This window comes from Arthrobacter cheniae, assembly GCF_003602275.1.
Classification (GTDB): domain Bacteria; phylum Actinomycetota; class Actinomycetes; order Actinomycetales; family Micrococcaceae; genus Arthrobacter_D; species Arthrobacter_D cheniae.
Genome location: NZ_QZVT01000007.1, coordinates 113,151 through 199,072 on the forward strand (window position 1 = coordinate 113,151; position 85,922 = coordinate 199,072).

Here is an 85,922-nt window from a genome sequence, read left to right on the forward strand (position 1 = left end):
CGTTTGTAAGGAGAGCAGAGACCGACAGTGCTGTCGTGGGCCGCCGTAGGTCACGCCGCTTTACGGACTCAGGCGTGTGTAGCGACAGGAGCTGCGACGGGCCCTGGTCAATTTCATCGCTGGATGAGAGCACCTCTAGTAGCTGATTGGCAAGCGCAAGTCGGGTTTCGGGCTCTGCATTCGACATCGCAGCACTCAACGCCCTGGCCACGAACTGCGATATGGCTACAAGCGCATCGCTTTCGCTAAGCGGCTTAACTGTTGCTTCGAGTTCAGGCACACCGACTAGGCGGTGTGAGAGCGAGCGAGTAACAAGCGTCTCGTAGAGCCCTTCGGCTAATTCCTGCCGCGCTACTCCCCCATCGATTTTCTCCACCGTCACAGAGTAAGTCGGTGCTGCGACAAATACCGGCAGCTAGCGATGCCGGAGCACACGCGGCGCCCCCACCAAAAGAATCCGTACCCTTCACGATCCAACGATGTCATAGCCAACCCACCCGAGTAGCTTGGGTCGACGTGACTGACACCCCGCTTCGCGCTGTGACCGGACACCTTTCGCCAGCCGGACGCAGCACCCAAAATCGATTACCTACCCCTGCCAACCCAGCCTCTACCCGCGCGATGGCTTGAGCTGGCACTGCAGTGGCCCGGAGAGACACCGGCGATCCGCCCTCAGGACGATAAAAGCCTTTCCTGCCGCGCTACGCCGTGTTCCGTCGGAGTCCGAGCTCCCGCCTACTTGACGCTCCTCGCCTCAACGTTTCATTGATCTCATCAAAGGCCCTATCTTGCTCTGTCGAGAGAAAGCCGGGTGAGACACGATGCTGAGACCACAGTCAGAGGCCATGGCCCCCGCAGATGCTGACTCGGCGTCGTCCTCGCCGACGCATCCGAACGTCCGAGGAAAGGATGGCGGTCTCAACCGGTCAACGCACCACTACCTGGGCAGGATGAGTGGTGGAGGTGCGTGTGGAGTTCACGACGGAGCAGCAGCAGGCGATTTGGGAGGGGTGGCGGGACGGTGAATCGTTTCGCCAGGTCGGTGACCGGGTAGGGCAACCGGCGCACGTGGTCCAGTACTTCCTCCGGGGCTATGGCGGCATCAAGCCGAGCCATCCTCGAAGGAACCGCCGGCACCTGACTCATCAAGAGCGCGAGGAAATCTCTCGCGGTGTTGCAATAGGGTTGTCTATCCGCAGAATCTCCGCGGGCCTGGGAAGGTCTCACTCGAGCATTTCGAGGGAGCTCGCGCGAAACGGCGGTCGATCCGCCTACCGGGCAACAGCCGCCGAGCAGGCAGCCCGTCTGCGAATGAAGCGACCGAAGCTGAGCCGACTCAAGCAACGACCGGCGCTGCTGCAGGTCGTGAAGGCGAAGCTCATACTGGGGTGGTCTCCCCAGCAGATCGCCGCGTGGCTGAAGCTGGCCTATACGGGGGACCCAGCCATGCGCCTGTCCCATGAGGGCATCTACCGGTCGATCTACTACGTCTACCGCCGTGAACTCGACCGGGGCATGTCCCAGCATCTGCGATCCGGGAGCACCATCCGCCGGCCACGAAAGGCCAAGCAATCATTGGGCCGCGGCCGGTTGAAGAACATGGTGCCCATCACCGCCCGACCGGCATCGATCGAGGACCGTGTCGAGGTCGGCCACTGGGAAGGTGACCTTGTCATGGGAAAGAGACCCTCCGCGGTGGCGACGCTGGTCGAGCGCAGCACCCGGGCCGTCAAAGTCGTCCATCTCCCCGACGGATACAAAGCAGATGCCGTACGCATCGCCCTGACTCAGGCCTTCAAAGCAATTTCAGAGCCGTTGCGCCGGTCGCTGACCTGGGACCGCGGTCGGGAAATGGCAGAGCACCAGCAGCTCTCCACGGATCTGAGGATGAACGTCTACTTCTGCGCCCCGGGAAGCCCTTGGCAACGAGGGACGAACGAGAACACGAACAGGATGCTCCGCCAGTACCTCACCAAAGGCTCCGACCTACGACGATTCACCGCCTAAGACCTCGATGACATCGCGAACCTCATCAACGATCGTCCTCGACAGGTCCTGAAATGGGCCAACTCCAACGGCCTCTACCAAGCCCACATCACCACCTCAAACCGGCCCGCGCTACTCTCAGAATCACGGGTGGTGCATTGACCGGTTGAGATCGCCATCCTTTGGTGCGACAGCGTACTGGAGCTCAAGGGTCTCGGATGTCGGTCTTCTAGATCGGAGTCCAGGTCTAGACCCTCTAGACTGGATAGCTCTCCGCAAGTAGAAGTGAGGCGTGCACTGGGTAGGGCTGTAGCGATAGGCCTCCCGTCGATGACGATGAAGCGCCGGCCGTTGTCAGTGGCGTTCTCCAACACAGCTGCTGGCTTTCCCGCCATACACGGGATTGATTAGCAGCGTTCCTCTCAAGATTCCTCAGCAGATCACCCCCCCCCCCTACGCCCGACCACTCGGGGTATCGGTTGATGCTATGCCCTCTAATTGACCAGAGCATGTACCGACCTATCGACTCGGAGGGCCGTCCAACGCCAACAAGCCTCCTGTCCTGCCCAACCTCGAAGCGGGACCGTCCGATCGCCACACCGTCGCTGCTCAAGGCATAGCTCCGTGTCGCTGATACGATCACCTTCGAGACTTAGATTTACCGCCCAGAATTGAAATATCCGGCGTGAGTCGGCACGGAGAGCAGGCTTGCGTGGGGTACCTCTACGAGAACAGTAACCCGGAACGGTTTCAACACCTTTGCCAGTCATTGCTCATATCGAGCTTCCCCAAGCTTCAATGTTTCCCAATTGGCCAACCTGACGGTGGCCGTGATGGTTGGGACCCCGAAACAAAGACCGTCCTACAAGTCAAGTTCAAGCGAGCCGACGATGAAGACAATGCCGACTGGCTAATCGGCGCTTTAGAGAAAGAACTGCCTAAAGTTCGTCGGCTCGCCGAGCGGGGCGCTACAAACTACATCATGGCAACCAATGCGCGCGGAACCGCTCACGAGGACGTCGGCCGAATAGATAAAGTTCAACACTGGATCGACGAGAACTTTCCGATCCCGGGTACATGTTTTTGGCGTGACGAAATTGACCGCAGATTAGATGACGCATCAACTTCCTTAAAACTGAAATATTCAGAATTACTAAGTCTTGAGGACGGCATCGAGGTGGTGCTGGGCAAGGTTCTAGGTGCAAACAAAGAACGCCAGCAGGATGCGATTCGAGCGTTCATAGCCTCCCAATTCGAGTCGGACAAAACCGTCAAGTTTAAACAGGTAAGCCTTTCCAACGATCTCCTTGACCTTTTTATCGACGTTCCTGTGGGCTTTCCAAGAAAGCTGATCGAGCGGTCTAACAAAGGCCCTTCCGGAGATGACATACGCGCCCTCTTTGCAGCGCTGACTGAATCAGATCGACAACTGTATATCGATGGTGAAGCAGGGAGTGGAGCCGTTTTCATCGGATCCGGAAATGGATTGCACCAAGGCACCAATCTCGGCACCGCTGAGTTACTGCTAGGAAACGCTGCTCAAACCCATCTAAAACTGGTAGTACTTGAAGGTGCTCCCGGACAGGGCAAATCGACCCTCGCACAATATGTCTGTCAGCTACATCGGGCACGCTACCTTAAGAAAACCGATGTGCTAGAGCGCGTTTCAGACGTCTACCGCCAAACGGCGTTTAGGATCCCCCTTAAAGTCGACTTAAGAGACTACGCAGCATTCCTGAGCGGAAAATCACCATTTAAGTCCGCGCCCGCGCCCTCTGAGCCGCGTACTCTCGATGTTTTCCTGGCGCAGCTCATCGGTTATAACTCTGGAGGCATCGCGTTTGATGCTCACGACGTGCTTTCTCTGCTTAAACACGCTCCGACGCTTCTATTTCTCGATGGCCTTGACGAAGTAGCGGATATCGTCGCCCGGGAAGCGCTCGTTACATCGATTGGTGAGTCGCTTAGCCGTTGGAGCGAATTTGACGCTGATCTACAAGTGGTCGTCACTAGTCGCCCATCTGTATTCGGGCGGGCCCCCAGCTTTGGCAGATTTGGATTCTCAACACTGACGCTTCAGAACATCGATTCACATCGAATCAACGATTATGCTGATCGATGGGTAGTGGCACGGGGCCTTGACGCTTCTGAGAAAAAGGACGTTAAAAAGATCCTTTCTGAGAAGCTCGAGCTTGCACACATACGTGACTTAACACGGAATCCCATGCAACTGACGATCCTCCTTAGCCTAATACATCAATTTGGCCACTCACTTCCAGACCAGCGTACAGATCTGTATGACCGATATGTCGACCTATTTCTAACCCGTGAAGCCGATAAATCCGTCCGTGTTCGGGAGAACCGCGCCGTGCTCCTGGGATTTATTCAACACCTTGCATGGGTACTTCAATCGCAGGCCGAGGCTTCCAAATCGGCTGGAAGCATCTCTGAAGATGGCTTACAGGAAATGGCGCGTGAGTACCTTCGAGCTGGTGGCCACCCGATCGCAATCGCCGACGAACTTTTCGGTGGGGGCCTTGAACGAATCTTCGTACTGGTGGAACGCATTGAAGGGCTTTACGAATTCGAGGTTCAGCCGCTTCGGGAATTTTACTGCGCTCAGTACTTATACTCAACCGCACAAGTTGGTACGTACCGGGACAAGATTTTGCGTGGAGATCGAGCTCAGCGCTTTGAGGCACTGGCAGCGAATCCTCTATGGTTGAATGTCTGCCGCTTTTATGCTGGCTCGTGCGAACGAGGTGAAACTGGCACTCTCGTCTTCAGCCTCGAGGAAATGATTAAGACGGGCGACCTCGCGGTCGCGAATCACGCAAGACGAGTTGGATTGGCTCTCCTCCAAGACTGGGTCTTTAGTAATGTGAAGTATTCACAGGACCAACTTATCAAATCGATTTTTGATGAAAATGGTACGCAGATCCTGCTTACTAGCGAGGGCCGAGTTGTCGACGAGTTAGTGCTCGATATCGAGTGCGGGCGGAACACACTGCGAGATTGCATATTCACGCAGCTCAAGTCGTGGCCAGTTGACACAAGGACGGCCGCTCTTTGCAGCGTGATACGCGCAAACGGTGGGGATGAACTTAGTGGCGAGTTCTGCGATTTACTTAATGGAGAATCAGGAAGCCAGCGAACCTACCAGTTGATCAGAATGTTCCGGGCAGGCGCGAGTGCACCTCTAGCTCCGGACACCATTTGGGAACTAATCACTGAGGATGGGCCCGATCGTGCCCAGTTACTCCTACGTATCTCAGAGTTGATTACCTCAGAACCGAGATTAGCTTTAAGGATTCCTGGTGTGGTCAAGGAGTTCGTCCGGGGCGTCCTCAATGGGCTAATTGAAAGCGTAGGGCGTCGCTATTCCCCCTTGAGCGTATTCGCGGATGTTCTGGGAAATACTCCTAATGTCCACATGAGGCTGAGGCGCCTTGTTCGACCCGGTTTTCTCAACATGGAAAGCTTGGGAGATTCCAAGCAAGATATCTTACCGTCTGACGTTAAGGCGTTCTTAAGTGGGGTTGTGATGCGTCTCGACAACTCTGATAACATGTTCGACCAACGAGAATCTCAGGAGATTTTGAGCTCTATCACCGAAATTTCTCGAGAACACTTCGGGGAAACTTGGGCTGCAGTATCCTTGGCTATCCGCGGGGCAGGTATTAAGACGGCTGTAAAGCTGCCTGAGGGTTCCGATAAGCTTTTCGACTCCTCGATCCCGATCTGCGTGAGGGCGCGTGCTGCTCGTCTTCGTCGGGGTGGAACTAGATGGTGGGTTGAACAGCTTAACGATGCCTCCACTTCTCTCGATCGCAGGTTCTGGGTAGGGATGGTTTTGATGTGGTCCAGCCTCAAGAATCTTCACGAACTTTCCAGCCAGACGAACGAGATTGTTGGTTCGCTCAGCGACGATGAGTATGACGCCTTAAGGCTTACTCTTACGTCCGCTGCTTCATTTGGAGAGCTTCGAGCAGACCGCAGAAAGTTGACGGAAGTCGATATCAGAATGTTCTCTGCACGGGCAGCAGTTCTTGTTGCAATTGCGCTCCGGGCGGAATCGTCTCAACTTTCACTAGCCGCAGGACAAGAGCGTGTTGAGCCGCTGCGTACGTTCCTCGAGTCTCAACGGGACTTCGAGAAAATCAAAGAATTACCTGCGTGGAAGGATCCCGACCATGCACTTGCCTGGGCAAGGCAGGTTACTCAGGTGAGACGCGATTGGCGAGGTCTCTCGTATCATGTTCACAACCATTTGATGGAGTCGCGTTTGCAGATGGGTGGTGCAGAGGAAGTGCTAAAGAGACCCAGTCTCTACCCTCCAGAGCTTGTTTCCCGGGCAGTCATGCAAGCGCAACGTCGATATCGCCCAAGGACGCTGGCAATAGTTTCAAAGGAACAAGATTGGGCATTTGATTAGAGGACGTCAATAATTCCCAAATCTGACTGCCTCGTCCGTGGTGGATTTGTGGCAGTTAGTTTGAGGCCGCAACCAGTGGGGTTTCGGTGTCGCGTTCAATGTAGAGGCCGTACCCGTACATCCCTCCTGCGTTGTCCACGGTCTTGGCGACGGTGAGAGCCTGTGGTGAGCCAGCTGGTCTTGGCCCTTCCCCGTTGGTCTGCCTGCTGGTGAGCTCGCTCGCTCGTCTTAAGGCGGAGCAGCGTGCAACCCGTAGGGCGGAGGCGGACGGAAACCTCGGAGGAAATAAGCGACGCAGGAGCGCCGTAGAAGTTTTGTGGCCGGCGACGTCGGCGCAGCCGATTGACGCTTTGGAGCGGGGCGCACGATTCGTAGGACAGCATCAAAGACACTCGGACTGGATGCGACGAAGGAGCAGCCTGGCCGGAACAGGCCGGAGCGAAGCGCAGGACCGCTCAGGAATTGAGAAGGTAGCTAGGCTCGAACCATGAAAGTAAATCTTCCGATAGCCCCGGGAATTAGGGCCTGGTCTGTCACCAGGGCAGTTGTGGTCTCAGTCGCTGGCTTCATTCTTGCGCTGGCCGGGATTGTCACGGCGGTTGTGACAGCTGTTCACCTCGTGGCTCCGGAACTTCGCCCTAAGGAACAGCTTGGTGCCACTGTGGAGAAGATTGCGATCACGCAAGATGCAGCCCACGTCGACGATGGGGTAAAGCTTGATCCTCAGATGCCGGGGATCGAAGTTCTCGTTCGTGCTCGATTGATGGCCTACCAAGACCGCTCCTACTCCGTCAGACTCGAACTTCATCAAGCAAATACGATGCGGCGGTTAGACACCGTCTACTCCACCTGCCCCTTGTTGAGTCCGACGGCGAACGAGGAAACAGCAACCTGGAAGTGCTGGACTGCGGCTCCGCCATCTGGCACGGAGTATTTTGCTCGAGCCATTCTGTCGGATGACGGACTAACTGAGGACTTAGGCAAGGACGGGAACGGCCGGGAGGGCATCCTCGATTTTCTTGATGGACCCGTTCTCACAGTTCCTGACTGACTAGGACCTTCGTCGCGCTGCTCCGCGGTGTCATATGCGCTGTTATCGGCGACAACACGAAGAGGAGGATCGGACACCGCCATGCAGATGTACGTCCTGGCGGCGCAAATGCATCGGGTTCGACCCCTTCGCGGGATAGCGGGGTCGGCAGCGAGCAACTTCGTCTGCAAGTTCCCCCTGCTAGAGGGCACGAGCTTCGACCAGGACGGGCAGCCCGCAGAGGTCTTCTCGACGTAGCACCACCCGGACCAAGCGGTGTTCGACACCGACATCCAGCGAAAGCCTGTCATTTCGACCGTAACTGCCGGTCCGGTGGTGTCGCCTGCTGCCGATGGAGCCGGTGGTCGCCGATAAGGCCCAACAGCTGGGAGCAGAGCTGATGAACTTGGTTGATCAGATATCTGACAAAAACCGATGACGCGGCCGTCACCCTTGCCGGCGTCGATGGATCGAAGAGCCGCGAGTTCGCACCAAAATTGACCTCACACTCCTCCGCCTACTCGCTGGTGACGGGAATGAAGGCGCGTAGGTAGTCCCGCAGGGCCGGGTCGCACACATACACATAGGTTCCTCTGATGCCCCGCGTAAGCAGGACAGCATAGATATTCCGGACGAATCGTAGGAGATCGTCGTCTGTGTAAGTCTTGCCAAGAACCGCGTTGTTCTCTTTGCCCTTCTTATCGAAGTACGACGCGCGGTTGACGACGATTCTCTGCGCATCGACGTCGTAGCGGAGATCGGATCCGATGATCACGCCTGCGTAGTTCAGGTCATACCCCTGCACGGTGTGGATCGAGCCGACTTCATCGCGCGACTTCGGCGAGGCGATCCAGTCCGTCAAGGTGCTGTTCCAACGGAACTGGGTCCCGTCGATCACGATGTCATATGCGGCCTTGTTGCCCTTCGACTTCCATGGCCATGCATACCCGCCGAGCAACCTCGATAAACCGGCTTCCTCATCGCGGCGTATGACCGCAGTACGCATGTCGGCGATGTTGTCGAACAGGCGGAAATCATATCCGTCGAAAGTGCCTACAAGGGTGGGCCCCCCTTTGACCTCCGAGGGCCCGAGGATCCTTCTGATGTAGCCGACATAATCCGATCCAGCTCGCACACGCATCTGCGAGTTGAGGGGATGATGCCTATTCGCACCCTTAGCCTCAGCGACGAGGTCTTGGAGAACCTCGTGAGGAAGGTCCGCCGGTCGTACGCTCTGGGCCGCGTCAAGGAGCAGAATCTGGTTCTTGCTCTTCGCGCGGATCCAGTCGAGTTGCGTCTTAGTTGTATCGTCTTCTCCGAAAAGCTTTTCGTTGATTTCGTGAAACTTCTTGTTCTGCACACCGGATGCCTGATTAGCTCGCTGATTCAGGCGATGAGACTCGTCGACGATTAGTAGATCGAACTGCTCATCGGCCACGCCGACATCGAAAGCGGTCATCACCATTTCTGGACGCAGCCCAGGAGTCTTCTTGAAGACCTTCCTAATCGACTCGCGCAGGGACTGTTGGGGCACCACGAGTCCGATACGTAAGCGGGTGATGAGACTGGCGTTTTCCTGCACAAAGAACTCGGAGAACATGGAGTCGCTGTCCAGTTCCTCAGCTGGTGGTCCACTCGCGATGTCGACGATCAATTTGAGCAGGTAGATCGCGACAACCGTTTTACCAGTGCCCGGGTCACCCTGGATAACGATCGTGCTGTGAGCGTCAGCCTTCAGGTTCTCGAATATCCCCTCGAGAATTCCCTCGACGGCAACCGCTTGATCATGCGTCAGCTCTTTGAAGGGCGATAGCTTGAAGAGATCACTGTTCTCTATCTCAGGGATGCTCCGGGTGAAGACTCCCTCGCCACGCAGGCGCTCGAAAATTTCGCTGAAAGTCTCCCTGTACAGCTCGCGATTAAAGTAGTCGGCGTCGACGATGCCGCCGTTCCGATTGAGGACCTGACAGGCGCCGTCGCCGGCGAGCATCCGTATCAGGTATGACTCTAGATCCAGGCACACCGACTTGTTGAACGTCGAGTCGACGACCACGTGCACATTCCGCAGATGCTGTTTATCTGCAGAAGCGAGGTGCTGGCGTATACGCGCTTCTGCGTTACGGGACTCACCCACGTACACGTCCTTGAGACCCCTGCCCGTGGCACCGGACGCTGAGCTGTCTGCATTATCCAGTACGTAGACGATGGGCCAATTAGTGTTGCGGTGGTCCAGCGCAGCCCAATCAGTGATCTCGACATTATTGAAGCCAACCCAGCGGATATCAGAGGGCGTCATATTTCGCGCTTCGCCCGCGTGCCTTTTCGATCGGGTATTTCTCCCGCGTCTTCTCGAGCTTCTCGAGAACGATCACATCCGGCTCGACGCCCAATCGATCGGCCAGAAGCACGCAGTACGTCAGCACGTCGGCCAACTCCTCTTTGACGCGCGCGTCGTCGGCATCTGCACTCCATTGGAAGCATTCGAGTAGTTCGCCGGCCTCAATGACAATGCTCTTAGCCAAGTTCTCTGGTGTATGGAACTGTGCCCAGTCGCGCTCCGCGACGAGGGCTGCGATTTCGGCTTTCAGAGACGATTCGAACATCTCGTCAACCTAACAGAAAGCAGGGCCGCCTTTAGGGCAGGACGGCGCGCCGTCATGGACGGCGGACCAACCAGCGGCATATAGGGGTGACGCTTCGCTCTTCAGGAAAGTTCACCCGACGTGTCGACCCTCGCGTACTTGGCCTGCAAGTCGTACAGCGTCGCCTGCCGGACGGCGTCGTCTCGGTCCACCACTGCGTCGCGCACCACGATCGGTGAGAAGCTGTGCTGGATCGCGTCGACCGCGATCACTCGGATGCAGCCGCTGGTGCTGACGCCGACGGTGATCACGGTGTCCACCCCAGTTCCGGCAGCAGGGCCGCGGGGTCACGGCACCAAGCACCTTCGTCTGCGGGGTCAGGAGCCGACGGGTGCGCCCAGGGTGTCGGCCATCTCCCACCAGAGCCGGTTCACCTCGACATACCGGTCGGCGGGGTCGAGCGGCTTCGTCCACGGCTTGTCGATGATGTAGTGGATGTTCTTCACCGCCGCCGGATCCCAGATCGACGGGTGCTGGTGCGGCAGGGTCTTCAGCGCGTTGTACACGTAGGGCACCGGACGCCAGCGGTCGCGGTAGAACTCGTTGAGGAAGTCCTGTTCGGCGAACGGGTAGTGCGACAGGTCTTCCACGTTCGCCAGCCGGGCCACCATGTCGGCGAAGACGGCCTCGTCCGGTGACAACACGAGGAAGCCGCCGTTCAGGTAGTTGTCCGTCGCATCCGGTTCGGTGACGTGGTCCCCGCCCCGACAGTGCGTGTAGAAGCAGGTCTCGGGCCGCCAGCTCGGCGGATAGCTCGCGATCCGGTTGGGGTTGCACCGGCAGGCGTGGCAGGCCGCGATGGCGCCGTCGGGCAGGTCCAGCGAGAACAGCTCGTCCATGTTCCGGGTCACCAGCATGTCGGCATCCAGGAAGACGATGTGCTCGAACTCGGTGAGGCCCCAGACGGCCAGCTTGGTCCACACCTCCTCGAACCGAGCGTTGGCATAGCTGTCAGCCGACCCGCCAGCCGGGCGCAACGGTGCCACGTCACGTAGGAGGCACCCGTCGTCCTGCAGGAGGCGCCGGGCCTGCTCGTCGATCCCCTCGGTCACCATGACCACGAGGGGGGCGGTGCTGCCGGAGGTCTCGAGCGAGGCCCGGAGCGTCCGGACCCCGATCAGGTAGTCGGGTTGAGTCAGCAAGGTCACCCAAGCGTTCATCGGTGGTGTTCCTGTCCTAGTGGCCGGGTCGAGTCAGTCGAGTAGCGCAACGGTGAATGCATTCGCGAAGCGGTGCTCCGGGTCCAGCGCCTCGCGCACCTGACGGAAGGCTTCCCACTGGGGGTAGAGCGCGGGCCAGTCGTACAGGGACTCGTCGAAGTACTTGCCCCAGTGGGGCCTGCCACCCTCCTCTGCCAGGGCCCGCTCCACGGCCCGGAGGAAGCTGTCGCCCTCCTCGGACAGCGAACCGTCCGCCGCGTAGTAGACCACGAAGCCGAAGTAGCAGGTGTCCTGGCCATTGGACGGGCTCAGCCATCCGTCGGACGGGCCGGTGCAGCGCAGGATCACCGGATAGTGCATCCGTGGGCGGGTCTCCGCATGCCAGTCCTTGATCTTCCTGATCACCGCTCCGGCCTGCGCGAGCGGGATGCCGATCTCCACGTTGATCTGGGGGGTCGCGATCCCCTTGCAGAACACCTGGTAGATGTCACCCGTGACGTCGGTGAAGTCCCGGAAGCGCGACACCGTGCGGAGCGACTTGCCGTTGTCGGCGACGCCCTTGCTGTCATCGCGCAGATGCTGCAGCGTTGCCTCGATCGTGCTGTTCATGGACGTATCGGTCGTCGCGTGTTCCACGAGCTGATTGCCGCCGGCCCGGTACCGGGAGCTCTCGTCGTCGGACGCCTCATTGGCGGTCCACACCTGGACCTGGTTCTCCTGAGGGAACCACCACGCCTTGACCAGGATGTTCTCCCGGTTCCAGGTCTCCAGGTCCGTCTCGAGCGTGCCCGCGTCGACGGCCTTCTTCACGCAGGTGTAGATCATTGACTCCCGTGCACGCAACGTCACGGCGGTGATCACGCCCAGTGAGCCGAGGCCGAGCTGAACGGCGGGGAAGTCCGGGTGGTCATGGTCGAACTCCGCGACCGTGCCGTCGGCCAGCACCATGCGGATGGCCAGCGCGGCACCGGCGATCGAGCTCTGCTGCAACCCTTGACCGTGGGTTCCGGTGGACAGGGCGCCGGCCAGCGTCTGCTCGGCGATCACCCCGGGTGAGGCGTCCAGCATCTGCCCCCGCGCGGTGAGGAACGCGTACACCTCGGCCAAGGAGGTCGAGCCACCGAAGGTCGCGGTGTCATCGGTGCTGGAGATCAAGCCGCTCAGCCTGCTCAGGTCCAGGAGCGTGCCGGCTCCGTCCGCGACCTCGATCATCCTGCCGGGCGACATCCGGCTCCCGATCATCCGGACCCGGCCGTCACTGGTGGACAGGAAGTCGCACAGTTCTGCCTCGGTGGCTGGAGCGACAACCGAACCGGGCAGGCCCAGCCGGGAATTCCTGGCCCAGTTGCGGAGCCGGGTGTCCTCACCGGTGAGCTCCGGCTCCTGGTGGGGGTAGGCGAGCTGTGTGATGGTCATGACGCGTCTCCTGTAGAAGTTCGGTTTTGCCTTCGAAGCCGCACTGACGAGCACGGCTGATCACCGGCACGGGTGTTTCCCGCCGCCGTGAATGAATTTCTCAGATCTGTAAAAGTCCTGCTGACACCACAGCCCTGCCTCGTCAAGGGGATGTTTACACTGACAAAATGACTGTCGTATGTGTACCCGATTCGAATGCCCGGGGTCTCCTCGGAGCCCTTCCCGACGAGGTCGAGGTGATCGTCTGGAACGGCGAGGGCGAGAAGCCCGAACGCCTGGCGGAGACCGTCTTCTGGGTGCCGCAGGTCGAGGACTCCACCAACCTCGCCGAGAAGTTCGCCGCCATGCCGAAGCTCGAGGTCACCCAGCTGACGAGTGCCGGCGTCGAGGACATCCTTGAGCACGTCCCGGACGGTGTGACCCTGTGCAGCGCGCGTGGCGTGCACGGCCCGGCTGTCGCCGAACTGGTCCTGGCCGTCGTCCTGGCCACGCTGCGTCGGCTGCCCCACTTCGGTGAAGCGCAGCGACAGGGCCGGTGGGACCCGATGGAGGCCGACGACCTGCGCGACAAGCGCGTGCTGATCATTGGCGCCGGTGACCTCGGGGAGCAGACCGCGCGCCGCCTGCGGAGCTTCGATGCCGTTCCCGTGCTCGTGGCGCACACGGCACGGGACGGCATCCATGCGACTTCGGAGCTGCCGAGCCTGCTGCCCGGGGCCGACGTGGTGGTGCTGACCGTCCCGCTCACGCCGGACACGACCGGGCTCGTCGACGCCGAGTTCCTGTCCCGGATGCCCGACGGCGCCCTGCTGGTCAACGTGGCACGCGGCAAGGTCGTCGACACCTCGGCACTGCTCGCAGAACTGACGACCGGTCGGCTGCGCGCCGCCCTCGACGTGATGGAGCCGGAGCCCCTGCCTGCCGACCACCCGCTGTGGAACGCGCCGAACCTGATCATCACCCCGCACGCCGCCGGCTCGATCGCGCAGTCCGGCCCACGAGCCTTCGCGCTGGTCAACGCGCAGGTGCGCCGCTACGTGGCCGGCGAGGACCTCGTCAACGTCGTGAAGGCCGCCGCCTGAGCCCTCAGGCATACGTTGTGAAGTGCGGGCCGAGGGTGTCGAGCCAGGCGGCCGGATGCACGGCCACGGCGTCGGCGCCGGGTCGGGCCCACGCGGCTGCGACCGCCTCCTGCAGCGCCGCTCCGGTCCGGGCGAACGGATAGCGGTCGAGTACCCAGCGGCGGTTCGCCGCGCGGACCGGCGCTAGGGCGTCGAGGTCCTCGATCAGGGACGACACCTGGTCGCGGATCAGCAGCGGTCGCTGGTCTGGGACCCGCCACGCGCCGGGTGCCTCGAACAGCTCGTGCCCGCCGCCGCCGTCGTAGCCGACCACGAGGCAGCCCGACGCCAGCGCCTCGGCGACCGGCAGACCGAAGCTCTCGGTGTGCCCGAGGGCGATGAAGACCGCCGAGCTCCCCAGGGTGGCGGCCACCTCCGCCCGCGGGGCCTGGACCAGTTCCACCAGCTCCACCCCCGAGAGCCGTGGCTCGTTGGCCAGCAGTCGCTTCAGCAGCGAGCCCTCCCGCGGCCGCTTCTTGGGGAACCAGCTCACCCGGAGCTGGTCGGCGGCGCGGGGGGCGAACAGTTCGCCATCGACCGGGTTGGGCACCACGCTCACCGGCAAGCCGGGCAGCGCGGCGGACAGCACGTCGCGGCTCTCCGCGGATACGACCCAGATCGCGGGCGCGGGCGACCACCCGGGGAAATCCTCGCCCGGGGCGCCGGCGGCGAAGGTGTAGAAGTGGTTCTGGTTGAAGATGACCTTGCGCGCTCCGGGTGCCGGATCGCTGCCGTGGACGGTCGGTGTCTCCGGCAGCACGAGGAGGTCATCGGCGCCGATCGCAGTCGTGGCCCCGAACAGCATTGGCACGTCGTCGGCGATCCAGTCGGTGCGGTCCTCCGGGTCGGGCAGCCACAACCAGGCCTCGTGGCCGCGCTCACGCAGCAACCGGACGTGCTGGGTCATCACGTGCACGCCGCCGCTGTGGTGGCGGGTGGCGAAACCCGCGTAAACGATCCGTCCCGGAGACTGTCGGGGACGGCTCACCATGCCGGAACGGTGAGGTACCACGACGCCCCGCTCCCGGTGTTGTGGGCGGGGAACGAGTCCGGGCCGAGCCCGACGTCTGCCCGCCACCCGTCGCCCCACTTGGTATCCAGTCCGTGGAGGATCTCCGCCCGGTTGCCCTCGGAGGTCTGACCGGTCCGGTTCATCGTCTGCCGCCGCAGGTGCGAGACGTAGGCGCCCTCCGTGACCACGCACCGCAGGCCGGCCGCCCGCGCGCGAATCGCCAGGTCGATGTCCGCGCCATAGCCATGCCGGGGGAAGGTGACCTCGTCCAGACCCCCCAGTTCGACGACGGGGGGAACTGCGAACGCTATGGCGGTGCCGTCACAGAAGTCGACGTCGCGCAGCACGTCGCGCGGGACGTACTCCGCGGCGGTGCCCGGAATAGCATGGGCCCGCTGGTGGAGCCAGAAATCGTCGTAGCAGGCCGCCGCGAGTGCGATGTCGTCCCCTGTCGAGAACGGTGCGAGCAATCCGTCGAGGAACCCGGGCGACAGCCGGATGTCGTTGTTCAGCACCACGCAGACCGCATGTCCATCGCGCGACGCCGTCTGCAGAGCCCAGTTCGCGGCGCCGATCCACCGCAGGTTGCGCCCCGGGCGGTGGACCGAGATGTTCCCCTCGGGGAGCACGTAGTCACCGGCGTTGTCGACCACCACGATGCGCAGGGCCGGATCGAGGTCGCTCCCATCGCGGCACAGGTCGCGCACCACCGCATTGGTCAGCTCCGGCGAACCGAATGCGGGGATGACCACCAGTGCGGACGCGGACGTTTTCGAGGGGGTCACTGCTCGGCGCGGGCGGCACGGCACCCGCGGTCGCCGTTCAAGGTGATGACTAACATCGGTTCCCGTCGGGTCAGGTGGACGTGTGCCACGGCAGCGAAGACTACAAGGTCTTCTGCCATGCCCAGCGGAAGGATTGCTCCTCGCAGCCGTTTTTTGTGTGATGTGCCCCACTTGGCCCGGGGTAGCTGCTCGACCAACCGGACCGGCTCGGGCGATGGGCCGCGGAGAGACTCGAGCTCCCGGAATCCCTGCAGCGGGTAGTCGTCAGCACATTCACCAAGGCGCTCGGCAACCCGGACGAGCCGATCGGCCTCGCCTGGCTCAACCCGCACGCGGGCGAGAACCGCCTGTTCGGCGACGAGGACGCCGACATCCTCGCCCCTGCCGTCGCCGCTGCCCGCGAGAACGGCATCAACGTGCGCGGACCCATCCCCGCGGACGCGCTCATCCCCGCCGCAGTCAAGGGCAAGTGGAACATGGTCATCGCCTCCTACCACGACCAGGGCCACGCACCCTTCAAGGCGGTCTACGGCGACGACGGCGTGAATATCACCGTCGGCCTGCCCGTCGTCCGCGTCTCGGTGGACCACGGAACGGCGTTCGACCTCACCGGCCTGGGCATCGCCCGCGAGGCGAGTCTCGTGCTGTCGATGCGTCGGGCGGCACAGCTGGCACCGGGCTGGGACCACGTCTGGCGAACCGCGCAGAAGAAGTAGGGAGGCGAACGAGTAGCTGGGCGTGGCTGCGAAAAGGGAGGCCTCCATTCCTGATGATCGGCACCTAGGATCGAGATTATGACAAGCGATGAAGACCTCGACCCTCCCGTGCCCAGCTACCTCGAGGGCATCGAGCTCAAGCGCGTCCACGACGGGAAGGTCATCGAGGAACACGACGACGACGACGACCCGGCACCAGTGGACGGCCCGGGCGAGTAGGTCCTTACTGCGGATATGTGGCTTCCGCCGCTGGCGTTCGCCGAGCTCACTGCGGAGTCTCTGGTGGACGCTTCCCTTCACTCGGTACTCGAGGAGAAATTCGGGGTGCAAATCGCATCCGGCAAGCGGCTGATTCGTGCCGTCCCGGGCGACCGGGACCTGCTGCGCTTGCTGCAGCTGGGATACCTCGTCGCCCGCGCTCCTGCTGGAGGGACGAGCTTCGACTAGGACGGGTGGCCCGTGGAGTTCTTCTCGACCTGGTACTACCCTGTTCACGTGGTGTTCGACATCGACATCCAGCGCGAACCGGCCGTGCCGGCCCCGGTCGGCAGCCCGGCGTCGCCTGCTGCCGACGCCCTCGACGCGGTGGTGGATCGGGCGCGCCGGCTCGGCGCGGACCTGCTCCGCTTCGCTGACCGGATCTAGCAACCAGGTCATTGATTCAGGCGGGATACGGCACCAGCCGTGCCTACACCGAGCGATGAGGAGTAGTCTCAGCCCACCACTGCACGTCGAAATTTTGATGGAGGAGTTCCCCATGGCAGACAAATCGCCTAAGAAGAGCGGCGCCAAAACGGCCGCTGCAAAGTCTCTCAAGGAGAAGCGCGCCGACAAGAAGGCGAAGTCATCGCCGAAGAACACGAGCGCCTAAGCCAGTTCGCCGGGTACTTAGGAGTCGGACCTACGGGTCCGGCTCCTCTCGTCGATCCGGCTGATGTAGTTACTCGGTGGCAGGGGTATGGAGACCAGGCTCCGGTTCGAATCGAAGATCCAACCGGATGGTGGGCTCGGTCGCTTCTCGCTCGTATGGCACGGGAGGGTGGTGGCGCTCGAACGGGTGCGCCCGGCCGACCGCATTCTCATTGCTGTCATCCACACGTAGCTTGCGGAACCTAATTTCTCCAAGTTGACCGTGGAGGCCCTCCACAATGCATCCCTTCACGCAGTACTCCGCGAGAAGTTCAGAGTGCAGATTATTTATGGCAAGCGGCAGATTCGGGCGGTGCCGAGCGATCGCGACCGGCTGCAGCAGCTACAGCTCGACGCGGGGTCACCCGTGGTCCTGCTGGGAGGGACGAGCTTCGACCAAAACGGGCGGCGCCTCGAGGTGTTCTCGACGTGGCACCACCCGTAGCGCGTGGTGTTCAACATTGATATCTAGGGGGAACCGGGCCAGGCCAGCTCAGCCGGCGACCCGCCGTCGTTGCCTGCTGCCGACACCCCTGACGCCGTAGCAGACCGGACCCGCCAGCTCGGCGGGGACCTGCTCCGCCTCGCAGACGGCTTATCCCACCCGTTCAATCAGCAATTTTGAGTGAGCAAGCCACTACCCACAATCTCGGACATGAATTCCTCCATGTAGCCTGCTCGTGACGCTTTCTTCACGATCGATAGCAGGGAAATCAGTGACGTCAGAAATTGAACTCGCCGTGGCAGAACCGATTCCGAAGTGGCACGAGTTCATGCATGCCGTGCTTCGCGTCCTCTCGGACGGCAGAACCCGTACGAGGCGCGAACTCATCGCGGAGGTTCTCGACGACGCGAACATTACGGAAGCACAACGCGCCGTCCTTCTAGCTTCGGGTCAATCCAGCGCAGTGAATCGCATCGGCTGGGCAATGTCCGACCTTACGCGTGCCACGGCAGTGGCTAAGCCTGAACGCGGGCGATTCGTGATCACTGACGTGGGCATGCAGTTACTTGCGGCGAACCCGCACCAAATCACGAAGAGCATTCTCAGGGACATACCGGCGTACAACGATTATGAGCCCCAGCGCCAGACGACTGCAGCAACAACAATGTTGGTGCCGCAGACCATAGAGGACTCAGAACTCGATCCGACAGAGCAGATCGAAAGTGGGATCGAGCTGCTGAGAGCCGACGTTGCAGCGGACCTTCTAAAGCGTCTCCAGGAGCGGCACCCTGACTTTTTTGAAGAGGCGGTTGTGAAGCTGCTGCTAGCGATGGGCTATGGCGGCGCTGAAAATCGCGGGCGGCGGATTGGGGGGACTGGCGACGGCGGTGTGGACGGGGTCATTGATCAGGATGCACTGGGGCTCGATCAGATCTACATTCAAGCTAAAAGGTACGCACCTGAGTCAACGGTCGGACGAGAAGCCATCCAGTCATTCGTCGGCGCCCTTGCAGGGCGTGGGGCGACTCGAGGAGTTTTCATCACAACGAGCCGATTCTCGCCTCAAGCCCTTGACTACGCCCGAGCCATTCCCACACGCATCATCTTAATTGACGGCAAACACCTCACCGATCTGATGATCCGTCATTCCGTCGGCGTGCAGGTTGCCAAGACATACACAGTCGTTGAGGTTGACGAGGACTTCTTCGAGTAGCAGTGGCAGTCTGAGCCAGCCGCATGAATCGCAGAGCCTCAGCCACCATCGACCCCGGTGCGACAACCACTGACGGTCCTGCTACCACCGATGCCCGGAAAACTTCCGACCCAGGTAATGCTGGCGTATCAATAAGCTATTGAGGCACCTCGGGCTGCACGACCTCGGCTGGCAGCTCCGACGGCGGATTCGACAGTGACTCTGTGACGCTTTGCAATGCTCCGGCCCCTAACCACAGCACAAGGGCCAGCAGTACAAGGCGCCACACTGCGCCAAGGCAGCTCGGCTGATTCTTGCGACGTCGCCGATTAGTACTTCTGGCTGGGCGAATCCGGGTCGGCGCTTGAGGTTTACCAGCAGGAACAGACTGGGCTGCAGCCGCTCGCCGAGCTGCCAGGAGTGGGGATTCAGCTTGTGGGCGATCAAGAAGAGCAGTCGTCGCCACCGCCGGGCTCGTCGGACCTGTCAGCAACCCCTTCAGATAGTCATATATCTGGAGCACGGAAGGTTGCTCGAGGACTGCCGGCAGCGCAAGCACGGTGCCAACCAGCCCATCGATGCCGACCAGCGTTACGCCGCCGGTGCTAGTCGAGCCGTTCATGTCAGGTTGTCCCACCAGACAGATCCATGCCTGTGCCATGCTCCGATGCTGTGGTTCCAATAGCGCGGCCACTGCCGCACACTGCTCGAGCGCGGAGGCTGTCTCACGTTTCCGTGTGTAGCCGTTCTGGTACAGCTCGCCGTTGCGGAGGTGCACCTCGCCCGACCAGTTCTTCGCGTCGATGATGAGCACCCCCCCCAGGTCCGACAGCGATGTGATCGATGTTTGCCTTCGGTCGGCCGGGCCAGTGCACGTCGTGCAGCATCCGCCAGCCCTGCAGCTCGAGCTGACGCAGTTGCTCGCCGACCCGAGCCTCGCCGTCAGCTCCGGCGAGCCATGCTTGTTGCGCCTTGCGGGCACGCGCAAGATCAGCCTCCAGCTGCTCGAGTTCGGCTTCAAGCCGGGAGACTCGCTCACCTATTCGCTGCGCCTGCTCCGTAGCACCCTGTCCTGCTTCCACGTCTTCCCCCATTGCTTGTCACTTAGATCGTAGGGAACGTTGGTTGCCTGGATCGGAAGGAAAAGCACAGGAGTGCAGAAGGATTTTGAAGATGAGGCGGGAAGGGAGCACGGATTTGTCGAGGTCCGCCACCGCCACCAGCAGGGAAAGGGCCGACGTCAATTGGGGACATGCCGTCAACTCGCACCTAGCAGTTAGTTCCTCAGCAGCTCCTGCACGGCACTGCGGATCTGCGCCGTCTCCGCCTCCCGAACACCCGGACGCCCCGCGATGTGACCCAGCTCGGATACCAGCGGACGCAGCTCCCCATCCTGCAGTAGCTCCACCTCCCGCTCGCTGTCCGCCTGCGGGAAGTACAGGTCGGTGCTGCCCGGCATCACGATTGCTCGTGCGGTGATATCGCCCATCGCGCCCTCGAACCCGCCCGGATGATGCTTCCCGACGTCGGCGCGCTGCCACGTACCGAGCATGGCGAGGAGGTCATTCGCGTCCTCCTGCTCATGATCGGCGGCCCAGCCCTGGATTACCGAGTCCACCGAGGCGTACCCGAGCTCGCGGTACGTGCCGTGGCGGAAGAACTCCTGCGAATACGCCCACCCCGCGTAGACCGTGCCGAACGCGCGTAGTCCCTGCACCGGCGGCGTGATGTAGCGCCCTTGCCGGAAGGTCGGGTCGGCCAGTAGCGCTGCCTTCACGCCCTCGAGGAACACGAAATTATGGGGTGAGCACCGTGCTGCTCCGGCGATCGGCAGGATCGCATCCACCAGGCCCGGGTAGCGTGCCGCCCACTCGTAGGCCTGCAGCGCGCCCATGGACCAGCCCGCAATCAGCCGGATCCGCTTCACCCCGAGGTGGGTGAGGAGTCGGTGCTGCGCGATCACGTTGTCGGCGATATCGACGTCGGGGAAAGCCGCCCCCGCGATCTCCGGATGGGCCCGCGAGGGCGATGTCGACACGCCGTTCCCGAAGAGGTTCACCGCGACGATGAACCATTCCGCCGGGTCGAACAGCCGGCCCGGCCCGATCCACGGTTCATAGCTCGAGGACGTGCCCGTGTAGTAGGAGGGCAGCAGGATGCAATTGCTACCCTCGTCGTCGAGCTCGCCGTGCGTCTCGTAGGTGAGCTGCGCCGAGGGCAGGCTCGAGCCGGAGACCAGCCCGAACCTGCCGAGGTCGAAGTCGGAGCGCATGAGGGCTAGAAGAACTTCAGGTAGCGCTTTATTTCCCATTCGGAGACGTGCGCCTGGTACTCGTCCCATTCCTGGCTCTTGTAGTCGATGTACGCGTTGTACATCTTCTCGCCGAACACCTCGCGGGAAAGGCTGTCAGCCGCGAACTCCTCGATGGCCTCCCCCAGAGTGCGGGGCAGCAGGCCGAGACCGTTGGAGATGATCTCCGCCTCGGTGTAGTTGTACATGTTCTCGGTGTGAGGCTCGCCCGGGTCGAGGTTCTCGCGGATGCCTTGGAGACCGGCGGCGAGGATGATGGCCGCACCGAGGTAGGGGTTGCCGCTGATGTCTGCCGCCCGGCACTCGACCCGGCCTCCCGCGAGGGGCACGCGGATCATGTTCGTGCGGTTGTTGTTGCCGTAGCTGACGAAGACCGGCGCCCAGGTGGACCCGGACATGCTGCCCTTGCGAACCAGCCGCTTGTAGCTGTTGACCGTGGGGGCGATGACGGCGCAGATCGCGGGCGCATGCTTGAGCACGCCGGCGATGAACTGGTAGCCGAGGTCGGAGATGCCGCAGCCGCGGGGATCGCTGTCCGTCTCGAAGAGGTTCTCGCCCGTGTCGATGTCCGCGAGGGACATGTTGAAGTGTGCGCCGGATCCGCTACGGTCCGCGAAGGGCTTCGGCATGAAGGTGGCGAAGTAGCCGTGCTTGCGGACCATCTCGTTGGCCATGAGGCGGAAGAAGACGGCGCGGTCGGCCATAGTGAGCGCGTCGGCGTACTTGAAGTCGATCTCGAACTGCCCCTGGGCGTCCTCATGATCGAAGGAGTAGACGCCCCAACCCATCTCGTTCATGGCCTCGACCATTTCGGTGAGCCAGTCGAAGTTGTCGAGTGCCGCAGGAGCCGTGTAGCAGGGCTTGCTCAGGTTGTCCCGGTCACTGACCTCGACGGGCCCTTCGGGGGTGTCTTTGAGGACGAAGAACTCGGTCTCGATCCCGAGGTTGAAGGTGAACCCGAGCTCCTTGGCGGCCTCCAACTGGCGCTTGAGGATGTTCCGCGACGCTGCCTCGAACGGCTTGCCCTCGTGGTAGAGATCGCTGGAGAAGTACGCGACCTCCTTGCGCCAGGGCAGCTGTACGGCGCTGTCGAGGTCCGGCCGGGCAGAAAGCTCTTCATCGCTGATGTCCTGGGGCAGCCCGTCGAGCGCCGCCCCGGTGAAGAGTTCCGAACCGGCGGCCATCTGCGGCAGGTGGGACAGGGGTACGAACTTCGTCTTGATGTTGCCGTGCAGGTCCACGAAGCTCGACATCGCATACTTGACGCCCGCCTCCTGGAGCTTGCGCTGGACGGTCTCGACGGCTGCTTCTGCTGTTGTCACACTCATGTCGATCTCCTGTTCGGTTCCGCGGCTCTCGACCGCTGTTTCGATAACCTATAGAAAGTCTTGTGGCATGCAGTTTCGATACAGTGTCGATATTGTTTCCGGGGCGTAAATCCCGCCCCGGCGTGCAGTGGAACGGCGTTTTTGGAGCACGCTTCACCGCTAGGCTTCGAGCGGGATCACACAAGGAGCAGGACATGGAATCAGCGAAAACGGCGGGAGCCACGGCAGGTCGGCCACGCCTGAGCGGCTCGGCTGACGGGTCCCCGCGCCAGGAAATCATCCGGGAGGCGACGGCGCTGTTCGTCGCCAAGGGGTATGCAGAGACGACGATGAGTGAGATCGCCCGCAGCGCCGGGCTCCGGCAGTCGTCGGTCTACTACTGGTTCGCCCGCAAGGAGCACATCCTGCAGGCCCTCCTCGAGGAGAACCGCACCTCTCTCCAGGTGGCGCAGACACTCGAACCGGCACCGGGCCCTGCCTCAGCGAGGCTCTACGCGGTGCTGCACGCGGACGCCGTCCAGCTGTGCGCATCGCCCCTGGACTTCTACGAGTTCGAACGCGTCGCCCGCTCGCAGCCCCAGAACTTCGGCCCCTTCTTCGAGGACTACGGCGAACTGCACCGACTCGTTACCTCGATCATCCGGCAGGGCCTCGATTCCGGAGAGCTGCGGGACGTTGACCCCGAAGCGGCAGCGACCGCCGCCCTCAGCCTCAACGAGGGCCTCCAGCGGCACTACCGCCAGCCGCTCCCCGGCTTGCGCACGTACACGGCCGACGACGTCTCCACCCTGAGTGCCGACACGACCCTCGCCTCGCTCCTCCTTACTCCGGACGGCCTTCCCGGCGTCCGTCCCGAGGCAGCCGCCCTGGCAACCGGTCCGACAGGAGGCCTGGCGCGAGTCAACAGCCCGGCCGAGAGTTAATGCGCCCGTAACGATATCGATATGGCATAGAAAAGGCTCGCACCAAGCATTTAGATAGCGTATCGAAACGCTGCTACCCGCGACTTTCGCGGAGTGCCTGCTTCTAGCCGTCATGGAGATTCGAATGGACACTGCTGCAATCGCGGGCAACACGGCGTGGGTGCTGACCGCCGTCATCGCCGTCGCGCTGATGCTTCCGGGGCTCGCCCTCTTCTACGGAGGGATGGTGAGCCGCAGAACCACTATGAACATGATGCTCATGGTGCTCGGTGCCTTCTGCGTCGTCGGGGTCCTCTGGGTGGCCTTCGGCTACTCGGCGGTCTTCGGCAACTCGATCGGCGGGCTGGGACTGCTGGGCAACCCGCTCGAATACGCGGGCCTCGGGCAGCTGCTCACAGCCCCGGCCGATGCAGCCCTGCCACCCCTCGCACTGGCCGCCCTGCACCTGATGTTCGCCGGCCTCACCGCAGGCATCGTCGCCGGTGCCGCTGCCGACCGCATGAAGTTCAGCGCCTGGCTCGTCTTCGCAGGCGTCTGGGCCACCCTCGTGTACTTCCCGGTGGCGCACTGGGTTTTCGCCTTCGACTCGGCCGACGGAGCAGTACAGGGTGGCTGGATCGCCAACACCCTCGGCGCCATCGACTACGCCGGAAGCACCGCCATCCACGTCAACTCGGGTGTCGCCGCCCTCGCACTGGCGCTCGTCCTGGGCAAGCGGCGTACGTGGCCCGTCCAGCCGAAGGCACACAATCTGCCCTTCACACTGCTGGGCGTAGGGCTCCTGTTCACCGGGTGGATCGGCTTCGACGGCAGCGGCCTCGGCGCGGCTGACAACAACGCGGCAGTCGCCGTCTTCAACACGGTTGCCGCCACCTGCGCCGGTGTCTGCGTCTGGCTCCTGGTCGAGCGCCTACGCGACGGACACCCGACCACCCTCGGCGCCTCCTCCGGTGCCATCGCCGCGCTGGTCGCGATCACGCCGTCGTGCGGCGCCGTTACTCCGCTCGGCGCGCTGGCCATCGGTGCCGCGGCCGGTGCCGTCTGCTACTTCGCCGTGTCCCTCAAGTACAAGCTGGGCTTCGATGACGCGCTGGATGTCACCGCCCTGCACTTCATCGGCGGTGTCGTGGGCGGACTGCTGATCGGCCTCATCTCCACACCGGAGGCTCCGAGTGGAGCGACAGGCCTGCTCTACGGCGGCGGCTTCGACCTCCTGGGCCGGCAGGCAGTGGCGATCCTCGCGGTACTGACCTACACCTTCACCGTGACCTGGGTCCTCGCGAAGGTCCTGGACAGGACCATGGGCATCCGGGTCCCGGAGGCCGTCGAAGCACGCGGGCTCGACATCGCACTCCACGCCGAGAACGCCTACGAGAACGGCTCGGACAAGGCCCACTCCCCTCGCGGCCACGCCGAGCAGCTGCACCACCTCGAGGCGGAGGCGCCTGTCGAGTCCGACGTCGAGGAAGAGGTCCAGCCGCAGAGCCACCTGTAGCAGGATCCGGGGCGCTGGTCAGGGCACCAGCGCCCCGAGGTAAGCGATGATCACGACGAAGAGCACGGCGAGGTGCTCGTAGATCCCGAGCACCTCTACTTCTTCACCTACCAGGCGCGGGATGACTTTTGCGTGCTGACCCAAGGCTCGGCGGTAGCTTCAATGGCGTACGGCACGATTCCCCTGATGAGACGGCTTATCCATACCGCGGTTCCTGGTGCCGGCCGGGCCGTCGGTAACCACCGCCGTCGTTCCTGCCCGCTCTAGAACACGATGACACTGCGGGCGCGCTCACCCCGACGCATCGCATCGAAGGCCTCATTGACCTCGTCGAGGCCGATGCGGTCCGAGATGAGCCGGTCGACGGGCAACCTCCCCGCGAGATACAGCTCGGCCAGCCGCGGGAAGTCCCGACCGGGCACCGTGGAGCCGTAGTTCGAGCCGATGAGCGACTTGCCACTCTCCGCCAACGCCAGCGCGTCGATGGAGACGGGACTGTCCTCTGGCGGCAACCCGACGATGACGGCCTTGCCTCCGGCCGCGATCAGCGATGGCAGGGACTCGATGGTCTGGACACGCCCGATCGCCTCGAACGCGTAGGCGGCACCGCCGCCCGTGAGGTCGCGGACCTCCTCGGCGAGGTTCGCCGACGGCACGAGCATGTGGGTAGCCCCGAAGTCCTTGGCCGCCGCGAGCTTGTCCTCGCTGAGGTCGACGGCGATGATCGGGTGCGCTCCCACCAACCGCAGCGCCAGGATGATGGAGAGTCCCACTCCCCCGGTCCCGACGACGACGGCGGATGTGCCCGCCTCCACACCGGCGTCGTTCACCACGGCCCCGAAGCCCGTCGCGACGGAGCACCCGATGAGGCTCGCGACGTCGAACGGGACCTCCTTCGGGATGCGGATGGCACCGGCCTCGGGCACGACGGCGTACTCGCTCATCGAGCCGACGGTGAGGTAGGGGAACACGGGGTCGCCGCCGAGCGTGAGCGGGGTGCTGCCGTCGGGCAGCAGGCACTCCTCGGACCGGCTGCCCGTGCACACGTAGGACTTCCCCGAGAGGCAGGCGGTGCAGCGCCGGCACGGGTAGAACCAGGACAGGATGACGTGATCGCCCACCTGGACGTCGATGACGCCGTCGCCGATCGCCTCGACCGTGCCCGCCCCCTCGTGCCCCATCACCGTGGGCGAGGGCAGCGTCCAGTCGCCGTCGAGCACGTGGCGGTCCGACCCGCACACGCCGGACGCACCCATGCGGACGAGGACGGTTCCCGGCCCGGGATCGGCCACCTCGACGGTCGTCAGCTCGAGGCTTCGCGAACCAATCCGGTGGATGGCAGCCCGCGAGGGGCGGCTCATGCGCGCCGCTCGACCTTCTCGACAGGACCGTATCCGCCGACACCGCGACGGACGTAGAGGACGCGCGCGAGGACGTAGTAGACCACCGCGCCGACGATCGCCGAGGGGAAGGACGCCGTGATGTAGCCGAAGATCGGCTGCGCCGTGAGGGTGACCGGGTTGTAGATCACCAGGTAGAAGATGGCGCCGGCGGCAACGGCACCGAGCCCGGCCAGGTTGACGCCGCCGTGGAAGTGGTACGCGCTCTCGTTGCGGTGGCGGTACAGGTCCTCGAGGGCGACACGTTGGCGGCGGAGCACGAAGTAGTCGGCGATGATCGCTCCGCACATCGGAGCCAGGAAGGCGCCACTGAGGGTCACGAAGGTCATGAACCGCGTGTACATGAAGCCGGGGAAGAACGCGAGGATGGAGGGCAGGACGAAGAACGCCGCGCACAGCCACGCCCACCGGACCCGCGAGAGCAGGTTGCCGCTCGCCTGCCGGATAGCGAGCACCGTGGAGTAGACGATCGAGGACGTGCTGGTGATGTTTGCGAACGCGATGAACAGCAGGATGAAGGCGCCGAGGATCGGCCCGCCGAAGGGCAGCATCCAGACGGTCGGGTCCGAATCGCCCAACGTCAGGGCGGCGGCCATCCCGACGATCTGCGCGATCAGCGTGGCCACGAGCAGCCCACCATAGGAGGGCCACAGCGCGGCCCTGGGTGTCTTGGTCAGCCGGGCAAGGGACCCCATGACCGGGTACCAGGACACCCCGACGCCGACATTGAACTCGACGGCGAGGGCGAAGTTGAGGCGGTCGTCCTCGAAGGGGGCGAGCGGTGCGGCGGTGAGCAGGGTGTTCCACGACGTGTTGAGGACGAGAAAGACCATGAGGAACACGGTCACGACGATCAGGCCCGGCGCGATGAACTTGTTGAACCGCCCGATGGTCACGGGTCCGCGGGAGAGGATCCACCAGGAGACGGCGATCGCGACGAGGGCGAAGAACGTCACCATGAGGCTTTCCGGTCCGAAGTCGGTACCGACGGCGGAATTCGAGACCTGGGTGACGGCCCTGCCCACCATGATGGCCAGCAGGGAGGACCAGCCCATCTCGGTGATCAGGATGACAGTGAAGACGAGAATTCCCACGCCGACCAGCCCGAACACCGGTCGGAGGATGGTGTACTGCTCGACGCCGTAGCGCTGGCTGGCGACGACGCTGGCCAGGATCATGAACCCGAGGCCGATCGCGTTGCCGATGACCATGGCGGCGACGCCCTGCTGGAATCCGACGAGCAGCGCCGTGGACCCGCCGACGAGGAACGCCCAGGTGGCGATGGCGAGGCTGATGTTGACGCCGGTGAAGTCGGATCCGTTCCATATCCGTTCCCCGCGGAGCAGAGGCAGCGAACCGAGCGCTCCGACGCTCTCGCCGTCGGCCTTCGCGTCGGCCCTGTCACCGGCCTTCGCGCTGTTCCGACGCTTCCCCTCCGTGCTCATAGCACAAGCACCAGGAACCCGAGCAGGGTGATCCCCAGGCTCACGAGGGTGAACAGCGTGAGGTCCCGGGCCGAGAGCGGAGCCCGGGACGGATCGCCGTGCTCGTGAGCGGAAATCTCCTCCAGCCTCCGGTGCAGATCGGATGCCGTTGTTGCGTCAGTTGAATCCATGGTGCGTTCTCCGATTCTCGAATTCCGCTCGGCTTGGATACATGGTTGTGTCTATCATGTGGGCTGTCAATGCATTGGCGCACATGGAAACTGCGCCGGAAATTGAGCGTTCACGACCGCGCTGATGGGAGTAGAAGTGCCCGGTTTGGCTGTATTGCAGGCCCTCGGCGTGGTCGACGACGTGGACGAGAACCTGCGCCGCCTCGACGCCTATGCCGCGCGCGTGGCGGACCACGGTGCGGAGATCCTCGTGACGCCCGAACTCTTCGCCACGGGCTACGCTCCTGCGCTGGTAGCCGGGTCCGACGGGCCGGGAATCCGAGCCGAACTCTCGGACATCGCGCGACGGCACGGTATCGCGCTGGTCGGGTCGACGGTCGACGACGCCGCGGACGGTCGGTACATCAGCGCCTCGCTCTTCGATCGGCAGGGAACGGAGCTGACCCGGTACCGGAAGGCGCACCTCTTCGGGGCGGAGGAACAAGCAGCCTTCACCCCGGGGAACGACATCCCGGAGCTTGTTCCCCTACTGGGCCTGACCGTCGCGCTCGCCATCTGCTACGACATCGAATTCCCGGAATTCGCGCGGAATTCGGCGCAGCGTGGCGCGGACGTACTCCTCATTCCGACGGCGGTACCGGCAACGGGCGACGTCGGGGGTCTGGCACCCGAGCACACCTACAACGCCGAGCGCATCTCGACGATCCTGGTGCCGGCCCGGGCCCTCGAGAACGGCGTCTACATCGCGTACGCGAACCACACGGCCCCGGATTTCACGGGGATGAGCGCCATCGCCAGCCCCTACGGGACGTTCCTCGGGCTGGCGGGTTACGGCGAGGAGCTTCTGTTCGCCGACGTGGACCAGGCGGAGGTCGTTCGCGCCCGGGAGCTGAACACCTATCTGACCTGCCGTCGCCCGGGCCTCTTCGCCTAGCCTTCCAGCCCCGCTGCCCTTGCGGAGTTCATGCGTCCTTCCTTGAACTCTTGCCTGCAGTCGTTCCTCCTATGCTTGGCGTAACCACTACAGCCCTCCGACCACACGGGAGCCCTTCATGACCTCCGAACTCCGCACCTACACCGCCACCCCCGGCAAGATGGACGCGCTCATGGCACGGTTCCGCGACCACACCATCAACCTGTTCATCGAGCACAACATGAAGAGCCTCGGCTACTGGACGCCGGTCGGCAGCCCGGAGGTCCTCATCTACCTCCTCGAGCACGACGGCGACCCGAAGGCGAACTGGGCGGCCTTCGGTACGGATCAGCGCTGGATCGATACGAAGGCGGCGTCCGAGACGGAGGGCTCCCTGACGGCGAAAATCGAGGCCGTGCTGCTCGAGGCAACCGACCTCTATCCGCTCGCCGAGGCGAAGTAGCGCCCGCGAGAGGGCAGGCAAGGTAGCGCCCGCGAGAGAGGGCCTGGCATCTGAGATGCCGGGCCCTCCTGCTGTTCGATGGTGGAAGCGCTGCGGCGTCCTGTCGGAACCTCCGGAGTCCAGATCAACCCGCGTTGGGCAGCGAGACCTCGACCGTGCCGGCCACGACGCGCGTGAGGAAGGAGTGCTGCGGCGACGTCGCAGGCCCCTGCACCACCTCACCGGTCTTCAGCGAGAAGCCGCTCTGGTGCCAGGGGCACACGACGCACGGATTGCCGTCCTTGTAGGTGATCTCGCCTTCATTCAGCGGACCGGACAGGTGGCTGCAGGTATTCGAGAGCACGGAGACCTCGCTGCCCTGCCGGAAGACGACGAGCGGCACCTCACCCAGCACCCTCTTCTCGAGCTTGCCGTCGGGCAGGTCGGCGAGCGCACCGATCGAGTGCCAGCCCGCCGCCACCCGGTGCGGGACGTCCTCGTTGTGGTTGGCGCCGAGCGCCTGCCGGTAGGACATGTGGCCGCCGAGGAAGCCACCGGCGGAGACGACGACGAGTCCCGTATAGGAGAGCAGTTTGCCGGACTTGCCGCGCAGGCGCTGGATGAGCGACAGCGAGTACAGGACGACGGCGATGATGTTCGCGGAGGCGTGGACGATCCCGACGCGCAACTGCTGCTGCTGACCCTCGGACCAGTCGGTCCAGCCGGCCAGGGCCGTGGGGGCGGCACTCGCCACACCGGTGCCGATGAGGATCGCCGATGCCTTCTTCGAGCCTGGAATCGCGTCGAGGATCGCCGCGGAGAACCAGGTGCCCGTCGGGACGAGGATCATCAGGGGATGCAGCGGGTGTCCGATGGGTACGCCATGCAGGATGTCGCGGAGGGCTCCGGGCCTGATGACGGCTTGGACGATATCGCGGGCCTTGTTGGCGATCGGGTCGAGCGCGGCAGCATTCTCGAGCTTCTCGATGGTCTGCAGTGGACGCAAGGTCTTCATGGGTTCTCCCGAAGTCGCAGATGAGGCGGCAGGCGCCACCGGCTGTTGTCCGAAGCATACTGACGAATCAGTGCTGGTGGTCGGTCTCCTGCGCGGACCCCAGCCCTCTTGCTCTAGCTCCGCAGCGCCGTCCGTTCCCGCAGCGCCGCCCGGTCCCGCCATGCGCCTGTCGACCACAGCGCCCATACGACCAGGACCGGCTGGAAGAAGAGACGGGTGAGGCGAACGCCGTCGGTATCGAGTCCGAAGGCGCTGACGCCGTCGACGTACTGGGCGATGTTGCCCGGGAAGATCGCGACGAAGAACGCGGCGACCACCCAGCCCACCTGGACGCGGTACCGGCCGAGGAATACCAGCGCTGCGCCGAGCACCAGCTCGACGACGCCGGAGGCGACCACCACGACGTCGCTGTCCAGCGGCAGCCAGGCAGGAACCTGTGCAGCGAATTCGGCTCGCGCGACCGTCAGATGGGCGGTGCCGGCGACGAGGAGGAAGGCTCCGAGCACCACGCGCGCGACGATGCGGGCCAGGGAGGTGCGCGCAGGAGACGTCATCCGGCGGAGCCTAGCACCGTGTCCGTGGTGTCCTGCCGTGCACGAACAAGTTTCACGATCAGGTAGTCCCCCCGAAAACTCGGGTATCCGATCGGGGGGACAGAACTCCAGTGTTCTCCTACTGTTGCACCAGCTGACCGGACTACGGTCGGCTGGTACGCGGCGCCACCGGGGGCCGTCGTTCCAGGGGGAATGCACCATGCCACGATCGACCACTGCTGCCACCGCACCGTTCCGCGTCCATTTTTTTCGGCGCCAGGTTCCGTCATGCGGTGAAGTCTGGCGGCATCGGGCCGAACCCTTCGATAAAATCAGAATGCCGCCGTTCCAGCCTGTGCACCCGTAGCCCTACGAGGGTAGGACCCGCCCCGGGGAGTGATCCACCAGGCGTACGCCCGCTCGAGCATGCTGGACGGCGGAGCGCCGTATGAAGCCCACGAAGGAGACCGTTATCACCGCCCGCAACCGCACCAATGTCCGCCTCCGCACCACCCTCGCACTGCTCGCCGATCACCAGGAGTCCGGCACCGCCGTCGCACCCGGTGAACTGATGTCCCAGGCCGTGGCGGAAGTTCCCTTCGACGACAAGGAAGCCGAGCTCCTCGCCGGCGGCGTTCCCCGCGGGTACAAGGCCCTCACCACGGCGACGTCGAGACTCGTCAAGGCAGGCTGGCTCCTGAAGAGCCGCAACGGCTGGGCAGCCACGGAAGAGGGAGTGCGCGCCGTCCGCGCCTTCACCGATCCCGACCAGTTCGTCAACGCCATGATCAGCGGCGCACCCGTGCCCGACCAGCCGGTCGAGGCCCCCGCACACGCACCGCTGGCACCCGAGCAGCTCGGCGAGGAGGCCCAGGCCATCCCGGCGGAGGACCCGACTCCCCCGGATGTCACGCCGACCCTCGAGGTCACGTCCGAGACGGATGCGGCGTCGGACGAAACACCCGACGAGATGTCCCTCGGCGCGACCGACGGAACACCCGACGCTGCATCCGATGACACGACGGATGCTGCCGCGACCGCCGACGCGTGGCACGACCAGCCGCAGTCCGTCGCCCTGTCCGGTGACTTCGATCCGCTGTTCGGTGAGGCCGGGCACTGGTCCACCGACCTGCGCGAACTCCAGCTCTCCTACGACGCCGGTGACAACAGCTGGAAGCAGACCCTGCAGATGCCTGCGGGGACCTACCAGTTCAAGATCCTGGTCAACAACTCCTGGGACGAGAACTACGGCCGCTACGGCGTGCGCGACGGCGCCAACCACGAGCTGCACCTGCTTTTGGATACCGCTGTCACCGTCCGGTTCGACTACGCAACAAAGGACATCACGACCTCCTAGGTCCCGTCCCGATCCCCGGCCCCGCCTCCTGTCCTGACCGGCAGCCGGCGGGGCCGTCGTCGTTCCCTGCCACCTGCCGGAGTCGCATCGCGGGCTCGATGACGGTCGGTCCCACTATCGGCTGCGACTGAGTGGGCATGTTCGAACATGCCCACTCAGTCGCACTCGAAAGTGGGCTGGTCCCGGATCACCGGGCTTCCGGCCGCGGGCGGGACCGCCGACAGGTGCGGCCACCAAAGTCGGCGCGACAGCTCCGGGGTCCACAGGTCCCTCAGGCGGGTCCCGGAACCAGGCCCGCATCACAGGGCCGGCGAAGCCTGCGAGCGCAGGATCTGCAGCGCCATGAGGCAGGTCGCCTGCCCCTCGAGGGACGTGAGCGAGAGGTGCAGGAGTCCCTCCAGCTTCGCCAGCCGTTGGGCCAGCGTATTGCGGTGGATGAAGAGGGATGCAGCGGTCCGCCCCGGCTGGGCATCGTTACCGAGGAAGGCCTCCAGCGTCCGGACCAGGTCGATGGAGTGCACCTCGTCGTAGGCGATCACCGGCGCCAGCAGCTTGTGCGCCGCGACCCTGGCGCCGGACGACGCGGTAGAGGCGATCAGGGCGCGTATCCCCAGGTCGGGTGCCCGCTGGGGCTTCCGGACGGTGCCGACCATGGTGCCCGCCTGGTGGATGCCGAGGCGCAGCTCGTCGATGGTGTGGCAGGGTCCCTTGACCACGAGGGCCTGATCCGGAAGATCCCGCACGCATGCGGTGAGGAACTGCTCCGCCGCGCGGTCCGGACCGACGCCGTCGAGCGGCCCCTGGGCGAAGGCATAGAGGATTCCCGAGCGCAGCTGGACCCGGACATCCCCGAACCGGGCCTGCAGCAGCAGGCGGATGCGCCACGCATTGGCGAGGTTCCTGCGGCCCGTGGTGGCGGCGAGCACGAGCGTAGGCCCATGTACGTCGAGCCCCGTCGCCCGGAAGGATGCGGTAAATTCCTCGAGGGCCACCCCCGCCCAGTCGGGGACCTGGTCCAGCAGCACCTCGAGCTCGCGTTCCTTGTGCGTGGTGGTGTGCAGGGCCGTCTGGAGCTGCACCGCGATGATGGACGCGGCTGGAGCGAGCAGGGTCGACGCCGGGTGGTCGGATACCGCGTTCCGCACGATCAGCTGGAACGAATCACCCGTCCCCATCGGCAAGGGGATGCTGCCGTGACCGGCTTCCACGGGGACGTCGGCGAGGTCTGATTCGGACCAGGTCGCTGCAGCCGGCGATCGTGCGATGACCGCTCCTGCCGCGTCGACGATAGCGAGGTCACCCTCGACCGTCTGGGCGGCGGCGTCGAGGATGACCTGCAGGTGGGACCCTGATGCGGCGAGTTGGGCGCACTCCTGGGCCAGCTCCCAGGAGCGGTTGATCGCCGTGTAGCGCTCCACCTGCAGGACGTTGGTCACGTGCCTGTGGACCTGCAGGAACGGCACCGACCGCGGTATCTCGAGCAGCGGCACATCGAGGGCCGAAGCTGCCCGCACCAGTCCGGGCGGGATGAGCCGGTGCGCCGTCCCGGTTCCGAAGGCGATGGCGGCCACCCGCACCCGGACGAGCCGCTCGACGTACGCGGTCCACGTCCTCTGGTCCTCGATGTTCAGCCCGATCCCGTTGGTCAGGAGCAGGACGTTGTCGCTGAGGAAGGGGGTCGGATCGATGGTCTCGGCGGGTGCGCACCAGCTGATGTCCCAGCCGAGCCGGTCGGCCGACGACGGCGTGTGGAGGCGCAGCTGCAGGGTGTCGGCTGCCAGCAGATCGGCGACGATCATGGGATTCTCCTATGTGCGGATGCCCTGTCGAGGCCGGGAAACAAGGGCAGGGGCCCACTATATAGGTCACGGATCGCTCATTAGGGTGGACGCATGACGCACGTCACAGACCGGCGCGGGACGCCGACCATCAACTCGGACATGGGCGAGTCCCTCGGGCTCCACTCCTTCGGCAACGACCTCGCACTCCTGGACACCGTGGATGCCATCAACGTGGCCTGCGGCTTCCACTCGGGCGACCCTGACACGATGGCCGACACCGTCGCTGCCGCCCATGAGAAGGGCGTGCTGATCGGCGCCCACCCCGGCCTCCCCGACCTCGTGGGTTTCGGACGACGCGAGATGAAGCTGACGCCGCAGGAGGTCGAACACCTGATCCTCTACCAGGTCGGAGCACTGACCGCGTTCCTGAAGCGGGCCGGGGCCAGCCTCAACCACATCAAGCCCCACGGATCCCTGTACGGGATGCTGGCCCGTGATGCAGAGCTGATGAGGAGTGCGGCCAGGGTGGCACGGCTGTTCGGCGTCCCCGTCTACGGCATCGCCGGTACGGCGCACCAGAGCGTGTGCGAGGAGCTGGGCGTGCCCTTCGTCGCCGAACTCTACGTGGACCTCAACTACGGTCCGGCGGGCGAACTCCTCATCCAGCGCCGCCCCGAACCGACCGATCCGGCAGCAGCGGGACGGCGGGTGGCCCGTGCCCTGGCGGACGGACACGTCGAAGCCTCCGACGGGACACTCCTCACCATTCCGTTCGACAGCGTCTGCGTCCACTCGGACGCCCCCAACTCACCCGAGGTGGCGGCAGCAGTACGCTCCGCCCTCGGTGCACCCTGATCCACGCCCATCCTCCTCACCGCCCTCCCGAAAGGACCCCCGTGGCCGACATCGTCTCCCCACTGCCAGGCATCTTCTACCGCAAGCCCGGTCCGGACAAGGACCCGTATGCCAACGAAGGTGATCCCATCGAGGCCGGCCAGACCATCGGCGTCGTGGAGATCATGAAGCAGTTCTCCGAGATCCGCAGCGACGTCTCCGGCACGCTGACGAGCTTCGCCGTCGAGGACTCCGGAACGGTGAATCCCGGCGACGTGATCGCCACGGTCACGGAGGGCTGACCATGGAACGGCTGCTCATCGCCAACCGCGGCGAGATCGCGGTACGGATCATCCGTGCGGCACGGGAACTGGGAATGGAGACGGTCCTCGTCGCGAGCGAGCCCGACGCCGGATCCTACGCGGCCTCCCTCGCCGACGAGGTGCGCGTCGTGGGCCCAGCCCCGGCCGCGAAGAGCTATCTCGATGGGGCCGCGGTGCTCGCCGCCGCAGACGCCTCCGCATGCGACGCACTCCATCCCGGATACGGCTTCCTCTCGGAGAATGCCCGTTTCGCCCGCTCGGTCGTCGCCGCGGGCATCACCTGGGTGGGCCCCTCCCCCGACGCCATCGAGCTGATGGGCAACAAGTCCAGGGCCCGCCAGGCCGCACAGGATGCAGGCGTCCCCACGCTCCCGGGAAGCGACGGCGCACTGGACCCCGAGGCCGACGCCATCCCGCTGGCCCGAGCCATCGGGTACCCGTTGGTGGTCAAGGCTTCTGCAGGCGGTGGAGGGCGGGGCATCCGCCTGGTCACCGACGAGTCGGACCTCCTCCAGACCATCGACGTCGCCCGGGCGGAAGCCCAGGCCGCCTTCGGCGATCCCGCCGTCTACCTCGAGCAGTTCGTGCACCGCGCGCGGCACGTGGAGGTACAGATTCTCGGCGACGGCGAACGGGTGATCCACCTCGGCGACCGGGACTGCTCGCTGCAGCGCCGCCAGCAGAAGATCATCGAGGAAGCCCCCGCTCCACGGCTTCCCGACGCCGTCCGACAGACCATCTGGGCCTCGTCCATGGAACTCGGACGCCAGTGCGGCTACTCCGGACTCGGCACCATCGAGTTCCTCTACGACCCGGAGCGGGAACAGGCCGCGTTCATCGAGATGAACACCCGGCTCCAGGTGGAGCATCCCGTGACGGAGATGGTCACAGGCCTCGACCTGGTGCGTGAGCAACTGCTCGTGGCCTCCACCGGCAAGCTCCGGCTGCAGCAGGAGGACATCGCGTTCCGCGGCCACGCCTTCGAATTCCGCATCAACGCCGAGGACCCGTCGCAGGGCTTCATGCCGAGCCCCGGCACCCTGGCGCGCCTCGACTGGCCGGGTGGCCCCGGAGTGCGGGTCGACTCCGGCGTGGTCGCGGGATCCGCCGTCGCCCCGTTCTACGACTCGCTGCTCGCCAAGCTGGTGGTGTGGGACCAGAGCCGCCCGGAAGCCATCGAGCGCTCGGCACGTGCACTGGACGAGGTGAGGATCGAGGGTGTGAAGACCACCCTCGCGCTGCTCTCGACAGTCCTCCGCCGGCCGGAGGTGCGGGACGTCACGCACCACTCCAAATTCATCGAATCCACCCCCGATCTCCTCGGAGCTGACGCATGAGCCAGTCGACCCAGACACCAGCCCCCGCCCGCTACACCTGGGGCGGCGACGAATTCCTCTTCGTCGAGATCGCCGAGAGCATGAGCCTCACCGCCAACTTCACCGCGAACGCCATGGCCACCAGGCTCTCGGCGCAGGCCATCGACGGCGTCACCGACATCTGCCCCGCGAACGCATCCCTCCTGGTGCGCTTCGACCCCGATGTGGTTCCACCCGATCAGCTGGAGGCCCTCGTGCGCGAGGCCGAGGAGGAGGTGGCCCAGCTGAACGAGCAGACACTGGAAACCCGCATCATCGAGATCCCCGTCTGGTATGACGACCCCTACACCCGCGAGACCGGCGCCCGCTTCCGCAAGGGCCACCAGCGCCCGGAGGGAACCGATCTGGATTTCGCGGCCGAGGAGAACGGGCTGGCATCACCCCAGGAGTTCATCCGCCGGCATCACGAGTCCCCCTGGCTGGTGTCCATGGTCGGCTTCGTCGCAGGGCTGCCCTTCATGTTCCAGATCGTTCCGCAGGAGGAGCAGCTCGAGGTGCCGAAGTACCTGAGCCCGCGGACGGACACACCACCGCTGACCGTGGGGCACGGAGGATGCTTTGCCTGCATCTACTCGGTACGGGGCGCCGGCGGGTACCAGATGTTCGGCATCGCCGCCGCACCGATCTTCGACCCGGCCCAGAAACTCGCCGACTTCTCGGACTTCATGATCTTCTTCAAACCCGGGGACATCGTGAAGTTCAAGCCCATCGACGAGGACGAGTACAAGGCCATCCAGGCCGAGGTCGACGCCGGCACGTTCACCTACCGCCAGGCTCCGGTCACCTTCGACCTGCAGAAGGCCCTGGCCGACCCGACCGCCCACAACCGGGACATCATGGAGACGCTCAATGGCCTTTAGCATCCTCGAACCCGGCCTCGCCACCTCGGTCCAGGACCAAGGACGGCTCGGCTACTACAACGTAGGCATCCCGCAGGGCGGTGCGATGGACCAGCTCTCCGCCTCCATGGCGAACGCCCTCGCCGGCAATGCGGCCACGGACGCGGTGCTGGAGTGCGCGTACCTCGGGCCGAAGTTCACGACCGACGCCGACGCCGTCATCGCCGTCACCGGTGCGCCCGTCGAGGTGCGGGTCAACGGCACGACGGCGGACCAGTGGACGCGGCTGTCCCTCACGGCCGGGGACGAGGTGTCCTTCGGCATGCTGTCCGGCGGGACGCGCTACTACATCGCGGTCCAGGGCGGCATCGACGTGCCGCTCGTCCTGGGAAGCCGTAGCACCTATGCACTCGGCGCACTCGGGGGATTCCAGGGCCGGACGCTCAAGGCCGGCGACGTCGTCCCGGTGGGTCCAGCGCCGACGTCGGCCTCCCGCAGGCTGGACTCGATCCCGGACGAACTGCGACCCGCCTATGCGCGGGAGGTGTCGGTGCGCATCATGCCGGGGCTGTACGACCACCGCCTCACGGCGGAGGGTATGGAGACGCTGGTGACCGCCTCGTGGAAACTGACTCCCGTGGCCGACCGGACCGGTCTGCGCTACTCCGGGCCCGACATCGAGTGGAAGCCGCGCACGCAGCCCTTCGGCGCCGGGTCCGATCCGTCGAACATCGTGGACGCCGGGTACGCGATCGGGTCCATCCAGGTTCCCGGCGGCAAGGAGCCCATCGTGCTGCACCGCGACGCGGTCTCCGGCGGCGGTTACGCCATGGTGGCGACGGTCATCAGCGCGGACATGGACGTCGTCGCCCGCAGCGCACCGGGTACCGTGACCCATTTCGAGCCGGTGACCATGGAGCAGGCGCTCACCGCACGCGCCGACGCGGCGAGAATCCGGCGGTCGGTGTGGGAATGAGATCGGCGCTCAGCCGGCGTGCGCACTGCGGGCCGCCGTGACACCGACGCCCTCACTGCTCTCGCGCACGATCAACTCGGGCGGATGACGCACCGACTCGACATCCTCGCCGTTCATCACGCGCCGGAGCATCGCGACCGCTGTGCGCCCGATCTCGACCATGGGCGAGCGCACCGACGTCAGGGGGATGGGAAGTTGCGCAGCCAGTGACGTGTCGTTGAAGCCCACGACGGCGACGTCCTGGCCGACCACGAGGCCGGCTGCCCGGAAGGCACCCATGGCTCCGATGGCCGCGAAGTCGTTGACGGCGAACACGGCGGTCGGGACGCCGCCTGTGCCGCGGACGAGTTCCTCGCCTGCCTGCCGACCACCCTCGGTGTCGAAGCGTGACGGCAGGATCCGGTGCGGCGGAACCTCTCCCCCGAGCGCACGCCAGCGCTCGATGAAGGCCGCCGTCCGATCCACGCCCGTGCTCGCGTAGAGCTCACCCGCGATGATGGCCACCGACCGGTGTCCCACGGCCCACAGGTGGTCGGCCACCAGGCGCCCCCCGGTTGTGTCGTCGCACGTGGAGGAGGGGAATCCGGAGTACCGGCGGTTCATGAGGACGAAGGGCACGTGGCGGGCCGTCAGATCGTCGACGAGGCTGCTGCCCGCGTGCACGTCCCCGAGGATCAGGCCGTCGACCCGCCGTGCCAGCATGATCTCGGCCTTGCGCCGCTGCTCGTCGAGGTCGTCGTGTGAGTTCATCACGAACGTGGAGTGGTTGCTCTCCGCGGCAGCCTCCTCCACACCCTCGTACATGGTGGCCAGGACGATGTCGGAGAGCCTGGGCACGATGACGCCGATGGCCCGCGTACGGCGTGTCCGGAGGCTCGTCGCATGGGGATCAGGAGAGTAGCCGCGGAATTCCGCCAGTTCACGCACACGGCGTGCGGTCTCCTTCGACGCGGCTCCCCGTGCCACGTCCGTGTCGGAATGCAGCACCCGGGAAACGGTGGAGACGTGGATCCCCAACTCCGCGGCGAGGTCCTTCAGCGTGACTGCCGGGCGCCCTTTGCCAGGTGCTTTCATGCTGTCCCCTCCCCCTGTCCGCAGCAAAATTGTTTCAGCCGCGTGAAATCTCGCAGGATCCATTGACGAGACCCAGGTCACATCCTATGGTTTTTCTCACGCAACCCAAACGATTGGGTTGCGTAAGGCACTCTCCTGGTTCGCCTTGCAGAATCCCGGTTACGTTCCCTTCGCGGGATGGGGTCCCCACGGCAACCCAAACGATTGGGTAGGAGGCAATGCGCATGGGGACGACGACAACCGGACAGGTCACACTGCTCGCCACCGGCGGCACGATCGCCTCCCGCACGGACTCCACGGCGGGTGCCACCGTAGCCGCCGACGCGGGAAGTGCCGTGCTCGCATCGGCAGGGCTGAGCGACATCGCCGTGGAGGTCGTGGACCTGATGCAGAAGGGCTCGTACCTGCTCACCTTCGACGACATGCTGGCCGTACGCCGGGCCATCCAGGCGGCCCTCGCATCGACGACCACGCTCGGCGTCGTCGTCACGCACGGGACGGACACGATGGAGGAGACGGCCTACCTCGTGGATCTCCTCCATGACGACCCCCGACCGGTCGTGTTCACCGGAGCGCAGAACGCAGCCGATAGCACCGACCCGGACGGCCCCTCGAACCTTCGTGCCGCGATCGCGCTCGCGGTGTCACCCGATGCCAGGGGCAGGGGCGCGCTCATCGTGTTCGACGGAGAGGTGCATACCGTCCCCGGCACCAGGAAGACCCAGACGACCAGGCTGCGCGCGTTCGGCAATCCTGATCGTGGAGCGGTCGGATCGGTGTCGACCGCCGGCGTCACAGCACTGGAACCGGCCCCCGCACGTCCGGCCCCGCTGGGGACGCCTCCGAGCGGGGCGTCCACCCGCGTGGACATCGTCGCTTGCTACCCCGGTGCTGATGCAGCCCTCTTCTCGGCGGCGCTGGCCGCCGGAGCGCGGGGCATCGTCCTCGAAGCCACCGGGCTGGGCAATGCGAACGCCGAACTGTGCGAGGCAGTGCGCAAGGCGGTGCGCGACGGCGTCGTCGTCGTCACGAGCACCCGTGTCCACGCCGGGCCCGTGCGTGGCGTGTACGGAGCGGGGGGCGGCAGGACGCTCGAGGACGCCGGCGCGATCCCGTCCGGACTGCTCCGCCCGTCCCAGGCGCGGACCCTGCTCCACGCGCTGCTCGCCCTCGAACTCCCACCGGAAGACATAGCCCACCACGTGCTCCGCCGCGGTCGCCTCACCGGCGACCCGTCCGGGCCACCATGACCTGCCCCGAACCCTCCCCACCCCACTATGGAAAGGCTGACCCATGACGAAGGACATCCAGATCGCCTTCGGCGTCGACGTCGACGCAGTTGCCGGAATGCTCGGCTCGTACGGCGGAGAGGATTCCCCGTGTGACATCTCCCGAGGGCTCTTCAGCGGGGACGTGGGAGGTCCACGGATCCTGCGCCTGTTCGAGAAGTACTCACTGCCGTCGACCTGGTTCGTCCCGGGGCACTCGCTCGAGACCTTCCCCGATCTCACGAGGATGATCGTCGACGCCGGTCATGAGATCGGCGTCCACGGCTATTCCCACGAGAACCCGATCGCCATGACCCGCGAGCAGGAGACGGCGATCCTCGACAGGTCGATCGAGCTCATCGAGAAGGTGTCCGGCCGCCGGCCCACGGGCTATGTGGCCCCGTGGTGGGAGTTCTCGCCCATCACCAACGAGATCCTCCTCGAGCGAGGCATCAAGTACGACCACTCACTCATGCACAACGACTTCGAGCCCTACTACGTGAGGGTCGGGGACAGCTGGACGAAGATCGACTACACCAAACCCGCCGAGGCCTGGATGAAGCCCCTCGTTCGCGGCCAGGAGACGGATCTCGTGGAGATCCCCGCGAACTGGTACCTCGACGACCTGCCGCCCATGATGTTCATCAAGGCCTCCCCGAACTCGCACGGCTTCGTCAATCCGCGGGACATCGAGCAGATGTGGCGGGACCAGTTCGACTGGGTCTACGCCGAGATGGATTCCGCCGTCTTCACCATGACCATCCACCCGGACGTCTCGGGCAGACCACAGGTACTGCTCATGCTCGAGCGCCTGATCCAGCACTTCAACTCACACGAAGGTGTCACCTGGCACACCTTCGACCAGATCGCCGACTCGTTCCTGGCGCGTAGTCCCCGAAAGGAAACCAACTGATGTCCATCAAAGAGGCGGGTGTCGACCTGTCGACACCGACGAGTAACGAGCAACGCAACTTCCCGGTGTTCTCGAAGAAGAAGACCAGCACGGCGACCGTCCTCGCCCTGCTCGCCTGGACCGTGGCGGTCTTCGACTACGGACTGTTCGGCACCCTGCTGCCGGCCATGCAGGAGGAATTCGGCTGGACCGCACCGGAGGCCTACGCGGTCAACACCTGGATCGCCGTCGGTACCGCCATCGTCTGCTTCGGTATCGGACCGGTGATCGACCGCCTCGGCCGCAAGAAGGGGATGATGCTCACCGTCGGCGGCACCGCCGTCGTCTCGGGCGTCACCGCCTTCATTCCCGCGGGCCTCGGCGTCATCAGCAACTCGCTCCTCGTCTTCGTGCGGTCCTTCGGCGGGCTGGGCTTCTCCGAGCAGGCCGTCAACGCGACCTACATGAACGAGGTCTACCAGGTCACGGAGGACGAACGGAAGCGCAAGCGCCCGGGCTTCCACTACTCATTCATCCAGGGCGGCTGGCCGCTGGGCTTCCTCCTGGCAAGTGCCCTCGCCCTCGTGTTCCTGCCGCTCCTCGGCTGGCGCGCCCTGTACCTCATGGCCACCATCCCGGCCATCATCATCGTGCTGCTCATCAGCAAGAAGCTGAAGGAGACCCCGCAGTTCGAGCTGCACCAGCGCCTCACCCAACTGGAGAAGGGCGGCAAGAGCGACGAAGCCCACGCACTCGCAGCCGCCTACGGCGTCGAGCACTCCTCGACGTCGCCGCTCAAGCGCATCTGGGAAGGCGAGTTCCGCCGCAACACGATCGTCTTCTCCCTCGCCTGGATCCTCAACTTCTTCGGCATCGCGATCTTCAGCGTCCTCGGCACCTCGGTCCTCGCGAACGCCAAGGGCGTCCAGCTCTCCGATGCGTTCTGGATGCTGATCGTCATCAACCTCCTGGCCTACTTCGGCTACGTCTTCCACGGGTGGATCGGCGACAAGGTGGGACGCAAGAGGACCATCATCGTCGGGTGGATCATCTCGGGACTGTCCTTCGCCGTGATGCTGAGCCCCCTCGTCTCGAGCCCGTTCCTGATCATCCTCACCTACGGCACCGGCCTGTTCTTCCTGGTCGGCCCGTACGCGGCCATCCAGTACTTCATGGCCGAGTGCTACCCCGTGAGCTGCCGGGCCACGGGCCTCGCCTTCATCGGAGCCATGAGCCAGCCGGGCACCATCATCGGCGGCGCGCTGTTCACGATCATCGCCGCTGCCGCCGGTACCGGTGCAGCCGCACTGTGGGTGGGCGCCCTGGGCACCCTGCTCTCGGGAGTCCTGATGATCGCCGCACGCCCCGTCGCGGCGGTGGCTCTCGAGGAACCCCATGCCGCAGTCTGAGGTCGCGATCGTGACGGGAGCGGCCAGCGGAATCGGCCGCGCGCTCGCCGTCCACTATGCCGGCAGGAACGTGAAGACCGTCATCGGGACTTTCCCCGGCGACCCGCACGACCCGGAGGAGACCCTGTCCGGCGTGCGGGCCGCGGGAGGTGAGGCCGTCATCCAGGAAGTGGACGTCCGCTCCTCGTCCTCCGTCGATGCCTTCGCGCAGCGCGCACTGGAGGAGTACGGCCGGCTCGACTACGCGATCGCCAATGCGGGAATCCTCCGCAATGCACCGCTGAACGAGCTGACGGACGACCTCTGGACCGCCATGCTCGACGTCGACCTGACGGGAGTCCTGCGGACGCTGCGCTCCGCCTCGCAACGGATGGACGGTCCCGGCGCCCTGGTAGCCGTCTCCTCGATAGCCGGCGGCGTCTACGGCTGGGAGGAGCACGCGCACTATGCGGCGGCGAAGTCCGGTGTCCTCGGACTCGTCCGTAGCGTCGCCTCGGAACTCGGGCCGCGACAGATCCGGGCCAACGCGGTGATTCCCGGCCTGATCGAGACACCGCAGTCGCTGGACCCCGTCAACTCCCTGGGGCCCGAGGGCCTCGAGCGGGCGGGGAAGGATATCCCGTGGGGTCGTGTGGGCCGGCCGGAGGAGGTTGCCGACGTGATCGGTTTCCTCACCTCGGATGCCTCCCGGTACGTCACGGGGCAGTCCCTCATCGTGGACGGCGGCCTGACCATCAAGATGCGCGCATGACTCCGGGCGGCGCGCGCGGCATCGGCGGCCCTCGCACCGTCGTCGTCACGGGAGGAGCCAGCGGAATCGGTGCGGCCATCGCCGAGGGGTTCTCCGCCCAGGGTGACACCGTGGTGGTGCTGGACCGGACGCCCGGGTCCGGCATCATCGAGGTCGACGTCGCCAGCGAGGAAAGCGTCCGGACCGCCTTCGCAGCGGTCCGGGAGCGCACCGGAACCATCGACGTCCTGGTCAACAGCGCCGGCCTGCTCACGGAATCGCGGCTCGAGGACATGTCCCTCGCGCTCTGGAGCGAGACCATCGCCGTCGACCTCACGGGAATCTTCCTCTGCTGCAGGGAAGTGATCGGCCCGATGCGGGAGCAGCGCTGGGGGCGGATCATCAATATCTCCTCGCAGCTGGGTATCAAGGGCGGCGTGGGCCTCGGCCACTACACCGCCGCGAAGGCCGGCGTGATCGGGATGACCAAGGCGCTTGCGCTCGAAGTCTCGGCCGACAACGTGCTGGCCAACTGCATCGCACCCGGTCCCATCGAGACGCCGCTCGTCGACGGGATCTCCGAGGACTGGAAGGTCGCGAAGCGTGCGGAGTTGCCGCTGCGTCGTTTCGGGGTGCCCGCGGAGGTAGCACCCACGGCGCTCCTCCTCGCGAGCGATCCCGGCGGCAACCTGTTCGTGGGGCAGACCCTCGGGCCCAACTCGGGCGATGTGATGCCGTGACGGGCGCTCCCGGGAACGGACGGCGCTGATGTGCGGCGCATGCGGCCGGGCCGTCGTCGCAGATCCGACGCTCGGTCCCGTGCGCCGCACCCGGGACCTCCTCGTCGTCGTGCAGATCGTCAATAACGTCACGAGCGGATTACCCGGCGCTCCGACCGCCCGCGTCAGCGGCGACAGGTTCGTCCTCGCAGGGCGTACGGGCAGGAGTACCCCGTGCGACACGGTCGAGGACCTTTGGCGCGTGCTGCACGCCGGCGTCGATCCCGGGGCGTCGTCGGACCTTGCCCGGCGGATCGGCCGTGGGCTGCCAGCCGCAACTCCGCTCGCGGATCGGGTGCTGCGCGCAGGACTGTCGGCCCGCGCCCACTGACGGTTACCGGGGGTCCCGAACCCTGCCACCTCTCAGGTCGGGGCGCCGTCGTTCCTTGGTCTTAGGGTCCGAAGTGCGTGTCGCGGCGGGACGCGCCGGGCCTCGACCCCCGCGCCCGCAGAAACCGGGAACGACGGCGGGTCCCTTGCAGCGTGCACGCATTCCCGCTGGAAGGGCGTGTGTCGGTCATCGCCCGCTTTGCCCACATACTTACCGGACAGGGCCCATGTCCACAGGACGTGCGGGAGGATAGGCCCGACGAATCGACATGGGAAGTACTGGCAATGGGTTCGATGGATCGCGAGTGGTACCACGAGGACCGGGATGCGCGGACGAATGCCGTCCGCCGGTCCTCGTCGGGCAGGATCCCACAGTGGTCGGTGGATGACGCCTTCCGCCAGTCGTCCGCTCCCCCGCCTTCGCGTGTCACGCGCGGGCACAAGAAGAGGAGACGGCCCGGCGCCCGGTTTCGGCTGCGGCTCGGGACCGCCGCGGTGCTCGCGCTCGTCGCCTTCCTCTACCTGACGCCGACGCTGTTCGACCGCTACGTGCTACCCGTTGCATTGCCGTACCTGCCCGGTGCTGACGTACCGCCACGCGGCGTCGAGGCCGGCGACGTCCCGCTCGGTACGCCCCCACCCGCTCCCGCGTCGGCCTCCTTCCTGTTGATGGAGCCACCCGTCGAGTCGCAGGAATTCGTGGCGTACGATCCCTGCCGGCCCGTGCACTACGTGGTTCGCCCGGAGTACGCCCGCTGGATCCGAGGGACTCGTCCAGGCGGCTGTCGCCGAAGTCTCGGCGGCGACCGGGCTCCAGTTCGTCGACGACGGCACAACGACGGAGGCGCCCAGCGAGGATCGCGACCTGTACCAGCCGGAGTTGTACGGAAAGAGGTGGGTCCCGGTGCTCATCACATGGACCAGTCCCTCCGAGATACCCGGTCTGGCGGGTGACGTCGCCGGGCTCGGAGGCAGCGGCTACGCCCAGACGCCGGGACAGCCCCTCGTCCTCACGGGCGGGCAGGTGCAACTCGACGCGCCTGACGCCGTCAACACCCTGCTGTACCCCGATGGCCAGGCATATCTGAAGGCGATCATCATGCACGAACTGGCACACGTCGTCGGGCTCGACCACATCGACGACCCCGACCAGCTCATGTACCCGGCCGGCAGCGCGGTCTCGTTCGGTGACGGTGACCGCGCCGGGCTCGCCCTGCTCGGTACCGGTCCCTGCGTACCCGAGCTCTGATCCTTGACCCTTCGACCGTCGGGTCCCTAGCGTGAGGCCATGGCCTCCTCCGACATCAGGTTCTACTTCGACCCCGTCTGCCCCTTCGCCTGGATGACCAGCAGGTGGGTGCGCATGGTGGCCGGGCAGCGCGACTACACCGTGGAATGGCGCTTCATCTCGCTGCGCCTGCTCAACAGCCACATCGACTACGACGCGCACTTCCCCGTCGGGTACGAAGCGGGCCACACCGCGGGCCTGCGCCTGCTTCGCGTCGCCGCGCGCACCCGGAACGAGCACGGGCTCGAGGCCGTCGCCCGCCTCTATGAGCAGCTCGGCACGCACATCTTCGACCTGCGCGAGGACGACTCCGACGGCGGCCATCGCGGCACGGTGGAGTTCCTCGCACCGATCCTCACGGAGATCGGGCTGCCCGCAGAGCTGGCCGGGGCCCTGGAGGATGCCTCGCTCGACCCCGTCATACAGGCGGAGACTGACGAGGCGCTGTCCCTGACGGGCAAGGACGTCGGTACGCCGATCATCCACTTCGATCCGCCGGAGGGTGTGGCGTTCTTCGGCCCCGTGATCAGCCGCCTGCCCGAGGCCGAGGATGCCGGCGAGCTGTGGGACCACGTGGTAGGACTTGCCCGTTTCCCCGGGTTCGCCGAACTCAAGCGCAGCCTGCGGGAACGCCCGCAGCTGCGCAGCTTCGGGGTCGACGTCGGAGAAGCCGGACGCCAGGAGGACTGGCACGGCGGGAGCCGACGCACCAAGAAGTAGGCAGTAGGGAAGGAATGCGACAACGGTCTCCGGCGTGCAGGGTTCTCATGGCAGCATCGCGGGATGCCCTTACGCGGCCATGCGCATGATGCCCCGAGGCTGCCTGTCAAGGCTGCGTCAATTCGCACGGAAACCCGATTCCACCGAACCTCCTCGACCCCGTAAATTGAAGCAATGAGCAATGATGCCGCCTCGACAGTCCTCCGTCCGTTCGATCCCGACGGGGGCAACGACCAGCCTGCCGAAGCACTCGAGGCGCTGATCGCGAAGATCGAGGGCGAAGTTGCCGATCTCCAGTTCACCCGCTTCACCAACGACGACGCCGTGGCCCTCGGGCAGCTCCTCGTCCAGCTGGGGGTGGGGCGCAACCTTCCCATCGCGATCGGCATCAGCAAGCCGAACCACATCCTCTTCCGGGCCGCGCTCGACGGCGCCACCCCGGACAATGACTTCTGGCTCGAGGCGAAGTCCCGCGTCGCAGCCCGCTACCTGTCGCCGTCGCTCCTCATCGGCCTCCAGGCCCGGCGCAACGGCGGACGCTACGAGGACAACCCCATGGCCGACCCGTCGACGTACGCGGCGCACGGCGGCTCCTTCCCGCTCTACATCAGGGGGGTAGGACCGGTTGCCACCGTCACGGTGTCCGGGCTGCCGCAGCTCGAGGACCACCGGCTCGTCGTCGAGGCGCTCCGCACGTTCCACGCCGCGGAAGGCCTGTAGGACTGACGGCGGCGCTGCGGCGGGCCCCTGGGGGACGGCGCCGCGGCAGGTCCTTGGAGGACGGCGCTGGCAGGTCCTTGGAGGACGGCGCTGGCAGGTCCATGGGGGACGGCGCCGCGGCAGGCCCTGGGGGACGGTCGTCGTTCGAGGATGCGGAAGAGGCGGCGCCCCGGTGGGGACGCCGCCTCCTGCACTGCCGAACGGACCTACAGGGAGGCTTCGACGGCCTCCGCGATCGGGGTCTCGCCGCTGTTGAACTGGATGGTCCTGTCCACGGTGCCGAGATTCCCGAGGACGACGGCGGCCACGTGGGCCACGTCCTCGCGGGACACGGAATCCTGCTGCGGCTTGTCCGAGACCTCGATCTTCCCCGTACCGGGGTCCGTGGTCAGGGCGCCGGGGCCCAGGATGGTCCAGGCGAGCTGCGAGTTCCGCAGGTGCTCGTCCGCCGCGGCCTTGGCCTCGGCGTAGTGGAAGAAGCCGTTGTCCTCGGGTACCCCGTGGTCCTTGCCGGCGCCGAGGTAGGACACCATGACGTACCGGCCCACCGACGCCTGCTCGGCTGCGTCCATGGAGCGGATCGCGGCATCGCGATCGACGGCGTAGGTCGCCTCGGGGCTGCTGCCGCCCGCACCGGCGGACCACACCACGGCGTCGTGGCCGCGGAACACGTCGGCCATCCGGTCGACGGACAGGTCCGCGACGTCGGCTACGACCGGGGTGGCGCCCGCCTGCTCGACGTCGGCGGCGTGGTCCTGGTTACGGAAGATCGAGCTGACCTGGTGGCCCTGGCTCGTGAGGATCTTCGTGAGGTGCAGCGCTACTTTTCCGTGCCCACCGATGATGGCTACGCGTGACATGGGGAACTCCTGACAGATATCGGATGACGTACTTCCGACGCTAGTCCCCACCCCACGCACTGGCCACCGACGATCGGGCGTTCTGCCGGTAGCGCATCCCTATTCCCGCCCTACTCGGGAAAGACTCGGGAAGGACTCAGGGCGACTCGATGGGCAGCAGCAGGTCCTTGACCAGGGGGTCCGTCTCCAGGAACTCCTGGACGGCCGGGTCCGCGAACGCCTCCGTGAGCTTCCTGATGTTGTCGGTGTCGAGGTAGTCGGTGCCGACAGTCAGCTGGGAGGCGAACTCGTCCGGTGCGGCCGGGGCGAAGATCTGCTTCTCGAGCGGCACCTTGGCGGCGACGTAGTACTCGGTGTAGCCGACGGCGGCGTCGAGGTCCGGCAGGGCACGGGACTGGGCGCCGAAATCCAGGAGCGTGAAGGTCAGGTTCTTCGGATTCGTCGCGATGTCATCCTGCGTCGCCTCCCACTTGTTGATGCCCTCCTTGAGGGTGATCAGCCCCGCGCGTTCCAGGAGCCAGAGGCCCTGCGCCTCGTTGGCGGGGTCCGAGTAGAGCGAGACGGTCCCGCCGTCGGGGATCTGGTCCACGCTGGTGTACTTGTCGGACCAGATGCCGAAGCCCCAGCGGAAGACGGGCGTCACAGCGGTCTCGCGGAAGTCCGGGTTGGCCTCGAGCACCTGCCCGAGCCAGAGTTCGTGCTGGTAGACGGTCGCGGCCACCTCGCCCTCGCTGACGGCGCGGTTGATGGTGTTGCTGTCACTGAGTCCCTTGAACTCGATGTCGATCCCGTGCTTCGGGGCGACCTCGCGGTCGATGAATTCGATGAGCGCCTGCTCCGCGTGGTTCCCCTCGGCGGTGGCGACGAGGAGGGTGGCCCCGTCCGTCTCGGCGGCGGACTCGGCGGGGTTGAGGAGCGGTACGGCGATGAAGGCACCGGCAGCGAGTACGACGACGGCGCCTCCCGCGATCCAGGGTGCCTTGCTCCGCTTCCGGAGGGTGAACCCGTGGTCGGACGCGGGGGTCCCGGGTGTAGGAGTGGGGGCAGGGGTGCTGTTCTCGGACATGGTGAAGCCTTTCTGGGCGCACTGGAGGGAGCGCTGACGGGACGGAACGGAAGGGTGGGTGAAGGGAGGGTCAGGTGTGCTGCAGGCGTTTCTGCGGCGTCGTGAGACGGACCAGGCGGTCGCCGGCGATCTGCACGACCGCCACGGTGACCACGAGGATCACGATGGTCGCGAGCATGACGGTGTTGTCGAAGCGCTGGTACCCGTAGGTGACGGCGACGTAGCCGATACCGCCGGCGCCGATGGTGCCCGCGATGGCCGAGTACTCGATCATCGCGATCACCTGGATGGTGAGGCCGCCGATCACCGCCGGGATGGCCTCGCTGAACTGCGCGGACCGCATGATCTGGAGGTTCGACCCGCCTGCCGCCCGTGCCACCTGCACGATGGAGGGAGGCACGGATCGCAGCGCGTTCTCGACGATCCTCGTGAAGAACGCGATGCCCGCGAGGGACATCGGCACGACGGCCGCTGCGATGCCGATGTTCGTGCCGGTGATGAACCGGGTGAACGGGACGATGGCCGCCATGAGGATGAGGAACGGCAGGGAGCGGCCGATGCTGATGATCCAGCTCAGCACCGCGTGCAGGGCCGGGCGTTCGTAGAGGCCCCCTGGGGCGACGTTGTGGAGGAGGACTCCGAGCGGCGTGCCGACCACGAGGACCACGACCATGACGATCCCGACCATGGTGACGGTCTCACCGTAGGCGGGCAGCAGCAGGGCGGGAAGGTCGGCGAGGGGGACGTCGGCCCGGGGCAGGATGACGGCGCTCATGCCACGTCCTCCAGTGTCCCGGTGCGGACGCGGCCCGCACCGGCCAGGAAACCGCCGGATACGGCGTCGGCCGATCCGAGGGACGCGCGCGGGCCGAGGGGCGGGCCGTCGTCGGGCGTTCCGCTCAGTCCGCAACGGGCCAGTGCAGCTGCGACGCGAGCGTCGTCGTCCGTCCCGATGCCGAGAGTCGCGCTGCCGGTGTTGACGCCGTGCACCGTCTCGACGGAGGCGCCGAGCAGGTGCACGGCCGTGCCGAGATCCGCCGTGACACGCTGGATCCAGTCGCCCGGCACCACAGTGGAGTCATAGGTGACGAACCAGGTGCGCGTCCCGGCTTCGGGACCGGCGTGGCCGCGGCGGGGCTGCAGCGAGCGCCCCAGCTGGGACTCGTGCGAGGTCAGGAGCTCCACGAGGGTGCCCTGCTCCACGATCCGGCCGTGGTCGAGGCGGGCCACTGTGTCGGCGACCTGCCGGACGGTGTCCATCTCGTGGGTGATAAAGACGACGGTGAGGTCGAGGTCGTCCCGCAACTGCCGGATGAGGCCGACGACGGACCGTGTGGTGTCCGGATCGAGCCCGGACGTCGCCTCGTCCGCCAGCAGGATGGAGGGCCGCAGCGCCAGTGCCCGTGCAATGCCGACGCGCTGCGCCTGCCCGCCGGAGAGCTGGAACGGATAATGCCCTGCCTTGTCCGCCAGGCCCACGCGGTCCAGCAGTTCCGCCACCCGCGCCCTGGCTTCGTTCGGCGTGACCCCCAGGTATTCGAGGGGCAACGCGATGTTCTCGGCGGCGGTCCGGCGGCTCAGGAGGCTCGAGGACTGGAAGACGGTGCCGATGCGCCGCCGCGCCTCGCGGAGCCGCTTCTCCGGCAGGCCCGAGAGCTCCTCGCCGTTCACGACGACGGACCCGGACGTGGGCCGTTCGAGCAGGTTGATGCACTGGGCGAGGGTGCTCTTGCCCGCGCCGCTCGGGCCGACGACCGCGGCGATGCGGCCCGTCGGTACCTCGAAGTCGAGGCGGTCGAGCACGGTGACGGCGGTGCCGCCGCGGCCGTACGTCTTGGTGAGCTGTCTCAGGGTGATCATGGGGTTCCTTGCACGTATCAGGGGTGACAGGGGCGCGTCAGGGGCGGACGGTCTGGAGGCGGTAGCGCGCGCCGCGGTGCTCCTCGGGCAGGCGGTCGCCCTTGCCGAACAGCTTCTGGCGCAGCGTCCCCTCGACGTACTCCGTGGGATAGGCTCCGCGCTTCTGCAGTTCCGGAATGACGTGGGTGATGACGTCCTCGAAGGAGCTGGGTGTGATGGCGTAGGCCAGGTTGAACCCGTCCACGTCCGTTTCCTCGACCCAGGACTGCAGCTCGTCGGCCACCTGCGCGCCGGAGCCCACGATCCGCGGCCCCAGACCGCCGATGCCCGCCCACTCCGCGATGTCACGCACGGTCCAGGGGGCGCCGTCGTCGTTGACCTTCTGGAAGTTGGCGACGGCCGACTGGATGGCGTTGGACTTCACGTTGCCGATGGGCTCGTCGGGGTCGTAGGCGCTCAGGTCGATGCCGAGCCACCCGGAGAGCAGCACGAGGGCGCCTTCGTAGCTGACGTACTGCTGGTAGTCGGCGTGCTTTGCCTGCGCCTTCTCCTCGGTCTCGTCGGTGATGACGGTCAGCATCGTGTAGATGCGGACGGAGTACCGGTCGCGGCCCTCGGCCTCGACGGCGTCGCGGATCTTCTTGACGGCGTCCTTCAGGATGGGCTTGGTGGGCGCACCGACGAAAACCGCTTCGGCGTTGCCCGCGGCGAAGGCGATGCCCCGCGGCGAGGCTCCCGCCTGGTAGATGACGGGCGTCCGCTGGGGTGAGGGTTCGCTGAGGTGGATGCCGGGAACGGTGAAGAAGGTGCCCTGGTGATTGATGTCGTGCACCTTGGCGGGGTCGGTGAAGACTCCGGTCTCGCGGTCGCGGACGACGGCGTCGTCCTCCCAGGAACCCTCGAGCAGCTTGTAGAGCACCTCGAGGTACTCGTCCGCGTGGTTGTAGCGCTCGTCGTGTTCCAGCTGGTCCTCGTTACCCATGTTCCGCGCTGCGGAGGGAAGGTACCCGGTGACGACGTTCCAGCCGACCCTGCCGTTGGTCAGGTGGTCGAGCGTGGAGAGGCGGCGGGCAAAGGGATAGGGGTGTTCGTAGGCGGTGCCGGCGGTGACGCCGAAGCCGAGGTGCTCGGTGACCAGGGCCATCGCGGAGACCAACAGGAAGGGATCGTTGACCGGCGTCTGGGTGCCCTGCCGCAGAGTCGCCTCATTGGATCCGCCGTAGACGTCGTAGGTGCCGAGGACGTCGGCGATGAAGATGCCGTCGAACAGGCCCTTCTCGAGCGTCCGGGCGAGGTCGGCCCAGTAGCGCAGGTCCTTGTAACGCCAGGACTGGTCCTCCGGGTGGCGCCAGAGGCCGGGCGACTGGTGGCCTACGCAGTTCATGTCGAACGCGTTGAAGCGGATGTGGCGGGGTGCAGCGGGCATGGGGATCCTCATGTCAGGGCACTGCCGTAGGGAAGCGCCATACTTGTCCGCACGGTGCATGCCGGACCGAATCCTCACCTGGGGCACCCCGCTACAGCGAGAGGGTTGCCGTCCAACAAACCAGGGTTTTGCGTTGGAACTCTTGATTCTGGTGACGAGCCTAGGTCGGCGGTGACAGCGGCGTCCAGAGCCGATCGTCACGCGGCGTCATGAATGACCGGCTACCGGAGGTAGGACGCCCCGTTGACGTCGATCACGGTGCCGCTCACCCAGAGCGGCGCCTCGGTGGCCAGCCAGGCCACGGATTCGGCTACGTCCCCGGGTGTCGCCACCCTCCCGAAGGGACTCTGCGCCCGCACTGCATCCCCGCCCGGGCCGTCGAGCACGCTCCTGCCCATGTCGGTCTCCACGAAACCCGGAGCCACCGCGGCCGCGAGGATGCCGTGGGGCGCGAGGGCGACGGCGAGCGACTGCGTCATCGCGTGGAGGCCGGCTTTGCTCGCACCGTACGCCGGCGTTATCGGCTCGCCCCGGTAGGCACCGCGCGATCCGACGCTGATCAGGCGTCCACCCGACGGACCCGAGGGACGCTCGAGGAGGTGGCGCGCCACCAGCCAGGACAGGTTTGCAGGGCCCAGCAGGTTGACGTCGATGGTCCGGCGCCAGGCCTGCTGCCAGTCGCCGAAGGAGGTGGTGTCGATGGGATGAGCCTCGAAGATCCCTGCGTTGTTGACGAGGACGTCGACGCCACCGAGGCCTGCGACGGCGTCGTCGACAATCTGCCGACACGCGTCGGGATCACCTGCATCGCCCACCACGACGACGTGGCCCGAGCCGGGCAATCCGCTCCGGACAGCCTCCGCTGCCGCCACGTCCCGCCCCGCGTGCACCGCGACCCGATGTCCACGGAAGGCCACTTCGTGGGCGATCGACGCGCCGATGCCTCGACTCGCCCCGGTCACCAGGATGTTCGATGTCATGGATCAGACGCTACAACGTGCACGGGCCGGACGCCCCGAGACGTGCAGCTATGGACACCCTGCCCGAACCCGCTGTGAGCCTTGCTACGCTGAAAGGCCATGCCCGAGAACTCCGCCGAAGGAGCCCGATGGACCCGTTCGACGCCCGTATCGACAGCGGGATGCTGATTCTGCGCTGGCGGCGTGGGGTCGAGATCACCCACTCACGCGCTGTGGCTGCAGCCCGGGCGCTCGCGGAATTCCACGGTCCAACAGCCCTGCCGCTCCTTGTCCACATGCACGGAATCAGCGGCGTGACACCGGAGGCGCGCATAGGGATGATGGGCTACCGCGGCTTCTCGCGGGTCGCGCTGGTCGGCGAGGACGTCATCGACGAGGTGATGTCCGGCTTCTCGCACCGCTCCCCCACGACCACGCGCTACTTCACCTCGGAGCCTGACGCCGTGGCGTGGCTCATGGACAGCAGCGCAGCCCCTGCGAAGGCACCCGGGTTCGACTGACCTGCTCCTGGTTCGACCAGGGCAGCACCTGCGCAACCCCGCCGGCGTCGTTGACCGCCCTGTGCGGCGAATGCCAGAGTGACTGCATGAGCACCGATCATCCCGGAGTCGAGGTCAGCACCGACGAGGCGAAGAGCCGTTACGTCGCCACGCTCAACGGCGATCCGGTCGGCTTCGCCGCATACGAGCGGTCCGGCGACACGATCGTCTTCACGCACACCGTCGTCGACGAGGAACTCGAGGGCCAGGGCGTCGGAAGCACGCTCATCCGGCACGCCCTCGACGACTCCCGTCTCCGGCGCCTCACCGTCGTGCCGGAGTGCGAATTCGTGGTGGCGTTCATCGAGGACCACCCCGAGTACCGGGATCTGACCGGTTAGGCCCACCCGACATGCCGCCCGCGGCAGCTAGAACTGGATGCCGCGGCTGAGCCCGCCGTCGATCAGCAGGTTGGCGCCGGTGGTTCGGCTGGAGCGCGGGCTCGCCAGGAAGACGACGGCGTCCGCCACCTCCTGCGGCGTGCCCATGCGGCCCGTCGGGTTCAGGCCCATCGCGGTCGCGAAGAACTCGGGGTTGCCGGCCTCGATGCCCTGCCACACTCCGCCCTCGTGGTACGTGTTGCCGGGCGAGACGGTGTTGGCGCGGATGCCCTGTGCGGCGAGCTGGAAGGCGAGGCCGGCCATGTAGGCGATCAGGGCGGATTTCACCGTCCCGTAGGGGCCGGAGGCGAAGTCCACCTCGCGGCCGGAAACGCTCGAGATCGCGGTGATCGACGGCGTCGAGCTCTTCCCGAGATAGGGCAGCGAAGCCTTCACGAGACGCACCGTACCGAGGAGGTCCACCCGCAGGCTCTCCTCCCAGTTCGCCTCGGTGTCCTCGATCGCCAGGGCGCTGACATTGCTCACCACAGCATCGATGCCACCGAAGTCCGCCGCCACGGTGTCGACCCAGGCCGGCACCGCCAGGCTGTCGCCGACGTCGAGCACGTAACCGGTGACACGACCCGCCGACGACGCAAGGGCCTCCTCCGTCGCCGCCACCTCCCCGGCGTCGCGCGCACAGAACGCAACGTTCACGCCCTCCTGCGCGAAGGATTGCACGATCGCGCGGCCGATGCCCTTGGTCCCGCCGGTGACGAGGGCGGTGGTGCCGGTCAGATGCAGGTCCATGGTTGTCCTTCAGTCGGGTTGCGGTGTTTCGCTGGAACAGGGACGCCGGTCAGCGCAGCTCGGCGCCCTGCCGTCGCAGGTGCGCATGGAGCCCGCCGTAGGCATCAGCGGCTGGGAAGAGTGCCTTCGGGGCCTTCACCACCACGCTGTAGTTGACGTCCACGGCGTTGGCGATCGGCGCGAGCGCCGTCTGGGTCAGGAGCTGGTAGGCGTCCAGCTGGTGCAGCCCGAAGAGGTCGCCGAACCACCGCACCATCTCCACCTGCCCGATGCGCCATGAATCCTCCATCGGTCGCGATGACCCGACGGCGCCCCAGTGGTAGTCCGTCTCGAAGCGTGGCCAGGCGGGAGCACCACCCTTGACGAGTTCCACGATGATCGTCGAGTGCATGGCGCCCTCGACGGCGGTGCCGCAGGCCTCGCCCTCGCCCTGGCGGTAGTGCCCGTCCCCGATGGAGAACAGGGCCCCCTCGACGTTCACGCCGAGGTAGACCGTGGTGCCGGCCTTCACGTCCGGGGCGTCCATGTTGCCGCCGAACCGCTCGGGCACCAGGCTCGAGCGCACCTCGCCGCCGGGGGGCGCGACACCGACGGTCCCGAGCATCGGTTCGAGCGGCAGCGCGACCTCGAAATCACCCAGACGTGACTGGAAGCCGACCGTCCGCCGCTCCGTGTCCACGTGGTAGATCCACGTGATGTCGGCCAACGGTTCCTGCAGGGTGGCCGTTCGGTCGGTGCTCGTGAGGCCGCCGAAGAACGGGATGGTAGCCGAGGCGCCGTAGGACCGGGCCGGCGTGAGGTCCACGATGTGGAGCGCCAGCGTGTCACCTGGTTCCGCGCCCTCGACATAGAAGGGACCGGTCTGTGGGTTGACGAAATTCAGGTCCACCTTCTCCCCCGACACGTCGTCCACCGAGGTGAGGGCGTTGTTGAAAGCATCCTCGGACCAGAGCCTGAGCGCAGTGCCGGGCTGGACCGTCAGAACCGGGGCACTACCGCCGAAGGTGTACACCAGCTGGTCCCGGCGCGGATGGTACTCGATGATCTCCATGACCGGATGCTACGGGTAGGCTCCAGTCGCGACAAGGGTCGTAGCAGGCCGCTTCTGCTACCCACCCGGCCAGGCCCGGGCATCGTCGCCCGGCGGCACGGGTGGCCTGCCCAGGTAGCGTCGGTTCTGGACCGGGAAGTCGGTGGTGACTGCATCGACACCGAGATCCACGACGGCCTGCACGTCCTCGGCCGAGTTCACCGTGTACACGCTCACGGCAAGCCCTGCCCGATGCACCCTCGCGACATCCCGGGCGGTGAGGCGCCGGTAGTTCGTGCCGATCGAGTGGGCGTAGGTGGCTAGGGCCGCCAGCACCCCGGCGCTCGGCACCGCTCCGATGAGCTGCTGTAGCGGAACCTCGGGTGCCAGTGCGGAGAACGCGCGGTTCGAGGCCGCGTCGAAGCCGATCACCTGGACCTTGCCGGCGGTCACCAGCGCCCGCCAGGCAGGATGATTGAGCAACCTGTCCGCGACGAGCTGCTCGATGCCGGGTGAGTTCCGTGGCGTCTTGATCTCGATGTAGACGCCTGCTCCGCCGGCCTCGGCGTCAACGGCGTCGTCGAGGTGCGGGATGCGCTCACCCTTGAACCGCTCGTCGAAGGAGGAACCGGCGTCGAGCTGCTGGAGCTCGGCCCAGGTGAAGGTCGTGATGGGATCGGACGCGCGTCCGGGGAAGATGTTCTCCACGTCGGTGGTGCGGGCGGGTGTGTCGTCGTGGAAGAGGAAGGGGACGCCGTCGGCGCTGAGCTGGACGTCGACCTCGATGAAGTCAGCCCCCGATAAGCGACCCTCGATGAAGGCAGCGACAGTGTTCTCCGGCGCTGTTCCCCCGGCGCCCCGGTGACCGACAAGGACCGGTCCGTTCACCGACCGCTTCCCTGCGCGACGACCACCCCTGGCGCCGATGGGCCTGACCTGCGCAGGCCCTGCAAGGCGCGAGAACCCGACGGCCATCGCGGAGCGGATGGAGCGGGCAGTACGGGACAGCATGGGTGGATCCCTTCGGTCACGCCGGTGACAGGAAGCGCCGAACGCACTCCCACTGGTTCGACAGCGTCGGACAGACCTGCGGTCGTCCCGGGTGCGGGCACCTGTGGAAGTGTCACACGGAGTCCTGCAGGCAGGAGCTGAGGCGCCTGATGCCGTCACGGATGCGGGTCTTGGCGGTCGGCACCGGAACACCCAAGTGGTCGGCTACCTGCACGTAGGTCATGCCGGCGTAGTAGGCGAGCTCGATCGCCTCACGCTGCACAGGGGTAAGTGCCTTTAGACAGGACCTGACGGAATCGCTTTCAGCTCGTTGAAGAACGGTGTCCGCTACCTGGTCGTAGTCGACGTCACGATTCTTGATTCCCCACCGCAGGTCCCTGGCACGGTGCGCCTGCTCGGCACGGACTCTATCCACCGCGCGGCGGTGCGCGAGAGTCATCATCCACGACATGCCCGAGCCCTGGACAGGATCGAAGCGGGCTGCGTCACCGACCCATAGGGCAAGGAACACATCCTGCGTGGTCTCGGCGCTCAGCTCCACGTCCACCAGGACCTTGCGCACAAGCCCGTACACGCGGTGCGCGGTGCGTTCATACAGGTCGTCGAACGCCCGCACGTCGCCGTCGGCGACACGCATCAGCAGGGCACCCACGTCACAGACGTGCCCGCCGGCACCGGCACGCGGTCCCGCTGCGTCAGGCGCAGCGCGCGCACCTGTCGAAGACGCGCGTGTAGGAGGGGCGAGGATGGGCAGCTGAGCAGTGAGCATATGACTGAGACCTTCTGGAAACCACTGCGTTCAACCAGGTGTTCACGACGCGGTGCGCCGCGATCCACCTGATGCGAAGCAACCTTAGTACATTCCGGCAAGCCACGACCGGTTCATTCTCATACGCCACAGACTCCGAGCCCTCGTCAGGGTCGGCCCCTCAGGCGGTCCGACCGTCCACATCACCCGAGCCGGACACGTGGACCCCGACGCACTCGTCCTGCCCCAGACTGCCTGGTCCGCTGTTCACCTCCTTCACATCTTCATCCCATAACCTGCAGCCACCCCCACGTCCGGCGCCACATCCTGAGGAGACATCATGAACAGCAGACTCACTCCCGCAGAACAGTTTCCCGCCGACCTCCTTGTCCTGGACGACACCGAGATCCAGGTCCTCCACAGCCGCATTCAACGACAGCTCGACCACGAATACGCCTGTGCGTTGGAAGCCGACCCCGAAACCGAATTCCGCCATGCCGAACTCATAGAGGAATTCGACCGTCGCGATGCCCAACCCTCCACCCGGCGCCCTGCCCTCCACCTCATGGCGGAACTCTGACCGCCTACGACGAGCACTCCTGGAGCCGGGCCATGACGCCTGCCCCTGGGCTACAGCTGACATGGCGACCTTGCCCACCTCGTCAGGCGCACTCGTCGCCGCGTAACCGGCGGATGCGGTGGGAGTGCGGGGTCGGCCTGATGCAGGTTCAGGGCTCCTTGTCGACGCCAGGTTCCGGACAGAGGGCCACATGCCCCACAGGCCTGCCGAACTCTAGGGTTAATAGGGTGAAAGCGGCACTCCCAGGGTTCTGGTGCAGGGGTTGCGCGCAGGGACTGACGGAGGTCTGAACATGTTGGACGACTATGTGCAGCAGTGGAGCGCGATCCAGTCGGTGCGGGCAGCCGACATGGCCTTCGACGACGTCTTCATGACCTACTTCAGCCTTACCGGGGAAGCCGACGAACTCGACGTCGAAGGATACCTCGCAGGCCTGGTGGTACTCCCGACGGTGGAACGCAACCTGGTAGCCCACGCCATCAACGAGCTGCTGGACCACACCGGTTCCACGGCGGACGGCGCGCACTACAGCGATGAGGACGCAACCTGCGCGTCCGGGTACAGGGATTATCTCCGTACCCTCACCCTTTCTCCTGACGGGTACGACTTCAGCGCCCCGCCGGTCGGGGACCATAGCACCAGCACTCCCGCAGGGACCGGACCTGATACCTCCCTTGATTCCGCACGAGGGGATGAGGAGAACGCCGACCTGGATGAGGCCGAGTTCCGCCGATGCGAGGCTCTCCACGAAACGGGCCTCCTCGAAACGGGCGCCGAAGAACGCTTCGACCGGATCACCCGGCAGGCCCGCGAGCACTTCGGTGTCAGCTCGGCGTCGATCGCCCTCATCACCAGGGACCGGCAGGTCATCAAGTCCGTCGTCGGGCCGATCGGTCAGGACCTGCCACGGGATGTCGCCCTGTGCGCGCGGACCATCGAGAAGAACCGCACCCTGGTTATCCCCGATGCGAGCGCAGACCCCGGTTGGCGGGATCATCCGCTGGTTGCAGCGGGGCCCAGAATCCGCTTCTACGCCGGCCATCCCCTCTGCACTGCGGGCGGATGGCGCATCGGCACACTGTGCCTCATCGATGACCGGCCGCGGATCTTCACGGAGGACGACGAGCGCATGCTCAGGCGTTTCACTGCGCAGGTGCAACTCGAACTGTGGGTCTGAGGACCCGGGTCGAAGGACTCAGGGCGCCGAGCGAACGCTACGAAAGCATCATCTCGAACACCGGCTCGGGTTGTGGTCAGACGCCGACGTCCACCCCGAAGGGAGCACGCGGCAGGGGTGGTATCTCGTCGATGAGCTCGTTCACGGCGACCGCGATGAGGTCGCATTCAAGCGGGGGCAGGACGATCAGCCCGTTCAGGTAGGCGTCCAGCTCGTACTCGTCGACGGATCCGGTCACTCCGAAGTAGCGGACCCAGATGCTCTGTACGTCGAGATCGGCAGCACGGATCGCAAGGCAGGTCATCTGCCGCTGCCGGTCCAGGCCCGAGGTGTCCATCAGCGTGTCTCGCTGGTGTCGGTGCCGTTCCTTCGCTGCGCAATGAATGCCGCGGTCTCCCTCATGGGCGCCCGTGCTGCACCCGAGAGCCGCGTGATGCGTGCCAGGGCTTCGTCGCGGTCCAGGTCGTGGCGTTCCATCAGAACTCCTCGGGCTATGCCGATGATGTCCCGGGACGCGAGGGAGTCCTTGACCTCGTCGCTGATACGTTGCGGGGTGTCGCTGGCCTGCACATGCCCCAGCAGGGCCGCCGCCGACTTTGCCAGCTTCGTCAGGAGGCGCTGATCATCGACGTCGAAGGCATCGGGCGAGCCCGAATACACCTTCATGGCCCCGATACTGTCGCTTCCTCGGATCAGGGGAACACTGAGGCAGGAACGCACTCCCGCCTCGGTCGCAGCGCTTGCCCAGTCCTTCCACCGGGTGTCGGTGGCGGTATCGGCGATGATGACCGGCTGGGCTTGCGCCCAGGCGGTGAGGCAAGGGCCTTCGCCCAGGCTGTACTGCAGGGTGTCTGCTTGGAGGACTTTCGCGTCGGTCGCACCGACGCTGGTCCGATTGCCGTCCTGGATGAGGCTGACGCCGGCACCCTCGGCTCCGCCGATGACATCCTGTGCGACGTCCGCCAGGGCGTCGACGGCATCCTGGGCAGTGCCGTCCGAAAGAAGATACCGCTTCGTCCTGCCGATGATCACACCGATCTCATCGACCTGGGGTGTGGCGTTCATGCCGAACCTCATCTGGTTCCTGCGGAGGTATCACCCCGCGACGGATGGCTGTCTGCTCAACCCAGGACAACCGTGAAGTGGTCACCCCGATACGCATACTGTAGCTGTAGCCGGCGTGGACCGCGCAGGGCTCGAAAGGGAGCATATTGCCCCCACGGAGAGGTTCAACATGCATCCCCTGGGCCATCAGCGTCATGACCAGCGGTGGGTGTGTTCCTCAGGCTCGACCACGCAGGATCAGGTTCCAGTAGACCTTCGGAAGCACCACGCGCTCGGCGATGAAGGTCAGCCTCCGCTCGCGGGCCAGGTTGTTCCAGCCCGGCACGGTCGGCATCGGTGTGTACTTGTCGTCGAACTCGGAGAACACCACGGTGTTCCGGCTGACGACGAAGGGGCAGGCCGAGTAGTGGTTGTATTTCGACGTGGGCTTCTTGCCCTTCAGCACGGCCTTCAGGTTCTTCGCGAGGACCTTCGTCTGCATGCGCAGCGCGGCACCGGACTTCGAGTTCAGGGTGGAGGCGGCATCACCGAGTGACCAGATGGTGGGGAAGCGTGTGTGCCGCAGGATCACGGGATCCACCTCCACGAATCCGCCGCGGTTACCGGGTGCAGGGAGGTCCGTGCGCTTCAGCCAATTGGGGGCGGACTGTGGCGGAACGGCGTGGAGGACGTCGTAGCCGAGGGTCTCCGACGTACCGGCGATCGTGTTCGTGAGGTCGACGGTCCGGGCGTCGGGATCGACGGACGTGAGCTCGGTGCTGAAGCGCACCTCGATCCCGTACTCCGCGATCTTCCGGTTGAGCTCGTCGTCGATCAGGTCCATGCCGAAGATGGTCGGCGTCGAGACGGCCAGGACCACCCGGATGTCGTCCAGTACGCCCTGGCGCCGCCAATGGTCGCACGCAAGGTACATGGGCTTTTGCGCCGCCCCGTCACAGGAGGCCGGACCAGGCGGCTGGGTGAACACCACGGTGCCGTGCGTCAGGTCTTTGAGGAGCTTCCAGGCCTTCGGTGCCAGCTCGTACTCGTAGTTCGAGGCGCCGAACGGGCCTTCCATCGCCTCCTTGAGGCCGGGGATGGAGGACCAGTCGTTCTGGATGCCGGGGCAGACCACCAGGTGGTCGTAGGTGACGGCGGAACCGGACTCGAGCAGCACCGTGTTGGCACCGGTACTGACGTCCGTGGCCTTGTCCTGGATCCAGGTGACCCCCTGCGGCATCACCGAGGACTGCAGGCGCACGGCCTCGAACGCGTCCGCCGTCCCGCCTGCGATATGGGAGAAGAGCGGTTGATAGAAGTGGCGACTGCGCGGCTCGATCACCGCGATGTCCTTCAGCCGATACCGGCGCAGGCGCGCGGCGAGCGATACGCCCGCATTGCCGCCACCGATGATGAGCACCTGGTGGTGGCGTTTCTCCCCTGGGCCGGGGATGACGGGGACTGTGCGGCCTGCGGGTGCGGACTTCGTGCTGGATCCGATGACAGCTACCTCTTCTGTGTCGCCCTGCATGGCCTGTCCATCCGACAGTACCGCCCGTCACCGACGGGCGACAGGGTGCGTCGCGTCACCCCCGGGCGTACCTCGTGACGAACGCCCGCAGGATCGCCTCGGGCTGGTCCACCACCGTGGCACGGGCCCGCTCCATGTACTCGTCGGCCTGCTCGGGCGGGAAGTACCCGGCATGCCGGTAGGTGCTGATCCGACCCACGAGCGCATCGACGTCGAGCTCGGGGTGGAACTGGGTGGCGTACACGTTCTTCCCGACGCGGAACATCTGTACGGGGCATGTGACCGACGACGCCAGCAGCACCGCCGATGCCGGTAACGTCGCGCACGCCTCCTTGTGCCCCACATAGGCGGCGAACGACGCCGGCAGCCCGGCCAGCAGCGGGTCGGCCGCGCCGTCGTCGGTCAGCGTGACCTCGACGGCGCTGATCGGCTCGGCGTACGTGGTGTCGATGACCGCGCCCTGGTGCCTCCCGAGGGTGCCGACCCCGTAGCAGGCACCGAGGAACGGGTAATCCTCGGGCACCACCCGGTCCAGCAGCACGCCGAGCTCGCGCTCGACGCGCACCTGCACCTCGGTCTTCGACTCTTCCGGATCCGAGGAGTTGAAGGGGCTACCGCCGAGGAGGATTCCCGAATAGTCCGCGAGGTCCAGCGTGGGCAGGGGCTCCGCCTCGAGCCGGATACGCCGGAGCTCACCCTCGGCGAGGCCGCAGTAGCGCAGGAAGCTCTGGTACTCGGCGTCGGCGGCGTAGTCCTCGGCGCGGGTGGCCAGCAGCAGGAACGGTTTCACCCTCCGATGCTACTGGGCAGCGCGTCCGGAGATACGAGCCGGACCGACCACGAGAACAGGCCACCGGGTTGCCCCGATGGCCGGTTCGCTGGAGGTAGGACCTAGCGATTGCTGCCCGCGTGCTCGAACAGGTCGACGTTCAACTCCGACAGCTCCTGCGCCACCCGATCGACGTCGGACTTCAGGATGGCGACCGGACCTGCGCTGTGCCGCCCGTGGGAGGCAAGGACGGCGACGACGTCGGAGTGTGCACGAGCCCGCTCGCCGGCGGCAGGCCGCATGTCCGCATGTCCCTGCGCTCCGACGACGGCGGGCGTGGTGCCCGTGGCCGCCGGGGACATCGATGCGGCTGGACCGGCCGGTGCGGCCTGGACGAAATCGACCGTGCGGCGGAGCGGGGTCTCCTTCATGAACAGGACGCAGACCAAGCCGACGACCGCGATGACAGCCGTGATCAGGAAGATCATGGCCGTGCTGTCACCGTAGGCGGCGCGCACGATGTCGGCGATCGGAGCAGGAAGGTCGACGAGGTCGAGCGAACCTCCCGCTGCACCGCCGGTGGTGGGGATTCCAGCTGCGGCAAGTCCCTCGGTGGTCCTGTCCTCCACCTGCGTACCGAGGATGGCACCCAGGACGGCGACGCCGGCGGCACCACCGAGCGAGCGGAAGAACGCCACGGACGCACTGGCCGAGCCGATGTCCCGGACCGCCACGGTGTTCTGCACCGCGAGGACGAGGTTCTGCAGCATCAGGCCGAGGCCCAGGCCGAAGATGAAGGTGTAGATGCCGACCAGCCACAGTTCGGTCAGGTGATCGATGGTTCCGGCGAACCCGAGACCCGCGATGAGGAACAGTGCACCCGCGACGAGGTACCTCTTCCACTTGCCGTACTTCGTAACGAGCTGACCGGCGCCGATGGATCCGATCAGGTTGCCGGCGATCATGGGGAGGGTCAGCAGGCCGGCCTCGGTCGGCGTCGCGCCGCGGGCGACCTGGTAGTACTGGCCGAGGTAGCTCGAGCTGGCGAACAGCGCGATGCCGACGGCGATCGAGGCGATGATGGCCAGCGCCGTGGTGCGCTCGGAGATGATCGCGAGCGGGATGATGGGCTCGGCGACCTTCGACTCGACGACCAGGAGGAGTGCCAGCAGGATCACGCTGCCTCCAACCATGAGGGCGCTCTCGCGGGAGAACCACTCGTAGTAGCCCTCCTTGCCGGCGACGGAGATCCAGATGAGCAGGAGGCTCACGCCCGAGGTCACGAGGATGGATCCTAGCCAGTCGATCCGCGCCTTGCGACGCGTGTCGGGAAGCTTCAGGGTGACCTGGAGCAGGATCAGGGCGATGATCGCGAGCGGCACGCAGACGAAGAACGTCCAGCGCCAGCCGAGGGGCGAGTCGACGATGAACCCGCCGAGGAGCGGTCCGCCGGCGGTGGCGACGGCCATGACGCCGCCCATGTAGCCCGAGTACCGGCCGCGCTCACGCGGAGCGATGATGGTCCCGATGATGGCCTGCGCCAGAGCGGTGAGGCCGCCCATCGCGACACCCTGGATGACGCGTGCGGTGAGCAGCAGGGGGATGGTCTCCGCGAATCCCGCGAGGACGGAGCCCGCCACGAAGATGACGATGCTGACCTGCACCAGCACCTTCTTGTCGAACAGGTCGGAGAACTTTCCCCAGATCGGGGTGGTTGCGGCGTTCGCGAGCAGCGCCGCGGTGATGACCCAGGCGAAATCCGTCTGCGAACCATTGAGGTCGCTCATGATCGTCGGGAGGGCGTTCGCCACGATGGTGCTGCTCAGGATCGCCGTGAAGAGGGCGGCGAGCAGGCCGGTGAGTGCCTGCAGGATCTGCCTGTGGCCCATGGGTTCGGCGGTTCGGGGCTGCTGGGAGGTGCCGGTCGGTTGCGGCAGGGCAACCTCCGCGGCCTTCTCCCGGGTGGAATGGGTAGCCGTCATCGTTCTTCCTTGGTGATCTTGGACGAGGGGTCCGGATGGTGACGGCCGTCGTTGCCCGTGCTGTGGGTGGTGCGTGGGGTCCTGAGGGCGTCCGTACGCCCTCCCCCTGGCTGCTGCGAGGCGGAACGGAAGGCTGCGGTCAGATGCTGCACGGACGATGACGCCGCTTCGGCCTCATCCTCGGTCCACTCGGAGAGGATGTTCCGCAGTGTCTCGGCCCGCCGCTCGTAGGTCTCGGCGAGATACGCCTGCCCCTCCCCGGAGAGCGAGAGCTGGCAGGCGCGGCCGTCGAGCGGGTCCGGCAAGCGGACCACGAAGCCGTAGTGCTCGAGATCGGCGAGTTGGCGGCTCAGGGCCGACGGTCCGATCCCGAGCCTGGCGGCCAGTGCGGACGCTCGCAGCGGTTCGCCCTGTCCGATGAAGAAGAGGACACCCGTGTGCGCGGGACCGAGATCCGAGTACTTCATGCCGGCTGCGGTGATGCCCCGCAGGGCACGCTGCAGATCGAAGATGTTGTGCACCAGCTCTGCAGCTGTGTGCTGGTTGACCGACATGGCATACTCCCGAACTCGTTTACTTCGTTGCTCTAAGTAACTGTACTCTCGCCGTTTCGTTAGGTCAACTAAGTAAACTACCCTGCAGGCCCTCCAGCGAGCGCGTCAAGCAACCGACGACGACGCACGGAGTGGTTGCGGTCGCGCCCGGCGCCCTGTTAGGCCTGTTGTACAAGGGCAGTTGGATCACCTGTCGAAGAGTGCCCACCCGGGCCGCGAAAGAGGACGTTCGCCATGACGCGCAAGGAACCCCGCGTAGAGGAAGTCGACGAGAAGGACCTCAAGGTCGAGAAGCGGCCGAAGGAGTGGGCGGCAGGCCTGCCTGGCGTCTATTACTCGATGAAGCCCGCCATCGAGCACATGGGTATAGAGCGGACACTCAAGACCGTCCTCAAGATGAACCACAAGGACGGCTTCGACTGCCCGAGCTGTGCCTGGCCGGATCCCGACAAGCGCAAGACCTTCGAGTTCTGCGAGAACGGTGCCAAGGCCGTCACCTGGGAGGCGGCGCCCGTCATCATCTCCAAGGACTTCTGGGCCGAGCACTCGATCAGCGACCTCCGCGAGCGCTCCGAGTACTGGCTCGGCATGCAGGGGCGCATTGTCGAACCCGTCTACAAGCCGGCCGGCGAGGACCACTACCGGCCCGTGAGCTGGGATGAGGCCTTCGAGATCGTCGGGAAGAAGCTGAAGAGCCTCGATTCACCGGACGAGGCCGCCTTCTACACCAGTGGTCGCACCTCGAACGAGGCTGCCTTCCTGTACCAGCTGTTCGCGCGCGGCTTCGGCACCAACAACCTGCCCGACTGCTCCAACATGTGCCACGAGTCCTCCGGCTGGGGCATGGGACAGACCATCGGTATCGGCAAGGCGACCGTCACGTTCGACGACTACGCACACGCAGACCTGATCATCGTTATGGGCCAGAATCCGGGCACGAACCATCCGCGTATGCTGACCGAGCTGGAGGGCTGCAAGCGGAACGGCGGGCAGATCGTGGCGGTCAATCCCCTCCCCGAGGCATCCCTCAAGCGTTACAAGAACCCGCAGCTGGTGCGGGGCGTCATCGGCAAGGGCACCGAGATCGCGGACCAGTTCCTCCAGATCCGGCTCGGCGGCGACATGGCCCTCCTGCAGGCCGTGTCCAAGCGCGTCTTCGAGGCCGAGGCCAGGAATCCCGGCACCGTGCTGGACCACGCCTTCCTCGAGGAGCACTGTGAGGGCCTGGACGAGCTGCGCGAGTACCTGCTGAAACTGGACGAGGCCACCGTCCTCGAAGCCACGGGACTGCGTACCGAGGAGATCGACGAGCTCGCCGCCCGCTACCTTGCCGCCGACAAGGTCATCATCACCTGGGCGATGGGCATCACCCAGCAGAAGAAGGGCGTCGCGACGATCAAGGAGATGATCAACCTTCTGCTCCTGCGCGGCAATATCGGCAAGCCCGGTGCCGGTGCCTCCCCCATCCGCGGCCACAGCAACGTGCAGGGTGACCGCACCATGGGCATCTGGGAGCAGATGCCGCCCAGGTTCATGGACGCCCTCGGCAAGGAGTTCGGCTTCGAGCCGCCGCGCGAGCACGGCGCCGATGCCGTCGAGTCCATCCGGCGCATGCGGGACGGCAAGGTCAAGGTGCTCATCGCCCTCGGCGGGAACCTCGTCTCCGCCATCTCGGACACGCAGGTCGCGGAGAAGGCGTTCCAGAACACCGACATGACCGTGCAGATCTCGATCAAGCTCAACCGCTCCCACCTCATCACGGGTGACGAGGCGCTGATCCTGCCCTGCAAGGGCCGCACCGAGATCGACCGCCAAGAGACGGGCGTCCAGTTTGTCTCGGTCGAGGACACCGTGTGCGCAGTCCATCCCTCCTGGGGCAGCGTCGAGCCCGTCTCCGAGAACCTGCTCTCCGAGCCGGCGATCATCAGCCGCCTCGCCCGCGCCTCGATCGACGGGAAGATCAACGCGGACTGGGAGGGCTTCGAGAAGGACTACGACCTCATCCGCGAGCACATCGCGCATGTGGTCGAGGGCTGCGAGGACTACAACCGGAAAATCCGGCAGAAGGGCGGCTTCATCCTGCCCAATGGCCCGAGGGATTCGCGCACCTTCAACACGCCGACGGGCAAGGCCGTGCTCACCGTCAACGACCTCGAATACCTCGAGCGCCCCGAGGGCACGCTGATCCTGCAATCGCTGCGCGCCCACGACCAGTGGAACACCACCATCTACAGCAACAACGACCGCTACCGCGGCATCAAGAAGGGCCGGCACGTGGTGTTCATCAACCCCGAGGACATCACGGAGTTGGGCCTGAAGGACGGCCAGAACGTGGACATCTACGGCGTGTACGACGACGGCGTGCAGCGGGTGCTCCGCGCCTACCGGGTGGTGTCCTACCCGACAGCGCGCGGCTGCGCGGCCTCCTACTACCCGGAGGCAAACGTGCTCGTGCCACTGGATCATGTAGCGCAGGGCAGCAACACGCCGACCTCCAAGCAGGTCATCGTGCGTTTCGAGCCGAGCACGCATACGGCGCCCTCGGAGCACCACGCCGTCGCCACGGCGCCGGCGCCCGATGCCGAGGCGGACGGCTTTCCTGGTGCCGGCACGCCGGTGAAGGCGGCGGAGGCAGCGAACGCCTGACGCGCGGCCCCGCCAGGACCCGGCGTCGCACGTCCGCCTCGTCGGGCTCATGAGGCGGGCAGATCAGTCATCGGGCGGGAGCGGCCCTGGTCGGTCCGCTCCCGCCGATAGACTGCACCGGTCACAGCGACCACGAGGGGCGGGCCCATGCATCGGCACCGGGATCGGCAGCAGGAGCAGGACGGTAGCCGTCAGCCCGGGCAGGACGGGAGCCAGCAGCGCCGCGTGATCCGTGTGCTCGTTGTCGCCCAGATCCTCGGCGGCGTCGGCGCCGGCGCCACGCTGTCCCTCGGGGCACTGCTCGCGGCCGAGACGTCCGGCTCGAGCGCATGGTCCGGAATGGCGGCGACCATGGCGACGCTCGGCGCCGCCGCCGCGGCCGTTCCCCTCGCTACGCTTGCCCAGCGCCGGGGACGCCGCATCTCGCTCGCTACGGGCTCCCTCATCTCGTGCTGCGGCGCGCTGCTCGCCATCACTGCGGCCTCGCTCTCCCTCTTCCCACTCCTGCTCGTGGCACTCGTCCTCCTCGGGGCAGGGGCCGCGACAGGACTCCAGGCCCGCTTCGCGGCGACCGATCTCGCTACCCAGTCGACGCGCGGGCGCAGCCTCGCCGTCGTGGTCTGGTCCACGACCATCGGAGCCGTCCTCGGCCCAAATCTCTTCGAACCGGGGCAGGTCGTGGCGGGGGTCCTCGGCATACCGCCCCTGAGCGGGGGTTTCGTCTTCACCGCAGCGGCGCAGGTCGCCGCCGCGATCGTCTACTCCCTGGGGCTGCGTCCCGACCCGTTGCTGACCGCCCTGCGCCATCAGGCCGCGGACCGCCCGGCGGAGGATGCAGCGCCGGGGAAGCAGCGCGGCTTGGCCATCCTCGCCCGCAATCCTGGTGCACGCTTCGCCGTCGTGACCATCGCCGTCAGTCATGCAGCAATGGTCTCCGTGATGGCCATGACGCCGGTGCACCTGCATGACCACGGGGCGGGGCTGTCCGTGATCGGACTGACCATCAGCCTGCATGTGGCCGGGATGTACGCCCTGTCCCCCGTGTTCGGCTGGATCGCGGACCGCGTCGGCACCACGCAGGGCATCCTTTGCGGCCAGGTGCTCCTGCTCGTCGCGCTCCTGACGGCTTGGCGGGGCTCGGAATCCGAGGCAGGGGTGACGGCGAGCCTGATCCTGCTGGGCTTCGGCTGGTCGGCCTGCATCGTCTCGGCGTCCGCGCTCCTCGCAGGCGCCGTCGACGTCAGCGAGCGCGCACCCGTCCAGGGATCATCGGACCTCGTGATGAACCTCGCCGGAGCCCTGGGCGGCGCACTCGCCGGTCCGGCCCTGGTGCTGCTGGGCTACTCGGGCCTGGGCGCCATCGCAGCGGTACCCGTCGCCGTCGTGCTGGCCTGGACGCTCACGCGCCTTTCTGCCGCACGGACGAAGGACCCGCTCCTGGCATAGCGAGGGGCCCTACTGCGCCGAGCCGGTCCAGCCCTTCTCCTCCTGCGTCTCCTCGCTCCTCTGCAGGACGGTCATCACGGTGTTGGCGGCCTTCTCGACGGCGGCACTGGTCTCCTCGCGGCCATCGGTGGTGACGGTACCCGCCGCGTAGCCGACCATGAAGGCACTGATGGCGCCGGCATGGGGTGAGACATCGCGGGCCGACCGCTCGGCGAGTTCCACGATGCGCGGGTGGTCCACTTCGAGGTCCAGCACCTGAAGGGCCTGTGCCAGGGTGCGGCTCCACTCGCTGAGGGTGCGCTCTTCGTCGTCGGGCGTTGCCATGGTGTCTCCTCGGGTCGGATGCGGTCGGGGCGGGACAGGTGCACGTTGCAGCCGCCGGCTGACGCCGGCACCGCTCCCCCAAGCTTTAGCACCGGCCCGGCGACCCTTCAACGAGGAGCTCCCACAGGCCGGATTCAGCCTTCACTTGACTTAGCAAAGTTCCGGGGATGTAACTCCCAAACGGCCTGGTGCGCGAGACACCGCTTTCGCGCGCAACGTCGGCGCTGGTGATTCCTGCCATCGCTCCCCCTTCCAGCCGGTGCGTCCTGCCGCTCGGTCCTGCCTGTCAGTGTAGGTGGGGGCCCTCAGGCACCCGTCCCGCCGGCACGGACGACACTGGGCGTCGTGCCGCACCACCGCCGCACGCACCGGGTGAGGGCCGACTGCTCGGACAGCCCCACCAGCCCGGCGATCTGCTGCAGCGGCAGGTCCGTCCGGGTCAGCAGCCGCAACGCCGCATCGCGCCGGGCGTCGTCGAGCAGGGACTCGAAGGAGGTGCCCTCGGCGGCGAGCCGACGCTGCAGGGTGCGGGCATGCATCCCGAGGAGCCTCGCTGCGGAGTCGATCCGCGGCGGTGACGTGCCCAGCATGCGGTCGATGGCGGTCCGGACCTGCGGGGCGACGACCCGCCCCGGCTCCGGGAAGTGGCTGTGGAGGTAGTCGAGGGCAATCTCACGGAGCGTCTCGTCCACCCCGGCCAAAGGGCGGTCGAGCAGGCTCCGGGGCACGCGCAGCAGCGAGGCGGACTGGCCGAACCGGACCTCGGCGCCGAAGAATTCGGTGTAGCGGGAAGCGGGCGCCTTCGGGAGGTGGGACAGATGGACCGAGTGAAGAGCGTAGTGCCCGTCCACCAGGAAGCGGATCATGCGGTGCGAGAACGCGAGGATCGCGTCGGTGGCTTGGCGGGGCGGCGGCCCCTCCGAAGACCCGTAGCACAGGCCGACGTCGCCGGCGCGCCCCTCCGGATCGGCGACGATGGTGAAGCGCAGCACGGGGCTGTGGAGAAAGAGGAACTGGGAGGCGCATCCGAGGGCCGCACCGACCGTCGGCGAATTCTGCACGGCGATCGCGAGCGGACCGAGGATGCCGATGTCCTGGTACTCGGAGATCCGCAGGCCGAGGTCCGGGCAAGGCAGCGCCCGTGCCGCCCCCTCGAGGAGCTTCGCCATGGCGACGTCGGACACGAGTACGTCATCACCGTCGAGCGCGTCCAGCGGCACCCGGAACTGCGCGGCCAGGGCCTCGGCGTCGCCCCCCAACTGTTCGACAACGTCGCGGAAGCCGCGCATCCCGGCCGACCTGATGACAGAGCTCATGTCGTACAAGGGTAAATAGCTGTCGCCCCACGTCAAGTGCCAGGACCGCCACCGCCGAATAATAGAGGGATGAAATCCCTCCAAGGCGCCACGGAGCACCTCGACGTCGTCATTGTCGGAGCCGGCCTCTCCGGCATCGGCGCCGCCTACCGCGTGTCCACGGAACTTCCCGGCAAGAGCTTCGCCGTCCTCGAGTCCCGGAGCGCGATCGGCGGCACCTGGGACCTGTTCCGCTACCCGGGTGTCCGCTCGGACAGCGACATGTTCACCCTCGGCTACCCGTTCCGCCCGTGGACCGAGGCGAAGGCCATCGCCGACGGTTCGTCGATCCTCGACTACATCCGCGCCACCGCTGACGACCCCCGCATCCGCGAGCGCATCCGCTTCCACACCAGGCTGATCAGCGCAGCCTGGTCATCCGAGGACGCGCGCTGGACCCTGGACCTGGACGTCACGGACAACGACGGCGCCACCGCGCGACGCCGGCTCACCTGCGGATTCCTCTACCTGTGCAGCGGCTACTACGACTACGACCGCGGGTATGAGCCGTCCTTCCCGGGTATCGACTCCTTCACCGGCGAGATCGTCCGCCCGCAGTTCTGGCCCGAGGACCTCGACTACAAGGGCAAGCGTGTGGTGGTGATCGGCAGCGGTGCCACCGCCGTAACACTCGTGCCGTCGATGGCGAGGGACGCGGGCCACGTGACCATGCTGCAGCGCTCCCCCACCTACGTCACCGCCGTGCCGAGCCGCGACAAATTCTCCGATGCAGCGCGCCGCCACCTGCCCGCCGGCGTCGCACACCATGTCGCCCGGGCCAAGAACGTGCTGTTCACCCAGGCGTTCTACCAGCTGTGCCGTCGGCGCCCGGAGGTCGCGAAGAAACTGATCCGCACGCAGACCGCCCGGATCCTCGGCGACGAGGAGCTCGTCCGCGAGCATTTCACTCCCGCCTACAACCCGTGGGACCAGCGACTCTGCGTCGCGCCCAGCGCTGACCTGTTCAAGGCCATGAAGTCAGGACAAGCCTCCGTGGTCACGGACACCATCGGCACCTTCACCCCGACCGGCATCCGGCTGGCCTCCGGGCAGGAACTCGAGGCCGACGTCGTCGTCACGGCCACGGGCCTGTCGATGCTGCCCCTGGGCGGTGCTGCCTTCACCGTGGACGGGAAGGCCGTCGACCTCGGCGACTCGTGGGTGTACCGGGGGCTGATGATCAGCGGCGTGCCCAACCTCGCGCTCTGCGTCGGCTACACCAACGCGTCCTGGACGCTCCGCGCGGACCTCAGCTCGCGATACGTCTGCCGCCTCATCAACTACATGGACCGCCACGGCCATGCCTACGGCGCGCCCGCTGCGGACAGCGACATGAAGGCCCGGCCCATCCTCGACCTGACGTCGGGCTACGTGCAGCGCGCCGTCTCGGCGTTCCCCAAGCAGGGCGACCGCCAGCCCTGGATCATGCGCCAGAACTACCTGCTCGATGCCCCCACCGCGCTGCGAGGGAACCTCGCGAGGAACATGGTGTTCGACAACCCCGCACCACCCACCGACACCCCCGTCCCCGACCTCCAGGAGATCCACGCGTGAGTATCCGCCCCTTCCAGTTCACCGATGCCACCGCCGTCGTCACGGGAGCCGCGGCCGGCATGGGCGAGCACCTCGCTCGCGGTCTCGCGGAGCGCGGGAGCAGCCTGTTGCTCGTCGATCGCGACGCCGCACGGCTCGAGGTCGTCGCCTCCTCCATCCGCTCCACCTATCCCGGCAGCAACGTGCGGACCTTCGTCGCCGATCTGTCGGAGCGCGACGCCGTGGAGCGGCTGGCCGCGGACCTGCTCGCCGCGACGGACGTCGTCGACCTGCTCATCAACAACGCCGGGGTAGCCCTGGCCGGCAGGTTCGACCAGATCAGCATGGACGATTTCGATTGGGTCATGGCCATCAACTTCCACGCACCCGTCCTGCTGACGCACCATCTGCTCCCGCGGATCGGTCCGGGCGGGCACATCGTCAACGTCTCGAGCCTGTTCGGCCTCGTGGGACCCAAGGGCCAGACCGCCTACTCCTCCAGCAAATTCGCGATCCGCGGATTCACCGAGGCACTCCGCAACGAGCTGCTGCCCCGCGGCATCGGCATCACCTCCGTGCACCCCGGCGGTATCAGGACCAACATCGCCCTCAACGCCCGCATCGGCGGGAACCTGAGCACGCTCGACGTGAAGAAGGCGAAGGACGACTTCAACAAGCTCCTCACCTTTCCTGCCGACAAGGCGGCCGAACTCATGCTCGAGGCCGTGAAGACGCGCAGGCCGCGGCTGCTCATCGGCCTCAGCGCGAAGGTACCCGACGTCGTCGCCCGCGTTGCACCGATGTCCTTCGGGACCCTCGAGCGGCAGGCCACGAAGCTCGCCCGCCTCGCCGGGAAGATCCGCCGATGAGCGGGGCGAAGCGGCACGGGGCAGGGGACGTGGCCGAGCACGACGACGGCGTCCTGGACGTCCTCGGCGTGCGCGTCCGCTACCGTGACGACGGCCTCCGGACGCAGCCTCCGGTCCTCCTACTGCACGGGATCGGCCGGAGCCTCGAGGACTGGCAGGGGCTGTACGGCCGGTTAGCGCCTGATCACAGGGTGATCAGCGTGGACCTGCCGGGCTTCGGGTTGTCGGAGCGGACGGAGGGGCGCTACTCGCTGGAGTCCATGGCACGGTTCGTCATCGCGGCACTGGACATCCTCGGGGAGCACCGGCCCCTGCACGTGGTGGGCAACTCCCTCGGCGGAGCGATCGCCATGAAGATCAGCGCGCTCGAGCCGCAGCGCGTCCGGAGCCTCGTGCTCGTGAACAGTGCGGGTTTCGGCAAGGAGGTCACGATCGCCCTGCGGCTCCTGGCCGTCCGGCCTATCGGCAAGAGGCTCATGAAGGACAAGTCGAGGAAGGCCGCGTACCGCACCGAGCGTGCACTTTTCTACGACAAGCGATTCGTCACCGAGGAACGCCTCGACCACGCGCAGCGCGTGGGCGGGAACCCCGTGTACGACGACGTCCTGCTCGCCGTCGCGCGGCACCTCGGCACGTTCCGCGGAGTGCGCCGGCGTTGGCGGAACGAGCTGCTGCGCGTCGTGGCGGCGCAACGGAAACCCACTCTCGTGGTGTGGGGCGATGAGGACCGCGTGCTGCCGGCGTCGCACCTCGACCATGCGCGGACCGTCTTTCCGCACGCGGAATTCCATCTGTTCGAGAAGTGCGGGCACATGCCGCAGATCGAGCGCGAAGAGGAGTTCGACGCGATGGTCCGGACGTTCATCAAGGGCGTCGAGGCGGGTTCTCCGTAAGGCGACCTGGCCCTTTCCCGGCGGCGCAACACATGGTGAGATAAGCCATGACGCGCGTCATCTTCTACACCGCCTCGACCATCAACGGCTTCATCGCGGATGAGCAGAACTCGCTCGACTGGCTGTTCGCCGTCGAGCCGCCGGCGCCGGAGCACTACGAGCGCTTCCTCACCTCGGTCGGAGTACTCGTGGAGGGCTCGACGACGTACGAGTGGGTCCTCGCCTTCGAGGGCCTGCTTAAGGAGCCGGGCAAGTGGACGGCGCTGTACGGCGAGCGCCCGACGTTCGTCTTCACCTCGCGTGACCTCCCCGTCCCGGAAGCCGCGGACGTGCGGCTGGTATCGGGCGACGTCCGTGATGCCTTCGGTCGGATCAGCGAGGCAGCAGACGGCAAGGACATCTGGATCGTCGGCGGAGGCGACCTCGCCGGGCAGTTCCTGGCAGCAGGCCTGCTCGACGAGCTGCAGATCGCCGTCGCGCCCGTGGCCCTCACGGCAGGGGCACCGCTGCTCCCGCTGCGCGTCGAATCGCATCGGCTGACGCTCCGCGCGGTCGAGCAGCAGGGGCAGTTCGCCGTCCTGAGCTACGACGTCGGGCATGGGGTCGGTTGAACCTCCACGACGTCGTTCCGAGCCAGGCGTCGTACCGAACTAGTCGTACCGGGCTAGGAGACGGGGTCGGGGTCCTGTTTCTTCGACCGATAGCCGGAGATCGCGGCGCGCACGTCGCCCTCTTCGTGCTCGCCCTTCTTCCCGAACGGCAGCGCTTTCATCAGCGGGTGCACGATCGCCATGACGACGAGGCCCCAGGCGAGTCCGAGGATGGCCGAGCACAGGGTGTTGACGAGCCAGGCGAGGAAGCCGCCCGCGACGGGGATTCCGACGAAGGGGTGCTCGAGGACATGGACCAGGTCATACGGCGCGTGCCACCCGAGGTCGTAAACCCCTTGCAGCATGATGTGACCGCCGACCCACAGCATGGCGATGGTTCCGACGAAGGTTATCGCCGTCAGCACGGCGGGCATCCCCTTCACAAGTAGCTCACCGAGACGCTTGGAGCCCGCGGAGTCCTTGGTGGTGAGGTGCAGGCCGATGTCGTCCATCTTGACGATGAGTGCCACGGCACCGTAGACGATCACCGTGATCGCGAACGCGACGACGATCAGGATCAGCGCCCGGGCCCACAGGGACTCGTCGGCCACCTCTGTCATCGAAATGACCATGATCTCGCAGGACAGGATGAAGTCGGTGGTGATGGCGCCCTTGGTGACCTTGGCTTCCGCCTCCGGGCCCCGTTCGACCGCCGGTGCCGTCTCGGCCTCGTGATGGCCGCGGAGCTTGTGCCAGACCTTCTCCGCCCCCTCGTAGCAGAGATAGGTGCCGCCCAGCATGAGGATGAACGGGATGATCCCCGGGATGAAAGCGCTGATGAGCAGCAGCGCCGGCAGGATGATGACGAGCTTGTTCCGCAGCGAGCCCCAGAAGATCCTCTTGATCATCGGCAGCTCGCGGGACGGATCCGCCCCGGACACGTACTGGGGGGTGACAGCGGCGTCGTCGATGACCACGCCGGCCGCCTTGACCCCCGCTTTTGCTGCCCCGGCAGCGACGTCGTCCACGGAGGCGGCCGCTATGCGGGCCAGAGCTGCGACGTCATCCAGGAGCGCGACGAGACCACCGCTCATAGCTCGCACCCGCACTGCTGGAGGGAGGACTGCTGGACGGGGATGCCACTGGGCAGGCGCGTGATCGGCATGCACAGAGTCTACTGGGGCAGGCAGCCGTGCACGTCGAACGGTAGTCGGATGAAGTCTCCGGGTATCGCCATCGCCCTACCCTTCGCGGGCCCGGATGTGGCCCGCGTAGGGTGGAAGCTCGACGAAAGGACCCTTCATGAAGAAAATCCTCATGGTACTGACCAGCGTTTCCGAGATCGGCGACACCGGAGAAAAGACCGGTTACAACGTGGCCGAAGCCGCTCATCCCTGGAAGATCTTCAAGGATTCGGGGCACTTCGTCGACTTCGCGTCCATCCAGGGCGGCCAACCTCCGCGCGACGAGGTGGACTCGGCAGATCCCATCCAGGTCGCCTTCACGAAGGACGAAACCACCCGCGCCGGTCTCTACAACACCGCGCGCGTCGACGTCATCGATCCCGCCCAGTACGACGCCGTCTACCTCGTGGGCGGCCACGGCACCATGTGGGACTTCCCGGACAGCGAAGGCCTGCAGAACCTGGTGGCCAGCGTCTACGACGCCGGCGGCCTGGTGGGTGCGGTCTGCCACGGACCCGCCGGCCTGGTGAACGTGGAGTTGGGGAACGGGTTCCGCCTCGTCGAGGGCCGGAGAATGGCCGCCTTCACCAACGAGGAGGAAGTCGCTGCTGGCAAGGACAAGGTCATCCCGTTCTTCCTGGCGGACCGGATCCAGGAACAGGGTGCTACCCATGTCTTCGCTGACGTCTTCGAGGAGAAGGTCGTCGTCGACGACCGGCTGGTGACCGGCCAGAACCCCGCGTCGGCCGCCGGCGTTGCCAAGGAGATGGAGAAGCTCTTCGCAGTGACCATCCATCAGGAGAAGGCCGAGGAACAGCACGAGACGGAGGCCCTTCGCGCGGAGAGGGACGCCGAGAAAGCTGACGCGGCAAGCACCGAACACTGATGCCGGGACCACGCGCCATTGCCCGTGGTCGGTTCACCGGGCCTTGCGGCGGGTGAAGACCAGATGGATTACCCCGGAAGGAGAAGGGGTCGCTTCGACGTCGAAACTTTGCTCGAGTCCTTCGAGGCCCTCCCAGAGCCGTTCGCCTCGGCCGAGGACGATCGGCACGAGGACGAGGTGCAGATGGTCGATCAGATCGGCCTCGAGGAATTGTCGGACCGTCCTGACTCCGCCACCGATCCGGATGTCGAGGTCACCGGCCAGGGTGCGTGCCTGGTCGAGCGCCGCGACGGGGTCGGCGTCGACGAAGTGGAAGGTCGTTCCGCCCTCCATCTCGAGTACCGGTCGAGGGTGGTGAGTCAGGACGATGACGGGGGTGTGGAAGACAGGGTTGTCGCCCCACCACCCCTTCCATTCCTCGTCCTTCCAGGGACCGCGTTGGGGGCCGAACTTGTTGCGCCCCATGATTTCCGCGCCGACTCCGGGACCCGTCCTGCTTGCGAACGCATCGTCGACGCCGAAGGACGGCTCGGACTCCCCGGGCATGCCCATCTCGCGGAAGGTTCGCGTTCCGATAGCCCACTCCATGAGCCGTGACCCTGCATGACTGAACGGAGCGTCGAGTTGCTGGCCCTCGCCGGCGCCGAAGCCGTCGAGGGAGATTGAAAAGTTGTGCACCCGTACGAGGGACATGCCATCTCCTGAAGTGCTTGTCGCGTGGAGGTCACTTCCAGGTGATCGAACCCGATGACTCAGGACCGACGATAGGAGAAGCGCGCCGCGATGTATACGGGAAGCGCGCTGCTCGTCACCGGGACGGGCACTCGGCTGTTCTTGAGGAAAGCCCGAGTCTTCCTGCGTCCCGGCTTCATGTTCAGGCACGAGACTGGACATCAGGGTGGAGACCAGGACAGAGCGTGTCCGGGCACCCTCCACCGGTTCACACAGCATGGAAGGAGCCGAGGTGCAGCCCATCATCGACATGGCGGCTCTTTCCAGGCTCGCGGCCGAGACCGGCTCATCGAGGGCAGCGACGTCCTTCGTCTCCCGGTTCACCGATCTGCTCGATGAGCGCATCCTCGTCATCGAACGCTCCTTCAAGAGCCCCGACCAGGATCAGTGGTACGAGGCCGTAAAAGGATTGCAGGCGGCCGCGGCAACAGCAGGCGCGGGCCGAATCCAGGCGACGACGGCCTTGCTCCTCGCGCCGGACCAGCTCGACGCCGGAACTGCGCTGGGCCTCATCGGGCAACTGCGCTCCGACGCCAGGGTCTTCACGATGGCCCACTCGGCGCTGTGCGAGGAGCAGGCCTTCGCAGACCGCCTGGCGACCCGCCGCCCGGCCTGACAGCGCCTTCCCCGAGCAGGTATCAACGCCCGTTCGGGACGTAGGCCTCGCGCCACCGCGTGAGCTCGGCGAAGAACTCGGACCTGGCCGGCTCGGGCGAGAGGGTGAGGTCGTGGATGCCTCCCCTGATGCGGACCAGGGTGACGAGCCGCCCGAGGAGCGGGGCGCGTCCCGCGATGTGGGCGACGTCGAGCACCACGTCCGTAGACGAGATCCTTCCCGGTTCCTTCACCGGGTCGGAGGTGGCATCGGAGCACGCCACCATGACCGGGCAGTCGATGGCGAGCCCTCGGCTCAGTTCGGCGTGACCACGACGGACACCGGCCAGCCATCCCGCGACGACCGGGAAGCCGCCGTGCGGTTTCCACGCGAGGTCGTAGGTCCATTCCCCACCGGTTTCGCGGTGCAGGTGATGCCCGTAGGCGGATCCGAGCTTGCCGACGACGACGCGGGGCCTGAGGGCACCGAGCCGATGGACCGCAGCAGTACCGAGCGTCCGCTGGAACAGGCTGGCGTTGAGGTCGAACCAGGGGCTGTTGAGGACGAGTGCGTCGACGATGCCGCGCCCGCGACGCCGGTGCGCCCACAGGGAGGTGACGAGCCCACCGGTGGAATGGCCCATGACCACGAGGACCCCGTGGCCCTCCTCATCGCGGATGATGCGGGCGGCTTCGTCGAGTTCCTCGTCGTATTCCCCCAGGGAGGTGATGTAGTTCGGGGTCTGGTGCGCGAGGAGGGAGCGGCCGTACTTGCGAAGGTCCAGGGCGTAGAAGTCGAAGCCCGCCTCGAGCCACGCATCGGCCAGGTTGGTCTGGAAGAAGTAGTCCACGAACCCATGGACGTACAGCACGGCCCTTTGCGAGCCTCCTGGAACACGGCGACGAACCAGGGTCGCGACGGCCTCGCCCTCGTCATCACTTTGGAGCGGAAGCGTCCGTGCCTCATATCCGGAGCCCAGAATATCCTCGCGGTATGCGTCCTGCCGCTCTGCCTTCGTCGTCACTGGTGGTCCTCCCTGACCTGATTCCGCTGGTCGGGCTCCTACGCACTCCATCGCCCGCCCGCAGCCCCGCCGCGTCGGTCGACCGTAAGGTCCCCGTCACCAGTGTGTCATCGGTCACCGCTATGCTGTCGCCACCGCATCACTACAGGAGCTGATCCCACGTGTCACAACGTTCCACCACGGCACACCGCCGCACTTTCGCGGCCGTCGCCGTCGGCTGCGCCGCAGCACTCGCGCTCGCACCCGCAGCCACCGCCGCTCCCGGCGGAAGCACCACATCCAAGGAGCCGACGGTCTCGATCACCGTCATGGGTACCAGCGACCTCCACGGTTACATCGAGAACTGGGACTACTTCACCAACGCGGAGTACGACGACGCAGCGCACAACGACGTCGGACTCGCGAAGATCTCCACCCTCGTCAACCAGGTCCGAGCGGACCGTGGCGAGGAGTCGACACTGCTGATCGACAACGGCGACACCATCCAGGGCACATCGCTCACCGACTACTACGCCAGCGTAGAGCCCGTGGACGAGACCGGCGAGACCCACCCCATGGCAGCCGCCATGAACGCTTTGGGCTACGACGCAACCACACTCGGCAACCACGAGTTCAACTACGGGATCCCCCTCCTGCGCACGTACGAGGAGCAGCTCGACTTCCCTCTACTCGGTGCGAACGTCAAGGACGCGGCCACGGGAGAGGACGCGTTCACGCCGTACGTCATCAGGACGGTGAAGCTCAAGGGCGAGAAGCCCATCAGGGTCGGCATCCTCGGACTCACCACCCCCGGTAGCGCCATCTGGGACAAGAACAACGTCGAGGGGGACCTCGAATTCCTCGACATGGTGGAGCAGGCGCGGAAATATGTTCCCGAGATGAAGTCCGCCGGCGCGGACGTCGTCGTCGTCAGTTCGCACGCCGGCCCCTCCGGCACCTCCTCGTACGGAGGCGGGCTGCCCGTCGAGAACGCCTCCACCCTGATAGCCGAGCAGGTTCCCGGGATCGACGCGATCCTCGCGGGCCACGAGCACCAGGAGATCCCGGAGCGCTTCGTCACCAATCAGCAGACCGGCGAGCAGGTGCTTCTCACCGAGCCGAAGAACTGGGGTATGCGCCTGTCCGTCATGGACTTCGAGCTGACCAGGGTTCGCGGCCAGTGGGACGTCACCTCGGCGAACTCGGAACTACTCAACACCAACACGGTGCCGGCTGATCCGAAGATCTCCGCGATTGCAGCCGAGCAGCACCGGACTACCGTCGACTACGTGAACACGGCGATCGGAACCGCCACCCAGACCATGTCCGCCGCCGAATCCCGCATCCGCGACACGGCTGTCATGGACTTCGTGGACAGCGTCCAGGCGGGCGCCGTGGACCGGGCCCTCGAAGGAACGCCGAACGCGGACCTTCCCGTCCTGTCCATCGTGGCTCCCTTCAACCGCGCTGCGGTCATCCCCCAGGGGCCTGTGACCATCCGTGACATGGCCGGACTGTACGTCTTCCCGAATACGCTCTTCGGCGTCGAGCTGACCGGCGCCCAGGTCAAGGACTACCTCGAATACTCGGCGAAGTACTTCAACCAGACCGCCCTTGGCGCTCCGGTCGATCCTGCGACGCTGACCAACGCCGCCGGGACCCCCGACTACAACTACGACATGATGTCCGGTGTCTCCTACGACATCGACATCAGCAAACCCGCCGGTCAGCGCATTGTGAACCTGAGCTACGCGGGCGCGCCGGTCGATCCGGCCCAGCGCTTCGCCGTGGCCACCAACAACTACCGGCAGTCGGGCGGCGGCAACTTCCCGCACATCGCCACGGCTCCGGTCCTCGTGAACCAGACCACGGAGATCCGCCAGCTGCTCATCGACTATTTGATCGCAGAAGGCACCATCGACCCTGCCACTTTCTTCCAGGAGAACTGGAAGCTCACCCGCAACGGGGAGCCGGTCTTCAACTAGACCAAGACAGACCGGCCTGCAACGGCGGGACCAGGCAGCAGGGCGCGGACCTCCGGAACGCGCCCTGCTGCGCGTTCGACCTAGATTGGAAGCATGACCATCAACATCTCGACGGCGACGGTACGGGATGCAGCTGCGCTGGCTGACTGCGCCGCCGTCACCTTCCCCCTGGCCTGCCCTCCGGGTTCGCCGCCCGAAGACATCCAGCGGCACATCGACACCCACCTCTCACCCGAGCGCTTCGCCGCGACCATCGCCCTGCCGGGTCACACGGTCCTCTGCCTCCGCGAGGAGCACAGGATTGCGGGCTGGAGCATGGTGGTCCTGGATCAGCCCTCGGACACGGACGTGCTTGCGGCGCTCTCCATCTCACCGATCGTCGAACTGAGCAAGTTCTACGTGCGCCCCGACCACCACGGTCGCGGGTCGGCCGGAGCACTGATGGCGGCAACGCTGGACCTCGCCGGGCAATCGGGCCGGCCCGGCGTCTGGCTCGGCGTGAACCAGGAGAACGCGCGCGCCATCCGCTTCTACTCGAAGAACGGCTTCCGCGTCGTCGGCACCAAGCGATTCCGACTCGGGGACCGGTTCGAGGACGACTTCATCATGGAGCAGGCGCTCCCCGCGAGATCGACGAGCACCGCCTGACGCGAACGATGCCAGCCAAGCCGACGACGCCGTGCCTGCTGGATCCGACGTCGAGAGCGGTGAATTCAGCAGCGTCAGCTGTTCTCGGGCGCAACCAGGCTGTCCTCGTCGACTTCGAGAGCCGGGGCGTCCTTGAACTCCTCGAGCGGATCCTTTGCCGTATCGCCGTCGGCCCCGGTCCCCGTCTCATCCTGGGACACCGGGGGCTCGTGGTGCGGCCTGATGTCCTGCGGGTCCTTTTCGGAATCGTTCGGCATGATGCCCTACCTCACATGACGTGATGAAGCTGCGAAGATTTTCCGCAGTACCCACCTTAAGGGCCCACCCGCCGTCGGTCGGCGAATGGGCCCTTCAGGGGAGATCTGAACGTCCGGTGGACGAAGCCGGTCTCGTCACGCTATTACCCGGCGAGAATCGGCCCCAGAGCACCGACGAGCTGGTTGATGCCCAGCACGATGAACAGCAGCGCGATGATCGCCAGCACGATGTTGCCGAGCAGCTTGTTGGCGTACTTCTTCGGGATTCGCTTGCCGTTGAGCAGTCCCAGCAGGGTGATCGCCAGGAAGGGCATGAAGAGTGATCCCAGGACACCGTAGGCCAGGATGAGTCCGATGGGCTGGCCCAACGCGAAGAGGATCATCGGTGGGAAGGTCAGCCAGAGCACGTAGAACTTGAAGTACTTGCCGCCCACCCGGGTGTCCGGATGGCCGGATTCCTTCCCCCGCATATTCCCCCAGAAATCGGCGAACATGAGGGAGACACCGTTCCAGACCCCGATGATCGAGGAGAACGAGGCGGCCCAGAAACCGACGAGGAAACCGATTCCGACGACGTCGCCGTATTCGTCGCGCAGCACGGTCGAGAGGTCGAGCAGCCCTTCGTCGCCCGCGCTCAGGCTGACTCCCGCGGACCGCACCACTTCGGCCCCGACGATGAGCATGGAGATCACGAAGATGCCGGTCATCACGTACGCCATCGTGTTGTCGATCCTCATGACCTTCATCCACTTGGGCGTGTACCAGCCCTTCTCCCGGAGCCAGTAGCCATACGCCGCCAGCGTGATAGTTCCGCCGACACCACCTGCAAGTGCCAGCGTGTAAAGGATGCCGCCCTCGGGAATCAGGGGGACCAGACCTGCAAGCATGCCGGGGATGTTGGGGGTGGCAATGATCGCAAGGCCCACGACGGTGACGAACATGATCCCGACAAGCGCCGCGGTGATCTTCTCGAACGTGTCGTACCTTCCGAACCACACCATCACGAACCCGAGCAGGCCCATGAGGATCGCCCAGGCCCAGAGCGGAAGGACGGGGAACAGGGCGGCCAGGGGCAGCGCCGCGGAGGACATCGCCGTCGCCCCGTAGACGAATCCCCAGATCATGACATAGGGGGCGAAGTACCACGTGGTCCAGCGGCCCAGGGAGCGCCAGCCTTCGAAAATGGTGTATCCCGTAGCCAGGGTGAATCGACCTGCCCCCTCCACCAGCACGATCTTCAGGACGACTCCGAGGATCACGGCCCAGAGCAGCCCGTAACCGTAGCGGGAGCCGGCCACCAGGGTGGCGACCATGTCCGCGGCCCCCACACCCGTCGCCGCAACCACGAGGCCGGGGCCGACGATCCTCCATTTGGCGGGTTTGCCGCCGTCGTCATCCACGCGGTCGGCGTGGTCGAGCTTTCCTGGTGGCATGTTGCTTCCGCCGGACATTCGACTCCTCTTCGTTGAGCATTTCCTGGCCCGGACTGCGTCGAGTCCCGCGAACCTCGGTCATTCTTCCACGAAGGTCCTTCGCACCAGCGGTGCGAAGCGCACGGATGGTGCGAACGGTGGACTTCGGACCTGCCTCCGAACGACTCGACCGTCCGATGCGCCTGGTCCCGGATACTGCGGGTCGTACGGCGTCGGGCGGTGCCAGCGGCGGTGGACGATCACCCTTGCCTGCAGGTATCCGCGGACCCAGCAAGATAGATATCGGTGTGGACTGCTGGAGCTCAGCTGGAACTGCTGGTGGTGCGCCGACTGCGTGCGTCGGCCGGACCACCGCCTGAGCAAGAAAAAGGGAGCGCGCCCGATGTTCGACGCACTCCCCTTGTGTCCGGCAGACGCCCGGCGGCTGGACCAGCCGCCGGGCGGGCAGAACATCAGTCTTTCTTGAAGACGTCCTTGATCTTCTCGCCGGCCTGCTTGAGGTCACTCTTCGTCTGATCGCCCCGGCCTTCAGCCCTCAGATTCTCGTCGCCGGTCGCGTTGCCAGCGGCTTCCTTACCCTGGCCGCCGAGCTTCTGCGCGGCGTTGCTGATCTTGTCATCGAGTCCCATGATGCTCTCCTAACGGTTGACTTCAGTGGTCATGCGATCAGCACGTCAGAGCTGATACGCCAAGTCTAGGCACCCCCACCACAAGAGTGTTGGTGATGACTGCTGCTGCAGACCTCACAGAAATTGCGGTGATGAACTTGGCCGAAGCGGGCGTGTCCCCTGCTGTCATCAAGCAGTCCGAACCAGCCGCCTGCGGCAGCACCATCAGGCCCTCCACTTCTGACTGCCCTACCGAATGAACAGGTCAGGACCCGATGTACTTTGCCACCTCGTCGAGCATCTCGCAGAGGTCCTTCACCTCCTGTTCAGCTCCGGCGGGCGCAACTCCGGCTGTGAAAGACAGCGCGAGAAGCAGGGGTAAGCGAAGGGTCTTTTCGAGGTCGTGCACGGTGACTCCTGGGCAATGCAGGATCACCGTCCGGTGCCCTGCCTCATGAGGAGAATTCATTGCCTGTACGGCGACGAGGCCGGTGGTGGTGCGGAAAAAGCGGCAATGGCTGCCGACGCGGTCGGCATATGCCCGCCTGCTGAAGCTCGTCAACGGACGCATCCATCACAACCTTCCGGCCTTCCGGCCTTCCGGTCCTCCGGTCTCGACCGTGGTGATCCCCTAGGGCATCTTCAGGAGCATCGAGCACCCTTGACAGCCAGACCCGGCCTGAGGAACATCGAGGGAACCGGTGCGACTGGCTGTCTCGGGAGGCCACCTGCGGTCCGGCTTCTCGAAGGGTTATTGAATGAAGTCACCACTCCCTCGTCCCAGATTCTTCCCGAGTGTCACCACGACCGTTGCAGCCCTCCTGGTGCTCTCCCTCGCGGGTTGCACCCCCACTCCGAAGCCGCCCAACGAGTCCGAGCCCCCTGCGGGTGCTGTTCAGATCGCCGCTGTCGGTGACATGAACGGCCCCAAGACCTCCAAGCGCAGTAGCCCATCCGGTCGCAACGGTGCCGCAATCACCCAGCTCGTGCAGGACGAGGAGATCGACGCGTTCCTCGGACTCGGCGACTTCCAATACGACACCGCGTACTGCGCCGACTACGTCAAATACTGGACAAAACTCTGGGGCGGCACCATGCCCAAGCTGTACTGGGTATCTGCTCCCAACC

90 protein-coding genes, 2 pseudogenes and 1 riboswitch (1 of these 93 only partly in view) are annotated in these 85,922 nt (G+C 65.9%); of the genes and pseudogenes, 46 read left to right on the forward strand and 46 right to left on the reverse strand.

Annotated elements, in window-relative coordinates; genetic code table 11:
- Positions 1-187, reverse strand: the 5' end (the start) of a protein-coding gene (locus D6T63_RS13865; protein WP_235830769.1) for a DUF3427 domain-containing protein. It extends 2,774 nt beyond the left edge of the window; the window shows 187 of its 2,961 coding nt (coding positions 1-187); it begins with the start codon at positions 185-187; its stop codon lies beyond the left edge, outside the window.
- Between the two features lie 776 nt (positions 188-963).
- Here D6T63_RS13865 and D6T63_RS13870 point away from each other — a divergent pair.
- The 4 genes and pseudogenes from D6T63_RS13870 to D6T63_RS19265 all read left to right on the forward strand — a co-directional run bounded on the left by D6T63_RS13870 (position 964) and on the right by D6T63_RS19265 (position 7,709).
- Positions 964-2,148, forward strand: a pseudogene (locus D6T63_RS13870) (IS30 family transposase).
- Between the two features lie 550 nt (positions 2,149-2,698).
- Entirely contained in the window at positions 2,699-6,421 is a 3,723-nt protein-coding gene (locus D6T63_RS18985) for an NACHT domain-containing protein (protein ID WP_147394381.1), read from the forward strand.
- Positions 6,422-6,908: 487 nt separating this feature from the next.
- Positions 6,909-7,472 (forward strand): hypothetical protein, encoded by a 564-nt coding sequence (locus tag D6T63_RS13880; RefSeq protein WP_147394382.1) that lies wholly within the window; start codon positions 6,909-6,911, stop codon positions 7,470-7,472.
- An 81-nt stretch (positions 7,473-7,553) separates the two neighbouring features.
- Positions 7,554-7,709, forward strand: coding sequence for a cupredoxin domain-containing protein (locus D6T63_RS19265; RefSeq protein ID WP_182977013.1), 156 nt, complete (start codon positions 7,554-7,556; stop codon positions 7,707-7,709).
- 259 nt (positions 7,710-7,968) lie between these two features.
- Here D6T63_RS19265 and D6T63_RS13885 read toward each other — a convergent pair whose 3' ends face one another.
- From D6T63_RS13885 to D6T63_RS13905, 5 genes are all read right to left on the reverse strand, one after another.
- Positions 7,969-9,747, reverse strand: a complete 1,779-nt coding sequence (locus D6T63_RS13885; RefSeq protein ID WP_120149648.1) for a DUF2075 domain-containing protein — start codon at positions 9,745-9,747, stop codon at positions 7,969-7,971.
- Positions 9,734-10,054: a nucleotide pyrophosphohydrolase gene (locus tag D6T63_RS13890; RefSeq protein ID WP_120149649.1), complete on the reverse strand. Its 321-nt coding sequence runs from the start codon at positions 10,052-10,054 to the stop codon at positions 9,734-9,736. Before D6T63_RS13890 ends, D6T63_RS13885 begins: the two co-directional genes overlap by 14 nt.
- Positions 10,055-10,155: 101 nt before the next feature.
- Entirely contained in the window at positions 10,156-10,353 is a 198-nt protein-coding gene (locus tag D6T63_RS13895; RefSeq protein ID WP_120149650.1) for an isochorismatase family protein, read from the reverse strand.
- Between the two features lie 57 nt (positions 10,354-10,410).
- Positions 10,411-11,241 carry a glycosyltransferase family 8 protein gene (locus tag D6T63_RS13900; protein WP_220725941.1) on the reverse strand — a complete coding sequence of 277 codons (831 nt, stop codon included), beginning with the start codon at positions 11,239-11,241 and terminating at the stop codon, positions 10,411-10,413.
- Between the two features lie 45 nt (positions 11,242-11,286).
- On the reverse strand, positions 11,287-12,669 hold the full coding sequence (locus D6T63_RS13905) for a D-arabinono-1,4-lactone oxidase (RefSeq protein WP_120149652.1): 1,383 nt from the start codon (positions 12,667-12,669) through the stop codon (positions 11,287-11,289).
- 167 nt (positions 12,670-12,836) lie between these two features.
- Here D6T63_RS13905 and D6T63_RS13910 point away from each other — a divergent pair, with 167 nt between their 5' ends.
- Complete coding sequence (locus D6T63_RS13910) at positions 12,837-13,751, forward strand: 2-hydroxyacid dehydrogenase (protein WP_120149653.1); 915 nt, start codon at positions 12,837-12,839, stop codon at positions 13,749-13,751.
- A gap of 4 nt (positions 13,752-13,755) precedes the next feature.
- On the opposite strand, the gene D6T63_RS13915 is transcribed toward D6T63_RS13910, so the two are convergent.
- Both D6T63_RS13915 and D6T63_RS13920 read right to left on the reverse strand, forming a co-directional pair.
- Entirely contained in the window at positions 13,756-14,781 is a 1,026-nt protein-coding gene (locus D6T63_RS13915) for a glycosyltransferase (RefSeq protein WP_120149654.1), read from the reverse strand.
- Positions 14,775-15,587, reverse strand: coding sequence for a glycosyltransferase (locus tag D6T63_RS13920; RefSeq protein WP_182977014.1), 813 nt, complete (start codon positions 15,585-15,587; stop codon positions 14,775-14,777). The genes D6T63_RS13915 and D6T63_RS13920 overlap by 7 nt, the downstream gene beginning before the upstream one ends.
- Positions 15,588-15,835: 248 nt before the next feature.
- Between D6T63_RS13920 and D6T63_RS13925 the strand changes: the two genes are divergently transcribed.
- The 6 genes from D6T63_RS13925 to D6T63_RS13945 all read left to right on the forward strand — a co-directional run bounded on the left by D6T63_RS13925 (position 15,836) and on the right by D6T63_RS13945 (position 18,870).
- Positions 15,836-16,303, forward strand: a complete 468-nt coding sequence (locus D6T63_RS13925) for a 4-hydroxythreonine-4-phosphate dehydrogenase PdxA (RefSeq protein WP_268878028.1) — start codon at positions 15,836-15,838, stop codon at positions 16,301-16,303.
- A gap of 78 nt (positions 16,304-16,381) precedes the next feature.
- Positions 16,382-16,522: a hypothetical protein gene (locus D6T63_RS19270; RefSeq protein WP_182977015.1), complete on the forward strand. Its 141-nt coding sequence runs from the start codon at positions 16,382-16,384 to the stop codon at positions 16,520-16,522.
- A 15-nt stretch (positions 16,523-16,537) separates the two neighbouring features.
- Positions 16,538-16,750 (forward strand): UTRA domain-containing protein, encoded by a 213-nt coding sequence (locus D6T63_RS13930; RefSeq protein WP_120149656.1) that lies wholly within the window; start codon positions 16,538-16,540, stop codon positions 16,748-16,750.
- 12 nt (positions 16,751-16,762) lie between these two features.
- Positions 16,763-16,948, forward strand: a complete 186-nt coding sequence (locus D6T63_RS13935) for a hypothetical protein (protein WP_120149657.1) — start codon at positions 16,763-16,765, stop codon at positions 16,946-16,948.
- 481 nt (positions 16,949-17,429) lie between these two features.
- On the forward strand, positions 17,430-17,657 hold the full coding sequence (locus D6T63_RS13940) for a UTRA domain-containing protein (protein WP_120149658.1): 228 nt from the start codon (positions 17,430-17,432) through the stop codon (positions 17,655-17,657).
- Between the two features lie 271 nt (positions 17,658-17,928).
- Positions 17,929-18,870: a restriction endonuclease gene (locus tag D6T63_RS13945; protein ID WP_235830761.1), complete on the forward strand. Its 942-nt coding sequence runs from the start codon at positions 17,929-17,931 to the stop codon at positions 18,868-18,870.
- Between the two features lie 136 nt (positions 18,871-19,006).
- Here the strand turns inward: D6T63_RS13945 and D6T63_RS19275 are convergent, their stop codons facing one another.
- Together D6T63_RS19275 and D6T63_RS20245 are read right to left on the reverse strand one after the other, a co-directional pair.
- Positions 19,007-19,663: a hypothetical protein gene (locus tag D6T63_RS19275; RefSeq protein ID WP_182977020.1), complete on the reverse strand. Its 657-nt coding sequence runs from the start codon at positions 19,661-19,663 to the stop codon at positions 19,007-19,009.
- Entirely contained in the window at positions 19,575-19,766 is a 192-nt protein-coding gene (locus D6T63_RS20245; RefSeq protein ID WP_407923750.1) for a nuclease-related domain-containing protein, read from the reverse strand. Before D6T63_RS20245 ends, D6T63_RS19275 begins: the two co-directional genes overlap by 89 nt.
- On the opposite strand from D6T63_RS20245, the gene D6T63_RS19815 reads away from it, so the two are divergent.
- The gene (locus tag D6T63_RS19815; RefSeq protein WP_235830762.1) at positions 19,728-19,964 is read left to right on the forward strand and encodes a hypothetical protein; all 237 of its coding nucleotides are present in this window, start codon (positions 19,728-19,730) and stop codon (positions 19,962-19,964) included. The two genes, D6T63_RS20245 and D6T63_RS19815, sit on opposite strands and share 39 nt — an antisense overlap.
- Positions 19,965-20,125: 161 nt before the next feature.
- Here the strand turns inward: D6T63_RS19815 and D6T63_RS13955 are convergent, their stop codons facing one another.
- Positions 20,126-21,121 carry an alpha/beta fold hydrolase gene (locus D6T63_RS13955; protein WP_120149660.1) on the reverse strand — a complete coding sequence of 332 codons (996 nt, stop codon included), beginning with the start codon at positions 21,119-21,121 and terminating at the stop codon, positions 20,126-20,128.
- A 5-nt stretch (positions 21,122-21,126) separates the two neighbouring features.
- Positions 21,127-22,488 carry a type III glutamate--ammonia ligase gene (gene glnT / locus D6T63_RS13960; protein WP_120149661.1) on the reverse strand — a complete coding sequence of 454 codons (1,362 nt, stop codon included), beginning with the start codon at positions 22,486-22,488 and terminating at the stop codon, positions 21,127-21,129.
- A gap of 194 nt (positions 22,489-22,682) precedes the next feature.
- Here glnT and D6T63_RS13965 point away from each other — a divergent pair, with 194 nt between their 5' ends.
- Complete coding sequence (locus D6T63_RS13965) at positions 22,683-23,411, forward strand: TetR/AcrR family transcriptional regulator (RefSeq protein WP_120149662.1); 729 nt, start codon at positions 22,683-22,685, stop codon at positions 23,409-23,411.
- Between the two features lie 124 nt (positions 23,412-23,535).
- The gene (locus tag D6T63_RS13970; protein ID WP_120149663.1) at positions 23,536-24,906 is read left to right on the forward strand and encodes an ammonium transporter; all 1,371 of its coding nucleotides are present in this window, start codon (positions 23,536-23,538) and stop codon (positions 24,904-24,906) included.
- 18 nt (positions 24,907-24,924) lie between these two features.
- Here D6T63_RS13970 and D6T63_RS20030 read toward each other — a convergent pair whose 3' ends face one another.
- From D6T63_RS20030 to D6T63_RS19280, 4 genes are all read right to left on the reverse strand, one after another.
- A complete protein-coding gene (locus D6T63_RS20030) occupies positions 24,925-25,050 on the reverse strand; it encodes a hypothetical protein (RefSeq protein WP_268878027.1) in 126 nt (41 codons plus the stop codon).
- 119 nt (positions 25,051-25,169) lie between these two features.
- Entirely contained in the window at positions 25,170-26,267 is a 1,098-nt protein-coding gene (locus D6T63_RS13975; RefSeq protein ID WP_120149664.1) for an alcohol dehydrogenase catalytic domain-containing protein, read from the reverse strand.
- Positions 26,264-27,751: a purine-cytosine permease family protein gene (locus D6T63_RS13980; protein WP_120149665.1), complete on the reverse strand. Its 1,488-nt coding sequence runs from the start codon at positions 27,749-27,751 to the stop codon at positions 26,264-26,266. Before D6T63_RS13980 ends, D6T63_RS13975 begins: the two co-directional genes overlap by 4 nt.
- On the reverse strand, positions 27,748-27,921 hold the full coding sequence (locus D6T63_RS19280) for a hypothetical protein (protein ID WP_182977017.1): 174 nt from the start codon (positions 27,919-27,921) through the stop codon (positions 27,748-27,750). Before D6T63_RS19280 ends, D6T63_RS13980 begins: the two co-directional genes overlap by 4 nt.
- 145 nt (positions 27,922-28,066) lie before the next feature.
- Here D6T63_RS19280 and D6T63_RS13985 point away from each other — a divergent pair, with 145 nt between their 5' ends.
- Both D6T63_RS13985 and D6T63_RS13990 read left to right on the forward strand, forming a co-directional pair.
- Entirely contained in the window at positions 28,067-28,855 is a 789-nt protein-coding gene (locus D6T63_RS13985) for a nitrilase-related carbon-nitrogen hydrolase (protein ID WP_235830763.1), read from the forward strand.
- 118 nt (positions 28,856-28,973) lie between these two features.
- Positions 28,974-29,297, forward strand: a complete 324-nt coding sequence (locus D6T63_RS13990) for an NIPSNAP family protein (RefSeq protein ID WP_120149667.1) — start codon at positions 28,974-28,976, stop codon at positions 29,295-29,297.
- Positions 29,298-29,421: 124 nt separating this feature from the next.
- Here D6T63_RS13990 and D6T63_RS13995 read toward each other — a convergent pair whose 3' ends face one another.
- Both D6T63_RS13995 and D6T63_RS14000 read right to left on the reverse strand, forming a co-directional pair.
- A complete protein-coding gene (locus D6T63_RS13995; RefSeq protein WP_120149668.1) occupies positions 29,422-30,291 on the reverse strand; it encodes a Rieske 2Fe-2S domain-containing protein in 870 nt (289 codons plus the stop codon).
- Between the two features lie 113 nt (positions 30,292-30,404).
- Positions 30,405-30,845 carry a DoxX family protein gene (locus D6T63_RS14000; protein ID WP_120149669.1) on the reverse strand — a complete coding sequence of 147 codons (441 nt, stop codon included), beginning with the start codon at positions 30,843-30,845 and terminating at the stop codon, positions 30,405-30,407.
- Positions 30,846-31,272: 427 nt separating this feature from the next.
- Here D6T63_RS14000 and D6T63_RS14005 point away from each other — a divergent pair, with 427 nt between their 5' ends.
- Positions 31,273-32,181, forward strand: a complete 909-nt coding sequence (locus D6T63_RS14005) for a pullulanase X25 domain-containing protein (protein ID WP_120149670.1) — start codon at positions 31,273-31,275, stop codon at positions 32,179-32,181.
- Between the two features lie 299 nt (positions 32,182-32,480).
- Here the strand turns inward: D6T63_RS14005 and D6T63_RS14010 are convergent, their stop codons facing one another.
- Entirely contained in the window at positions 32,481-33,980 is a 1,500-nt protein-coding gene (locus tag D6T63_RS14010; RefSeq protein ID WP_120149671.1) for a PucR family transcriptional regulator, read from the reverse strand.
- A 93-nt stretch (positions 33,981-34,073) separates the two neighbouring features.
- Here D6T63_RS14010 and pxpA point away from each other — a divergent pair, with 93 nt between their 5' ends.
- Genes pxpA through D6T63_RS14035 form a run of 5 tightly spaced genes read left to right on the forward strand, consistent with a single transcriptional unit; the run spans position 34,074 to position 38,310 of the window.
- Positions 34,074-34,817: a 5-oxoprolinase subunit PxpA gene (gene pxpA / locus D6T63_RS14015; protein ID WP_235830764.1), complete on the forward strand. Its 744-nt coding sequence runs from the start codon at positions 34,074-34,076 to the stop codon at positions 34,815-34,817.
- 41 nt (positions 34,818-34,858) lie between these two features.
- A complete protein-coding gene (locus tag D6T63_RS14020; RefSeq protein WP_120149672.1) occupies positions 34,859-35,098 on the forward strand; it encodes an acetyl-CoA carboxylase in 240 nt (79 codons plus the stop codon).
- A 2-nt stretch (positions 35,099-35,100) separates the two neighbouring features.
- On the forward strand, positions 35,101-36,456 hold the full coding sequence (locus D6T63_RS14025; RefSeq protein WP_120149673.1) for an acetyl-CoA carboxylase biotin carboxylase subunit: 1,356 nt from the start codon (positions 35,101-35,103) through the stop codon (positions 36,454-36,456).
- Positions 36,453-37,355, forward strand: a complete 903-nt coding sequence (locus tag D6T63_RS14030; protein WP_120149674.1) for a 5-oxoprolinase subunit B family protein — start codon at positions 36,453-36,455, stop codon at positions 37,353-37,355. The genes D6T63_RS14025 and D6T63_RS14030 overlap by 4 nt, the downstream gene beginning before the upstream one ends.
- A complete protein-coding gene (locus tag D6T63_RS14035) occupies positions 37,345-38,310 on the forward strand; it encodes a 5-oxoprolinase subunit C family protein (RefSeq protein WP_120149675.1) in 966 nt (321 codons plus the stop codon). The genes D6T63_RS14030 and D6T63_RS14035 overlap by 11 nt, the downstream gene beginning before the upstream one ends.
- Positions 38,311-38,319: 9 nt before the next feature.
- Here the strand turns inward: D6T63_RS14035 and D6T63_RS14040 are convergent, their stop codons facing one another.
- On the reverse strand, positions 38,320-39,384 hold the full coding sequence (locus D6T63_RS14040; RefSeq protein ID WP_120149676.1) for a LacI family DNA-binding transcriptional regulator: 1,065 nt from the start codon (positions 39,382-39,384) through the stop codon (positions 38,320-38,322).
- A 224-nt stretch (positions 39,385-39,608) separates the two neighbouring features.
- On the opposite strand from D6T63_RS14040, the gene D6T63_RS14045 reads away from it, so the two are divergent.
- From D6T63_RS14045 to D6T63_RS14070, 6 genes are read left to right on the forward strand one after another with little or no spacing between them, the layout of a single operon-like run.
- The gene (locus D6T63_RS14045; RefSeq protein WP_120149735.1) at positions 39,609-40,634 is read left to right on the forward strand and encodes an asparaginase; all 1,026 of its coding nucleotides are present in this window, start codon (positions 39,609-39,611) and stop codon (positions 40,632-40,634) included.
- Positions 40,635-40,677: 43 nt separating this feature from the next.
- Positions 40,678-41,565, forward strand: a complete 888-nt coding sequence (locus D6T63_RS14050) for a polysaccharide deacetylase family protein (protein WP_120149677.1) — start codon at positions 40,678-40,680, stop codon at positions 41,563-41,565.
- Positions 41,565-42,953, forward strand: a complete 1,389-nt coding sequence (locus D6T63_RS14055) for an MFS transporter (protein WP_120149678.1) — start codon at positions 41,565-41,567, stop codon at positions 42,951-42,953. Before D6T63_RS14050 ends, D6T63_RS14055 begins: the two co-directional genes overlap by 1 nt.
- Positions 42,940-43,704, forward strand: coding sequence for an SDR family NAD(P)-dependent oxidoreductase (locus D6T63_RS14060; RefSeq protein WP_120149679.1), 765 nt, complete (start codon positions 42,940-42,942; stop codon positions 43,702-43,704). The genes D6T63_RS14055 and D6T63_RS14060 overlap by 14 nt, the downstream gene beginning before the upstream one ends.
- Positions 43,701-44,423 (forward strand): SDR family NAD(P)-dependent oxidoreductase, encoded by a 723-nt coding sequence (locus tag D6T63_RS14065; protein WP_120149680.1) that lies wholly within the window; start codon positions 43,701-43,703, stop codon positions 44,421-44,423. Before D6T63_RS14060 ends, D6T63_RS14065 begins: the two co-directional genes overlap by 4 nt.
- A 28-nt stretch (positions 44,424-44,451) precedes the next feature.
- Positions 44,452-44,793: a hypothetical protein gene (locus D6T63_RS14070; RefSeq protein WP_120149681.1), complete on the forward strand. Its 342-nt coding sequence runs from the start codon at positions 44,452-44,454 to the stop codon at positions 44,791-44,793.
- Between the two features lie 551 nt (positions 44,794-45,344).
- Here D6T63_RS14070 and D6T63_RS19820 read toward each other — a convergent pair.
- Positions 45,345-45,704, reverse strand: coding sequence for a hypothetical protein (locus D6T63_RS19820; RefSeq protein WP_235830765.1), 360 nt, complete (start codon positions 45,702-45,704; stop codon positions 45,345-45,347).
- Between D6T63_RS19820 and D6T63_RS19825 the strand changes: the two genes are divergently transcribed.
- The 3 genes from D6T63_RS19825 (at position 45,697) to D6T63_RS14085 (ending at position 47,520) form a co-directional block, all read left to right on the forward strand.
- Entirely contained in the window at positions 45,697-46,041 is a 345-nt protein-coding gene (locus D6T63_RS19825; protein ID WP_235830766.1) for a matrixin family metalloprotease, read from the forward strand. The two genes, D6T63_RS19820 and D6T63_RS19825, sit on opposite strands and share 8 nt — an antisense overlap.
- A gap of 39 nt (positions 46,042-46,080) precedes the next feature.
- Complete coding sequence (locus tag D6T63_RS14080; protein WP_120149682.1) at positions 46,081-46,800, forward strand: mycothiol-dependent nitroreductase Rv2466c family protein; 720 nt, start codon at positions 46,081-46,083, stop codon at positions 46,798-46,800.
- Between the two features lie 174 nt (positions 46,801-46,974).
- Complete coding sequence (locus tag D6T63_RS14085) at positions 46,975-47,520, forward strand: heme-degrading domain-containing protein (RefSeq protein WP_120149683.1); 546 nt, start codon at positions 46,975-46,977, stop codon at positions 47,518-47,520.
- Positions 47,521-47,726: 206 nt separating this feature from the next.
- Here the strand turns inward: D6T63_RS14085 and D6T63_RS14090 are convergent, their stop codons facing one another.
- From D6T63_RS14090 to D6T63_RS14115, 6 genes are all read right to left on the reverse strand, one after another.
- The gene (locus tag D6T63_RS14090; protein WP_120149684.1) at positions 47,727-48,380 is read right to left on the reverse strand and encodes an SDR family oxidoreductase; all 654 of its coding nucleotides are present in this window, start codon (positions 48,378-48,380) and stop codon (positions 47,727-47,729) included.
- A 136-nt stretch (positions 48,381-48,516) separates the two neighbouring features.
- Complete coding sequence (locus D6T63_RS14095) at positions 48,517-49,446, reverse strand: MetQ/NlpA family ABC transporter substrate-binding protein (protein ID WP_120149685.1); 930 nt, start codon at positions 49,444-49,446, stop codon at positions 48,517-48,519.
- Positions 49,447-49,516: 70 nt separating this feature from the next.
- A complete protein-coding gene (locus tag D6T63_RS14100) occupies positions 49,517-50,221 on the reverse strand; it encodes a methionine ABC transporter permease (RefSeq protein WP_120149686.1) in 705 nt (234 codons plus the stop codon).
- Positions 50,218-51,306: a methionine ABC transporter ATP-binding protein gene (locus tag D6T63_RS14105; protein WP_120149687.1), complete on the reverse strand. Its 1,089-nt coding sequence runs from the start codon at positions 51,304-51,306 to the stop codon at positions 50,218-50,220. The genes D6T63_RS14100 and D6T63_RS14105 overlap by 4 nt, the downstream gene beginning before the upstream one ends.
- A gap of 37 nt (positions 51,307-51,343) precedes the next feature.
- Positions 51,344-52,732 (reverse strand): LLM class flavin-dependent oxidoreductase, encoded by a 1,389-nt coding sequence (locus tag D6T63_RS14110; protein WP_120149688.1) that lies wholly within the window; start codon positions 52,730-52,732, stop codon positions 51,344-51,346.
- A gap of 34 nt (positions 52,733-52,766) precedes the next feature.
- A riboswitch (SAM riboswitch) is annotated at positions 52,767-52,880 on the reverse strand.
- 73 nt (positions 52,881-52,953) lie between these two features.
- Complete coding sequence (locus D6T63_RS14115) at positions 52,954-53,712, reverse strand: SDR family NAD(P)-dependent oxidoreductase (protein ID WP_120149689.1); 759 nt, start codon at positions 53,710-53,712, stop codon at positions 52,954-52,956.
- 128 nt (positions 53,713-53,840) lie between these two features.
- Between D6T63_RS14115 and D6T63_RS14120 the strand changes: the two genes are divergently transcribed.
- Both D6T63_RS14120 and D6T63_RS14125 read left to right on the forward strand, forming a co-directional pair.
- Entirely contained in the window at positions 53,841-54,212 is a 372-nt protein-coding gene (locus tag D6T63_RS14120) for a SpoIIAA family protein (protein ID WP_120149690.1), read from the forward strand.
- A gap of 86 nt (positions 54,213-54,298) precedes the next feature.
- A complete protein-coding gene (locus D6T63_RS14125; protein ID WP_120149691.1) occupies positions 54,299-54,592 on the forward strand; it encodes a GNAT family N-acetyltransferase in 294 nt (97 codons plus the stop codon).
- 27 nt (positions 54,593-54,619) lie between these two features.
- Here the strand turns inward: D6T63_RS14125 and D6T63_RS14130 are convergent, their stop codons facing one another.
- The 4 genes from D6T63_RS14130 to sigK form a co-directional block, all read right to left on the reverse strand.
- Complete coding sequence (locus tag D6T63_RS14130; RefSeq protein ID WP_120149692.1) at positions 54,620-55,381, reverse strand: SDR family NAD(P)-dependent oxidoreductase; 762 nt, start codon at positions 55,379-55,381, stop codon at positions 54,620-54,622.
- A 49-nt stretch (positions 55,382-55,430) separates the two neighbouring features.
- On the reverse strand, positions 55,431-56,432 hold the full coding sequence (locus D6T63_RS14135) for an acetamidase/formamidase family protein (protein ID WP_120149693.1): 1,002 nt from the start codon (positions 56,430-56,432) through the stop codon (positions 55,431-55,433).
- A gap of 57 nt (positions 56,433-56,489) precedes the next feature.
- Positions 56,490-57,422 (reverse strand): glycerophosphodiester phosphodiesterase, encoded by a 933-nt coding sequence (locus tag D6T63_RS14140; protein ID WP_120149694.1) that lies wholly within the window; start codon positions 57,420-57,422, stop codon positions 56,490-56,492.
- A gap of 112 nt (positions 57,423-57,534) precedes the next feature.
- Complete coding sequence (gene sigK / locus D6T63_RS14145) at positions 57,535-58,191, reverse strand: ECF RNA polymerase sigma factor SigK (RefSeq protein WP_120149695.1); 657 nt, start codon at positions 58,189-58,191, stop codon at positions 57,535-57,537.
- 319 nt (positions 58,192-58,510) lie between these two features.
- On the opposite strand from sigK, the gene D6T63_RS14150 reads away from it, so the two are divergent.
- Both D6T63_RS14150 and D6T63_RS14155 read left to right on the forward strand, forming a co-directional pair.
- On the forward strand, positions 58,511-58,750 hold the full coding sequence (locus D6T63_RS14150; protein ID WP_120149696.1) for a hypothetical protein: 240 nt from the start codon (positions 58,511-58,513) through the stop codon (positions 58,748-58,750).
- A 292-nt stretch (positions 58,751-59,042) separates the two neighbouring features.
- On the forward strand, positions 59,043-59,927 hold the full coding sequence (locus D6T63_RS14155) for a GAF domain-containing protein (RefSeq protein WP_120149697.1): 885 nt from the start codon (positions 59,043-59,045) through the stop codon (positions 59,925-59,927).
- Between the two features lie 76 nt (positions 59,928-60,003).
- On the opposite strand, the gene D6T63_RS14160 is transcribed toward D6T63_RS14155, so the two are convergent.
- The 6 genes from D6T63_RS14160 to D6T63_RS14185 all read right to left on the reverse strand — a co-directional run bounded on the left by D6T63_RS14160 (position 60,004) and on the right by D6T63_RS14185 (position 65,807).
- The gene (locus D6T63_RS14160; RefSeq protein ID WP_120149698.1) at positions 60,004-60,264 is read right to left on the reverse strand and encodes a hypothetical protein; all 261 of its coding nucleotides are present in this window, start codon (positions 60,262-60,264) and stop codon (positions 60,004-60,006) included.
- Positions 60,264-60,992, reverse strand: a complete 729-nt coding sequence (locus D6T63_RS14165) for a GAF and ANTAR domain-containing protein (RefSeq protein WP_182977018.1) — start codon at positions 60,990-60,992, stop codon at positions 60,264-60,266. Before D6T63_RS14165 ends, D6T63_RS14160 begins: the two co-directional genes overlap by 1 nt.
- A 217-nt stretch (positions 60,993-61,209) precedes the next feature.
- Positions 61,210-62,502, reverse strand: coding sequence for an NAD(P)/FAD-dependent oxidoreductase (locus tag D6T63_RS14170; protein ID WP_120149700.1), 1,293 nt, complete (start codon positions 62,500-62,502; stop codon positions 61,210-61,212).
- Between the two features lie 55 nt (positions 62,503-62,557).
- Positions 62,558-63,292 (reverse strand): glutamine amidotransferase, encoded by a 735-nt coding sequence (locus D6T63_RS14175; protein WP_120149701.1) that lies wholly within the window; start codon positions 63,290-63,292, stop codon positions 62,558-62,560.
- A gap of 101 nt (positions 63,293-63,393) precedes the next feature.
- Positions 63,394-65,253 carry an MFS transporter gene (locus D6T63_RS14180; RefSeq protein WP_120149702.1) on the reverse strand — a complete coding sequence of 620 codons (1,860 nt, stop codon included), beginning with the start codon at positions 65,251-65,253 and terminating at the stop codon, positions 63,394-63,396.
- A complete protein-coding gene (locus D6T63_RS14185; RefSeq protein WP_120149703.1) occupies positions 65,250-65,807 on the reverse strand; it encodes a MarR family winged helix-turn-helix transcriptional regulator in 558 nt (185 codons plus the stop codon). Before D6T63_RS14185 ends, D6T63_RS14180 begins: the two co-directional genes overlap by 4 nt.
- Positions 65,808-66,041: 234 nt before the next feature.
- Between D6T63_RS14185 and D6T63_RS14190 the strand changes: the two genes are divergently transcribed.
- Together D6T63_RS14190 and D6T63_RS14195 are read left to right on the forward strand one after the other, a co-directional pair.
- Positions 66,042-68,453 (forward strand): FdhF/YdeP family oxidoreductase, encoded by a 2,412-nt coding sequence (locus D6T63_RS14190; protein WP_120149704.1) that lies wholly within the window; start codon positions 66,042-66,044, stop codon positions 68,451-68,453.
- A 147-nt stretch (positions 68,454-68,600) separates the two neighbouring features.
- Positions 68,601-69,899 carry an MFS transporter gene (locus D6T63_RS14195; RefSeq protein WP_120149705.1) on the forward strand — a complete coding sequence of 433 codons (1,299 nt, stop codon included), beginning with the start codon at positions 68,601-68,603 and terminating at the stop codon, positions 69,897-69,899.
- Between the two features lie 9 nt (positions 69,900-69,908).
- On the opposite strand, the gene D6T63_RS14200 is transcribed toward D6T63_RS14195, so the two are convergent.
- The gene (locus D6T63_RS14200; RefSeq protein ID WP_120149706.1) at positions 69,909-70,223 is read right to left on the reverse strand and encodes a DUF6457 domain-containing protein; all 315 of its coding nucleotides are present in this window, start codon (positions 70,221-70,223) and stop codon (positions 69,909-69,911) included.
- Between the two features lie 305 nt (positions 70,224-70,528).
- Positions 70,529-71,539: an AraC family transcriptional regulator gene (locus tag D6T63_RS14205; RefSeq protein ID WP_120149707.1), complete on the reverse strand. Its 1,011-nt coding sequence runs from the start codon at positions 71,537-71,539 to the stop codon at positions 70,529-70,531.
- Between the two features lie 69 nt (positions 71,540-71,608).
- On the opposite strand from D6T63_RS14205, the gene D6T63_RS14210 reads away from it, so the two are divergent.
- The 4 genes from D6T63_RS14210 to D6T63_RS14225 are packed head-to-tail and all read left to right on the forward strand — an operon-like array spanning position 71,609 to position 75,484.
- On the forward strand, positions 71,609-73,132 hold the full coding sequence (locus D6T63_RS14210) for a flavin-containing monooxygenase (protein WP_120149708.1): 1,524 nt from the start codon (positions 71,609-71,611) through the stop codon (positions 73,130-73,132).
- Positions 73,129-73,980, forward strand: coding sequence for an SDR family NAD(P)-dependent oxidoreductase (locus tag D6T63_RS14215; RefSeq protein ID WP_235830767.1), 852 nt, complete (start codon positions 73,129-73,131; stop codon positions 73,978-73,980). Before D6T63_RS14210 ends, D6T63_RS14215 begins: the two co-directional genes overlap by 4 nt.
- Positions 73,977-74,873: an alpha/beta fold hydrolase gene (locus tag D6T63_RS14220; RefSeq protein WP_120149709.1), complete on the forward strand. Its 897-nt coding sequence runs from the start codon at positions 73,977-73,979 to the stop codon at positions 74,871-74,873. Before D6T63_RS14215 ends, D6T63_RS14220 begins: the two co-directional genes overlap by 4 nt.
- Positions 74,874-74,920: 47 nt before the next feature.
- A complete protein-coding gene (locus tag D6T63_RS14225; RefSeq protein ID WP_120149710.1) occupies positions 74,921-75,484 on the forward strand; it encodes a dihydrofolate reductase family protein in 564 nt (187 codons plus the stop codon).
- 53 nt (positions 75,485-75,537) lie between these two features.
- Here D6T63_RS14225 and D6T63_RS14230 read toward each other — a convergent pair whose 3' ends face one another.
- Positions 75,538-76,557 carry a DUF808 domain-containing protein gene (locus D6T63_RS14230; protein ID WP_120149711.1) on the reverse strand — a complete coding sequence of 340 codons (1,020 nt, stop codon included), beginning with the start codon at positions 76,555-76,557 and terminating at the stop codon, positions 75,538-75,540.
- Between the two features lie 208 nt (positions 76,558-76,765).
- Between D6T63_RS14230 and D6T63_RS14235 the strand changes: the two genes are divergently transcribed.
- A complete protein-coding gene (locus tag D6T63_RS14235; protein ID WP_120149712.1) occupies positions 76,766-77,533 on the forward strand; it encodes a type 1 glutamine amidotransferase domain-containing protein in 768 nt (255 codons plus the stop codon).
- Positions 77,534-77,566: 33 nt separating this feature from the next.
- Here the strand turns inward: D6T63_RS14235 and D6T63_RS14240 are convergent, their stop codons facing one another.
- Positions 77,567-78,226 carry a dihydrofolate reductase family protein gene (locus D6T63_RS14240; protein WP_120149713.1) on the reverse strand — a complete coding sequence of 220 codons (660 nt, stop codon included), beginning with the start codon at positions 78,224-78,226 and terminating at the stop codon, positions 77,567-77,569.
- A gap of 271 nt (positions 78,227-78,497) precedes the next feature.
- On the opposite strand from D6T63_RS14240, the gene D6T63_RS14245 reads away from it, so the two are divergent.
- Positions 78,498-78,881, forward strand: a complete 384-nt coding sequence (locus D6T63_RS14245; protein ID WP_120149714.1) for a hypothetical protein — start codon at positions 78,498-78,500, stop codon at positions 78,879-78,881.
- 22 nt (positions 78,882-78,903) lie between these two features.
- Here D6T63_RS14245 and D6T63_RS14250 read toward each other — a convergent pair whose 3' ends face one another.
- On the reverse strand, positions 78,904-79,884 hold the full coding sequence (locus D6T63_RS14250; RefSeq protein ID WP_235830768.1) for an alpha/beta hydrolase: 981 nt from the start codon (positions 79,882-79,884) through the stop codon (positions 78,904-78,906).
- A gap of 161 nt (positions 79,885-80,045) precedes the next feature.
- Here D6T63_RS14250 and D6T63_RS14255 point away from each other — a divergent pair, with 161 nt between their 5' ends.
- Positions 80,046-81,848: a bifunctional metallophosphatase/5'-nucleotidase gene (locus D6T63_RS14255; RefSeq protein WP_220725943.1), complete on the forward strand. Its 1,803-nt coding sequence runs from the start codon at positions 80,046-80,048 to the stop codon at positions 81,846-81,848.
- A 93-nt stretch (positions 81,849-81,941) separates the two neighbouring features.
- Positions 81,942-82,496, forward strand: a complete 555-nt coding sequence (locus D6T63_RS14260; RefSeq protein ID WP_120149716.1) for a GNAT family N-acetyltransferase — start codon at positions 81,942-81,944, stop codon at positions 82,494-82,496.
- 74 nt (positions 82,497-82,570) lie between these two features.
- Here the strand turns inward: D6T63_RS14260 and D6T63_RS14265 are convergent, their stop codons facing one another.
- The 4 genes from D6T63_RS14265 to D6T63_RS18990 form a co-directional block, all read right to left on the reverse strand.
- Positions 82,571-82,753, reverse strand: a complete 183-nt coding sequence (locus tag D6T63_RS14265; protein ID WP_120149717.1) for a hypothetical protein — start codon at positions 82,751-82,753, stop codon at positions 82,571-82,573.
- A gap of 143 nt (positions 82,754-82,896) precedes the next feature.
- Positions 82,897-84,204: an Nramp family divalent metal transporter gene (locus D6T63_RS14270; RefSeq protein WP_120149718.1), complete on the reverse strand. Its 1,308-nt coding sequence runs from the start codon at positions 84,202-84,204 to the stop codon at positions 82,897-82,899.
- A 434-nt stretch (positions 84,205-84,638) separates the two neighbouring features.
- The gene (locus D6T63_RS14275; protein ID WP_120149719.1) at positions 84,639-84,815 is read right to left on the reverse strand and encodes a CsbD family protein; all 177 of its coding nucleotides are present in this window, start codon (positions 84,813-84,815) and stop codon (positions 84,639-84,641) included.
- Between the two features lie 244 nt (positions 84,816-85,059).
- The gene (locus tag D6T63_RS18990) at positions 85,060-85,365 is read right to left on the reverse strand and encodes a hypothetical protein (RefSeq protein WP_147394383.1); all 306 of its coding nucleotides are present in this window, start codon (positions 85,363-85,365) and stop codon (positions 85,060-85,062) included.
- Between the two features lie 187 nt (positions 85,366-85,552).
- Here D6T63_RS18990 and D6T63_RS14280 point away from each other — a divergent pair.
- Positions 85,553-85,922 (forward strand): annotated as a pseudogene (locus tag D6T63_RS14280) (hypothetical protein); the annotation flags it as partial.

Bases quoted from the DNA above. Each gene is read 5' to 3' on its own strand.
- D6T63_RS13880 (WP_147394382.1), top strand. From the start codon at position 6,909: ATGAAAGTAAATCTTCCGATAGCCCCGGGAATTAGGGCCTGGTCTGTC.
- D6T63_RS19265 (WP_182977013.1), top strand. From the start codon at position 7,554: ATGCAGATGTACGTCCTGGCGGCGCAAATGCATCGGGTTCGACCCCTT.
- D6T63_RS13885 (WP_120149648.1), bottom strand. From the start codon at position 9,747: ATGACGCCCTCTGATATCCGCTGGGTTGGCTTCAATAATGTCGAGATC.
- D6T63_RS13890 (WP_120149649.1), bottom strand. From the start codon at position 10,054: ATGTTCGAATCGTCTCTGAAAGCCGAAATCGCAGCCCTCGTCGCGGAG.
- D6T63_RS13905 (WP_120149652.1), bottom strand. From the start codon at position 12,669: ATGACCATCACACAGCTCGCCTACCCCCACCAGGAGCCGGAGCTCACC.
- D6T63_RS13910 (WP_120149653.1), top strand. From the start codon at position 12,837: ATGACTGTCGTATGTGTACCCGATTCGAATGCCCGGGGTCTCCTCGGA.
- D6T63_RS13915 (WP_120149654.1), bottom strand. From the start codon at position 14,781: ATGGTGAGCCGTCCCCGACAGTCTCCGGGACGGATCGTTTACGCGGGT.
- D6T63_RS19270 (WP_182977015.1), top strand. From the start codon at position 16,382: ATGACAAGCGATGAAGACCTCGACCCTCCCGTGCCCAGCTACCTCGAG.
- D6T63_RS13930 (WP_120149656.1), top strand. From the start codon at position 16,538: ATGTGGCTTCCGCCGCTGGCGTTCGCCGAGCTCACTGCGGAGTCTCTG.
- D6T63_RS13955 (WP_120149660.1), bottom strand. From the start codon at position 21,121: ATGCGCTCCGACTTCGACCTCGGCAGGTTCGGGCTGGTCTCCGGCTCG.
- glnT (WP_120149661.1), bottom strand. From the start codon at position 22,488: ATGAGTGTGACAACAGCAGAAGCAGCCGTCGAGACCGTCCAGCGCAAG.
- D6T63_RS13965 (WP_120149662.1), top strand. From the start codon at position 22,683: ATGGAATCAGCGAAAACGGCGGGAGCCACGGCAGGTCGGCCACGCCTG.
- D6T63_RS13970 (WP_120149663.1), top strand. From the start codon at position 23,536: ATGGACACTGCTGCAATCGCGGGCAACACGGCGTGGGTGCTGACCGCC.
- D6T63_RS13975 (WP_120149664.1), bottom strand. From the start codon at position 26,267: ATGAGCCGCCCCTCGCGGGCTGCCATCCACCGGATTGGTTCGCGAAGC.
- D6T63_RS13980 (WP_120149665.1), bottom strand. From the start codon at position 27,751: ATGAGCACGGAGGGGAAGCGTCGGAACAGCGCGAAGGCCGGTGACAGG.
- D6T63_RS19280 (WP_182977017.1), bottom strand. From the start codon at position 27,921: ATGGATTCAACTGACGCAACAACGGCATCCGATCTGCACCGGAGGCTG.
- D6T63_RS13990 (WP_120149667.1), top strand. From the start codon at position 28,974: ATGACCTCCGAACTCCGCACCTACACCGCCACCCCCGGCAAGATGGAC.
- D6T63_RS13995 (WP_120149668.1), bottom strand. From the start codon at position 30,291: ATGAAGACCTTGCGTCCACTGCAGACCATCGAGAAGCTCGAGAATGCT.
- D6T63_RS14000 (WP_120149669.1), bottom strand. From the start codon at position 30,845: ATGACGTCTCCTGCGCGCACCTCCCTGGCCCGCATCGTCGCGCGCGTG.
- D6T63_RS14005 (WP_120149670.1), top strand. From the start codon at position 31,273: ATGAAGCCCACGAAGGAGACCGTTATCACCGCCCGCAACCGCACCAAT.
- D6T63_RS14010 (WP_120149671.1), bottom strand. From the start codon at position 33,980: ATGATCGTCGCCGATCTGCTGGCAGCCGACACCCTGCAGCTGCGCCTC.
- pxpA (WP_235830764.1), top strand. From the start codon at position 34,074: ATGACGCACGTCACAGACCGGCGCGGGACGCCGACCATCAACTCGGAC.
- D6T63_RS14025 (WP_120149673.1), top strand. From the start codon at position 35,101: ATGGAACGGCTGCTCATCGCCAACCGCGGCGAGATCGCGGTACGGATC.
- D6T63_RS14030 (WP_120149674.1), top strand. From the start codon at position 36,453: ATGAGCCAGTCGACCCAGACACCAGCCCCCGCCCGCTACACCTGGGGC.
- D6T63_RS14035 (WP_120149675.1), top strand. From the start codon at position 37,345: ATGGCCTTTAGCATCCTCGAACCCGGCCTCGCCACCTCGGTCCAGGAC.
- D6T63_RS14040 (WP_120149676.1), bottom strand. From the start codon at position 39,384: ATGAAAGCACCTGGCAAAGGGCGCCCGGCAGTCACGCTGAAGGACCTC.
- D6T63_RS14045 (WP_120149735.1), top strand. From the start codon at position 39,609: ATGGGGACGACGACAACCGGACAGGTCACACTGCTCGCCACCGGCGGC.
- D6T63_RS14050 (WP_120149677.1), top strand. From the start codon at position 40,678: ATGACGAAGGACATCCAGATCGCCTTCGGCGTCGACGTCGACGCAGTT.
- D6T63_RS14055 (WP_120149678.1), top strand. From the start codon at position 41,565: ATGTCCATCAAAGAGGCGGGTGTCGACCTGTCGACACCGACGAGTAAC.
- D6T63_RS14060 (WP_120149679.1), top strand. From the start codon at position 42,940: ATGCCGCAGTCTGAGGTCGCGATCGTGACGGGAGCGGCCAGCGGAATC.
- D6T63_RS14065 (WP_120149680.1), top strand. From the start codon at position 43,701: ATGACTCCGGGCGGCGCGCGCGGCATCGGCGGCCCTCGCACCGTCGTC.
- D6T63_RS14070 (WP_120149681.1), top strand. From the start codon at position 44,452: ATGTGCGGCGCATGCGGCCGGGCCGTCGTCGCAGATCCGACGCTCGGT.
- D6T63_RS19820 (WP_235830765.1), bottom strand. From the start codon at position 45,704: ATGAGCACCGGGACCCACCTCTTTCCGTACAACTCCGGCTGGTACAGG.
- D6T63_RS14080 (WP_120149682.1), top strand. From the start codon at position 46,081: ATGGCCTCCTCCGACATCAGGTTCTACTTCGACCCCGTCTGCCCCTTC.
- D6T63_RS14085 (WP_120149683.1), top strand. From the start codon at position 46,975: ATGAGCAATGATGCCGCCTCGACAGTCCTCCGTCCGTTCGATCCCGAC.
- D6T63_RS14090 (WP_120149684.1), bottom strand. From the start codon at position 48,380: ATGTCACGCGTAGCCATCATCGGTGGGCACGGAAAAGTAGCGCTGCAC.
- D6T63_RS14095 (WP_120149685.1), bottom strand. From the start codon at position 49,446: ATGTCCGAGAACAGCACCCCTGCCCCCACTCCTACACCCGGGACCCCC.
- D6T63_RS14100 (WP_120149686.1), bottom strand. From the start codon at position 50,221: ATGAGCGCCGTCATCCTGCCCCGGGCCGACGTCCCCCTCGCCGACCTT.
- D6T63_RS14105 (WP_120149687.1), bottom strand. From the start codon at position 51,306: ATGATCACCCTGAGACAGCTCACCAAGACGTACGGCCGCGGCGGCACC.
- D6T63_RS14110 (WP_120149688.1), bottom strand. From the start codon at position 52,732: ATGCCCGCTGCACCCCGCCACATCCGCTTCAACGCGTTCGACATGAAC.
- D6T63_RS14115 (WP_120149689.1), bottom strand. From the start codon at position 53,712: ATGACATCGAACATCCTGGTGACCGGGGCGAGTCGAGGCATCGGCGCG.
- D6T63_RS14120 (WP_120149690.1), top strand. From the start codon at position 53,841: ATGGACCCGTTCGACGCCCGTATCGACAGCGGGATGCTGATTCTGCGC.
- D6T63_RS14125 (WP_120149691.1), top strand. From the start codon at position 54,299: ATGAGCACCGATCATCCCGGAGTCGAGGTCAGCACCGACGAGGCGAAG.
- D6T63_RS14130 (WP_120149692.1), bottom strand. From the start codon at position 55,381: ATGGACCTGCATCTGACCGGCACCACCGCCCTCGTCACCGGCGGGACC.
- D6T63_RS14135 (WP_120149693.1), bottom strand. From the start codon at position 56,432: ATGGAGATCATCGAGTACCATCCGCGCCGGGACCAGCTGGTGTACACC.
- D6T63_RS14140 (WP_120149694.1), bottom strand. From the start codon at position 57,422: ATGCTGTCCCGTACTGCCCGCTCCATCCGCTCCGCGATGGCCGTCGGG.
- sigK (WP_120149695.1), bottom strand. From the start codon at position 58,191: ATGCTCACTGCTCAGCTGCCCATCCTCGCCCCTCCTACACGCGCGTCT.
- D6T63_RS14150 (WP_120149696.1), top strand. From the start codon at position 58,511: ATGAACAGCAGACTCACTCCCGCAGAACAGTTTCCCGCCGACCTCCTT.
- D6T63_RS14155 (WP_120149697.1), top strand. From the start codon at position 59,043: ATGTTGGACGACTATGTGCAGCAGTGGAGCGCGATCCAGTCGGTGCGG.
- D6T63_RS14160 (WP_120149698.1), bottom strand. From the start codon at position 60,264: ATGGACACCTCGGGCCTGGACCGGCAGCGGCAGATGACCTGCCTTGCG.
- D6T63_RS14165 (WP_182977018.1), bottom strand. From the start codon at position 60,992: ATGAACGCCACACCCCAGGTCGATGAGATCGGTGTGATCATCGGCAGG.
- D6T63_RS14170 (WP_120149700.1), bottom strand. From the start codon at position 62,502: ATGCAGGGCGACACAGAAGAGGTAGCTGTCATCGGATCCAGCACGAAG.
- D6T63_RS14180 (WP_120149702.1), bottom strand. From the start codon at position 65,253: ATGACGGCTACCCATTCCACCCGGGAGAAGGCCGCGGAGGTTGCCCTG.
- D6T63_RS14185 (WP_120149703.1), bottom strand. From the start codon at position 65,807: ATGTCGGTCAACCAGCACACAGCTGCAGAGCTGGTGCACAACATCTTC.
- D6T63_RS14190 (WP_120149704.1), top strand. From the start codon at position 66,042: ATGACGCGCAAGGAACCCCGCGTAGAGGAAGTCGACGAGAAGGACCTC.
- D6T63_RS14195 (WP_120149705.1), top strand. From the start codon at position 68,601: ATGCATCGGCACCGGGATCGGCAGCAGGAGCAGGACGGTAGCCGTCAG.
- D6T63_RS14200 (WP_120149706.1), bottom strand. From the start codon at position 70,223: ATGGCAACGCCCGACGACGAAGAGCGCACCCTCAGCGAGTGGAGCCGC.
- D6T63_RS14205 (WP_120149707.1), bottom strand. From the start codon at position 71,539: ATGAGCTCTGTCATCAGGTCGGCCGGGATGCGCGGCTTCCGCGACGTT.
- D6T63_RS14210 (WP_120149708.1), top strand. From the start codon at position 71,609: ATGAAATCCCTCCAAGGCGCCACGGAGCACCTCGACGTCGTCATTGTC.
- D6T63_RS14220 (WP_120149709.1), top strand. From the start codon at position 73,977: ATGAGCGGGGCGAAGCGGCACGGGGCAGGGGACGTGGCCGAGCACGAC.
- D6T63_RS14225 (WP_120149710.1), top strand. From the start codon at position 74,921: ATGACGCGCGTCATCTTCTACACCGCCTCGACCATCAACGGCTTCATC.
- D6T63_RS14230 (WP_120149711.1), bottom strand. From the start codon at position 76,557: ATGAGCGGTGGTCTCGTCGCGCTCCTGGATGACGTCGCAGCTCTGGCC.
- D6T63_RS14235 (WP_120149712.1), top strand. From the start codon at position 76,766: ATGAAGAAAATCCTCATGGTACTGACCAGCGTTTCCGAGATCGGCGAC.
- D6T63_RS14240 (WP_120149713.1), bottom strand. From the start codon at position 78,226: ATGTCCCTCGTACGGGTGCACAACTTTTCAATCTCCCTCGACGGCTTC.
- D6T63_RS14260 (WP_120149716.1), top strand. From the start codon at position 81,942: ATGACCATCAACATCTCGACGGCGACGGTACGGGATGCAGCTGCGCTG.
- D6T63_RS14265 (WP_120149717.1), bottom strand. From the start codon at position 82,753: ATGCCGAACGATTCCGAAAAGGACCCGCAGGACATCAGGCCGCACCAC.
- D6T63_RS14270 (WP_120149718.1), bottom strand. From the start codon at position 84,204: ATGTCCGGCGGAAGCAACATGCCACCAGGAAAGCTCGACCACGCCGAC.
- D6T63_RS14275 (WP_120149719.1), bottom strand. From the start codon at position 84,815: ATGGGACTCGATGACAAGATCAGCAACGCCGCGCAGAAGCTCGGCGGC.
- D6T63_RS18990 (WP_147394383.1), bottom strand. From the start codon at position 85,365: ATGCGTCCGTTGACGAGCTTCAGCAGGCGGGCATATGCCGACCGCGTC.